This window comes from Longimicrobium sp. (assembly GCA_036389135.1).
In the GTDB taxonomy this organism is placed as follows: Bacteria; Gemmatimonadota; Gemmatimonadetes; order Longimicrobiales; family Longimicrobiaceae; genus Longimicrobium.
Map to the genome: position 1 here is coordinate 1 of DASVQP010000001.1, position 115343 is coordinate 115343.

Below are 115343 nucleotides of genomic sequence, written 5' to 3' on the forward strand. Positions count from 1 at the left end.
CGCTGTTCAAGCTGGTGGACGATCCGCGGATCACGCGGGTGGGAGCGATCCTGCGGCGCACCAGCCTGGACGAGCTTCCGCAGCTGATCAACGTGCTGCGCGGGGAGATGAGCCTGGTGGGGCCGAGGCCGCTGCCGCTCACCGACATGGAGCGCTTCGAGCCGCGGCACTTCGAGCGGCTGGCGGTGACGCCGGGGATCACGGGGCCGTGGCAGGTGAGCGGGCGCAACCTGGTGACGGACTTCGACGAGGTGCTGCGGATGGAGCGCAGCTACATCGCGGAGTGGTCGCTCTGGCTGGACGTGCGCATCATGCTGCGCACCCTGGTGGTGGTGCTGCGCGGGGAAGGGGCGTACTGAGATGAAGGTGGCGCTGGTCACCGACTGGATGGACACGTACGGTGGTGGCGAGCGCGTGCTGTACGAGCTGCACCGCATGTTCCCCGACGCGCCCATCTACACTGCGGTGTACGACGCGCGCAAAACGCTGCCGGCGCTGCGCGCGGCAAAGGTGGTGACCTCCTTCATCCAGCGCATCCCGCTGGTGCGCCGCAGCCACATGGCGTTCCTGCCGCTGATGCCGATGGCGTTCGAGGAGTTCGACTTCTCCGCCTTCGACGTCGTGATCTCGGTGAGCACCGCCTGCGCCAAGGGGATCGTCACCCGGCCGGGCACCCTGCACGTCTGCTACTGCAACACCCCCTGCCGCTACATCTGGGACCTGTATCCCGAGTACACGCGCGGCAAGCTGTATCGCCCCTTCTTCGCGCCGATCGCGCACTGGCTGCGCATCTGGGACCGCGTGTCGAGCGACCGGGTGGACCACTTCATCTCCAACTCGCGCGAGGTGGCGAGCCGCGTCCGCCGCCACTACCGCCGCGACTCGGAGGTCGTCTACCCCCCCGTGGACACCGGCGCCATCCGCCCCAACGGCCTGCCCCCCGAGGACTTCTACCTGGTGGTGTCGCGCCTCGTGGGGTACAAGCGCGTGGACCTGGCGGTGCAGGCGGCCACGCGGCTGGGGCGGCGGCTGGTGGTGGTGGGGCGCGGGCCTGAGATGAAGCGGTTGCGTGCACTCGCCGGGCCAACGGTAGAGCTGCGCGGCTGGGCGGAGGACGAGGAGGTGGCGTCGCTCTACGCGCGGTGCAGGGGCTTCCTCTTCCCCGGGCTGGAGGACTTCGGGATCGCGCCGGTGGAGGCGCAGGCGGCGGGGCGCCCCGTGGTTGCGTACGCGCGCGGCGGTGCCCTGGAGACGGTGGTGGACGGGGTGACCGGCGTGTTCTTTGAGGAGCAGACCGTGGACTCGCTGGTGGACGGCATCCTGCGCCTGGAGGCGATGGAGACCGACCCCGCGCTCTGCCGCCGCAACGCGGAGCGCTTCCGCCCGGAGGAGTTCCACCGCCGCATCCACGCCGCCGTGGAGCGCGAGCGGAGCCGCGCCCTGGCCGCGCCAACCGACCGCCCGCTGCTGCTGGAGTCCGTGGGTGCCGGCTGACGCGGAGCGCGGGGCCGCCCCGCCCCCCGCCGCCGACGCTCGCCCCATGGAACCCCGCTCGCTCCTTGTGGATGCGCGCGGGCTTCACCTTTCGGGGATCGGACGCTACACCCGAGAGGTGCTGGCGCGCGTGCTGCGCGACCCCCGTTTCGGCCGCGTGACGCTGCTGGGGCGGCCGGACGAGCTGCACGGCTTTCTCGAGGGGCTCGGCGAGGCGGGGCGGGCGGAGGTGGTGCCGTTCGCGCACCACTACTACAGCCCGGCCGCGCAGCTCCAGTGGCTGGCACTGGGCGCGCGCGGTGCGCTGGCCGCCGATGCGGGCTTCTTCCCCCACTACGACGTGCCGCTGGGCGGGCCGCTGCCGCCCTCGCTGGTGACGGTGCACGACCTGGCGCAGTTCCGCCTCACGGCGATGTTCCCGGCGTGGAAGCGGGCGCTGGGGGGCGTGGTGCTGCGCGCCGCCGTCAGCCGTGCGCGCCGCGTGGTGGCCGACTCCCGCTTCACGCGCGACGACCTGGCCGCGCGCTTCCCGGCCGCCGCCGCAAAGCTGGAGGTGGTGCCGCTCGGCGTGGGCGGCGACGTCACCGCGCGCGCGCCGTCGGAGGAGGCGCTGCGGCGGGTGGAAGCGTTCGCGCCCTTTCTGCTGGTCGCCGGCAACCAGAAGCCGCACAAGAACCTGCGCGCGGCGATCCAGGTGCTGGCGCGGCTGCGCGCGGAGTGGGCGGGGTTGCGCCTGGTGGTGGCGGGGCGGCACTATCCCGGCGACGAGCCGCTCGCCGCCCGCGCCCGCGAGCTGGGCGTGGGCGACGCGGTGGTGGACCTGGGCGCGGTGGACGACGACCTGCTGCGGGCGCTGTACGGCCGCGCCGAATGCCTCCTCTTCCCCTCGTACTTCGAGGGGTTCGGGCTGCCGGTACTGGAGGCGATGGCGTGCGGGCTCCCGGTGGTGGCCTCCAACCGCGCCTCCATCCCCGAGGCGGTGGGCGACGCGGGGCTGATGGCGGAACCCGACGATTGGGACGCGATGGCGGAAGCCGTTCGCAGCCTGCGACCCGGGCCCCTGCGCGACGAGATGGTGGCGCGCGGGCGGCGCCGCGCCACCCTCCTCACCTGGGACGCGACGGCGGCTCGCACCGCGGAGCTCATCCTGGAGGTGGCGGATGGCGGTGCGGCGCGGCGGGCGCCGCGCCCTTTACGAACGGCGAAACCGGTGTGAGGCCGCCCGTGCGCGTCTGCGTCGTGCTCCTCAACTACAACGGCTGGGCCGACACTCTCGAGTGCCTGGAGAGCGTCCTGCGCGGCGGCTATCGCGAGCTGACGGTGGTGGTGTGCGACAACGCCTCGCACGACGGCTCGCTCGCGCACCTGCGCGCCTGGGCCGAGGGGCGGCTGGACGCGCGGGTGCCCCCGTCCAACCCCCTGCGCGCCCTCTCCTTTCCTCCGCTCCCCAAGCCCATCCCCTTCGTGGAGTACGGCCGCGACGAGGCGGAGCGCGGCGGCGAGCCGGGCGACGACGCTCCGCTGGTGCTGGTGAGGACCGGGGGGAACCTGGGGTTCGCGGGCGGCAACAACGTGGGGCTCCGCTACGCCCTGGCGCGCGGCTTCGACGCCGTGTGGCTGCTGAACAACGACACGGTCGTGCGCCCGGACACCCTCGCCGCCATGGTGGAGGAAATGCGGCGCGACCCGCGGGTGGGGATCGTGGGCTCCACGCTTCTCTACTACCACGACCCCGCCACCGTGCAGGCGTGGGGCGGCGCGCGCTACAACCCCTGGCTGGCGCTGCCGCGGCACGTGGGCGCCAACCAGCCCGCCGCGCTCGCCGTGAACGCGGCGGAGGTGGAGCGGCGGCTGTCGTACGTGACGGGGGCGTCGATGCTGGTGTCGTCGGCCTTCCTTCGCGAGGTGGGGCTGATGAGCGAGGACTACTTCCTCTACTTCGAGGAGATCGACTGGGCCACCCGCAACGCCGGGCGCTTCCGCATGGCGTACGCGCCCGCGAGCGTCGTCTTCCACCGGGAGGGGGGGAGCATCGGGGCGCACGCGGGGAAGAAGACGGCGCTGGCGGACTACCACTTCATGCGCAACCGCATCCTCTACACCCGCAAGTACAAGCCCGCGGCCCTGCCCACGGTGTACATCGCCCTGGCGGTGGCGGCGCTGCGGCGCGCCGGCCGCGGCGAGTGGGACCGCGTGCGGATGATCGCCCGGCTCTGCTGGGGCACGTGAGCCGGGGGCCGGCGGCGTGAACGGGCGCGTAACGGCGGGGCGCGCCCTGTGGCGCCGCGCGCGCGGCAGCGCGCTGGTGCACAACACGGTCGCCCTCTACTTCGTGCAGTTCGCCGGCTACCTCCTTCCGCTGGCGACGGTGCCCTACCTCACGCGGGTGCTGCGCCCCGGCGCCTGGGGGGTGCTGGTGTTCAGCCAGGCGTTCGCCGCGTGGCTGGCGATCGTGCTGCACTACGGCTTCGCGTTCTCGGCCACGCGCATGGTGGCCCGCAGCCGCGGCGACGCGGGGCAGGTGGCGCGCATCGTGAGCGCCGTGCAGGGCGCCAAGCTCCTCCTGCTGCTGGGAGTGGCGGCGGCCTCGGCGCTCGCCTTCCTGCTGGTCCCGCTCTTCGGGCGCGAGCCGCGCTACCTGGTGTGGGCGCTGGCGGCGGCGGTGCTGCAGGGCTTCCTCCCCATGTGGTACTTCCAGGGGGTGGAGCGGATGCGCGGGATCGCGGCGCTGGACGTGCTGACCCGCCTTGCGGCCGCCGCCGGCGTGTTCGTGGTGGTGCGGGCGCCGCAGGACGGCTGGCGGGTGCTGGCGCTGCAGGCGGCGGCGGGGCTCCTCTCCGCCGCCGCCGCCACGGCGTGGATGTACCGCGAGGTCCCCTTCCGCGCCGGGAGCCCGCGCGAGTGGACCGCGGCGCTGCGCGACGGCTGGCCGCTCTTCGTGTTCTGCGGGGCGGCCAGCGCGTACACCACGGCCAACTCATTTACGCTGGGGCTCTTTGCGGGGCCGCACGCGGCGGGCTTCTACGGCTCGGCCGAGAAGCTGGTGCGCGCCGCCAGCAACCTGCTGCTGCCAGTGTCGCAGGCGCTGTACCCGCGCATCAACCACCTGGTGGTGCACGACCGCCCGGCCGCCGCCGCGCTGGTCCGCCGCAGTCTCGTCCCCATCGTGGGGCTGGGGGTGGCGGCCGGGGCGGCCATCGCGCTGGCGGCACCACTCCTGACGCGCGTGCTGTTCGGCCCCGGGTACGAGCCGGTGACCGCGGTGCTGCGCATCCTGGCGTTCCTGCCGCCGATCTTGGCGGTGGGGACGGTGCTGGGGCTGAACTGGGTGCTGCCGCTGGGACGTGACCGCGCGTACGTGCGGTTCGTCCTTGCGGCGGGAGCGGCCAACCTGCTGCTGGCCGCGCTGCTGGCGCCCCGCTACGGCGCCTCTGGAATGGCGGTGGCCGCGGTGCTGGCGGAAGCGGTGGTGGAGGCGGGGCTCTGCTGGCTCGTGCTGCGCCCCTCCAGCGGCGAGCTGGGGCTGCGCGCCGCCGGGTGAAGGCCCCGCTTTCGTTGACTGGCACCGGGGGCCGGCATACATTCCGCGCTCCGCGAGCCCTGGCCGCCACACCCTTACGGGGAGGCGGGATGCGGGCGGGAGCCGCAGGCCGGCGCAGACTCACTCCCGCGGCCGGCGTGGACCGGCACGCCGCTGGGTGGAGGGCGCGGGCGCGCGGCCGCCCGAGCACGCGCCATGCTCTCCGGACTCGCGGCGGGAGCCGGGCGGCACCTCTTACGCAGTACCATTGCCCGCGGGCGGGATGCCCGGGCCAGGAGCTTCGATGCGAGCGCTTTGCTTCTATCTTCCGCAGTACCACCCCATCCCGGAGAACGACGCGTGGTGGGGGCCGGGGTTCACCGAGTGGACCAACGTGGCGCAGTCGCGCCCGCGGTTCAAGGGGCACTACCAGCCCCACATTCCGGCGGACCTGGGCTTCTACGATCTGCGGCTGGAGGAGACGCGCCTGGCGCAGGCGGAGCTGGCGAAGGAGTACGGGATCGGCGGCTTCTGCTACTACCACTACTGGTTCGACGACGGCCGCCGGCTGCTGGAGCGCCCGTTTGACGAGGTGCTCGCCTCCGGGAAGCCCGACTTCCCCTTCTGCCTCTGCTGGGCGAACGGCAACTGGACGCGGCGCTGGGACGGGGCCGAGCACGAGATGCTCATGCGCCAGGACTACGCCGCCTACGACGCCGCGCACCACATGGAGTGGCTGGTGCGCGCCTTTCGCGACCGGCGCTACGTGCGGGTGGGCGGGCGCCCGCTCTTCCTGGTGTACCAGCCCGGGGCGCTCGTCGACCGCGCCGCCGTCATCCGCACCTGGCGCGAGACGGCGGCCCGCCTGGGAGTTCCCGAGCTGTACCTGTGCGCCGTGAAGAGCCCGGGCGATCGCACGGAGTACGCGGAGGCGCTCGCCGACGGCTTCGACGCCATGACGGAGTTCGCCCCCACCGGCCGCATGGCCGCGGTCGATGGCCCCCTGGCCGGCGTGCGCACCTTTGCCCGGCGCGCCGCGCGAAGGGTGATGGTGGAGCTGCTGGCGCCGGTGCGCACGCGGCTCCACGTGCTCAGCTACCGCGACGTGGCCGAGGAGGCGATGCGGCGCGTGCCCCCGGGCGAGCGGGTGTTCCCCTGCGTGATGCCGAGCTGGGACAACTCCGCCCGGCGCCGCTCCGGGGGCACGGTGATCCAGAACGACGACCCCGCCCTCTACCAGCGCTGGCTGGAGCACGCGTGCAGGCGCGTGGCGGGGAACGAGCCAGACGAGCAGATCGTCTTCATCAACGCCTGGAACGAGTGGGCCGAGGGGTGCCACCTGGAGCCCGACCGGCGCTTCGGCCGGCGCTTCCTGGAGGCGACGCGCGACGCGCTGGCCCCGTACGCGCAGCCTTCCGCGCGGCGCGCTCCCGCCGCGCAGCGCGTGGCCGGAGTGGCGTGAAGCACGGGGCGGGCTCCGCGTGAGGGATGCGCTGCTGGTCTTCTGGATCGCGACGATGGGCGCGGACCGGATCGACCTGCTGGGCGGCGGGGGGCCCGTCACGATGCCCCCGTACCTGGTGCTGATGCCGCTGCTGCTGATGCTGGAGCTTCCCGCGCTCGGCGCCATGCGGCGGGTGGAGCTGCGGCGCGAGGGGCAGGTGTACCTGGCGCTGGCGATGCTGCTGGGCGGCCTGGCGATGGCGTCCGCCGTGGGGAGCAGCGACCCCGAGCTCTCGGGAAAGCGCGCCGTCCTCCTCGTCTTCCAGCTCTTCACCATCCTCTTCGTGGCGGTGGTGCTGGCGAACCGGCCCGATCCCGCCTCGATCCTGGTGCGCGGCGCGTACCTGGGGCTGCTGGTGAGCTTCGTCTTCAACGTCGCCCAGATCGGCGTCTGGCTGAACGATCCGGGGGCCGTGGGCGGCGGGTTCGTGGACCTGGTGCCGGTGCGCTTCGGCTCCATCATGCCCCGCCCCGGCGGGCAGACGCTGGACCCCAACCGCGGCGGCATCGTCTCCGCGGTCTTCCTCTTCCTGATCTATCGCTTCGGAAGGCCGTCGAAGGCGAGGGGCGTGGCGGCGGTCGTCACCGTCTTCTCGCTGATCCTCACCCTTTCGCGCTCCGCCGTGATGGGGGCGATGGGGATGATGGCCGCCGCGCTCGCGGAGCGCCGCCGGGTGCGGTTCACCCGCGGACGGCTGGCGGCGGGGCTCCTGGCCAGCGCCGCGGCGATCCTGGGGGTCTTCGTCGTTCCCGGAGCGCTGGACGTGCTGGCGGCGGCGGGGGAGCTGCTCGGCGCCCGCTTCACGGCACGGGAGGGCACCAGCAACAGCATCCACTTCCAGCTGATCGAGCGGGCGCTGGACGTGGCGGGGCGGAGCTGGAAGAATGCGCTGATCGGGATCGGCTTCGGCAACGCGGGGTCGGTTCTCACGGACCTGCTCCCCGGCACCCGGTACGCGAACTTCCACTCGTTCTATGCCACGCTGCTGGCGGAGATGGGTCTCTTCGCGCTCCTGGTGGGGCTGGTGATCACGCTCTACCCGGTGGTGCGCAGGACGCCGTTCCGGCCGGTGATGGTCGGGTTCCTGCTGTTCAACCTGTTCTACCAGCTCCTTACGGAGCCGGCGTTCTGGCTGATGCTCTCGTGCGCCTGGCTGGGCGTGGGCGTCGCCGCGCGCGACCCGGAGCCCGCGCCCGGCGCTCCGCTCGTGCTCCCGCTTCCCGCCCGCGCGGGGGCGGGGTGATCTTCGCTCCTCTGAGGCTGGTGCCGATGCCGCGTTCGCTTTACCTCCGCGCCCGCCCCTTCGCCGCGCTGCTCGGCCTGGTGCTGCTGCTGGCGGCCGGGTGCGAGAACCTGATCCACTCGCAGTACGACTTCGCGCAGGTGCGCGTGCGCACCGAGGACTCGTCCGGTGCGCCGATCCCCAACGTGGAGGTGGTGCTCTACACGGGCACCGCCGTCATGGGGCGGGCGCGTACCGGCGGAGATGGCGAGCACCTCTTCCCGGAGGTGGCGGCGGGAGCGTACGGCGTGTTCATTGGCGTGCCGCCGGAATACGCCCTCCGCCCGGGCGAGCAAGCGTTCGTCGACACGCTCAGCATCGTGCGTGGAGCCCGGCGCGAGGTCACCTTCGTCCTGAATCCCGCCCGCTGAAGCCGGGAACGGCTTGTCTCACGCAGAGGCGCAGAGACGCAGGGGAGAACAACGGGGAAAAGCCTCACACAGAGGACACAGAAAAGAACTGAAAACCACGGAGAAAACCTTTTGCGGTTCTCTCTGTGGCTCTGTGTCTCTGTGTGAGCCATGCAGTTGCAGTTCTCTCCTGCTACACCAGGCGGCCGTTCAGCACGTCGTTGAGGAGCACGCCGGCCACCGGCGCGCGCGAGAGGCGGAGCTGCGCGAGCGCCTGCTCCAGCGCGTCGCGATCCGTCATGCCGGGGCGCACCACCAGGACCGTGGCGTCCACGGCCTTGCCCAGCACCGCGGCGTCCGTGAGCCCCGAAAGGGCGGGGGCGTCAAAGATCACCACCTCGTACAGCGAACGCATCTCCTCCACCAGCGCCTGCATGCGCACCGAGCCAAGGAGCTCGGCCGGGTTGCGCGGCGGAGCGCCGGAGGGGAGGAGGTACAGCGGCACGTCGGACTCGTCGAGCGCCACCTCGAGCACCGCATCGGCAAGCGGGGTGCGGCCCAGCAGCGCCTCGGCGAAGCCCGGCTCCGGGCGCGCCCCGAAGAGCGCGTTCAGGCGCCCGGTGCGCAGGTCCGCGTCCACCAGCAGCGTGCGCGTGCCCTGCTGCGCCAGCGTCACCGCCAGGTTGGCGGCGCTGGTGCTCTTCCCCTCGCCCGCGCGGGCGCTGGTGACCACCACCGTGCGCGGCGTCTCCTCCGTCACCCCGTGGGCCAGCGAGGTGCGCAGCGCCCGGTACGCCTCGGAGGCGGGGTGGCGCGGATCGGAGCGGGCGATCAGCCGGTCCGGCCCCGCGGGGACCAGCGCGCGCGGCATTCCCACGCTCACCGGCCGCCGCGGGATGGTGCGGATGCGCGGGATGGAGCCCAGCACCGCCAGCCCGCCCGTGGCCTCCGACGCGTCGCGCGAGGAGCGCACCGTGGGGTCGGCGATGTCGCGCATGATGGCGCCCGCCACCCCAACCAGCAGCCCCAGCGCAATGGCGAGCGCCAGGTTCAGGAGCGGCTTGGGGTACTCCGGCTCGTACGCCACCAGGCCGTAGTCCACCACGTGCGCGGCGTCCTTGGTGGTGGCCTCGGTGATCTCCGCCTCCTTGAGACGCGCCTGCAGCAGGAGGTACACCTCGTTCAGCATCTTCACGTCGCGCGCCAGGCGGACGAACTGCATGTCCTGCGCGGGCATGGCGGCCATCCCCGCGCCCACCTTGGCGAGCGCCTGGTCGGCCGAGCCGAGGCGGAGTTCGATGGAGCGCAGGTAGTCGTCGGCGATGCGCAGGAGCTGCCGCTCGGTCGCCACGATCCGCGAGGTGAGGACGCGGACGTCGTCGTCCGCCTCCGTGCGCCGCGCCAGGAGCGCCGCGCGCTCGTTGTCGAGCGCGTTGAGCGTGTTCATGAGCGCGAGCATGTTGTGGTTGCCCAGGAACGACGGGTACGTGCTGAGCTTGCGGTACGCCGCGGTGCCGGCCCCGGGCGGGGCGCTGCGGACCTCGGCGAGCAGCTGCTGGAGCGAGGCCCGCTCCACGCGCATGTCGTCGAAGCGCATCTGCATCTCGGTGGAGCGCTTGATCTCCGCCTCCGCCTCGGCCTCGGGCGCCAGCACGCGCGAGCTCTCGCGGAAGTTGCGCAGGCGCTCCTCCGCGTCGGCGAGCTGGGTGCGGTAGGTCGCCACCTGCGCGCGCAGCACCGTCGCGCTGGTGTTCGACTCCGTGGTGCTGGTGGTGCGCTTGTAGGCGATGAAGCCGTCCGCCAGGCCGTTGACCACGGCCGCGGCCACGCGCGGGTCGCGGTTGCGGTACACCAGCTCCACCAGGCGCGAGCCGCTCTCCTGCCGGTCCACCTCGAGCTCGTCCTGCAGCTCGTCCACCGCCTCGCGGAAGTGCAGGATCTCGAAGCGCACTCGTGCCGGGGGCTTGGCGCGGAGCGAAGGGTTCAGCGCCAGCGTCACGCCGCCAATGGTGAAGGGGGCGCCGATCCGCACCCGCTCGGGAATGGCGACGGGCTGCTCGCTCTCCTCCACCTTCATCGCGTAGCTGCCGTCGTCCTGGCGGTCCAGCCGGTAGACGCCCACGGCGCGGTCGCGCGGCGCGGAGATCACGCGCAGCACGTCGCTGCGCTCGCGGCGGGGCGCAAGGAGCTCCACCTGCAGCCCGACCGATTCGGCCACCGGGTCGGCGATGCGCCGGCTACGCATGATGCCCAGGTCGGTGTCCAGGTCGTCGCTCCCCAGGCCGGTGAGGGCGCCCAGGTCCTCCATCTCGCCCAGCTTCTCCAGCATCCCGCCGGAGCCGCTCTCCTCGGGAACGACGCGTACCGCGGCCTCGGACTCGTACACGGGCATCATGTAGAAGCTGGCCGCCATCGTGAGCGCCACCACCCCCAGCGTGATCGCCGCCACCAGGCCGCGCCGCCTGCGGAGCGTGCTCCACAGGTCTCGCAAGCTGGTGTCCGCGGCGGCACGGGGGGGCGCGTGCGTCGGTTCGATCATGGGTCCCTGCGGGTGGTCGGGTGGCGCATGTGATTGCAACCAACAAAGATAGGAGATTTCCGGCGGGGCGGCAACCCGCGCGCGCGCGCCGTACGGCCGTTTCACACGCGGAACACGAGGGAACGGGGAAAGCACGGAGGGCCAGGCCCCTCCGCCGTCCTCGCCGTTCGTCCGCATGTGAGGCTTCCCTCCCGTGGAGCTGGACCGGATCAGCGGAGCGCGGGGCTCACCGAGAGGGTGAAGGACGACACGTTCAGGTCCACCGCGTCGAAGTCGAAGAAGGAGCGCGCGGTGTTCTGGAAGAGCCAGTTGAGCCGGCGCCCGAACGAGTACTCGCTCGCCAGCTCCCACCCGCCGAAGCGGCGCCCCGCCCGCACCCCCGCCAGCCCCTGCGTGTCGTGCCCGCGCGGGTTGCGCGTGGAGATGCGCTCCAGCGCGTCCTCGTCCCAGCGCGTGCGCTCCAGGAAGACGCCCAGCCGCCAGTCCGGCCGCAGGTAGTCCGCCGCCGCCCACTGCGCGGACGAGCCGGGCCCGATGGCGGCGCCCAGCACCTGGCCGCGGTGTGTGTACCCCTGCGGCACGTTGACGCTGGTGTAGAACGACTGTTGCCGCCTTCCTCGCACAGCGTCGTTCTGCTCCAGGCTGGTGATCTCGGCCTGGAGGCGCATCCGGCCCCGGCGCTCGCCCGTGGCCACCCACTGCATCCCCAGCGTGTAGCCGGAGGTGGCCCCGGGGCGGCTCACCAGCTCGCTGAACGAGCCGAAGCCCTGCTGGCGCGCCCACTCGCCGTACGTCTCGAAGCCGCTCGCCGGGAACACCCAGCGGCCGAAGAGCGAGAAGAGCTGGTCCGACCTCCCGGCCGGCTGCTCGAGGCGCGGGGGGCGCACGGCCTCGGGGTGGCTCACGATGGCGAAGACGTCCAGGAAGCGCAGCGGCGCGCCCCACGCGCTCCCCGTGCGGTACACGGCACGGGTGAGGCCCAGCGTGAGCCCCGGCTCGCCGCGCGGCGTGAAGGCCAGCGCGATTCCCGCCAGCGTGCGCCCGTCGTCGTCCACGCCCGAGTACCCGGACTGGCCCAGGGCCCCGGACACCCACTGCCCCTGCAGCGTCCCGAAGCGCGTGCCGATCCCTTCCGGCCGGGTGCGGACGAAGAGGTGCGGGAAGCCGGACGCGTTGTTGCTCATCACCAGCGCGTTCCTGATCCCCGGCCCCCACCACAGGTTCTCGGTGGCCCCGCCGGCGGCGAACGAGCCGAAGCGCGCCGTGACGGAGCTCTGCCCCAGCGAAAGCTGCGTGAACGAGCGCGGGCCGAAGCGGAGCGGCGCGTCCAGCGGCGAGGCGGGGCCGTGGAACGGGTTGGCGAACGAGCTGCGCCCCGCGGCCGGGTAGACTCGCTGGAACTCGCGGTTCTGCGCGTACGCCACCTCCGGCGCGGCGATCACCGTCACCCCGCCGAAGCGGGCGCGGACGCCGGCGGACACGTAGACCGTACCCCCGCGCCCGTTCCACGCCAGGCCGTCGTTGGCGCCCATGGGAAGGTACGAGTTCCACACCCCGCGCACGTGCGGGCGAAGGAGCCGTGCGCCCTCCTCACCCTCCGCCACCTGCGTGGCGGACGACACGGAGCGGATCAGGAACCCCGCCGTGGGCGCCTCCCCCAGCAGCTGCGCCGTGCGCAGGCGGTCCTCCGCCGGCGTGCCGATGGGGACCCACTCCGTGGCGTGGCGCGGGGGCACGGCCGTGTCCCCCGCGGCGGCGGGGCGCAGGGTGTCCGCGGGCGGGCCGGCGGGGAGCTGGGCGCCCAGGGTGCGCGGCGCCGCGGCGAGTGCAAAGGCGAGAACGAAGCCCGCGGGCCAGACGGTCGGTTTCTTCATCAGGATGCGGTTGGGGCGCGGGCCGGGGCCGAGCCCTCTGGAAATGTTGGACGATAGAGGATAACATTCCGGCTTGCCGCGGTCCACCGCAGCGGGCCGCGTAAGCGCAAGCAGGATCAGGGCGACGGCGCGGCGCGGCCCCCTGGCCGGCGCCGGGCGGAGTGACGCCGCGGGCACCCCATCGTCAAAAAACTGGACGAGCAGTCATGCTCCCGCGCCTGGGCGGCGGTGTGGCTGCTCCGGTTCTCCTCGGAAGGACGGAAGCGTTTGATGGCACGTCACACCCCTCGCACGTTCCGCGGCCTGGCCGCGCCGCTGGCCGCCGCTCTCCTGGCGGCGGCGCCCGCGGCCGCGCAGGCCCCGCTCGACGTGCGCGGCGAGGTCTTCGTGGGCTCGGAGGCGGAAAGCTACCTGCGCGTGCTGCAGGTGGCCGGCCGCGGCGGGCGCTACCCGTGGGCCATCCGCGGCTTCTCGCCCCGCGAGGTGACGCGCCTGGCGCCCGCCGATTCGGCGCACCCCTGGATGGGGCGCTACCGCTTCGCCCCGGACAGCGCCGGCCGCGCCCGCGTGCGCTGGGTGCGGCCCGGTGCCCAGGCGATCGTCAACACCACCATGCCGTACGGCGCCGAGGACGGCGCGGTCTGGGCCGGGCGGGGCCTCACGGTGGCGGCGGAGGCCGGCGCGTCGCTGGAGTGGGGGCCGCTCTCGCTGACGGTGGCCCCCATGGCGTTCATCGCGCAGAACGCGGAGTTCGACCTGGCGGACACCGGGGCCGGCGGCGTGCTCGAGTACAACGACCCCGACTTCCCGGGGAGCATCGACCTCCCGCAGCGCTTCGGCGACGGCGCCTACGGCCGGGTGGACCCGGGGCAGAGCTCGCTGCGGCTGGACGCGTCGATCTTCGCCGCGGGGGTCTCCACCGCAAACCAGCACTGGGGCCCCGCGGCCGACCTTCCGCTGATCCTGGGCCACAACGCGGGCGGCTTCGCGCACGCCTTCGCCGGCACCGCCCGGCCGGTGAACCTGGGGATCGGGCGGCTCCACGGCCGCCTGTTGTGGGGAAGGCTGGACCAGTCCGCCTACACCGAGATCGTGGAGCCGCGGCGCTTCATGTCCGGAGCGGTGGCGGTATTCGTGCCGCGCGGCCTTCCGACGCTGGAGGTGGGGGGCACGCGCTTCTTCCACACCCCCTGGCCGGAGGGCGGGCTGACCGCGTCCAACTTCCTGAAGCCGCTGGAGGGGTTCATCAAGGTGGGGCTCGAGAACGGCGGCACCGGGGTGGAGGGCGGCGACGTGGACAACCAGCTCGCCTCCGTCTTCTTTCGCTGGTACCACCCCCGCAACGGGGTGGAGGCGTACGCCGAGTACGCGCGCGACGACCACAACGCCGACCGCCGCGACGTGCTGCTGGAGCCGGACCACAACGCCGGGTACACCCTGGGGCTGCGGCGGGTGTGGCCGCGGGCCGACGGCTCGCTGGTGTCGCTGCGCGGCGAGGTGCTGAACACGCGCATCTCCCACCTGAACCTGGTGCGCCCGCAGAGCGCGTTCTACCGGCACACGGGCGCGCGGCAGGGGCACACGCAGCGGGGGCAGATCCTGGGGGCGAGCAGCGGCTACGGCGGCGGGGGGGCGGTGGTGGCGCTGGACCGCTACACGCCCCGCGGCCGCACGACGCTTACGTACACCCGCTCCGTGCGCGACCGCCTCACCCCCGATCCCGAGGTGACGAACGGCGTGGGGGTGGAGGCGCTGCGCTTCATGGGGCGCTTCGACGTGACCGCCGGCATCACCGGCGCGTACCAGATGAACCGCCGGGCGGGCGGCAGCGCGTTCAACCTGAACACCGTTCTCCGCGTGCGGCTCGGCATGTGACGCGGCGCGGCTCGCATAGATGAAAAGGACTCCCGTGACGACCCCCATCCGATTCCGGCTCCTGGCGCTCCTGCTGGCCCTGGTGGCCGTGCAGGCGCCGGCGCGCGCGCAGTCCACCGCGCCGGCGGACACGCTCCCGCCGCCGGTGGCGAGCCTGCCGGCCGGTCTCCCCTCGCTGATGCCCGGCGACCTGCTGCAGGTGCGCATCTGGAGGGAGCCCGACCTGAGCGGCGAGTTCCTGGTGGGCACCGACGGCACCGTCACCCTCCCCAAGATCGGGCAGCGGTTCGTGACGGGGGTGCCGCTGGACACGCTGCGCGAGCAGCTGCTCGCCCTCTACCGGGTGAGCCTGCGCAACCCCTCCATCAGCATCACGCCGCTGCGGCGCGTGCAGGTGCTGGGCTTCGTCAACCGGCCGGGGATCTTCAACGTGGACCCAACGCTCACCCTCAACGGGGTGCTGGCGCTGGCCGGGGGCGCCAACTTCAACGGCAACCTGCGCCGCATCCGCCTGGTGCGTGAAGGGCGGGTGCTGCACGAGCGGGTGACGGCGGGGTCCACGCTGGTGACGCTGGACGTGCGCTCCGGCGACCAGCTCTACGTGGGCGAGCGCTCCTGGGCCGACCGCAACAGCGGCGTCCTGGTGGCCGCCATCATCTCCACCGCCACCACGATCGCGGTCACGATCGTCTCCAAGCTCTGAGCGCGGCCGGCGCGCACGAGCGGCACCCCACACCCCATTCGATGACCCGCAGCATTCTCGTGACCGGCGGCGCCGGCTTCATCGGCTCGGCGCTGGTCCGCCACCTCCTGGCCCGGACGGAGCACCGGGTGGTGAACGTGGACAGCCTCACCTACGCCGGGAACCTGGATTCGCTCGCCTCCGTCCTCCCCCACCCGCGCCACGTGCTGGAGCGGGTGGACATTCGCGACGCGGACGAGGTGGCGCGGGTCTTCGCGGAGCACCGGCCGGATGCCGTGATGCACCTGGCGGCCGAGTCGCACGTGGACCGCTCCATCGAGGGGGCGGCCCCCTTCATCTCCACCAACGTGGTGGGGACGTACGTGCTGCTGGAGGCGGCGCGGCATCACCGGGACTCGCTGGCGGGGGAGGAGCGCGAGCGCTTCCGCTTCCTGCACGTCTCCACCGACGAGGTGTTCGGCTCGCTCGGCGAGGAGGGGAAGTTCACCGAGACGACCCCGTACAGCCCCAACTCGCCCTACTCGGCCAGCAAGGCGGCGTCGGACCACCTGGCGCGCGCCTGGCACCACACGTACGGGCTTCCCGTGCTGGTGACCAACTGCTCCAACAACTACGGGCCGTACCAGTTTCCCGAGAAGCTGATCCCGGTGGTGGTGCTCAGCGCGCTGGCGGGGCGCCCCATTCCCGTGTACGGCACGGGCGGCAACGTGCGCGACTGGCTGTACGTGGAAGACCACGTGCGGGCGCTGCTGGCGGTGCTGGAGCGCGGGCGCCCGGGGGAGACGTACAACGTGGGCGGCGGCAGCGAGCGCAGCAACCTGCAGGTGGCGCGTACCATCTGCTCCCTCCTGGACGAGATGGCGCCCGGCGCCGCGCCGTACGAGTCGCTCATCACCTTCGTGCAGGACCGGCCGGGGCACGACTGGCGCTACGCGGTGGACACGGCGAAGATCTCCGCGGAGCTGGGATGGGCCCCGCGGGAGACGTTCGAGAGCGGGCTGCGGCGGACGGTGGCGTGGTACCTGGAGAACGGTGAGTGGTGCAGGCGGGTGATGGACGGCTCGTACCAGCTGGAGCGGCTGGGCGTGGTGGGGGCGGGGGCATGAAGGGGATCATCCTGGCAGGCGGCTCCGGCACGCGGCTGTACCCGATCACGCGGGTGGTGAGCAAGCAGCTCCTTCCGGTGTTCGACAAGCCGATGATCTACTACCCGCTCTCCACCCTGATGCTGGCGGGGATCCGCGAGATCCTGGTGATCTCCACCCCCGCCGACCTCCCGCGCTTCCGCGAGCTGCTGGGCGACGGCGAGCAGTGGGGGGTGCGCTTCGAGTACGCCGAGCAGCCGCGCCCCGAGGGGCTGGCGCAGGCGTTCACCATCGGGCGCACCTTCGTGGGCGACGACCGGGTGGCGCTGATCCTGGGCGACAACATCTTCTACGGCCATGGCCTCACCGAGCTGCTGCACGCCGCGGCGGAGCGGCCGGCGGGGGCCACCGTCTTCGGCTACCACGTGCGCGACCCCGAGCGCTACGGCGTGGCCGAAGTGGACACGGCGGGGCGGGTGGTCTCCATCGAGGAGAAGCCGCTCGACCCCAAGTCGCCGTACGCCGTCACCGGGCTGTACTTTTTCGACAACCAGGTGCTGGAGATCGCCGCGGCGCTGCGGCCGTCGAAGCGCGGCGAGTACGAGATCACCGACGTCAACCTGGAGTACCTGCGCCGCGGGCAGCTGCACATGGAGCTGCTGGGGCGCGGCATGGCGTGGCTGGACACGGGGACGCACGAGTCGCTGCAGCAGGCCAGCAACTTCATCGAGACCATCGAGAAGCGGCAGGGGCTCAAAGTGGCGGCCCCTGAGGAGATCGCCTACCGATCCGGCTTCATCGACGAGCCGCAGCTCCGCCGCCTCGCCGCGCCGCTGCTCAAGAGCGGCTACGGCGAGTACCTGCTGAGCCTGCTGGACGGGCGCCCGCACGGATGATCGCGGAGGAAACGGCGCTTCCCGGCGTGCTGCTGCTGAAGCCCCCCGTCTTTCGCGACGACCGCGGCTTCTTTCGCGAGACGTGGCGGGCGGAGCGCTACGCGGCGGCGGGGATCCCCGACCGCTTCGTGCAGGACAACGTCTCCCTTTCCACGCGCGGAGTGCTGCGGGGGCTCCACTTCCAGGAGCCCAACCCGCAGGGAAAGCTGGTGTCGGTGCTCCGCGGCGAGGTGTGGGACGTGGCGGTGGACGTGCGGGTGGGCTCCCCAACGTTCGGGCGCTGGGCGGGCTACACGCTCAACGACGAGAACGGGTGGCAGCTCTGGGTGCCGCCGGGGTTCGCGCACGGCTTCGTGGTGACCTCGGGCGAGGCGCTCTTCTCGTACAAGTGCACCGACGTGTACCGCCCCGAGGCCGAGTCCACCCTGCTGTGGAACGACCCCGACCTGGCGATCGACTGGCCCGGCGCGGCCCCGCTGGTGTCGGCCAAGGACCGGGGCGGGGCGCGGCTCCGCGACCTGCCGCCGGAGCGGCTGCCGCGCTACCGGGAGGCGGGGTGACCCGGCCCCGGATCCTCCTCACCGGCGGCACGGGGCAGGTGGGGTGGGAGCTGGCCCGCGCGCTGGCGCCGGTGGCGGAGGTGGTGGCGCCGCCGCGCGGCGCGCTGGACCTGGCGGACCCCGGGTCCATCCGCCGCGGCTTCCGGTACGCCGCGCCGGCGCTGGTGGTGAACGCGGGCGCCCACACGGCGGTGGACCGCGCCGAGGCGGAGCCGGAGCTGGCGCGCGCCCTCAACGCCGTGGCCCCCGGCATCCTGGCCGAGGAGGCCACGCGGGCCGGCGTGCCGCTGGTGCACTTCTCCACGGACTACGTCTTCGACGGCTCCAAGGGGGCCCCGTACACGGAAGACGACCCCGCGGCGCCGCTGGGGGTGTACGGCCGCACCAAGCGTGAGGGCGAAGAGGCGGTGGCCGCGGCCGGCGGGGCGCACCTGGTGCTGCGCACGAGCTGGGTGTACGGCACGCGCGGCCACAACTTCCTGCGCACCATGCTGCGCCTGGCGCACGAGCGCACCGAGCTGCGCGTGGTGGCGGACCAGGTGGGCGCCCCCACCTGGAGCCGCATGCTGGCCGAGGCGACGGCCGCCATCCTGGCCCCCTTTCGCGCCGGGCGCGGGTGGGAGATCCAGGATGCCTCGGGCGGCATATACCACCTGGCGGCCGCCGGGGAGACGAGCTGGCACGGCTTCGCGGAGGCGATCCTGGCCGCCGACCCGGCGCGCGAGCGGCAGAGCGCGCGCCACGTGGTGCCCATCGCCACCGAGGAGTATCCCACGCCGGCCCCGCGCCCCCGCTACTCCGTGCTGGACAGCGGCCGCGCCGCCCGCGAGCTCCGCGTGGCGCTCCCCCACTGGCGCGAGCAGCTTCGGCTCTGCATGGATTGAAAGGCATCACACGGAGACACGGAGCCAAAAGGCGAGGGCTCAGAGAACACGCTTTTCCGTTCTTGCAGTTCCCTTTGTGGCTCCGTGTGAAACCGCCTCCGCGGAGGCCTGTACGAACGGGCTGTTCGCTGGGGTGCAAACCGCTTATCTTGTGCACCTTCGCGGCGCGCCGAGCGCTCCCCGCTCGCGGGCTGCCCCGGCAGCCGCGGGGGAGAGACCCGGCACGGCGCGGTACGTGCAGCACCCCCGCGCCGCGCCCGGCGGGCATCTGGACAGTGTGACCCCCGGCACCGCGCACGCGTCATGTTGTCTGAACATCACGCCCCACCTGCCCCACCCGGCAGGGTTCCGTGCCCTCCGTGCACATCCGCGGACGTGATTCGTTCTATGAGTTCTGGTTTGACGAGGATGCCCCCCTGCGGCTGCCCGGCCCCGGTGGAACGTCCCTTAGGCGATGGCTGAATGCTCCCGACAATCCTCATCCGGTTCCGGCGTCCGCTGATCTTCGCGCTGCACCTGCTGCTCATTCCCATCGCGTACCGGTTTGCTTTCGGCCTCCGCTTCGACCTGGGGGTGCCGAAGGAAATGGAAGGGATATACTGGAACACCCTGCCGTTCGTGCTGGCCGGGCGCTTCGCCGCCTTCGGGGTCTTTGGTCTGTTCCGCGGGTGGTGGCGCCACGTGGGGATGCGCGACCTGATCGACCTGGTGCAGGCCGTCACACTCAGCTCCGCCCTCCTGCTGGGCTCCCTCTTCTTCACCGGCATGCTGGAAGGGTACCCGCGCTCGGTGCTCGCGCTGGACTGGATCAGCGCGATCCTGATGTTCGGCGGGGTGCGGTTCGGGGTGCGCGCCTTCCGCGAGGAGCGGCTGATCCCCTGGCGTCCGCGCCACGGCAAGCGCGCCCTCATCATCGGCGCCGGCGTGGGCGGCGAGCGCTTCGTGCGCGAGTGCCAGCGCGAGGGCGGCATCGACATCTTTCCCGTGGCGCTGGCCGACGACGACCTGGCCAAGCGCGGGATGCGGCTGCACGGCGTGCCGGTGCTGGGCTCCACCCGCGACATCAAGGACCTGGCGCTCAAGGTGGACGCGCAGCTCCTGGTGATCGCCATCCCCTCCGCCACGGGCGACGAGATCCGCCGCATCGTCAACGTGTGCCTGGACGCGGGCGTGGAGTTCAAGATCATCCCGTCGATGCGCGAGATGATCGAGGGGCACGCCCGCGTCACGCAGGTGCGCGACGTACAGATCGAGGACCTGCTGGGGCGCGAGACGGTGGACCTGCCGCTGGACGGCCGCAACCCGGACCTGGAAGGGCGCACCGTGATGGTGACCGGCGGCGCCGGCTCCATCGGGTCGGAGCTGGCGCGGCAGATCGCGCGGCTGCAGCCCGCGCGCCTCATCGTGCTTGACCAGGCGGAGAGCCCGCTCTACTTCATCCACAACGAGCTTACGGCCACCCACCCCACGCTGACGGTGATCCCCGTGGTGGCCGACGTAACGGACCAGGTGCGGATGGAGCGGATCTTCAACCGCTACCGCCCGGAGTTCGTCTTCCACGCCGCCGCCTACAAGCACGTGCCGCTCATGGAGAGCAACGTGGTGGAGGCGGTGCGCAACAACATCTTCGGCACGCTGTACGTGGCCCAGTGCGCCGCCCGCTTCGGCGCGGAGCGCTTCGTACTGATCTCCACCGACAAGGCGGTCAACCCGTCCAGCGTGATGGGCGCCACCAAGCGCGTGGCCGAGCACCTGGTGCTGGGGTGGCCCGCGCTGCGCAGCTCGAGCTGCGACTTCCGGGCGGTGCGCTTCGGAAACGTGCTGGGGTCGGACGGCAGCGTGATCCCGCTCTTCAAGCGCCAGCTCGCGGCGCAGGTGCCGCTCACGGTGACGCATCCGGACGTCACGCGCTACTTCATGACGATCCCCGAGGCGGTGCAGCTGGTGCTGCAGGCCGCGGCGCTCCCCGACGCCGCCGAGCGGATCTGCATGCTGGAGATGGGCGAGCCGGTGCGCATCGTGGAGCTGGCGGAGAACCTGATCCGCCTCTCCGGGCTGGTGCCGTACCACGACGTGCAGATCGTCTTCACCGGGCTGCGCCCCGGCGAGAAGCTCCACGAGGAGCTGATGTCGGACTACGAGGCGACGATCCCCACCGAGGTGGAGAAGATCCGCATCGTGCAGAGCACCGAGCCGGACGTGGACGCCCTTACCCAGGGGCTGGACCGCCTGGGCGCGGCGGCGGCGCTGGGGAGCACCGCCGATTCGCTGGAAGGGCTGCTGGCGCTGGTGCCCGAGTGCGTTCCGCCGCTGGCGGCGCGCAGGCAGGGCGCCGTCCGCGCCCGTTGATCTCGGGTTGCCGTAAATTGGCCGCGCCGCTAAATTTGTGGTTTCCTCGCGGCTCCAGGAACGTGCACCGGCGGGGGGCTCCCGGCGCCTCTATCGGTTCGAATACAGCAATATGAGCGCGGCGAAAGACCAGATCCTTTCCAGGATCGGCGACAATACGGCGGTTGTGGGGGTGGTGGGGCTGGGGTACGTGGGGCTGCCGCTGGCGGTGGAGCTCGCGCGCAACGGCTACCGCACCCTGGGTGTGGACATCTCCGAGCGGGTGGTGGACGCGGTGAACGCGGGGCGCAGCCACGTGCAGGACGTGCCCAGCGATGTGCTGTCGGCGTTCGTGGGCGAGGGGCTCCTCTCGGCCACCGCGGACCTTTCTCGGCTGGCGGAGTGCGACGCGATCTCCATCTGCGTGCCCACGCCGCTCAACAAGACCAAGGAGCCGGACCTCAGCTACGTCGTCTCCGCCGCGCAGGCGGTGCTCAAGGCGCTGCGGCCCGGGCAGCTGGTGATCCTGGAGAGCACCACGTACCCGGGCACCACCCGCGACGTGCTGCTCCCCATCCTGGAGCAGAGCGGCCTGGCGGTGGGCGAGGACTTCTTCCTCTGCTTCTCGCCCGAGCGGGTGGACCCGGGGAACCCCGTGTGGCACACCCGCAACACGCCCAAGGTGATCGGCGGCGTGACCGCGGCGTGCATGGAGGCCGGCACGTCGCTGTACGGCAGCGTCTTCGACACGCTGGTGAAGGTGGAGAGCGCCGAGGCGGCCGAGCTGGTGAAGGTGTACGAGAACACCTTTCGCATGATCAACATCGCGCTGGCCAACGAGCTGGCGCAGGCGTGCGACAAGCTGGGCGTGGACGTGTGGGGGGTGATCGAAGCGGCGGCCACCAAGCCGTTCGGCTTCATGAAGTTCACCCCCGGTCCGGGGCTGGGCGGCCACTGCATTCCGCTGGACCCGCACTACCTGTCGTGGAAGATGCGCACGCTGGAGTACAAGACGCGCATGATCGAGCTGGCCAGCGAGATCAACGCGGAGATGCCCGAGTACGTGGTGCGCAAGGTGGCGGATGCCCTGAACGGGGCCCGCAAGGCGGTGAACGGGAGCCGCGTGCTGGTCCTTGGCGTCGCCTACAAGCGCGACATCGACGACCTGCGCGAGAGCCCGGCGCTGGACGTGATCGGGCTGCTGCAGGCGCGCGGCGCGGAAGTGGTGTACCATGACCCCTTCTGCCCCGAGATCAGCGACGACGGGCACACCGGCCTCGCCGGGCTGCCGATGCGCAGCGCGGCGCTCACCGCCGAGCTGCTGCGCTCGGCCGACGTGGTGGTGGTGGTGACGGACCACAGCTCCGTAAACTACGCGCTCGTGGCCCGCGAAGCGCCCCTGGTGGTGGACACCCGCGGCGTCATGCGCAGCGTGCGCGGGCCGGCGCGGGTGCTGGGGCTCTCGTCGTCCGCCCGCCAGGAGGAGTGCGGGGAGGCGCTGGACTTCGCCCACGCCGTGCCGCTGGCCAGACGGGCGTAGCGCTCTCCACGGTGTGACTGGCGGGTACCGGGATACGTCAAACGTTTCCCGGCTCGCCGTATTTCAGGACGACCAGCGGAGACACGGTGCGGGCCCCCGGCGGCAGCCATCCGCCAAGGACGGGCCGCCGATGTCCGTTTTCATGCATACACGTGGCACGGTTCACTCCATGATTCTGTTTCGTATGTTGGCCGCCGCCCTGTCGGGAGCCCTGCTCGCCGGCGGGGTGGCTCCGGTGTTGGCGCAGGAGCCCGCGCGCGACAGCGTGCGGGTGGGCACGGGCGTTCCGGGCGGGAACCCGAACGGCTGGTTCCCGCCCGCGCAGCCCCTGGACGCTCCCATCCGCCGCACCGAGTACGCGCTGGGGCCGGGCGACGTGGTGGACGTGTCGCTGTTCGGCGACGTGAACGTCACCCACTCGCTGGTGGTTACGCCGGAAGGGACGGTGGTGATCCCGGCCATCGGGGTGGTGCGGGTGCTGGGGCTGAACCTTGACCAGGCGCAGGCGCGTGCCCGTACCGCGGTGCTGCGGCTCTACCGCAGCGTGGAGGTCACCCTTTCGCTTGCGCACGTGCGCTCGTTCAAGGTGTACCTGCTGGGCGACGTGGCGAACCCGGGGATGCGGCTGGCCACCTCCGTGACGCGGCTGAGCGAAGTGCTGCCGGCTCCCCGCGGCTCGCGCACGCTGCAGCGGAACCTCCTGCTGCGCCGCGCGGAGGGCGATTCCGTGCGGGTGGACCTGGCCCCCTTCTACATCTCCGGCGACCTGCGCGCCAACCCCACGCTGCGCGCGGGCGACGTGCTGGTGATTCCCGTGGTGGACGAGACGGTGGAGGCGTACGGGCGCGTCTTCTATCCCGGGTCGTTCCAGTTCAGGGAGGGGGAGTCGCTCGCCGAGTTCCTGAACCTCGTAAACGGCGGCGCCGGCTTTCCGTCCAACGCCGCGGATTCGATCCGCATCGCGCGCTTCGTTACGCCCCAGCAGCGGGAGTTCATGACCCTCTCGCGGGCGGAGGCGCTCGGCGCCCGCGGGCGTGCGCTGATCCTGCGGCCGACCGACGCCATCTACGTGGCCGAGGTGGGGAACTTCCAGCGGCAGCGCAGGGCGACCGTGACCGGGCAGGTGAGGTACCCGGGAGCCTACCCCATCCGGCCCGACACCACGACGGTGCGCGAGCTGATCGCCATGGCGGGCGGCTTCACCGAGCAGGCGTCGCTCACCAGCGCGACGCTCCGCCGCGGGGTGACCGGCGTGGAGACTCAGGGGCTGGGGGGCGTGCCTACCGACCTGCGTGGAGCTCCCGCGGACAGCACCGCTCGCTTCGAGGAGCGGGAGATCCAGCGCATCCGCGCGCAGGGCGACGAGACCAACGTGGTGGTGGACTTCCAGCAGCTCTTCGCCAGCGGCCAGGACGCCTACGACCAGACGGTGCGTGGCGGCGACGTGCTGAACGTGCCGGAGCGCCGCAACGACGTGGCCGTGCTGGGCGCGGTACGCACGCCGGGGCTGGTGCAGTTCACGCCGGGGCAGAGACCGGAGCACTTCATTCGCCTGGCCGGGTGGTACACGCGCCGCGCGGACTTCCGCGACGCGGTGGTGCTGCGCGCCAAGCTGGGCACGCCGCTCCAGGCGGAGGAGGTGCGGGCGCTGGAAGCGGGCGACGTCATCGTAGTCCCCTTCCGCCAGCGCCGCACGGTGATCGAGCGGCTCGCCAGCGTGCAGACGGTCGCGAGCATCGTGTCCGGGCTGATCCTCACGGTCGTCGCCGTCACCCAGATCGGGAAGTGATCTCCCCAGCCGGCGCCTCCGCCGTCCCCGAAGAGCCATGGATGGAAGCTGATGAGCACTGAAAACGGCGGTTCCCCTCCGGGGGATGAGGTCCGCATCCTCGATCTGGGAGCGGTGCTGCTGCGGCGCTGGCGGATGATCGTGCTCTCCACGCTGGCGGTGATGCTCGTGGCCGGCGGGCTGGCCATGCTGCGCACGAAGAAGTACCAGGCCAGCGTGGTGCTGCTCGCCCCGCAGGAGCAGGGGGGCGGCCGCTCGTCGGACATGCTGGCGCGCCAGCTGGCCGGGGCGGGGATTCCGGGAGTGGGCAACGTCAGCAACCCCAACCAGCGGCTCATCGGGGTGCTGGCGCGCAGCCGCTCCTTCGCGGACTCCATGGTCGCGCGGGTGGCGGGGCCGCGCCCCGACGGCGGCATGGCGGGCAAGCTCCGCCGGATGCTCGCCGCGGACACCGAGGTGAACCCCAGGCCCGACGGCTCCATCGCCATCCTGGTGGAGGGCGAGGACCCGCGGCTGGCCGCAAAGGTGGCCAACACCTTTCCGGTGCTCCTCAACGAGATGTCGGCGCGGGTGGGGGTGGAGGCGGCGGTCCAGAAGCAGCACTTCCTGGAGACGCAGCTCCGCCGGGCACGCGCCGCGCTGGACCGGTCCGAGCAGCGGCTCGTCTCCTTCCAGAAGCAGAGGAACGCTCCCGAGCTGTCGGACCAGGCCACCCGCACGGTGGACGCCGCCGCGCAGCTCCAGAGCCAGATCACGGAGCAGGAGGTGCGGGTCAGCGAGCTGCGCCGCACGGTGACTCCCAGCAACGCGCAGCTGCAGTCGGCGGAGGCCAGGCTGTCCACCCTGCGCGGGCAGCTCCGGCGGCTGACGGCCGGGGGCGGGGGCGGGCTCTTCGTACCCTTCAGCGAGTCGCCCGACCTGGCGGCCACGCTCACGCGGCTGAAGCGCGACTACCAGCGCGACGAGCAGGTCTACATCTCGCTGACGACCGCGATCGCGCAGTCGCAGATCGACGTCAACAACAACCTGCCCGTGGTGAGCGTGCTGGACCAGGCCACGGTGCCGGGCGCGCCCAGCGGCATCGGCCTCAAGCTGATCCTGGTGGTGGCCGCGGTGCTGGGGCTGGTGCTGGGGCTGGTGGCGGCGTTCGTGGCGGAGCACTTCGCCCGCGCGCGGCAGGACCCCGCCGCCGGCTCGTTCTTCGTGGCGTGGGAAGACTTCAAGCACGACGTGGTGCCGCTGCGGCGGCGCTCCACACAGACCGCGGGCAGGCGGTAGGGGGCTCGCGGCCCGCGATCTCGGGCGGATGGAGACGAGCTCTCCCCGGCCCATGAACCTTTAGACGTCCCGACTGGCCTCAAGATGTTCGAACCGAATGTGCAGGCGGTGCTCGACCGCATCAAACCCGACGACCGCGTCCTCGACATCGGCGGGTGGGCGCGGCCCTTCAACCGCGCCAACTACGTGGTGGACGCCGAGCCGTACGAGACGCGCGGCTACTACGGCGCGTCGCGGCCGCCCCAGGGCGGCGAGCGGGAGCACTTCACCCGCGACACGTGGCACGCGCGCGACATCTGCGAGCACACGCCCTTTCCGTTCGGCGACAAGGAGCTGGACTACGTCATCTGCTCGCACACGCTGGAGGACATCCGCGACCCGCTGTGGGTGTGCGCGGAGATGGTGCGCGTGGCCAAGGCGGGGTACCTGGAGGTGCCGTCGCGCGTGGCCGAGAGCTGCCGCGGCACCGAGCCGGGGATCGTGGGGTGGACGCACCACCGCTGGCTGATCGACATCGGCGACGCGCACGTGGACTTCCTGATGAAGTACCACATGATCCACTCCTCCCCCCGCTTCTCGCTGCCCAGGTCGTACCTGCACCAGCTCCCCGAGGAGCGGCAGGTGCAATGGCTCTTCTGGACGGACTCGTTCACCTTCGCGGAGCGGACGATCCACGGCGTGGAGAACATCGCGGCGGAGCTGGAGGGGTACGTGAACAGGGTGGCCCCCGCGTCGGCGATCCCGGGAAAGGTGGACGACGCGCTGTTCGAGGTGGCGCAGCTCGGGCGCCGCGCGGTGAACCGCCTGCGGCGCTAGGCATGCAAACGGAGAGCAGCACGATGGCGGTGGGCGGAGCCCCGGGGACGCAGGGCTCCATTCCCACGCTGGTCATACAGCCGGCGGGGCGCTTCGCCGCGATCGACTTTCGCGAGCTGTGGGCGTACCGCGGGCTTTTCTGGTTCCTGGTGTGGCGCGACATCAAGGTGCGCTACGCGCAGACGGTGCTGGGCGCGGGGTGGGCGGTGCTGCAGCCCCTGCTCACCACGCTGCTCTTCACCATCATCTTCGGGACCTTTGCCAAGATCCCGTCCGACGGGGTGCCGTACGCCGCCTTCGCCATCACCGCGCTGGTGCCGTGGACCTACTTCTCCACGGCGCTCACTGGGGCGAGCACCAGCCTGGTGGCGAGCACCAACCTGATCACCAAGGTGTACTTTCCGCGCCTGGTGATCCCCGCGGCGCCGGTGCTGGCCGGGCTGCTGGACTTCTTCATCGGCATGGTCATCATCATCGCGATGGTGTTGTTCTACGGCCTCACCCCGTCGCCGCTGGCGCTGGTGATCGTCCCCATCGTGGTGGTGGTGATGGCGCTCACCGCCGCGGGGGTGGGGTCGTGGCTTGCCGCGCTCAACATCCAGTACCGCGACATCCGCTACGTGGTGCCGTTCCTGGTGCAGGTGTGGATGTACGCGTCGCCGGTGGTGTACCCCGCCTCGGTGGTCCCGGAGCGGTTCCGGCTGGTATACGCGCTCAACCCCATGGTGGGCGTCATCGAGGGGCTGCGCGCCGCCTTCCTGGGCACCGGCGAGGTGGGCTGGTCCACCATCGGGGTTTCCCTGGGGATGGGGCTGCTGCTCTTCGTGGGCGGGGTCCTCTACTTCCGGCGCGTCGAGCGCACCTTCGCTGACGTGGCGTGAGCCATCGGAACCGCTGATCGACGATGTCGAACACCGCGATACGCGCCGAGCACCTCGGCAAGCAGTACCGGATCGGGGCCCGCGCCGAGCCGTACAAGACCGTCCGCGAATCTCTCACGCGCGCCATCACCACGCCGGTGCGGCGCACGGCGGGGCTGCTGCGGACGGGGAAGTGGGCGCGTGAGTCCGAGGGCGAGCTGGTGTGGGCGCTCCGCGACGTCTCCTTCGACGTGAAGCACGGCGAGGTGCTGGGCGTCATCGGCCGCAACGGGGCCGGCAAGAGCACCCTGCTCAAGATCCTCTCGCGCATCACGCCGCCCAGCGTGGGGCGCGCCGAGGTGCACGGCCGAATCGGATCGCTGCTGGAGGTGGGCACCGGCTTCCACCCCGAGCTCACGGGGCGCGAGAACATCTACCTGAACGGCGCATTCCTGGGGATGGACCGCGCGTACATCGCGCGCCGCATGGAAGAGATCGTGGAGTTCAGCGGGGTGGGGAAGTTCCTGGACACCCCGGTGAAGCGCTACTCCAGCGGGATGTACCTGCGCCTGGCCTTCGCCGTGGCGGCGCACCTGGAGCCGGAGATCCTGATCGTGGACGAGGTGCTCGCCGTGGGCGACACCGCCTTCCAGGAGAAGTGCGTGGCCCGCATGGGCACCGTGGCCCGCGAGGGGCGCACGGTGCTCTTCGTGAGCCACAACATGACGGCGGTGCACTCGCTGTGCACCCGCTGCGTGGTGATCCAGGAGGGGCGCGTCAAGTTCGACGGCGACACCGAGGAAGCGATCCTGGAGTACCAGACCGCCGCGCACGGGAGCGACGAGGACGGCCCGCGCGGCGAGTGGGACTACTCCGGCCGCAGCCCGGCGGGCATCCCGGCCGGCAAGCCGATCATCCGCAAGGTGGTGCTGCAGGACGAGATGGGTCGCGTCACCGACACGCTCCCGGTGAGCCGCCCGGCACGCATGGTCATCGAGGTGGACGGGCTCTCGGAGTACCCGAACCCGGTGGTGGGCGTGCTGTTCAAGTCGTACAACGACCAGAACATGCTGGGGTTCAACACCGCCATGCGCCCGCCGGTCATCCGCGGCCGGCGCCAGGGGCGCGAGGAGCTGGTGCTGGACATCCCGCACGTCCCCTTTACCCCGGGCACGTACTGGATCGACATCGGCGTGGACGATGCCGGGGTGCGGCGGCTGGACTACGTGGACCACGCGGTGCGCATGGTGGTGGCCGAGTTCGACGTGTACGGCAGCGGCGTGGCCATCAAGGCGGAGCACGGCGTGGTGTACCTGGACGGCGAGTGGGAGCTGCGCCCCGCGCCGCCCATGGACGGCGCCGCGGTTGGGCTGATCGAAAAGGTTGATTCCCCGGATGGAGTTTTCACCGCATGAAGCTGATCGTAGGGTGTGGTCCCAAGCCCGTGCCTGAAGGGTGGGTTGGGATCGACGTGAACGAGGACTACCTGCGCCGGGCCCGGGAAATCTCTCCATCCACGGAAGTGTTCTACGGCGACGCCACGAACCTTCCCTTCGAGGACGACTCGGTGGACGAGCTGGTTTGCTGGGAGGTGCTGGAGCACATCGAGGACAAGGAGAAGGCGCTCAGCGAGTTCCACCGCGTCTCCAGGCCGGGCGCCAAGCTGACGCTCACCACGCCGATGCTGCACATAGAGCAGGAGCTGGGGCGCCGGTCGCGCAACTACCAGCAGAGCGTGGTGGACACGCAGCACCAGTTCTGCGTGCCGCCCGAGGAGACGCTGAGCCTCATCAAGCGCTACTACGACCTCAGCCGGGTGTGGTACGCTCCCGAGGCGTACGCCTACTGCCGCGCCATCGCGCCGCTGCTGGACGAGTACGACGTGCGCTTCAACGACGCGGGCGACCTGGTGGGCGAGAACGCGAAGCTGGTGCACGAGCTGGCCACCCGCAAGCAGCGCCGGACGTCGTGGTTCTACCGGCTGGTGAACCGCATCCGCCCCTACTCCGCCACCAAGTCGATCTGCATCGCGGGCGAGTGCCGGAAGCCGCTGGCCGCCTGAGCCTGGGGCCGGAAAGATGACGGAGAGCGAGGGCGTGCGGCGGGCGCTGGCGAGCTGGACCTCGCTGCGCGCCGCAGCCGTGGCGCTGTACGGGGCCGCCGCGGCCAACCGCCGGCTGCGCGGAGCGGGGCGGGGGAGCGTGCGCCGGGTGGTGCACGTCTCTCCCGCCTTCTTCGGCGGCGGGTCCATCATCGGCGGGGGGGAGCGGTACGCCGTGAGCCTGGCGCAGGCGATGGCGGGGCTGGTGGAGACCGTCTTCCTCAGCTTCGGGCCGGAGCGCCGTACGGAGCGGCACGGGGCGCTGCGGGTGGAGATCTTTCCCATCCTGGAGCTCAAGGACGGGGTGGCGTTCGACCCGGTGTCGTTCTCCTTTCTGCCGATGCTGCGCGGCTTCGACGTGGTGCACTGCCACCAGTACCGCACCATCGTCACCAACTTCGCGGCGCTCGCCGGCGCGGCGCTGGGGAAGCGGGTGTTCGTGACCGACCTGGGCGGCACGGGGCGCCACTTCACGCACGTGCTGCCGGTGGCGCGCGTGGTGACCGGCTTCCTGCCGATCTCCGAGTTCGGCGCCCGCGTGCTCCCGGACGGGCAGCGGGGGACGGTGATCCACGGCGGCGTGGACGACAGCTTTCTGGCGATCCCCCCCGCCGCCGGCCCCAAGCCGCCCCGGGTGCTGTTCGTGGGCCGCCTGCTGCCGCACAAGGGGATCGACGACCTGATCCGCGCCGTGGAGCCGGGGTGGGAGCTGGTGGTGATGGGAAGGCCGTACAAGCCGGAGTACTTCGCCCTGCTGCAGGAGCTGGCAGCGGGGAAGAACGTGCGCTTCGTGACCGACGCGAGCGACGAGGAGCTGGTGCGCGCCTACCGCGAAGCCGCCGTCACGGTGCTCCCCTCCGTGTACCGCGACACGTACGGCGTGCACCACGAGATCCCGGAGCTGCTGGGGCTGGTGCTGCTGGAGAGCATGGCGTGCGGCACGCCGGCTATCTGCACCGACGTGGGCGGGATGCCGGAGTTCGTGGACGAGGGCGTCACCGGCTTCGTGGTGCCGCCCAACTCGCCCGACGCGCTTCGCGAACGCATCGCCTTCCTGATGGACAACCCCCAGGAGGCGGCGGCGATGGGGCAGCGCGGGCGCGAGACGGTGGCGCGGCGCTTCACCTGGCGCGCGGTGGCGGAGCGCTGCCTGCGGGCGTACGGCGGTTGACGCCGATGCGCATCCTGGTCGTTTCCAACTTCTATCCACCCCACTTCATCGGCGGCTACGAGCTGGGCTGCGCCGCGGCGGTGGAGGCGCTGCGGCGGCGCGGCCACCAGGTGGCGGTGCTCACCAGCACGTACGGCGGGGATGGGCCGCGCAGCGAGGGCGAGGTGCACCGCTGGATGACCGGCGTGGGCCCCGAGCCCGCCCGCCCGTGGCGGCCCGCCCCCGTGCGGCGCCTGGCCACGCTGGTGCGGCTGGTGCGCAAGGAGCGGGGGAACTGGGCGGCGCTGCGCCGGCTGGCGGCGGAGTTCCGCCCCGACGTGGTGTACGTGTGGAACCCGGTGGGCACCTCCGTCTCGCTCGCCGCGGCGCTTCCGGCGCTGGGGAAGCCCTCCGCCTTCTACGTGTTCGACGAGTGGATGGCGCGCGGCGACGACCTGGTCCTCCGCTTCTGGAAGGGCGGCGGCGTGCCGGCGCGAGTGGCGGCGGCGGCGGGGCTGCCGGCGGTGAGCGGGGGGGTGGCCTTTCGCAACGTGCACTTCGGCAGCGCGTACCTGGCCGAGGCCGTGCGCGCCGCCGGGGTGCGCACCGAGGGCGCCCGCACGATCCACTGGGGGATCGATCCGGGCGCCTTTCCGTACCGCGCGGAGCGCCGTCCCGAGGTGCGCAGGCTCCTCTTCGTGGGGCAGGTGCTGCCGCACAAGGGCGTGCACACGCTGGTCGAGGCGCTCGCCCTGGTCGCGGCGGAGCCCGGCTCGCGGGTCACCCTCACCATCGCGGGCGACGCGGACAACCCCTACGGGCACGAGCTCCGGCGGCGCGTGCGCGAGCTGGGGCTCGAAGACGCGGTGAGCTTTCGCGGCCGCGTGCCGCGCGCGGAGATCGTGCCGCTGTACCACGAACACGACGTGCTGGTCTTCCCCTCCGTGTGGAACGAGCCGTTCGGCATCACCATTCTGGAGGCGATGGCGTGCGGCCTCCCCGTCGTCGCCACCGGCACCGGCGGAAGCGGCGAGATCGTGCGCGACGGTGAGAACGCGCTCGTGTTCGGACCGGGTGACGCGGCGGCGTGCGCTCGCCAGATCGGGCGCCTGATGCGGGACGAGGAGCTCTTCGAGCGCATCCGCCGCAACGCGCGCGACTCCGTGGAGCGCCACTTCACGCTCGACCGCACGATCGCGGAGATCGAGGAAGGGCTGCGCGCGGCGGTCGCGGGAGGCGCGGCGTGACGACGGACGCGGGCGCGCCGATGCGGGTGGTGTACGACGTGTCGATCCTGGGCGCGGGGCACCGGTCGCTGCTGAGCCGCACGGGCACCTACCGGGTGACGGAGCGGCTCGCGCACGGGCTGGCCGCCGCGCCGGAGTGCGAGCTGCGCTTCTCGGCGGTGGAATCGGCGCGGGTGCGCGGGCTGGCGCGGGCGCACCTCGCCGAAGACCCGTCGCTGCGGCACGTTCCGCTGGTGGCGCCGCCGCGCGCGGGGCTGGTGGAGGCGCTCGCGCACCCGCTGCTGCGCATGGACCTGCGCCCGTCGGATGCGAAGCACGTGCGCGTGGCGCGCGGCGTAATGGCGCAGACGGTAAAGGCCGCCGAGGCCGCCCTGGGGCACCGCCGGCTGGGCGACTGGGTGGACGCCGACGTCTTCCACTCCCCCTCCGCGCCGCTGCCGCGCTGGGCGGGGCGGGGGAAGCCGCCGGCGCGCCTGCTCACCGTGCTCGACCTGATCCCGGTGCTCTTCCCGGAGCTGTTCGACGTCCACGTGCTGCGCCGCTTCCGGGCCGTGCTCGCCAGCCTGGATCCGGACGCGTGGGCGATCTGCATCTCCGCCTCCGGGCGGGACGACCTGTGCGAGCACACGGGGATCGACCCGGCGCGGGTCTTCGTCACCCCGCTGGCCGCCGCGCCGGACCGCTTCCACCCCGTGACCGACGCGGAGCGGATCGCGGAGGTGAAGGCACGGTACGGGATCCCCGACGCGCCGTACCTGCTCAGCCTCAATACGCTGGAGCCGCGAAAGAACATGGATCACGCGATCCGCTCGTTCATCCGGCTGGTGCGCGACGAGGGGGTGCGCGACCTGTACTTCGTGCTCGCGGGCACGAAGGGGTGGCACCACGACAAGATCTTCGAGGCGATCTCCGGCGCGGGCGAGCTGCGCGGGCGCATCATCCTCCCCGGCTTCGTGGCGGACGAGGACCTGGCGGCGCTCTACAGCGGCGCCACCGCGTTCGTCTACCCGTCGCTGTACGAGGGATTCGGGCTGCCGCCGCTGGAGGCCATGCAGTGCGGCGTCCCCGTCATCACCTCCAACACCTCCTCGCTGCCGGAGGTGGTGGGCGACGCCGGGATCATGCTGGACCCGCGCGACGAGGACGCGCTCTGCCAGGCGATGCTCGACCTGTACCGCACCCCCTCGCTGCGCCACACGCTGCGCGAGCGGTCGCTGGCCCGCGCGCGGCACTTCAGCTGGGAGCGGTGCACCCGCGACACCATCGCTGCCTACCGCGCCGCCAGTGCATCGTAACACGTTGCGTAGACGGCACTTGGGTGCTCCGTGCGGCCTCGCGGGGCCATTGCAAAGGTGCGCGGGTTGCTCTAAATTCGGGATTCTCGCGGAACGGGGCGCCCGCGGCCGGCGCGCGGAGCCTGACGGGGCGGAGGGATGACGATGGCGTCGGATGGCACGGGGAGGGCGGAGCGCCGCGTGACGCTGGGGATGGACGCGCGCGCGGTCCACAGCACCGGCGTGGGGCGCTACGTGCGGGAGATGCTCGCCGCCCTCTTCGCGGACCCGCGCTTCGGCCACCTGGTGCTGCTGGGCGATCCGGACGAGCTCCACGCGCTGCTGGCGGAGCTGGGGGTGGAAGGCCAGGCCACCGTCCGCCCCTTTCTGCGGAGCTGGAGCAGCCACCAGACGCAGCTCGCCTGGGCCCGGATGGCGGCCCGCGGCCAGACCCGCGCGGACGTGTGGCACTTCCCGTTCTCGGACGTGCCCCTGCTCCTGCACCCCCGCCGCAGCGTGGTGACGGTGCACGACCTGATCCCCATCAAGCTGCCGGGGCTGGTGCGAAAGCGGGAGCGGATCGCCTCCACCATCGCGCTGCACGCGGGAGCCCGGCTCGCCTGGCGCATGATCGCCGACTCGGAGTCCACGCGGCGCGACATCGTGTCGTACGTTCCGCGCGCGGCGAACAAGGTGGAGGTGGTGCCGCTGGGCGTGGCCCCCTCGTTCCGCCCGCTGGAGCCCGCCGAGGCCGCGCTCTGCTCGCGCGCGGAGGCGCTGCGGCCGTACCTGTTCTGCGTGGGGAACCGCTTTCCGCACAAGAACCACGTGGCGGCCGTGGACGCGCTGGCGCGGGTGCGGGCGGGCGGAAGCGCCATGCGGCTGGTGGTGGCCGGGGGCACCGCCAACGCCCACTGGCCCCAGGTGGTGCGCCACGCCGAGGCGCGCGGGGTAGCGGATGCAGTGGTCGACCTGGGAAAGGTGAGCGAGACGGAGCTCCGCTGCCTGTACGCGCACTGCACCGCCTTCCTCTTCCCCTCGCTGTACGAGGGGTTCGGGCTTCCCGTGCTGGAGGCGATGGCGTGCGGCGCGCCGGTGATCGCCTCCAACCGCTCGTCGGTGCCGGAGGTGATGGGCGAGGGGGGGCTCTCCGTGGACCCCGGCGACAGCCAGGCGATGGCGGACGCGGTGGCGCGGCTGGAGCGGGACCCCGGCGTGCGCGGCGAGTGGATACGAAAGGGGCGGGAGCAGGCGGCCCGCTTCACATGGGAGAGCACCACGCAGCGGACGATGGAGATTCTGCACCGCGCCGCGTGTTCGTAAAACCAGGGTGGGAATGAAGCGCGTACTGATGTACGATCCGTATTACGACTGTGCCTTCGGGGCGCAGCGTGCCATGATCACGCTGGCGGAGGGGATCCGCGAGCGTGGCTTCGAGCCGATCATCGCCACCGGAAAGGAGGGGATGCTCACACGGATCGCGCGTGAAGCGGGGCTGCGCGTGGAAGTCATCCCCGTGCCCAAGACCCTCGATATCTTTGGCGGGGCCGCGCTCGCCGCGTCCGCTCCCCGCAAGGTGCTGATCTCCTTTTCCCTGCTGATGTACGCCATGCGCGTGCTGCGGCACGCGAAGCGGCTGGGGGCCGACATCCTGTACGCCAACGAGCTGCGCAGCGTCTTCTTCCTCACGCCCAGCAAGCTGCTCCTGCGCAAGCGGCTCTTCTGGACGATCCACGGCGGGCCGTCGTTCCCGGGCCTCTCCGCGCTGGGCGCGTGGGCCGCGGACGAGATGATGATGGTGTCGAAGGCGGCGGCCAAGGCGCTCCCGCCGCGGGCCAGGGAGCGCGCTCGCGCCAAGCTCTCCGTCAACTACGCGGGGATCGACGCGTCGGGGTACGCGCCGGCCGCCAGCGACGAGGCGCGCCGCGAGATCCGCCGCCGCTTCGGGCTTCCGGAGGATGGGCTGCTGATCGCCACCGCCGGGTCGATCTGCCACCGCAAGGGGTACGACACCGTGCTGGAGGCGCTGGAGCGCGTGGTGCCCGGCGGCCCGGCGGTGCACCTGGCGATCGCGGGCGACCTGGCGCGCGAGACGGACGCGGAGTACATGGCGGGGCTGCGGCGCGAGGTGGAGGAGAAGCGCCTTCCCGTCACCTTTCTGGGGTGGCGCGACGACCTGCCGGCTCTCCTCTCCGCCAGCGACATCTTCGTCCTCGCCTCGCGCGAGGAGGGGCTGGGGATCGTGACGCTGGAGGCGATGGCCACCCACCTGCCGGTGATCGTGACGTACGCCGGCGGCAGCGAGGAGACGGTTGTGGACGGCGAGAGCGGGCTGATCGTGCAGCCGGACGACCCGGAGGCGCTGGCCGGGCGCCTGCGCGCGCTGATGGACGACGCCGGGCTCCGCGCGCGGCTGGGCGCCAGGGCGCGCGAGCGCTGCCTGGAGGTGTTCGCCCAGACGCGCTACAAGGACCGCTTCGCCGCCCTCCTGCGCGGGGAGAGGGAGTAGCGCGTGGCCGCCCGTTCCGCCACCGCGCACCGCTTCTCGGCGGCGTGGTTCGGGGTCGCGCTCGCGGCCACGACCGCCACGCAGCTGCGCATGGGCCCCGCGGGCCCCGGCGAGCTGATGCTGGTGACGTGGCTGGCATACCGCTTCCTGGTGCTGATGGTGCAGCGCGCCGTCGTCGTTCCGCGCGAGGCACGCCCGCTCCTCTGGTTCTGGTGCGCGGTTCCCGCGTTCATGGCGGCCGGGTGGCTCACCAAGATCTTCATCGGCATTCCGCAGCGGAACGCGGCGCTGTACGACACCTTTGCGTTCACCTTCACCGCCGTCACCATCGTCGTCTTCCTGCTGGAGCGCGACCTGCCCGAGCGCGTGCGCAACGCGGCGGCGGGGATGCTGCTGACCGCGGTGATCCCCAACGCGCTGCTGGTGGCGCTCAGCCTGGCGGGGCCGGGAACGGGGCCGGTGCGCGTGTGGTACGGGGCGCGCCTCTCCGGCTGGTCGGCCAACCCCAACCAGCTCGCCCTGCTGATGCTGGCCATGCCGCTGATCGCGCTCCAGCTCAGCTCCCAGAGCGGGAGCGCGAGGCGCAGGATGGCGTGGCTGGCGGTGGCGGGGGTGGCCACGGTACTGGGGCTGGCCACGCTCAGCGACAGCCTGATTCTGGCGTGGATGCTCGGGGGCGCGGTGCTGGCGTGCGTGGCGTTCGTGCGCGCGGCGTCGGTGCACACCGGCAGCATGCTGCGCGAGGGGCTCGTGCGCGTGGTGATCCCCGTGATGGTGCTGGTGGCCACCGGCGTGGTGGCGCCGCGCGTCGTGGCAAAGGTGGCGGAGGAGGCCGCCGAGCTTTCCGGGTCGCACCAGGGGTCCGACCGCTTCAACATCTGGGGGCACGGGCTGGAGGCGCTGTCGAGATCGCCCGTGGTGGGGCTGGGGCCGGGGTCGCACGCGGGCCACGACGGGCCCCACGAGGGGTTCGAGTCGCACAACACCTACCTGGACTGGAGCACCAGCACCGGGATGGTGGGGCTCGCCGCCTACCTCGCCCTGCTGGCGTGGGCCGGCCTGCACGCGCTGCGCGACCGTTCGCACTACCGGCTGATCCTCCTGCTCGCGCTGATGCTGTTCAGCGCCTTCCACTACGTCATGCGCCAGCCCACCTTCTGGTTCACGCTGCTGGTGGTGGCGGTGGCGCCCGCGGGAAGCAGGCTCGCCCGCGCGCCGGTGGCGGCGCCGCGGCCGGCGCGGCTGGCGGGGGCGGCCCATGCGTAGCGTGCGGGTGGCGCTGATCTCGCCGCTGGCCGAGGAGCAGTGGCACAGCATGGACCTGTGCGCCGAGATGCTGCTGGACACGCTGCGCCGGCACCACGAGCCGCACATCCGGGCGGAGCGGGTGGTGCCGCGGCTGGTGCGCCGCTTCGAGCGCCTGCCGCGCGCGGGGCGCCACCGCATTGCCGTGCGCGCGGACCGGCTGCTGAACCGCTTCGGCGACTTTCCGGGCCACCTGCTGCGGAGCAGGAAGCGGTTCGACCTGTTCCACCTGACCGAGCACAGCTACGGCCAGCTGGCCCACGTCCTTCCGGCGAAGCGCACCATCGTCACCTGCCACGACCTGGAGGCGTTCCGCTGTCTGCTGGAGCCGGAGAAGGAATCCCGCTCGTGGCTGTACCGCGCGATGGCGCGGCAGCAGATGCACGCGGTGCGCTCCGCCGCACGCGTGGTGTGCGACACCCACGCCGTTCGCGACGAGCTGCTGGCGTTTGGCCTCGCGCCCCCCGAGCGCGTGACCGTGGTGCACATCGGCACGCACCCGGCGTGCTCGCCCGACCCCGATCCCGTCGCGGACGCGAAGGCGGAGGCGCTCCTGGGTCCCGCCGGGTCCACGGTGGACCTGCTGCACGTGGGGAGCCTGATGCCCCGCAAACGCATCGACGTGCTCCTGCGCGTCTTCGCCGCCGTGCGCGAGCGGGTGCCCGGGGCGCGGCTCATCCGCGCGGGGGGTGCCTTTCTGCCTGCGCACCTGGAGCTGGTGCGCACGCTGGGGCTGGAGGGCTCCATCCTGGTGCTCCCCTTCGTGGAGCGCGAGGTCCTTTCCGCCGTGTACCGCCGCGCCGCGCTGGCGCTGCAGCCGTCCGAAGTGGAGGGGTTCGGGATGCCGGTGCCGGAGGCGATGGCGTGCGGCACCCCCGTGGTGGCCAGCGACATCCCGGTGCTGCGCGAGGTCGGCGGCTCGCTGGCGCGCTACTGCCCCGTGGCCGACGTGCCGGCCTGGACCCAGGCGGTCGTGGAGCTGCTGGAGGAGCGCCGCACCCAGCCGGACCGGTGGCAGGCGCGCCGTGCCGCGAACGTGGAGCACGGCGCCCTCTTCAGCTGGAGCGTGCACGCGCGGAAGATGGTGGAGGTATACGAAGAGGTGCTGAGCGCCGCGGCGGCGCCCGACTGACGAGAGAGCCAAGGCTACGTGCGGATGAGATATGAGACGGTGAAGGAAGAGCTGCGCGCCGCGCCCCGCACCTGGCTGGTGACGGGTGCGGCCGGGTTCATAGGGAGCGCCCTGGTGGAGGGGCTGCTGGGGCTGGGGCAGGCGGTGGTGGGGCTGGACAACTTCGCCACCGGCCACCGCCGCAACCTGGACGACGTGCGCGCGCAGGCCGGCGATGAGGCGTGGCGGCGCTTCCGCTTCATCGACGGCGACATCCGCGACCTGGACACCTGCCACGACGCCTGCCGCGGGGTGGACTTCGTGCTGCACCAGGCGGCGCTGGGGAGCGTTCCGCGCTCGCTGGAAGATCCCATCGCCACGCACGCGGCCAACGTCACCGGGTTCCTCAACATCCTGGTGGCCGCGCGTGACGCAAAGGTGCGCCGGTTCGTCTTCGCGGCGTCGAGCAGCACCTACGGCGACCATCCGGCCCTTCCCAAGGTGGAGGACCGCATCGGTCGGCCGCTGTCGCCGTACGCCGTCACCAAGTACGTGGACGAGCTCTACGCCAGCGTCTTCGAGCGCAACTACGGCATCGAGACGGTGGGGCTGCGCTACTTCAACGTCTTCGGCCGCAGGCAGGACCCGGAGGGCGCCTACGCCGCGGTGATCCCCCGCTGGGTGGGAACGCTGCTGCAGGGCCGCGAGTGCGTCATCAACGGCGATGGCGAGACGTCGCGCGACTTCTGCTTCGTGGAGAACGTGGTGCAGGCCAACCTCCTGGCCGCCACCGCCACGGGCAAGGTGACGGACGAGGTGTACAACGTGGCGCTGGGCGGGCGCACCACGCTGAACCAGCTCTTCGAGTGGATCCGCGACGGCCTCTCCGCTTTCCGGCCCGACGTCGCCGGCGCCGAGCCGAAGTACGCGCCCTTTCGCGCCGGCGACGTGCGCCACTCGCAGGCGGACATCACCAAGGCCCGCGAGCGGCTGGGGTACGAGCCCACGCACACGGCGGAGGAGGGGCTGCGCGAGACGCTGGAGTGGTACGCGGCGCACGCCGGGTGACGCCGTTTTCGCTTGCGGCGGATGGCTCCGGCGGGTAACTTGGCGGCCCATCTGGGGATCGGAGTCGCCCCTCTGCTGCCGCCTTCGCACGCGCGCTCCGGGCCGGGGCGCGCTCTGCGCTTTGTGAGGCGGGTGGGTGCGGGCGAGTAGTGGGGTGCGCGGGCGGCGTTCACCCGCGCGCAGTCAACAGGAGATCGCCGGACCATGTGCGGGATAGCGGGACTATTCGACCAGAGGGGAGCTTCGTCCGCGGATGAGCTGGCCGCGGCGGCGACGCGCATGGCCGACTCGCTGCGCCACCGCGGGCCGGACGACGGCGGCGTGTGGGCCGATGCCGGCTCCGGCGTCGCCTTCGGCCACCGGCGGCTCTCCATCGTGGACCTCTCTCCCGACGGCCACCAGCCGATGGCCTCGGAGAGCGGACGCTTCGTGCTCGCCTACAACGGGGAGGTGTACAACTTCCCCCACCTGAGGCGCGAGCTGGAAGCGGCCGGGCACCGCTTCCGCGGCCATTCGGACACCGAGATCCTGCTGGCGGCGTTCGAGGAGTGGGGGATCGACGAGGCGCTGGAGCGGTCGGCGGGGATGTTCGCCATGGGGATCTGGGACCGGCGCGAGCGCCAGCTGCACCTGGTGCGCGACCGGCTCGGCAAGAAGCCGCTCTACTACGGCTGGGTGGGCGATACCCTCCTCTTTGCGTCCGAGCTCAAGGCCTTCCACACCTTTCCCGGCTTCCGCCCCGAGATCGACCGCGGGGCGCTGGCGCTGCTGCTGCGGCACAACTGCGTGCCCGCGCCGCACACCATCTTCCGGGGGGTGTTCAAGCTCCGCCCCGGCAGCCTCCTCACGCTGCGGGAGGGCGGCGCGCCGGCTTCCAGCGCCGAGGGCGCGCAGGACCACGTGCGGACGTACTGGTCCGCGACGGCGGTGGCCGAGCAGGGGGCGCGCTCTCCCCTCGCGCTGACGGAAGAGGAGGCGGTCGACCAGCTCGAAGAGGTGCTGGGCCGCGCCGTGGGCGAGCGCATGCTGGCCGACGTGCCGCTGGGCGCGCTCCTTTCCGGCGGGATCGATTCGTCCGCCGTGGTGGCGCTGATGCAGCGGCAGGCGGAGCGTCCGGTGAAGACCTTCACCATCGGCCTGTTCGACCCGGTGCTGGACGAGGCGGGGGACGCGCGGCGCGTGGCGGAGCACCTGGGCACCGAGCACACCGAGCTGTACGTGACGCCCGAGGAGGCGCAGGCCGTCATCCCGCGCCTCCCGGACTTCTTCGACGAGCCGTTCGCCGACTCGTCGCAGATCCCCACATTTCTGGTGTGCCAGCTCGCTCGGCGCGACGTGACGGTGGTGCTCTCCGGCGACGGCGGCGACGAGGTATTCGGCGGCTACCAGCGCCACTTCCAGGCGGAGCGCCTGGCGCGCTACAACCGCGTGCCGCCGGTGATGCGCTCGGCCGCCGCGCGCCTCCTCACGGCGCCGTCGCCCGAGGGGTGGGACCGCTTCTTCGACGCCGTGGCGCCGGTGCTGCCGGGCCGTGCGCGGCGCGCCCTGAGCGGCGACAAGGTGCACAAGTTCGCCGGGGTGCTGCCGGCGCGGGGGATGGAGGCGGCGTACCGCACCCTGACCTCGCACTGGCAGGAGCCGCTCTCCGTGGTGCGCGGCGGCGGCGGGCGGGAGCCGGTCACCGTGCTCACCGACCGCGCGCGCCGCCCCGACCTGCGCAGCTTCGCGCACGTGATGATGGTGCTGGACACGGTCAGCTACCTGCCGGACGACATCCTCACCAAGGTGGACCGCGCCAGCATGGCCGTGAGCCTGGAGGCCCGCGCGCCGCTGCTGGACCACCGCGTGGTCGAGTTCGCGTGGAAGCTCCCGCTGGGGATGAAGATCAGGGGGACCCAGGGAAAGTGGATACTGCGGCAGCTCCTGGCCCGCCACGTGCCCCGGGAGCTGTTCGAGCGCCCCAAGCAGGGGTTCGGCGTGCCGATCGGGCCGTGGCTGCGCGGGCCGCTGCGCGGCTGGGCCGACGCGCTCCTGGCCGAGGACCGGCTGCGCGACGAGGGCTACTTCGCGGCCGAGCCGATCCGCCGCAAGTGGAGCGAGCATCTGGCCGGGCGGCGCAACTGGGCGTACGACCTGTGGAACGTCCTGATGTTCCAGGCGTGGCGCGAGCGGTGGGCGCCCTGAGCTCCGCTCCCACCACGGTGCTGGTGCTCGGTGGATACGCCCAATCGCTGGTGACCTTTCGCGGGTCGCTGCTGCGGGCCATGGTCGCGCGGGGCCATCGCGTGGTCGCCTGCGCGCCCGCGGCCTCGCCGGAGATCGTGGCGACGCTCGACGGGATGGGGGTGACGTACCGCGACGTCCCCTTCAACCGCACCGGGCTGCGGCCGGACGAGGACCTGCGCACCCTGGCCGCGCTGGTGGCGCTCTTTCGCGAGGTGCGGCCGGACGTGATCCTCGGCTACACCATCAAGCCGGTGATCTGGGGGCTGCTGGCGGCACGGATCGCGCGGGTGCCGCGGCGCTTCGCCATGATCACGGGGCTCGGCTACGCGTTCATGAGCGAGGGGCGCGAGGGGAGGGTGGTGCGGGCGGTGGCGCGGCGGCTCTACCGGCTCAGCCTGCGCGGCGCGGACCGCGTCTTCTTCCAGAACCCGGACGACCGCGCCACCTTTGAGCGGCTGCGGCTCGTGCGCGGGCCGCAGCAGGGAGTGATCGTCAACGGCAGCGGCGTGGAGGTCGACCACTACACGCCGGTGCCGTTGCCGGAGGGCCCCACCTCGTTCCTGCTGATGGCGCGCTTCCTGGCGGACAAGGGAGTGCGCGAGTTCGTGGAGGCCGCGCGCATGGTCCGCGCCCGGCACCCGGATGCGGTCTTCCGCATGGCGGGATTCCGCGACGACAACCCCACCAGCATCTCCCAGGAGGAGCTGGACGCCTGGCTTCGCGAGGGGATCGTCGAGTTCCTGGGCTGGCTGCCGGACGTGCGTCCCTCCATCGCCGGGACGACCGTATACGTCCTCCCCTCCTACGGCGAGGGTACGCCGCGCTCGGTGCTGGAGGCGATGGCGATGGGGCGCCCCATCGTGACCACCGACGCCCCCGGCTGCCGCGAGACGGTGCAGGACGGCGTGAACGGTTTCCTGGTGCCCGTCCGCGACGCCGCGGCGCTGGCCCGCGCCATGGAAGCGCTGGTGGTCGACCGCGCGCTGGTGGAGCGGATGGGGCGCGAGTCCCGCCGCATCGCCGAAGAGAAGTACGACGTGCACAAGGTGAATCGCGTCATCCTGGAAACCATGGGGCTGGCGAGCCCGGAGACGGCTTGAGCGCGGCCGTCAAGCGGCTGGTGGACGTGCTGGCGTCGGCGGGGGGGCTGCTGCTGCTTTCGCCCGTGCTGCTGGCCGTTGCCATCGCGGTGCGCTGGTCGATGGGCTCCCCGGTCCTCTTCCGGCAGGTGCGACCCGGGCGGCACGCCGTTCCCTTCGCGATGTACAAGTTCCGCACGATGCGCGACGCGCACGACGAGAACGGCGACCCGCTCCCCGATGGCGAGCGGCTGACGGCGGTGGGGCGCTTCCTGCGCAAGACCAGCCTCGACGAGCTTCCGGAGCTGATCAACGTGCTGCGGGGCGACATGAGCCTGGTGGGCCCGCGCCCGCTGCTGATGCGCTACCTCCCCTACTACACGCCGCGGGAGCAGCGCCGGCACGACGTACGGCCGGGGATCACCGGCTGGGCCCAGGTGAACGGCAGGAACACCGCCCGCTGGGCCGACCGGCTGGAGATGGACGTGTGGTACGTGGAGCACCAGAGCCTCTGGCTGGACATCAAGGTGCTCGCGCGCACGGCGGCCTCGCTGCTGGGGCAGAAGGGTGTGGTGGTGGACCCCCGCAGCGCCATGCTGAACCTGGACGAGGAGCGCTGGCCCGGCGGCGAACCGCGGTGAAGAGCGCCCATGAATACGCGGCGAAGGGCCCCTCCGGGGGCTCCCGCCCGAACCTGGCTTCTGGATTGACCACTCTGCGCGGCCCCGGCTTCGGGGCTCTGGTGATCTCGCTCGACTTCGAGCTGCACTGGGGTGTACGCGACCACAAGACGGCGGACGGACCGTACCGCGCGAACCTGCTGGGCGCGCGCGAGGCGGTGCTCCGCATGCTGGAGCTGTTCGGCGAGCTCGGCGTGGCGGCCACCTGGGCCACCGTGGGCTTCCTCTTCGCGCGCACCCGGGAGGAGCTGGAGCGTTTCTCGCCCGCCTTGCGTCCCGGCTACCGCGACCCCTCGCTCTTTCCGTACGGCGAGCCGCTGGGCGAGGGCGAGGCGGACGACCCGCTGCACTTCGCGCCCAGCCTGGTGGACGCCATCCGGCGGGCGGACCGGCAGGAGCTGGCCAGCCACACCTTTTCGCACTACTACTGCCTGGAGCCGGGGCAGACGCGCGAGCAGTTCGCGGCGGACATGAAGAGCGCCGTGGAGATCGCGGCGCACCACGACGTGCGCATGCGCTCCATCATCTTTCCGCGCAACCAGCACAACCCCGCCTACGCGGGGGTGCTGCGCGAGGCCGGCATCACCTGCTACCGCGGCAACCCGCGCGCGCGGATGTACCGGGCTAGCGACTCCGCCGGGCTGCACCCCATACGGCGCGTGGCGGGGCTGGCCGACTCGTACCTCAACCTGGCGGGCACCGCCACGGTGCGGTGGGACGAGGTGGTGGAGCCGGACGGGCTCTGCAACGTACCCGCAAGCCGCTTCCTGCGACCCTACAACCCGCGGCGCCGCGCGCTGGAGCCGTTGCGGCTGCGGCGCATCGAGGGCGCCCTGCTGCACGCCGCCCGCGAAGGGGAGATCTTCCACCTCTGGTGGCACCCGCACAACTTCGGCACGTACCTGGAAGAGAACATGGCCATCCTGCGCCGGATACTGGAGTGCTACCAGCGGTGCAGCCGCTCGCACGGGATGCGCTCGCTCACCATGGAAGAGGTGGCGGAGCAGGCGCTGGCGTGCGGAGCCCCCGCGTGAGCCAGTCGCGCCGGGTGGTGCTGCTGTGCGGCCCCGGCCCCTCCACCCACATCGTGCACCACGCGCTCACCCGCGAGCTGGGCCCCATCGACACCGTCATGGAGACGGTTCCCACGCGCTGGTTCCTGCTGCGGCGCCGCGTCAAGAAGCTGGGGCTCGCCACGGTGGCGGGGCAGCTCCCCTTCCAGGCGGCGGTGGTCCCCCTCCTGCGCCGCGCCAGCGCGGCGCGCATCGAGGCGATCAAGCGCGAGCACGGGCTGGACGACTCCCCCATCCAGGACCCCATCACCCACGTCCCCTCCGTAAACACGGACGAGGCGCGCGAGGTGCTGCGGCGGCTGGACCCCGCAGTGGTGGTGGTGAACGGCACGCGGATCATCGCCCGCAAGACGCTGGACTGCGTGGCGGCGCCCTTCGTGAACATGCACGCCGGCATCACCCCCGCGTACCGCGGCGTGCACGGCGGCTACTGGGCGCTGGCGGAGGGGCGCCCCGAGCTGGCGGGCACGACGATCCACTTCGTGGACGAGGGGATCGACACCGGCGGGATCATCGCGCAGGGCCGCTTCAGCGTGACGCCGGAGGACTCCTTCGCCACGTACCCCTACCTGCACCTGGCCGCGGGAGTCCCGCTCCTGGTGCGCACCGTCCGCGGCATCCTGGACGGCAACCTCCAGCGCGACCCGGTCCCCGAGGGGCTGGCCTCCCGGCTCCGCACGCACCCCACGCTCTGGGGGTACGCCGCGGCGCGCCTGCGCGGGGTGCGGTGAGCGTGCGGGTGCGCCCCGCCACGGCGGACGACGCCGAGGCGATGGTGGCGGTGATCCGCGAGGGCTTCGCGCCGGAGCTCCTCGACGCCATGATCTACGGGTGCGCGGGGATGGGCCGCTTCATCCGCGACGAGCTGGAGCTCCCCCCCGGCCTCTGCGACCGCACCTACACCGTCGCGGAGCGGGACGGGGGCGTGCTGGGGTGCGTGGAGCTGCGCCGCCTGCCGGGCACGCTCATCCTCAACTACATCGCGGTGGGCGCGGAGCTGCGCTCGTCGGGCGTCGCCAGGCAGCTCCTGCTGGAGGCGATTCTGCAGGCGGGCGGCGAGCGCTACGGCAGCATGGTGCTGGACGTCTTCACCGACAACGGCGTCGCGCGCGGCTGGTACCAGCGGCTGGGCTTCGCGGCAGGGGACCACGCCGGGTGGTGGAGCGTGCCGATGCCCGGCGTCGCCCCCGGTGCGCCGCACGCGGTCGTGAACGGCTTCCCCCAGGCGGAGGCGTCGCAGCTCCGGTTCGGCTTCTCGCAGCTCGACGTCACCACCGCGGACGGGAGCTACGCCGTGGGCCGCATGGGGGCGAAGTGGTTCCGCCTGTCGCAGGCGGCCGCGCTGCGCGACGGTGCGCTGCTCGCCACGCTGCGGATGCTGGACCCCGCGCGCGGGCTGCTCCTGCTCCTTCCGGAAGGGCAGCTCCCGGCCGAGGCCGCCCCCGGTGCCATCCGGCTGACGGAGAGCGAGCGGATGTCCATCGGCATCCCGGAGCTCCTCGGCCGGCTGCGGCAGGCTCGCTGATTCCCCGTACCCGTGATCCCGGTGATCGAAAAGCTCGCGCGTGAGCAGCGGTTCCTGCGCCCCGTGCTCCCGTACGGAACGGCGCGCGAGGCGCAGCAGGTGTTTCTGGAGGCGGCGCGGCTGGCCGAGGACGAGGTGGTCCTCCTTCCGGCGTTCATCGGCTGGTCGGCGCGCGAGGGGTCCGGTCTGTTCGATCCGATCCAGAACCTGGGGCTGGCCTACCGCTTCTACCCGGTCACGGCCGACCTGCGCGTGGACGTGGACGGATTCGCGGAGCTGCTGCGCAGGGAGCGGGTTGGCGTCGTGATCCTGGTGCACTACTTCGGCTACGTAGATCCCGGCTATCCCGTGCTGGTGGAGCTGGCGCGAGAGCACGGCGCGCGGCTGGTGCTGGAAGACGAGGCGCACGCCATGCTCAGCGATTGGGTAGGCGGCGTCTGCGGGCGCGCGGGCGACGCGTGCATCGTGTCGCTCCACAAGCTGTTCCCCGTGGCCACGGGCGGGGCGCTCGTCTTCAACACCCCGCGACACGAGATGCTGGGCCGCATCGATGCGCCTGACGGCGGTTCCGGCGCGCTCGGCTTCGACTTCGCCGAGATCGCGCGGCGGCGGGTGCGCAACGCGGCGCTCGTCGAGGAGCTGCTCCCGGAGCTGGCGGACGAGGTGGTCCCGCTCTGGCCCGGGCTCCCGGAAGGCGTCGTGCCGCAGACGTATCCCGTGGTGATCCGGCGGGCGTCGCGGAACGACCTGTACTTCCGCATGAACGAGGCGGGCTTCGGCGTCGTGAGCCTGTACCACACGCTGGTGAAGGAGCTGTCGGCGGACGACTTCCCCGCATCGCACCAGCTCGCGCGGCAGATCATGAACCTCCCCGTGCATCAGGACGCCGAGCCGCACCAGATCCGGGCGATGATGGAGGAGCTGGGGCGGCAGGTGCGGGCGCTTCCCGCCGCTCACTGAAAACAGCCTCACACCGAGCCACGGAGAGAACTGAAAGAACAGCGGAGAGGGTTCTCCGTGTCCTCGCCTTTTCCTCTGTGGCTCTGTGTGAGGCTGTTGTCTTTGTAGCTGGCGCCGCTATCTTCCGCGGCTATTCCCCGTCCGGTGCGCTGGACGGCGGACTGGATCAATTCTTCGCGGGGAGCGGATGAGCGACAGCGGTTTCAGGGTTCTGGACGCGGCGGTCGAGGAGGATCGGCGGGAGTGGCTCGGGATGTGGGAAGCGTGGCCCCTGCGCGAGGTGTTCGCGCACCCGGACTACGTGGCGCTGTACGCGGAGGAGGGCGCGGGACGCGCGCGCTGCGCCGTCCTGCGCTCCGGCGGCGCGTCCGTGCTCTACCCGTTCGTGCAGCGCGACCTGCGCGGCGAGAAGTTCTGGGATGCGTCCGTGGGACCCGCGAGCGACCTGATCAGCCCCTACGGCTACGGCGGCGCCTACGCGTGGGGTGACGCGCCCGCCGGTCTCGCCACCGACTTCTGGTCCCGCTTCGACGGGTGGGCGCGGGAGGAAAAGGTCGTCTCCGAGTTCGTCCGCTTCTCGCTCTTTCCGGAGATCCTGCTCGACTATCCCGGCACGCGCGAGGAGCGGCAGGACAACGTCGTCCGCTCGCTGGACCTGGACGAGGAGCGGATGTGGATGGACTTCGAGCACAAGGTGCGCAAGAACGTCAAGCGAGCGCAGCGCAGCGGCGTGACGGTGGAGCTGGACCCGGACGGCGCGCGGCTCGACGACTTCCTCCGCATCTACCAGTCGACGATGGACCGGCGGGAGGCCGATTCGCGCTACTACTTCCCGCGGAGCTACTTTGAGCGCCTCCAGGGCGGGCTGGCGGGGCAGTTCATGTACTTCCACGCGCTGCTGGGCGGCGAGGTGATCTCCACCGAGCTGGTGCTGGTCTCCGCGGAAAACGTGTACTCCTTTCTGGGCGGCACCGATCCGGAGGCGTTCGCCACGCGGCCCAACGACCTGCTCAAGCACGAGATCATCCGCTGGGCGGCGGGGGAGGGGAAGCGGCGCTTCGTGCTGGGGGGCGGCTACCAAAAGGATGACGGCATCTACCGCTACAAGCTGGCATTCGCGCCCGGCGGGGCCACGCCGTACCATGTGGGCTACCGCGTCCTGGACCCCGAGCTATACGCCGCGCTGTCTCGCAACCGGCCCGGCGAGCCGGTGCCCGAAGCGTCCGCCGGCGGCTACTTTCCCGCGTATCGGGCATAAGCGTTCCCGCCGAGGCGGCACTTACAGGTCATGAGCGAATGAACGAACCGCGAGAGCGTATCTATCTGTCGAGCCCCCACATGGGCGGCGCGGAGCAGGAGCTGGTCGCCGACGCGTTCGCGACCAATTGGATCGCGCCGCTCGGCCCGCACGTGGACGGATTCGAGCGCGAGTTCGCCGACATCGTGGGGAGCCCCCACGCCGCGGCGCTGAGCTCCGGCACGGCGGCCATCCACCTCGCGCTGATCCTGGCGGGGGTGGGGAGGGGCGACGAGGTCGTGGTGTCGTCGCTCACCTTCTCCGCGAGCGTGAATCCGATCCTGTACGTGGGCGCGACGCCGGTCTTCATCGACTGCGACCGCGGCTCGTGGAACATGGACCCCGCGCTGCTGGCGCAGGCGCTGCGCGACCGCGCGCGAGCCGGGCGGCTGCCCAAGGCGGTCGTCGTGGTGCACCTGTACGGGCAGAGCGCGGACCTGGACCCCATCGTGGAGACGTGCCGCGAGCACGGCGTCACCCTCATCGAGGACGCGGCGGAAGCGCTCGGCGCCAGCTACAAGGGCCGCAGCCCCGGCACGCTGGGGCAGACGGGGATCTTTTCCTTCAACGGGAACAAGGTCATCACCACCTCCGGGGGCGGGATGCTCGTGTCGGACGACGCGGCGCTCATCGCGAAGGCGCGCAAGCTCGCCACGCAGGCGCGCGACCCGGCCCCGCACTACGAGCACTCGGAGATCGGCTACAACTACCGGCTCAGCAACGTGCTCGCGGCCATCGGGCGGGGGCAGCTGCGCGTGCTGGCCGACCGCGTCGCCGCGCGCCGCCGCAACTTCCACTTCTACGCGCGCGAGCTGGGCGGCCTTCCCGGCGTGGAGTTCATGCCCGAGGCGCCGTGGGGCACGCACAGCCGCTGGCTCACCTGCCTCACCATCGACCCCGCTGCCTTCGGCGCGGACCGCGAGACGCTGCGGCTTGCCTTCGAGGCCGAGGACATCGAGGCGCGCCCCGTGTGGAAGCCGATGCACCTGCAGCCGATCTTCGCCTCGCACGACTGCGTGGGGGGCGAAGTGGCCGCGGACCTCTTTGAGCGCGGGCTCTGCCTCCCCTCCGGCTCCAACCTGGAGACGAGCCACCTGGAGCGCGTGTGCGAGGTGGTGCACCGGCTGTCGAAGAACCCGCCCGCTTCCTGAGCGAAGCGCCCACGCCGCACCGCCACCGGCTGGCAATTTTCAATACACTGGCGGGCTGAATGGTACCCCGCGGTGATCGGCCCCGAAGTTGCCAGGGGGCGCGGGTATAGCTAGAGTTAACGGCTATCCGCGCGCGCGGCGGAGCCGCTCAAGCGGATCCGTCCAGTTGGCCTGTTCCCTCCGGCGAAGGCGAAGCGCCGCGCCGCGGACAGGTGAATTCTCAAGACCTCGGGATTTCATGCATATCGCAGTGGTTGGAACGGGTTATGTGGGCCTGGTGGCCGGCGCGTGCCTCGCCGAGACGGGCAACGACGTGGTCTGCTGCGACATCGACGCGGGGAAGATCGACCGGCTGAACAACGGCGAGATCCCCATCTACGAGCCCGGCCTGGAGCCGCTCGTGGAGCGGAACCTCAAGGAGGGCCGCCTCACCTTCACCACCGACGTGCCCGGCGCGGCGGCGGCGGCCGAGGTGATCTTCATCGCCGTGGGCACCCCTCCGGGCGAGGATGGCTCGGCTGACCTGCAGCACGTGCTGGCCGTGGCCGAGACCATCGGCCGCAACATGCCGGCGGACGGGCCGGAGAAGATCGTCATCACCAAGAGCACCGTGCCCGTGGGAACGGCCAACAAGGTGAGGGAGGCGATCGCCCGCCACACCGCGCGCCCCTTCCACGTCTGCTCCAACCCGGAGTTCCTCAAGGAAGGCGCCGCGGTGCAGGACTTCATGCGCCCGGACCGCGTGGTGGTCGGCGTGGACTCGGAGCACGCGCGCGCCCGCCTGGCGGAGCTGTACGCGCCGTACGTGCGCTCGGGCAACCCGGTGCTCTTCATGGACATCGCGTCCGCCGAGATCACCAAGTACGCGGCCAACGCCATGCTGGCCACCCGCATCTCCTTCATGAACACCATCGCCGGGCTGTGCGAGGCGGTGGGCGCGGACGTGAGCCACGTGCGAAAGGGGATCGGCACGGACGAGCGCATCGGGCCCGGGTTCCTCTTCGCGGGGATCGGCTACGGCGGCTCCTGCTTCCCCAAGGACGTCAAGGCGCTGGTGCACACCCTGCGCGAGACCGGGGTGGACGCGGCGATCCTGGAAGGGGTGGAGCAGGTCAACGCGTCGCAGAAGCGGGTGCTGCTGGAGCGCGTGGTGGCCCAGTATGGCGAGGATCTCACCGGCCGCCGCTTCGCCGTGTGGGGGCTCTCGTTCAAGCCCGAGACGGACGACATGCGCGAGGCGCCCAGCCTCACGGTGGTGCGCGGGCTGTGCGAGCGCGGCGCCACGGTGAGCGCGCACGACCCAGAGGCGCGGCACGAGGCGGGGCGCTACTTCGCGGACCTGATCGCCACGGGGGCGCTCTCCCTGTGCGAGCACAACTACGACTGCCTCAACGGGGCCGACGCGCTGCTGGTGCTGACCGAGTGGGGCCCGTACCGCACGCCGGACTTCGACCGCATCCGCTCCACCCTGGGCGAGCCGGTGGTCTTCGACGGGCGCAACCTGTGGGACCCGGCGCGCATGGCCGCCATGGGCTTCCGCTACCAGTCGATCGGCCGCCCCGCGTCCACCCCCGCGGCGGCGCCGGCTGCCGCCAGCGCCTGAGGAGCCGGCGATGCGCATCCTGATCACCGGCGCGGCGGGCTTCCTGGGCTCGCACCTGTGCGACCGCTTCCTGGCCGAGGGGCACCAGGTGGTGGGGGTGGACAACTACCTCACCGGGCGCCCTGAGAACCTGGCGCATCTGGACGGGCGCGACGACTTCTCCTTCATCGAGCAGGACGTCACCGAGCACATCGAGGTGGACGGGCCGCTGGACGGAGTGCTGCACTTCGCCTCGCCCGCCTCGCCGGTGGACTACCTGGAGATGCCGATCCAGACGCTCAAGGTGGGGTCGCTGGGGACGCACAAGGCGCTGGGGCTGGCCAAGGCCAAGGGGGCGCGCTTCCTTCTGGCCTCCACCAGCGAGGTGTACGGCGACCCGCTGGAGCACCCGCAGCCGGAGACGTACTGGGGGAACGTGAACCCGGTGGGGCCGCGCGGGGTGTACGACGAGGCCAAGCGCTTCGCCGAGGCGATGACGATGGCGTACCACCGCTTCCACGGGGTGGAGACGCGCATCGTGCGCATCTTCAACACGTACGGCCCGCGCATGCGCCCCGAGGACGGGCGCGTCGTCTCCAATTTCATCGTGCAGGCGCTGCGCGGCGACTCGCTCTCCGTGTACGGCGACGGCAGCCAGACGCGCTCCTTCACCTACGTGGACGACCTGGTGGAGGGGATCTACCGGCTCTTCCACAGCGACCGTGCGGAGCCCACCAACATCGGCAACCCCGGCGAGTTCACCGTGCGCGAGCTGGCGGACCGGGTGCTGGCGCAAACGGAGAGCGCGTCCGCCATCGCGTGGCACCCGCTGCCGCAGGACGACCCCAAGGTGCGCAAGCCGGACATCACGGTGGCGCGCGCGGTGCTGGGGTGGGAGCCCACGGTGGACCTGGAGGAAGGGCTCCGCCGCACCATCCCCTACTTCCGCGGCGTGGTGGAAGCGGGAGCGATGGCGGTCCGCACCCTGTAGGACGCGTGAAGGTGCTCGTGACCGGTGGCGCCGGCTTCATCGGCGGCCACCTCTGCCAGCGCCTGCTGGACCGCGGCGACGAAGTGGTGTGCGTCGACAGCTTCGACAGCTTCTACGACCCGGCGATCAAGCGCGGGACCGCGGCCGCGCTGGCCCGGTCGCCGCGCTTCCGGCTGGTGGAGGGCGACATCCGCGACCTGGCCGGGCTGGAGCGCGAGCTCGCGGGCGCGGGAGTCGGCGCGATCGTGCACCTGGCGGCCCGCGCGGGGGTGCGGCCCTCCATCGAAGACCCCGTGCTCTACACGCAGGTCAACGTGGAGGGGACCGTCGCCATGCTGGAGCTGGCGCGCCGGTTGGGGGTGAAGCCGTTCGTCTTCGGCTCGTCGTCCAGCGTGTACGGCGACACGCCGGCCGTGCCCTTTCGCGAGGACGAGCCCGCGGCCACCCCCATCTCGCCGTACGCGGCCAGCAAGCGCGCGGGCGAGCTGCTCTGCCATGCCTACGCGCACCTGCACGGGCTGGCGGTGGTGTGCCTGCGCTTCTTTACCGTGTACGGCCCGCGGCAGCGGCCCGACCTGGCGATCCACAAGTTCGCGCGGCTGATGGCGGCGGGGGAGCCGATCCCCTTCTTCGGCGACGGCTCCACGCGGCGCGACTACACCTACGTCGACGACGTCGTGCAGGGGATCGAGGGCGCCATCGCCTACGCCGCGGCGCGCGATGCGTCGTTCGAGGTGTTCAACCTGGGCGAGAGCGACACGGTGCCGCTGGTGCGGCTGGTGGAGCTGCTGGGCGAGGCGATGGGGGTGACACCCGCGCTGCACCGCCTCCCCGCCCAGCCGGGAGACGTGGAGCGGACCTACGCCGACATCTCGCGCGCGCGGGCCCTGCTGGGTTATACTCCGCGCGTTCGAATCGAGGAGGGGATCCCCCGCTTCGTGGAGTGGTTCCGGAGCGGGCAGGCCCCCGCCGGGATCTGACCGAAACGCCGGCCGAAGGGCGCCGCGCCGCCATGCCGGCGGGGGCGGCACCCCGGCCGGCGCGACTGCAACTGATTCAAGACCGATACTTCCATGACAGAGGCAACCGTGCACACCAACGCAGTTCCCCTCACCACACCCAAGATCGTCGACAAGCCCTGGGGGCGCGAAGTGTGGTACGCGCACGAAGAACGCTACGCCGGCAAGATCCTCGAGGTCACCCGCGGCCACGCGCTCTCGCTGCAGAAGCACGAGCGCAAGCAGGAGACGATGTACCTGCAGTCCGGGCGCCTGCTGTACCACTTCAACGGCGTCGACTTCGAGATGGAGCCGGGCCAGTGCATCACCGTGCGCCCCGGCGACGTGCACCGCATCGAGGCGCTGGAGGATGCGGTGATCCTGGAGGTCAGCACCCCCGAGCTGGACGACGTCATCCGCCTGGAAGACCGCTACGGCCGGGGCTGAGCGCGCCGCCGGGCGCGCCGCCCCCGCCGCGGGGATGCCACCCGGTCCATCCATGACACCCTCCGCCGAGTCCGCCGTGGACGGGGCCCTGCGGCTCCGCGCCTGGGCGCTGCACGTGCTCGGGGCCCCCGGCGCACCTCCGCCGCTCCCCCCGGCCTCCCCCGCCGCGTGGGGCCTCTTCCTGCGCGTGGAGCGGATGGCGATCCCCCTGGCGGACGCGCTGGGCGCGCTGGCCCCCACCGACGAACACGCGGCGGTGCTGCGCGGCGCGCGCATGGCCGAGCTCCAGCGCGTGCTCTCCGCGCGGGCCGCGCTGCACCAGATCCGGGCGATCGCGCGGCGGCGGGGGCTCACGGTGGCGGTGATGAAGGGCGCGGTGGCGGTGCTGCGCCGCGGCGCCCCCGACCTGTCGGACGTGGACGTCTACGCGAGCGCCCCGGAGGCCGCGGTGCTGGCGGAGGAGATCGACCGCCTGGGCTACCGCGCCGTGGGCGCGCCGGGGGCCCACGCCCTGCGGCTGCGCGCCACGGAGGACTCGCTCCCCGTCGAGGTCCACACCTCCATCCCGGGGACGCACGGAGCGCCGGAGCGGCGCCTGGTGCCGGCGCCCTCGCTGCCGGGGCTGTGCGTCCTCCACCCGGCGGACCACCTCTGGTACGTCCTCCACCACGCCACCGAGCAGCACGCGGAGCGGCGGGGCGCCCTGCGCGACCTCCTCGTCCTTGCCGACGCCATGGACGCCTGCGGGCCGGACGACCGCCGCGAGGTGGACCGCTGGACGGCGGAGCACTGGCGTCCGGAGCTGTTCCGCCGCGTGCTGGAGATGGCCGAGGGGCTCCGCCGCCGCGAGGGAGCGCCCGCGGACCCCTTTCGCCTGGACGCCGCGGGGAGGTACGTGGCGGTGGGGTGGATGGAGCGCACCCCGGCGCACGAGACGCTGCGCATCGTGCTGGGGCGCTCCATCATCGCCGGCGTCGCGCGCCGCGGCGGCTTCCCCTGCGACCAGGGGAGCGCCACGCTGGACCTCCCCTCCGGCTACTCCCTACTCGCCTGGATGCGGCGCCGCGTGCCGCGCGTGGAGCGTCTGGCGCGGCTCGCCATCCGGCTGGGCCCGGAGTGGGCGCTGTACCCGGTGGGCGCCGCCGCCGCCCGCGCCGCCGCCCGCGCCGTGCGGCGCGCGGGATAGCAACTGCATGGCTCACACGGAGACACAGAGCCACAGAGAGAACCGCAAAAAGGTTTTTTCTGTGGCCTTTCAGTTCCCTCCGTGCCCTCTGTGTGATGCTTTTCTCCAACCGTACGCGCGCGGCGCCTTGCTCGCGGGCCGGGGGAGGGCCTATCTTCCCCCGGTTTCGCGCCCATCCCCCAGCGGAGGATCGATGGCCCCCGAAGCCACGACGGAGCAGCTCCTGGCGCGCGCCAAAGAAGCATACGCGCGCAACGCCTACCTCGCCGCCCTGGCCGACCTGCAGCTGGTGGCGGAGCGGCACCCCGAGTTCCCGGACGTGCAGAACCTGATGGGGCTCTGCCTTTCGCTGGTGGGGCGCACGGACGAGGCGCTGGAAGCGTTCGGGCGGGCCACGGAGCTGAACCCCGGGTACGTGGAGGCGCACCTCAACCGCGCCATCACGCTCAACGACCTGGGCCGCACCGAGGAGGCGCGCGAGTCGTTCGCCCACGCGGCGGGGGCGGACGAGGAGAAGTCCGGCGGGCGCTTTTCCAGCGCGGCGGCGGCGCGGCTGGCCAACCTGCACCAGGACCTCGGCGACCTGTACGCCGACGCCGGCGGGGTGGAAGAGGCGATGGCCGAGTACCGCAAGGCGCTGGTGCTGCGCCCCCAGTTCCTGGATATCCGAAACAAGCTGGGCCGCCTTCTCGTTGAGGTGGGTCGGCACGACGAAGCGGTGGCCGAGCTGCGCGGCGTGGTGGAAGCCCGCCCCTCCTTCGCCGCCGCGCGCGCCAACCTGGGGCTTGCGCTGTACCGCGCCGGCCGGGTGGAGGAAGCCGGGGCGGAGTGGCGCCGGACGCTGGAGCAGAACCCCGGCAACGCCCAGGTGTCGTCGTACCTGGGGATGCTGGAACGGCAGCGCGAGGGCGCCGCTGGGCGCACGCAGACTTCCGTCAACGACCGTTGAACAATGCCCCGCCCATCGGGGTACCGGCACCCATGAGACCCAAGCTACTTACACGCTGCGCGCCGCTGGCCCTGGTCCTGGCGCTTTCCACCGCGGGATGCTCGCTGTTCCGCTCCCCGCCCCCGCTCACTCCCGAGACCGCGTACCAGCGCGGGATGGCCGCGTACGAGGCACGCCGCTTCGGCCGCGCCGCGGAGCTGCTGCAGACGTGGGTGGACGCCTCGGCCGGCGACCCGCGCCTCCCCGAAGGGCTGTACGCCCTGGGACGCGCGCGCATGGAGACGGACGAGCACCTGATGGCGGCCACCACCTTTCTGCGCATCGTGACGGAGTACCCCGCCACCCCGCGCCAGGAAGACGCGCGCTTCGGCGTGTGCGAGGCGTACCGCACCCTGTCGCCGAAGACGGCGCTGGACCAGGAGAACACCGAGACGGCGCTGCTGTACTGCGGCTCGTACGTGGAGTACTACGGGCAGACCGCCCGCTCGGACCGGGTGCGCCTCTGGGTGGCGGAGCTGCGCGACAAGCTGGCCCGCAAGTCGTTCGACGCCGGGATGTGGTACTTCCGCCGCGGCGCCTTCGACGCATCGGTGATCTACTTTCAGCGCGCGGCCACCGAGTACCCGGACACGCCTACCGCACCGCAGGCGCTGCTGCAGATGGCGCTGGCGTACGACCGCGTGGGGTACAAGGAAGAGGCGCAGGAGACCCGCGCCCGGCTGCGGCAGAGCTATCCGCAGAGCCCCGAAGCGCGCACCCTTCCGCCGGCGTAGCGGCGCCCCCGGCGGAATGCGCATTGGGGTCTTCGGCGGGACCTTTGACCCGCCGCACCTGGGGCACCTCGTGGTCGCCTCCGATGCGTGCGAGGCGCTGGGGCTTGGCCGCGTCCTCTGGATCCCCTCGGCCGTGCCGCCGCACAAGCTGGCCAGCGTGCAGGCCTCCGCCGAGGCGCGGCTGGAGATGGTGAGGGCCGCCGTCGAGGGCGACCCCCGCTTCGAGGCCGACGACGTGGAGCTGCGCCGCGCCGGGCCGTCGTACACGGTGGACACGCTGCGCGAGCTCGCGGCTCGCCACCCCGGCGACGAGCTGGTGCTGCTGATCGGCGCGGACAACCTGCGCGAGATCCCCGGGTGGAGGGAGCCGGGCGAGATCCTGCGGCTGGCCCGCGTGGCCGTCCTCTCCAGGGACGGCGCGGGAGTGCCGCCGGACGCGCCCATCCCCGCCACTTACGTGGCGGTTACGCGTGTGGACGTGTCGGCAACCGAAGTGCGCCGGCGCGCCGCGGCCGGAGAAACGATTCGATATCTGGTTCCCGATGCGGTCCGCGCGCTGGTCGAGCGCCGCGGGTTGTACCGGGAGCTTCCCCGTTAGTAACGCGAAGGGAACGTCATGTTGAAGACCATCGTCCAGGCCCTGTTCGGCACCCGCCACCAGCGCGAGCTGAAGCGGCTGGCCCCCATCATCGAGCAGATCAACGAGGAGTTCGAGCGGCTGCAGGGCCTTTCGGACGAGGAGCTGCGCGGGCAGACCGAGCGCTTCCGCGCCCAGATCCGCGAAGCCGTCGCCGAGGTGGAGGCCGAGCTGGCGGAGCTGCGCGAGGAGAAGCGCGCGACCCTCGCCGCCGCCGAACGCGAGGGGATCGCCCAGCGCATCGGCGAGGCGGAGGAGCGGCGCAAGGAGGCGCTGGAAGGCGTCCTCGACGAGATCCTCCCCGAGGCGTTCGCCACCGTCAAGGCCGCGGCCGCGCGGCTGGTGGGCACCGAGGTGCTGGTGACCGGGCAGCCGATCACCTGGGACATGGTGCACTACGACGTGCAGCTCATCGGCGGCATCACGCTGCACCAGGGCAAGGTGGCGGAGATGGCCACCGGCGAAGGGAAGACCCTCGTAGCCACCCTCCCCCTGTACCTCAACGCGCTCACCGGCCGCGGCGCGCACCTGGTTACGGTCAACTCGTACCTGGCGCAGCGCGACGCGGAGTGGATGGGGCACCTGTACGGCTTCCTGGGCCTCACGGTGGGGTGCATCGACCTCCATGAGCCCAACACCCCCGAGCGCCGCGCCGCGTACCACGCCGACATCACGTACGGCACCAACAACGAGTTCGGCTTCGACTACCTGCGCGACAACATGGTGCACTCGCTGGACCAGCGGGTGCAGCGCCACCACGCGTACGCCATCGTCGACGAGGTGGACTCGGTGCTCATCGACGAGGCGCGCACCCCGCTGATCATCTCGGGCCCCGTGGGGAACGAGACGAACGCGGCGTATGCGCGCTACAACCCGTCGGTGGCCGACCTGTACCGCCGCCAGAACCGCCTGGTCAACGACTTCATCGCCCAGGCCGAGCAGAACATCGCGGCCGGCGACACGTACGGGGCGGGGGAGAAGCTCTTCCTGGCCCGGCGCGGCGCGCCCAAGAACAAGCGCCTCCAGAAGATGCTGGCCGACGACCCCGGGCTGGTGAAGATCATCGGCAAGGTGGAGCGCGACTACATGATGGAGAAGCGCGTCCACGAGCTGGAGGAGAACCTCCTCTTCTCCATGGACGAGAAGGGGCACAACGTGCACCTGACCGACCAGGGGCTCGACGTGCTGGCGCCCAACGAGCACGACGCCTTCATCGTTCCCGACATCTCCGAGGAGGTGCACCGGGTGGAGCTGGAGGAAGGGCTGAGCGTGGACGAGCGCCGTGCCCGCGTGGACGAGCTGGAGCGCGAGTACGCGGAGAAGAGCGAGAAGATCCACGTCATCCATCAGCTCCTCAAGGCGTACGCCCTCTTCAACAAGGACGAGCAGTACGTCATCCAGGACGGGCAGGTGATGATCGTGGACGAGTTCACCGGCCGCATGATGGCGGGCCGGCGCTGGTCAGACGGGCTGCACCAGGCGGTGGAGGCCAAGGAGGGCGTGTCGGTGAAGGCCGAGACGCAGACGCTGGCCACCATCACCATCCAGAACTACTTCCGCATGTACGACAAGCTCTGCGGAATGACGGGCACCGCGGAGACCGAGGAAGGGGAGTTCCACCAGATCTACGGGCTGGACGTGATGGTGATCCCCACCAACCGTCCCATCGTGCGCGACGACCGCCACGACCTGGTCTACAAGACCAAGCGCGAGAAGCTGAACGCCATCGTGGAGGAGGTTCGCCGCCTGCACGCCCTGGAGATCCCGGTGCTGGTGGGCACGGTGAGCGTGGACACCAGCGAGACGCTGTCGCGCATGCTGAAGCGGGGCGGGGTACCGCACGAGGTGCTGAACGCCAAGTACCACCAGCGCGAGGCCGAGATCGTGTCGCTGGCGGGGCAGCCGGGCGCCGTCACCATCGCCACGAACATGGCCGGGCGCGGCACCGACATCAAGCTCGGCAAGGGCGTCACCGAGCCGCGCCAGGCGACGGACGCGGAGGGGAAGCCGGTCACCGAGATGGGCGGCCTGCACATCATAGGCTCGGAGCGGCACGAGAGCCGGCGCATCGACCGCCAGCTCCGCGGCCGCGCCGGCCGCCAGGGCGACCCGGGCGCGTCGCAGTTCTTCCTCTCCCTGGAAGACGACCTGATGCGTCTCTTCGGCTCCGACCGCATCGCGTCCATCATGGACCGCATGGGGGCCGAGGAAGGGGAGGTGATCACGCACCCGTGGATCACCAACTCCATCGGCGGCGCGCAGAAGCGCGTGGAGATGCAGAACTTCGAGGCGCGCAAGCGGCTGCTGGACTATGACGACGTCATGAACCAGCAGCGCGAGGTCATCTACGACCTGCGCACCTTTGCCCTGGAGGGCGGCGACGAGCTGCGCGCCGAGGTGTGGGACATGGTGGAGCACGCGCTCCCCGTGGTGCTGGACGAGTACGCCAGCGGCGACCCGGAGCAGTGGGAGCTGCACGCGCTCCGCCAGCGCTTCCTCCTCGACTTCGGGATGAGCCCCGACCGCCTTCCTGCCGAGGAGGGCGCTGGCCACGACTTCCGCGGCCGCGAGGAGCTGAACGAGTACGTGATGGACGCCGCCCGCGCCGCCTTCGAGGAGAAGCTGGAGCGCTTCGGCGAGGCCACGGACGCGGTGCTGCGCTTCGTGGTGCTCTCCACCATCGACGAGAAGTGGAAGGACCACCTGTACGATCTGGACCACCTCAAGGCGTCGATCGGCTTCCGCGGGTGGGGCCAGAAAGATCCGCTGGTGGAGTACAAGAAGGAAGCGTTCGACATGTTCGAGGACCTGATGAAGGACCTCTACGGCTCGGTGTCGCGCTTCACCTTCCGCGCCCAGCTCGCCCCGGCGATGGAGGAGCCCCCCATGGGCTTCTTCGGCTTCCCGCAGGGGACGGAGGAGGAGCTGATGGAGGATGCGGGGATGGCCCCGCCGCCCCCCGCGCCGGAGCCGGCCCCGGCGCCGCCTCCGCGCCGCGCGCCGCTGCTGGGGGTGAACCCGTACGCGCAGCTCGCCCCGGAGTCCTCGGAACTGCGCACCAACCGCGAGGAAGCGGGTGCCGTGCGCCCCACTCCGGCCACCAGCACCGTGGGGCGGAACGAGCCGTGTCCGTGCGGGAGCGGGAAGAAGTACAAGAACTGCCACGGGCGGAACGGGTGAACTGCGGGGAATAGGGAATAGGGACAGCAAGCGGGGGCGGGGCCGGCATCGGCTCCGCCCCCGCGACCGTTTTTGGGTGCGGGGGCGCGCGTTTGGGGGCGCCGCGCGGACCGGTTTTGCGGAGGGGCTTCTGCGGCGGGGGGTGGGGTGTGATGTTGGGGTGGCGGGGGCGGCCCCCCCTCCAGCCCCTCCCCCCGCCTGCGGGGGCGCAGGGCGGGTGAGGGGGAGAATGCCGCGCGGGATACGCAGATCCGGTAGGGGCGCGATTCATCGCGCCCGTGCCCGACCCTCGCTCCACCGCCGTCGCACCACACCGAAACCCGTAGGGGCCGCCCCAAGTGGCTGCCCGTGCCATCCGCCGCGCCGAGCCGCGCCGCCCCAAACCGATGCACGCCTCGGCGCCCCTCCCCCAGGTTGTTTTGGGGCAGGGGCAGCGAGGAACGAGCGGGGTGGGGGCCCGCGGTGCCTGCCCCGCTCCCGGCCCACCCATTCCCCATTCCCCATTCCCCATTCCCCGTCCCCCGCCGTGACGACCTACACCATCAAGGAATGGCCCACCGCCGACCAGCCGCGCGAGCGCCTGCGCATGCTGGGGCCGCGGGCGCTCGCGTCCAGGGAGCTGCTGGCGCTGCTGATCGAGACCGGAAGGCCCGCGCAGGAGGGAAGGGCCGCCAAGACCGCGCTGGACCTGGCCGGCGACCTGCTCCGCTGGACCGCGCAGGGCGGGAGCGGCCACGAGTCGCTGCGGCGCATCCTCACGGCGCCGCCCAGCGCCATATGCGAGGTCTACGGGATCGGGCCGGCGAAGGCGGCCAAGATCCTGGCCGCCATGGAGCTGGGCCGTCGCGCCACCGAGGAGGTACGGGGCGAGCGCGACCGGATCGCGTCCCCGCGCGACGTGTACGAGAGGATGCGGCTGGTGATGCGCGACCTGCCGCAGGAGGAGTTCCACGTCCTCCTCCTCAACACGCAGAACCAGGTGCTCCGCGACGTGGTGGTGACGCGCGGCACACTCGACGCGTCGCTGGTGCACCCGCGCGAGGTCTTCCGACCCGCGCTGGCGGAATCGGCTGCGTCGATCATCCTGGTGCACAACCATCCCAGCGGCGAGCCCACCCCCTCCGCCGAGGACCGGGCGGTGACCGTGCAGCTCGCCGAAGCGGGGGAGCTGCTGGGGATTCCCGTGCTCGACCACGTGGTCGTGGGGGAGGGGCGCTACGTCTCGTTCGTGGAGAGCGGGATACTGGATGGCGCGAGGGCTTCCCCCATGGTGTAGATTGATTGCATGACTACTCTCGTCCCCCGCAGGCCGGCCCGTACCTTCGCCGCGCGAGTTCGCGCGGCGGCGGCCGGCGCGCGCCCGCCCGCCGCCCGAGGGTAGCGCCGTGGCCGCCTCCCTCCTCCCCGCCCGCGAGGACGCGGTCGAGCACGCGCGCGCCATCCTGCCGCCGGAGCTGTTCGCGTCGCTGGAGCCGTCGCTGGACCGGCTGGACCTGGACCGGATCACGCGCGCCTACGAGTTCTCGGGCGTCGCGCACGCCGGGCAGAAGCGCCATTCCGGCGAGGACTACATCGTCCACTGCGTGGAGGTGGCCCGCATCCTGGCCGACCTTCACCTGGACTCGGTGACCATCGCCAGCGGGCTGATCCACGACGTGGTGGAAGACACCTCCGCCACACTGCAGGACGTGAACGACGCCTTCGGGGCCGAGGTGGCCACGGTGGTGGACGGGCTCACCAAGATCAGCAAGGTGCAGTTCCGCACCAGCACCGAGCAGCAGGTGGAGAACTTCCGCAAGCTGCTGCTGAGCATGGCGCAGGACGCCCGCGTCATCCTGGTGAAGCTGGCCGACCGCCTCCACAACATGCGCACGCTGGAGCACCTGCGAGAGGAGAAGCGCCGCCGCATCGCGCAGGAGACGCGCGAGATCTACGCGCCGCTCGCGCACCGGCTGGGGGTGGCGCACATCAAGTGGGAGCTGGAAGACCTCTGCTTCAAGTTCCTGGAGCCCGAGCCGTACAAGGAGCTCGCCACCAAGGTGGCCGAGAAGCGGCGCGAGCGCGAAGAGCTGATCGAGCAGATGAGGGAGCCGCTGGAGGGCGACCTGCGCGCCGCGGGGATCGAGTGCGAGGTCACCGGTCGGCCCAAGCACCTCTGGTCGATCCGGCGCAAGATGGCGCTGCGCGAGAAGAGCTACGAGGAGATCTACGACCTGATGGCGGTGCGCGTCATCGTGGACACGGTGACGGACTGCTACCACGCGCTGGGGGTGATCCACAACCGCTGGACGCCGCTCACCGAGCGGTTCCACGACTACATCGCCACGCCCAAGTCCAACATGTACCGCTCGCTCCACACCACCATCTTCGGTCCGGGTGGGCGGCTGTACGAGATCCAGATCCGCACGCGCGAGATGCACCGCACGGCGGAGTACGGGATCGCGGCGCACTGGAAGTACAAGGAGGGTCCGCGCGGCGGCGACGACGTGGACTCGACGCTCTCCTGGTTCCGGCAGGTGCTGGAGTGGCAGCAGGAGACGCGCGAGCCGGAGGAGTTCATGGAGTTCCTCCGCATCGACCTGTTCCAGGACGAGATCTTCGTCTTCACCCCCATGGGCGACGTGAAGCAGCTCCCCAAGGGGGCCACGCCCATCGACTTCGCCTTCGCGGTGCACACGCAGGTGGGCCTGCGCTGCAACGGGGCCAAGATCAACGGCAAGATCGTTCCGCTCTCGCGCGAGTTGAAGAACGGCGACACGGTGGAGGTGCTTACCGACCAGAAGCAGCGCCCCTCGCGCGACTGGCTGGCGTTCGTGAAGACGGCGCGCGCGCGCAACAAGATCCGGCAGTGGATCAAGGAAGAGGAGTTCGGCTCCTCGGTGCGGCTGGGCCGCGAGTTCATTGAGCGCGAGATCCGCAAGTCGCGCCGCGAGAAGGTGGGCGACGACCGCTTCGCCGAGGTGGCGAAGAAGCTGGAGTTCGCCGACTCGGACCACCTCTTCGCCGCCCTGGGCCGCGGCGACCTGGGCCCGAGCACCGTCATCCGCGAGCTGTGGCCGGAGACGGTGGAGGCCGCGCCCGTGCGCCCGCCCACCGCCTTCGAGCGCCTCGTGTCGCGCGTGCGCGGCGCGGAGCCGGAGCGCGGGCAGGGGGTCAAGATCCAGGGGATCGACAACCTGATGGTGCGCTACTCCCAGTGCTGCCAGCCGGTGCCGGGCGACAAGGTGACGGGCTACGTCACGCGCGGCCGCGGCATCTCGGTGCACCGCATCGACTGCCCCAACATCCTGCAGCTCCGCGACCACCCGGAGCGCCGCACCGAGATCGAGTGGGAGACGGTGGCCGGCGACCGTTTCTTCGTGCGGCTGGTGATGGAGGGCACGGACCGGCGCGGCCTCTTCGCGGACATCGCGAGCACCATCTCGTCCACCAACACCAACATCAAGAGCGCCGACATCACCGCCGACGAGCACGGGATGCATGGCCAGTTCGTGGTGGAAGTCGAGAACCTCACGCACCTCACCCGCGTCATCAACGCCGTGCGCAAGGTGAAGGGCGTCATCAAGGTGGAGCGCCGCGAGCAGATGGAGCTGGCGGGCGACAACGACTCAGCGGAGGCGTAGCGAATGCGCGAATCGGCGGTGGAGCGGGTGATCAGCCCCGAATCTCAGGTAGAACCCGAACTGGTCTTGTACGTGGAAGGCGCGTTCGACGCCGCCGTCGTACCCGCTCTGCTGGGGCGTGCCGGGTACCCGGTGGACCGGCTCCTCATAGCACAGGCGGGCGGCGTCCAGGCCTTGAAAAAACTTCTGGTGGTGCCCTCCCGTGAATTCGGCGGCGCTAGAGTGGCGGCGTTGGTGGATTCGGATCAGATCAACGTTCCGGATGCGGTAGAGCATGCGACCCAAAGGCTTGGGAGGCCGTGCGTCCCTGTTTTTTCCGCGGTTCCGTCCGTTGAGGCATGGCTGCTCGCCGATCCGGAGGCCGTTGGAAAGGCATTGAAGCTGAAGCACGAGGACGGCCTGCCCGACTTCGTTTTCGGCGAGAAGGACGAGCCTCACGCGCTGCGCATGCGCAGGAACGTTCGGATGGCGCTCCTCGTGATCGAACACATGGATGTCGCTACGGCCAGCGCCCGTTCGCCTTCGCTGCGTGCGTTCCTCAAAGGCATAGGTGAGATCATGGGCGCAGACACGTCGTACCTTGACCGTGCGCAGTCTCGCGGGTTCGCCCGGGAGACGCTGTCGAGCCTGCTCGCGGAGGTCACGTCCGAGGACACTGTGATCTACCGCACTATCGATGGAAGCCGAATCACCGCGCGCGAGATGATGCGGCATCTGGACTCCGGGACCGATCTAGGAAGGGAGTTCGCCTCGGATCTGCTGCGGATCTCACGTGACCTCCTCGCCCGTCAAGCGCAGCGTTAGCGCGGATGATCCTCTTTGCGCCCGCCTACGACGATGCCACGGACGCGACCTGCCGCCTCGCGGAGCGGTTTGCTGACGAGGCAACCGTCGTACTCCTGAGGCACAACGCCACTCGAACGAACCTGCTCGACGCGGTGAGCGCAGGCGAGGGGGACGACGGAGTGCTCGCGTTTTCGCATGGGACCGAGGGCACGCTCGCGGCGCAGGATTCCGCTGTCGCGTTGGATGCGCACGACGCCTCGCTACTGGAGGGTCGCAGGGTGCTCGCCTACGCATGCCACACGAGCACGGGTCTCGGAGAAGTGATGGCCCGCGGCGGCGTCGTATGGTGGGGTTACACGGGTACCATTCTGGCACCTCCAGAGGGGTCAGGGCGCGAGCAGATCTTCGGTCCGGTGTTCGACTACCTGGTCGGCAGCTTCTTGAGCGGCGTGGACCGCTCCGGGTTGCGGGAGGTATTCACGAAGCTGCGCGCGTTGTGCCACCATGCCGAGAAGGCGCTCTATGTTCTTTTCGATTCCGGAGTAGCGGGACTGGAGGACTTCGGATGCCTGTTGCACATCTGGAACCGCCTACGGGTATGGCTGCCGGGCTCCGACGCACCGGAGCACCACCCCGAAAGCACGCCGATCTTCGTAAGGTGATGCCTGGCCCGGCGGAGCGATTCCGCCGGGCTTTTTCGCTTGTAGAATCCGGCGAGGGTCTTGCGGATTGGGGGCGCGGGAGCCAGCGTGATGGGCTAGCGTCCGATGTGAACTTCGGGGTTTGTTCGGGGTAGCAGGAGGGGCGATCCCCGCGCGCCTTCTTCGTGGTCCGCTGACGAGGTAAAATGCCGTTCGAACTGGTGTCTCCCTTCTCCCCCGCGGGCGACCAGCCGCGGGCCATCGAGGAGCTTACCGAGGGGCTTAAGCGCGGCGACAAGTACCAGACGCTGCTGGGCGCCACCGGTACCGGGAAGACGCTCACCATGGCGCACGTCATCGCCAACCTGGGGAAGCCCGCGCTGGTGATGAGCCACAACAAGACGCTCGCCGCGCAGCTGTACGGCGAGCTCAAGCAGTTCTTCCCCAGCAACGCGGTCGAGTACTTCATCTCGTACTACGACTACTACCAGCCCGAGGCGTACGTCCCCTCCACGGATACGTACATCGAAAAGGATTCCTCGATCAACGAGGACATCGAGCGGCTGCGGCTGCGCGCCACATCGAGCCTGATGGAGCGCGACGACGTCATCATCGTCTCTTCGGTCTCGTGCATCTACGGGTTGGGCGACCCGCAGGAGTACCGCAAGCTGATGCTGACGCTGGAGACGAAGCAGGAGATCGGGCGCAAGAAGATCCTGGAGGGGCTCGTCGCCATCCAGTACTCGCGCAACGACGCCTCGTTCGAGCGCGGCACCTTTCGGGTGCGCGGCGACACGATCGAGATCTACCCCGCCTACGAGGAGCAGGGGGTGCGGGTGGAGCTATGGGGCGACGAGGTGGAGCGCATCACCCGCTTCGACCCGCTGACCGGCGACACCATCGCCATCCTGCCGCGCTGCGCCATCTATCCGGCGAAGCACTTCGTGACCCAGCGGCCCACGCTGGAGCGCGCGGTGCAGCGGATAAGGGCGGAGCTGGACGAGCGGCTCAAGGAGCTCTACCGCGACCAGAAGCTGCTGGAGGCGCAGCGGTTGGAGAGCCGCACCAACTTCGACATCGAGATGATGCTGGAGATTGGGACGTGCTCCGGGATCGAGAACTACTCGCGCCACATCTCGGGGCGGGCGGAGGGCGACCGGCCGGCGTGCCTGTACGACTACTTTCCCGAGGACTTCCTGGTGGTGGTGGACGAGAGCCACGTCACCGTGCCGCAGATCGGCGGGATGTTCAACGGCGACCGCGCGCGCAAGCTGACGCTGGTGGACCACGGCTTCCGCCTTCCGTCCGCGCTGGACAACCGGCCGCTCAAGTTCGACGAATGGGAGACGCTGGTGCCGCGCGCCGTCTTCGTCTCGGCCACGCCGGGGGAGTACGAGCTGGCCAGGGCGGGGGGCGTGGTGGTGGAGCAGATCATCCGCCCCACCGGCCTCATCGACCCGCAGGTGATCGTGCGGCCGGTGAAGGGGCAGGTGGACGACCTTCTGGCCGAGATCCGCATCCGCGCCGCGCGCAGCGAGCGGGTGCTGGTGACCACGCTTACCAAGCGGATGTCCGAGGACCTCACCGACTTCCTGTCGCAGGCCGGCGTGCGCGTGCGCTACCTGCACTCGGACATCGAGTCGCTGGAGCGGGTGGAGATCCTGCGCGACCTGCGGCTGGGGAAGTTCGACGTGCTGATCGGCATCAATCTCCTGCGCGAAGGGCTGGACCTCCCTGAGGTGTCGCTCGTCGCGATCCTGGACGCGGACAAGGAAGGGTTCCTGCGCTCCTCGTCGTCGCTGATCCAGACGGTAGGCCGCGCCGCGCGCAACGTGCAGGGGACGGCGATCCTGTACGCGGACCGCATCACCGGCTCCATGCAGCGCATGATGGAGGAGACGGACCGCCGGCGCACGCTGCAGGAGGAGTACAACCGCGAGCACGGCATCATCCCGCAGTCGGTGATCAAGTCGATCGAGGAGATCGAGAGGTCGACGCGCGTGGCCGACTCCCGCAGCACCAAGTACGAGGCGCAGCAGCAGGAGATCCAAAAGGTGGCGGAGCGGCGCGCGGGGCAGGGCGCCAGGAAGCCGGAGGAGATCCTGGCCGAGATCGAGCGCGAGATGCGCGACGCCGCCGCCCAGCTGGACTTCGAGCGCGCCGCCCTCCTGCGCGACCAGTACCTGGAGCTGAAGGCGGAGATGGACGGCGCGCGTCCGGCGCCGCAGCGGCGGACCGTGTCGCAGCTTCGGGGCTATGGCTGAGCGGGTCGCGGAGCTCTCCGAGGCCGCGCTGGTAGCCTGGGGCGAGCGGATCGGGCGGGAGGCGGAGACGCCGCTGGTGATCGCGCTGCGCGGCGACCTGGGGGCGGGGAAGAGCACGCTGGCCCGCGCCATCGTGCACGGCACGGGGGTGGCGGGGGACGTGCCCTCGCCCACCTTCAACCTCCTCTTCCGCTACGACACGCCACGCGGGGTGACGGTCCACCACCTGGACCTGTACCGCCTGGAGGACCCGGACGAGGTGTGGGACCTCGGATGGCAGGAGCTGGGCGCCGCGGGGGACGTGGTTCTGATCGAGTGGCCGGAGCGCGCGGAGACGATGCTGCCTGCGACCAGGTGGGAGGTGGAGCTGGAGGAAGCGGCCGGCGGCGACCTGCGCCGGGTCGCGGCCACGCCGGTCGGCGCCCCGCCCGCGCTGCCGCCGATGGAGGGCGCGCGTTGAACGGCCCGGTCCTCGCGCTCGACAGCTCCACGCTCGGCGGATCGGTGGCCGTGGGGGTGGATGGGTGCGTGGTGGCTGAGCGCGTCCTTCCCAACCGGGCCGGCGCCTCGGGGACGCTGCTCCCCAACGCGGACGAGGCGCTGCGTGCGGCGGGTCTGGCTCCGGGGGACGTGGCGGCGCTGGTGGTGGGGGGCGGGCCGGGGTCGTTCACCGGGCTCCGCATCGCCGCGGCGACGGCCAAGGCGGTGGTGCGGGTGCGCGGCGTCCCCCTCTTCGCCTTCAGCGGACTGATGGGTGCCGCGGCCGCTCGACGGGAGGACGGGCGAGCCGTGTGCGCCCTCTTCGATGCCCGCAACCGCGAGGTGTACGCCGGCTGCTGGCGCTTCGGGGCCGGCGTGGAGGAGGCGATGGCGATCGAGGCGCTCGCGCTTGACGAGCTCATCGAGCGCTTCCGCGACGATCCGCCCCTCTTCACCGGCGAGGGCGCGTGGATGCACCGCGACGTGCTGGCCGCCGCCTTCGGCCCCGAAGCCGTGGCGCCGGAGGAGGGGCCCTCGATCGCGGCGGGGCTCCTCTGGCTGGCGGGCGCGGTGCCGGAGCGAGGGCGCGTGGCCGACGTCGCCGGGTGGGAGCCGGACTACGTGCGCTCCTCGGGCGCGGAGCGCATCGCGGCGCAGGGGAGGGTGCGCTGATGGAGGCCTCCGTGCGCGCCATGCCCGCCTTCCGCATCCGCCTCCTGCGCGAGAGCGACCTGCCGGACGTGATGGAGATCGAGACCGCCGCGTTCTCCACCCCCTGGCGCGAGAACACCTTTCGCGGCCTCATGCGCCGCGCCGACACCGACCTCTTCGTGGCCGATGCGGTGGGGCGGGTGGTGGGATACGCGGCGTGCTGGACGGTGGTGGACCAGAGCGAACTGGGGAACGTGGCCGTGGCCGAAGAGGCGCGCGGACGCGGGATCGGCGGAGCGCTGGTGGACGCCGTGGTGCGAAGGGTCAGGGAGCGCGGGGCCCAGGAGATCTTCCTGGAGGTGCGCGAGTCCAACGTGGGCGCGCAGTCGGTGTACCTGGAGCGCGGGTTCTCGGTGATCGGGCGCCGCCGCTCGTACTACTCGTCGCCCACGGAAGACGCGCTCATTATGCGTCTCCGCGTTTGACGATTCTCTTGACACCGGGCGCGCGGGGGGAGTATCCTATGCGCCTTGGGGTGTCAACTCTGTTCACTTTGGGATGAAGGAGGAGCTGTGGCTCGCAGCCTGAACAAGGCCATGCTGATCGGCAACGTGGGCTCGGACCCCGAGATCCGTACGACCGCAGGCGGTGCGCGCGTCGCGCAATTCTCGCTTGCCACCAGCCGGCGCTGGAACGACCGCAACGGCCAGCAGCAGGAAAAGACGGAGTGGCACCGCGTGGTTGCCTGGGACAAGCCCTTCCCGCTGGTGGACGTGATCGAGAAGTACCTGAAAAAGGGGGAGCGGGTGTACGTGGAGGGTGAGATCGAGTACCGCACCTACGACGACAAGGACGGCAACACCCGGTACGTCACCGAGATCCGCGCCCGCGAGGTCCTCCTCCTCGGCAGCCGTGAAGGAGGCGGCGGCGGGGACTACGGCGGCGGAGGCGGCGGTTACCGTCAGGCGGCCTCCTCGGGCGGCGGCTCCGGCGGTGGTGGTGGCGGCGGAGGCGCCAATCGCGGCGGATCGCGTGGCGGCGGCGGCGGCGCCCCGGCGGGTGGGGGCGGCTCGTACGACGACTTCCAGGCGCCGGGAATGGACGACGACGACGATCTGCCGTTCTAGGGTCGGTGTTGGTCGAACCCGGTAGCATGGCCGCCGAACGATCAGTGCTGACAAGGCTTTCTGAGGGAGCGCGGCCGCTAGACCGCCTCCTCAGGAAGCTGCCGGGCGCACGCGGGGGGCAGACGGAGCCGGGGTGCTTACTTAGGGGAATCGACCGCAGTACCACCCACATCGGATGTCACGATGAAGACCCACACCATGGGCGAGGCGCCCACCAGGAGCAAGCCGAAGTTCACCATCGCCGGTGTAGCCCGTGTCTTCCGAATGGCACGTGGCAACGCCGCGAAGGTGGAGCTGATCGAGGGGGAGGAGCAGTACCTCTGGCGGGACGAGTCGGGGCGTTTCGTGATCGTGCGAAAGGGGAAGACGGCTGCGTCCAGGCGGAAACCCCCGAAGAATCGCACGCGAGCGGCACGGGCTCCGGCCGAACGATGACCCTCGCAACGTACGAGAACAGCGTCTTCGTCAACTGCCCGTTCGATTCACAGTATTGGCCTCTCTTCGAGGCCATTACTTTTTCGGTCTACGATCTTGGATACTTTCCGCGTCGCGCGCTGGAGGTGGACGACAGCAGCCAGGTATGTATCCAGAAGGTCAACGACATCATCAGGGCGTGCCGGCTGTCGGTCCACGACATCTCACGGACGGAAATCCGCCGCTCCCGCGCTTCAACATGCCGTTCGAACTGGGCATTTTTTATGGGGGCGGAGGCGTTCGGTGGCGTTGCTCAGAAGCGAAAGGCCGCGTTGATCCTCGATACCGAGCAGTACCGGTTCCAAAGGTACATCTCGGACATTGCCGGCCAAGTATCCAGGCCATTAGCGGCGATCCAGAGAACGACGTCCGGCACGTGCGCGGCTTTCTGCTCTCCCAGCCGCCGAAAACCACCTTCCTGGCCGGCTCCGACAAGGTCATCGCACGGTTCCGGCAGTTCAAGGCCGAGATGCCGGCGTCGCTCGCCGCCCCGCACAGCGACTCCGCTGACTTCGGGTTCCATGACCTGATCCGACCAGTGGCCGGGTACGTCGCGTCGTAGCCACACACCTATCGCGGACAGGCGAGCAGAGCGCCGGAGTCGGACGTGAGCCGCGGGTCGCGAGTATTTGTTCCGGCGGGCTAACCACCATTCGTCCGCGCAAATCCGCGCTTCGTCGCAATAACGTTGTTCCCACGGCACCTGCAGGGCGGCGGGAAGAGCGACCCGTTGCGCTGGATCCGGGCGCAGGCGGGGAAGACCGTGCGCCTCATCGCAATTGGCGACGTCGATTACCTCCGCTCGGACGCGAAGTACACGGTCGTCGGTTGGCAAGACGGGGGCAAACCCGCCGAGGCGGTGATCCGGGTTGCGCTCAAGGAGCTGCTGGAGCAGATCGATCCGCAGCAGTTCGCGCAGGTTCATCGCTCGGTGGTGGTGAACCTGCGCGCGATCCGCCATGTGAAGCGGCACGAGAACGAAACCGCGGAGATCCTCCTCAGGGGACGCGACGAGGTGCTGCCGGTGAGCCGCGGCTACGTGCATCTGTTCCGGCAGATGTAGCCGCCGTTCGTCCGCGCCTCTCCGCATCATGGCCCTTGCGCTCATACTCTTTGTAACTTAAAGTACTTTTTACAGGGTAGACCCGCGTCGGGAAATCGAGCTTCGGGACAAGATGATCGGCCGCCAAATGCAGGAACACGTGACCGAGGTAGAAGGAACCGGATTGAGCCGCGCTGGAGGCGGGTCGTGAGCGCGCGCGTGGACGTGCTCGTCGTGGGCGCCGGGCTGGCGGGGCTGGAGTGCGCCCGCCGACTGGGAGAGGCGGGCGCGAGCGTGCTGCTGGCCGACCGCAAGCCCGCCGTGGACCACGCGGTGCACACCACCGGGATCTTTGTCCGGCGGACGCTGGAGAGCTTCGAGCTGCCGGACGACTGCCTGGGGCCTCCGGTGCGGCGCGTGGCGCTCTACTCGCCGCGCGGGCGGGCGCAGCTGCTGGAGAGCCCGCACGACGAGTACCGCGTAGGCCGCATGGGCGCGCTCTACCGCCGGGAGCTGGACGCCTGCCTCCGCGCCGGGGTGCAGTGGGCGCCCTCGACCACCCTGGCCGCGCTGGAGCCGGACGGGGCGGGCTCGGCCGCGGCACTGGAGCGGGGCGGACGGCGCGAGCGGCTCCTGGCGCGCTTCGTGGTCGGCGCGGACGGCGCGACGTCGCGGGTGGCGCCCGCGCTGGGGCTGGACGAGAACCGCGAGTGGATCGTGGGGGTGGAGGAGGTGTTCCGCCGCGTCGCCACCGGGCACGCTCCCACCTTCCACTGCTGGATCGACCCCAGCGTGGCGCCCGGCTACATCGCCTGGGTGGTGGACGACGGCGAGGAGGTGCACGTGGGCGTGGGCGGTTACGCATCGCGCTTCCAGCCGGCGGAGGCGCTGCGGCGATTCCAGGCCCGCGTGGCGGCGCGCTTCGGGCTGGAGGGCGCGGTGCCGTGCGAGCGCCGTGGCGGGCGCATCCCGGTGGGCGGTGTGCTGCCGCGCATCGCTTGCGCGCGCGGGCTGCTGACGGGCGACGCGGCCGGCGCCGTGTCGCCGCTGACGGCGGGCGGGCTGGACCCGTGCCTCCGCCTCTCCGCCCTGGCCGCGGAGGTGGCCGTCGAGCTCCTGGCCACGGGCGAGCCGGCCGCGCTGGCGCCGTACGACGGCACCTCGCTGCGCGCCCGCTTCCGTACCCGCCTCCTCATCCGCCGAGCGCTGGCGGCGGTGCGCTCGCCCCTGGCGGCCGAGCTCGCCTGCGCGGCGCTCCGCCTCCCCCCGTTCCGCACCGTCGCGCACAGGGTGTTCTTTGGCCACGGATCGTTCCCCGACGTCGCGCGCGGGCGTGGAACGGGTGCGATGCCGGGCCTCGTTCCCGCTTCAACACAGCAGGGAGTGCCATCATGAGTGACAGCTTCTTCCGGCGCCTGCGGGGCGCGATCGGGAACGTCTTCGTGTGGGGCGCGGGGTGGACCGCCCTCGCGCTCGCGGTGTTCGCCGTCCTCAAGGTCGCCGGCTTCCTCCCCGAGGGGGTGATCTGGCTGGACGGGCTCGGGATCGCCGCGAAGCTCGGGGTCATGGGTGGAATCGTGGGAGGAGCATTTTCCCTCGCCATCGGTACTCTGTATCGCGGGCGCCGTCTTGCCGAGATGAGCGCGCTCCGCTTCGGGGTCGGCGGCGGGGTCATGGCGGGGCTGTTCGTGCCGCTCTTCCTCCAGACGATGAGCCTGCTTTCGGGCGGTGGGCTGATACCGCCGGGGCTCATCCTCGGTGACGCGGTGCTGGCGGTGCTGTTCGGCGCCGTCGCGGCTGGCGGTTCGCTCAAGCTCGCACAGCGCGCGGAGCACGTGCTGCCGGAGGCGGTGGAGCCCGGTCTCGTGGGCGGTGGGGACCCGCTGGATGGGGCGGGGGATGCGCACGCCCGGCGGCGCGGCGCTCCGGCCGTGCGCGGCGCGGTCTGACGCCGGTGCAAGACGTTTGACACACCGGGTGTGCCCGCATACTTTGCATTGCAAAGTGATCTGGTGAGACGCTCGTGGCACTCGACCCGCAACCGGACCGCATCCATGCTCAGGACAGCCACACTCCGTTCGTCCCTCGGCGCCATCGTCCTGGTCGCCGTCACCGCCTCGGCGGCGGGCGGGCAGCCGGGGCGTCCGCTCCACGTACGGCTGGACTCGATCGCCGCGTCCGGCGTGGTGGAGAACCGCGCCGTAGGCCTCGTGGCGGCGGTGGTGAGGGGGAACGACACGCTGCTCTACAAGGGGTACGGAAAGGCGAACGTCGAGTGGGACGTGCCGATGCCGCACGACGCGCTGTTCGAGATCGGCTCGGTCACCAAGCAGTTCACCGCCGTGGCGCTGCTCCAGCTCCGCGACGAGGGGAAGCTCAGCCTGGACGACGAGATCACGAAGTGGCTCCCCGACTTCGACACGCGCGGCAACCGGGTGACGCTGCGCCGGCTGCTCGACCACACCTCGGGGATGGTGGGGCTCACCGAGATGCCGGAGTTCGGCATCCTGGTGACCAACGAGCGCTTCCCCCGCGACTCGGCGTACGCGCTGATCCGGCGCACACCGTTCCAGTTCAGGACGGGCGAGGCGCAGATCTACAACAACTCCGCCTTCTTCCTGCTCGGCCTGGTGGTGGAGAAGGCGAGCGGGATGAGCTACGAGGACTACGTCGAGAAGAAGATCTTTGAACCGCTCGGGATGACGCGCTCGATGTACTGCCACAGCGCGGAGAACGTCCCCCGCCGCGCGCATGGATACATGGTGGCGGCGAACCGCGTGGTGCGCCGCGCGCGGACCAACGTGCATACCTGGCCCTTCTCCGCCGGCTCGCTCTGCTCCACGGCGGGCGACATGGTGACCTGGGTGAGGGCGCTGCACGGCGGCAAGGTGCTCTCGCCGGCATCGTACGCCGAGCTCATTACGCCGTCGAAGCTGAACGACGGTACGCCGCTGCGCTACAGCATGGGGCTGCAGGTGGGGCCGGACCCGAGCGGCCACAGCTACATCGGCCACGGCGGCGCGATCGCCGGCTTCACGGCGGAGGTGGGATGGTATCCCGCCGCGAAGATGGCCGTGGTCGTCCTCCAGAACACGGCCGGCACCCTGGATCCGAGCGCCGTCGCGAGCGAGCTCGCCAGCCAGATCCTGGGCTGGACCCGCCCGAGGCCCCAGTGGTTCGCCGGCGATGCCGCGCCGCTGGTAGGCAGGTACGTGGGGCAGGGACGCGGCCGGGACATGGTGATCGAGGTGACGCAGACGCCGCAGGGGCTGGCGTTTGCGCCGGACGGTGCGCCGGCGCGCCCCGTCCCCTGGGTGGAGGGGCTCACCTTTCGGCAGGGGAACAGGATCATGGCCTTCCGCCGCGCGAACGGCGACAGCGGTCCGGTGACGGAGCTGCGCGTCAGCACGCCCGCCGCGCACATGATCCTCAAGAAGCAGTAACGCTCGCGCGGGAGGGGCCGTGCGGCCTCTCCCGTGTTCCACCAACCCGTTCAAGGATTAGAGGGAGGCCGAAATGAAGGACGTGCTGACACGCATCCGGGGTGCGGTGGTGATGGGACTGGCGTGGGCCGTGGCGTGGGCGCCCATCGCCGTGCTGGTGGGGTTGATCGTGGATCCGGACGGGTCCATGGACGAGATGTGGCCGGCGATCGGAGCGTACCCCGGCTTCCTGTCCGGAGTGGTGTTTTCGGCGCTGATCGGGATTGCGTATGGCCGCCGCGGACCCGGCGAGCTGACGCGTGTGCGTGCGGGCGCGTGGGGAGCGGCGGCGGGTGTGCTGGTGGGCGTGCTTCCGTTCACCATCGGGGAGTCGACTTCGAAGCTCCCGCTGTGGCAGCTCGCCGCCATCGTCATCGGCTCCATTACCCTGATGAGCGCCCTCACGGCTGTCGTATCGGCGATGGTGTCGCGGTACGCCGCGCGGCGGCACTCTCATGCGGGCGCAACGCAGCAGGGTTGAGCAGGGAAGCTGGTCGGCAGGGCGAGTGACGGCGTAACCGGGTAGGACCATTCCGCCGAAGCCTTGCGCGCCTGTGCTTTGAAACATAAAGTACTTCATATAGCGGCCAGTACATCCAACCGGGTGTCGCTGCATCCCGTTCTCCACAGCGGCACTCGCCAGGACAGCAGCCATGGAATTGCAGATTCGCGGCGTCTCCAAGAGCTATCCCAACGGCGTGCAGGCGCTCAAGAACGTGACGCTCACGATACCGGCGGGGATGTACGGGCTGCTGGGACCCAACGGCGCCGGCAAATCCACGCTGATGCGCATCCTCGCCACGCTCCAGGAGCCGGACAGCGGCACGATCCAGCTCGGCGACCTGAACGTCGTGCGCCAGAAAGACGAGGTGCGGAAGACGCTCGGATACCTGCCGCAGGAGTTCGGCGTGTATCCCAAGGCGAGCGCGGAGGAGCTGCTCGACTACTTCGCCATCCTCAAGGGCATCCCGGAGAAGAGGGCGCGCAAGGAGGTGGTGGAGGCGCTCTTCAGGCAGACGAACCTGTGGGAGGTGCGCAAGCAGAAGCTGGGCGGCTACTCGGGCGGGATGCGGCAGCGGTTCGGCGTGGCGGTGGCGCTGCTGGGGAACCCGAAGCTGCTCATTGTCGACGAGCCGACGGCGGGGCTGGACCCGGCCGAGCGCGTCCGGTTCCTGAACCTGCTCAGCGAACTGGGCGAGAACAGCGCGGTGATCCTCTCCACGCACATCGTGGAAGACGTTTCCGAACTGTGCACGCGGATGGCGATCATCGACCGCGGCGAGATCCTGCTGGAGGCCGAGCCGCTCGGCGCCATCGAGGAGATGCGGGGGCGGATCTGGCGCAGCGTGATCGAAAAGAGCGCGCTGGCCGAGGTGGAGCGCGAGCACGCGGTGATCTCCACCAAGATGCTCGCCGGGCGCACCCTGGTGCACGTCTACGCCGACGCGGCGCCCGGCCCCGGCTTCGAGCCCGCCGAGCCGGACCTGGAGGACGTCTACTTCGGCACCATGGCGGGGCACATCGGCCGCCGGAGCCAGCAGGCGGCGGTGGCGTCATGAAGCTGCGGACGATCTTCCGGTTCGAATTTGCCTACCAGGCGCGCCGGGTCTCCACCTGGCTCGTCTTCGCCATCCTCGCCACGATCGCGTTCCTGTTCGTGCGAGGAAGCTACATCCAGGACGCGCTGTACGCGGATTTCTTTCTGAACTCCCCCTTCATCATCGCGTCCACCACCGTGTTCGGCACCATGCTGTGGCTCGTGCTGGGCGCGGCCACGGCCGGCGAGATCGCCGCGCGCGACGTGGAGACGGGGATGCACCCCCTCACCTACACGGCGCCCGTCAGCAAGGCCGAGCACCTGGGGGGGCGCTTCCTGGCCGCGCTCGTCCTCAACCTGCTGATCCTGCTCGCCGTCCCACTCGGCATCATGCTCGCCGTCTACGCGTCCGGCGTGGACCCCGAGTTGATCGGGCCGTTCCGGCCGGCGGCGTACCTCACGGCCTACGGCTTCTTTGCGCTGCCGAACGCCTTCGTCGGCACCTCGATCCAGCTCGCGTGGGCGGCGCTGGGGCGGCGGGCGCTCGCCAGCTACGTGGGCAGCGTGCTCCTGATCTTCGTGGCGTACGGCGGATTCGCCGCCGTGATGTACTACCTGGAGCGACAGGACCTGGCGGCGCCGCTCGACGTCCTGGGCCATCTGTTCATCACGTCCGAGCTGGTCCTGGGATGGTCGCCGATCGAGAAGAGCACGCGCCTGATCGAGTTGGAGGGGCCTCTGCTCCACAGCCGACTGCTCTGGACGGGCGCCGCGCTGGCGACCCTCGCGTTCACCTACGCCCGCTTCCGCTTCGAGCACCTGGCGGCGAGCGCGTGGTGGAGCCGCATCGCGCGCTTTGGCGGGAACAGGGGCGATGCGCACGCGCCGACGCCCTCCGGCAGCGACGTCGCGAGCATCGTCCCGATCTCCGTACCCGACGTCGGGCAGGCGTTCGGCCTCGCGAGCCGCGCGCGCCAGACGCTCGCCATCACCCAGGACTCGTTCCTTACGATCGCAAAGAGCCGCGGCGGGCTGGTGGTGCTGGCCGGCATCGCGGCGATCGCCGTCATGGTCCTGCCGCAGAACTTCGAGAGCTCGGGCACCCCGCTGCTGCCCCGGACCGAGTACGTCCTCACCTTTCTGACCGCCTCCCTTACCCAGCCCTTCACCCAGTGGGTGATCACCCCGCTGTTCATCGTCCTCTACGCCGGCGAGCTGGTCTGGCGCGAGCGGGGGGCGGGTCTGGGCGAGATCACCGACGCGGCGCCGGTGCCGGATGGGGTGCGCTTCGCCGGCAAGTTTCTGGGGCTCAGCCTGATCCTCGCCGTGTGGATGGCGCTGCTGATGGCGGTCGGGATGGCGGTGCAGGTGAGGATGGGGTACTACAAGTTCGAGATCGGCCTCTACCTCAAGGTCCTCTTCGGGCTCCAGCTGCCCGAGTACCTCCTCTTCGCCGTGCTCGCCCTGGTGGTGCAGGGGCTGGTCAACCAGAAGTACCTCGGCCACCTGCTGGCGCTCTTCGCCTACGTTTTCATCGCCTTCGCCGCCTGGCTGGGGATCGACCACGACCTGCTCGTCTACGGCTCGGCGCCGAAGTGGACGTACTCGGACATGCGCGGCTTCGGCGCGTCGCTGGGGCCGTGGACGTGGTTCATGCTCTACTGGGGCGCGTGGGCGCTGCTGCTGGTGGTGGTGGCGAGGGTGCTCTGGATGCGCGGGCTGGAGGGGAGCCTCCGCGTGCGGCTCCAGCTTGCGCGCCTTCGCTTCACGCGCCCTACGGCGGTGGCCGCCGCGACGGCGGCGGGGCTCGTGATCGCGCTGGGCGGCTTCGTTTTCTACAACACCAACGTGCTGAACGAGTACGCTTCGCCTTTTGAGAGGTCGGAGCGGCAGGCCGAGTACGAGCGGCGCTTCGGGCGATACGCCAACGCCCCGCAGCCCCGGATCGCCGGGACGAAGCTGCACATGGAGATCCATCCCCGGCGGCGCGAGGTGGAGGTGCGCGGCACGCACTTCCTCGTGAACCGCACCCAGAGGCCGATCGACACGATCCACCTGGCCACCACCCCGGGAGTGCAGACCGGCGCCATCACCTTCGACCGCCCCGCCACGCGCGTAGTCGCGGACCAGGACCTCGGCCACGCGATCTACGCACTGAAGCAGCCGCTCCAGCCCGGCGAATCGCTGCGGCTCAGCTTCGCGATCCATCTCAAGCCGCGGGGCTTCCGCAACAGCGGCGCCGGCCGCTCGGTGACGGCGGCGAGCAGCTTCTTCACCAACGAGTTCCTTCCCGAGATCGGATACGATCTGCGCCGCGAGCTGTTCAAGCCCAGCGAGCGGCGTGCGCACGGGCTCTCCCCGCGCCGCCTCTTTCCCTCGCTCGCCGAGGTCGAAGCGGGTGGGGACGTCACCGGCGAGGCGGGCGAGGACTTCACCGGCGCCGCGCGCGTCGCCGTAGAAACGGTCATCGGCACGGATGGCGACCAGACCGCCGTGGCGCCTGGGCTGCTGCGCCGCACGTGGACCAGGAACGGGCGCCGCTACTTCCACTACGCCACCGACGCCCCGATCGGCAACGAATACCGCTTCTTCTCCGCGCGCTACGCCCTGCACGAGGAGCGCTGGGCTCCCAAGTCGGGCGCGGGGCGGCCCGTCACGATTCAGGTCTTCCATCACCCGCGGCACGCGGCGAACCTGCCCCGCATGCTCCGCAGCGTGCGCGCCTCGCTGGAGCACAACAGCCGCGAGTTCGGCCCCTACCCGCACAGCTTCATCCGCCTGGTCGAGAATCCGGGAAGCGGTTTGGGCGCGCACGCCGACGCCACCACGATCGACTACACGGAAGGCTTCTCCCGCTACAACCCGGCGGACGATGCGAAGGGCCTGGACATGCCGTTCGCGATCATCGCGCACGAGATGGCGCACCAGTGGGGCACCGCGTATGCCCTCGCCGAGGGAGCCCCGCTGCTCTCCGAGAGCTTCGCCTGGTACGCCGCCATGGGCGTCGTGGAAGAAACCTACGGGCGCGCGCACCTGGAGCGGCTGCGGAGGTTCTTCCGCCAGCCGTCACCCATCCCGCCCATCCGCCAGTCCGTCCCGCTGCTCCGCGCGATGGACCCGTACGCGGCCTATCGCAAGGGCCCCGCGGCCTTCTTTGCCCTGCGCGAGTACATGGGCCCGGATCGCGTGAACCTCGCCTTCCGCCGCCTGCGCCAGAAGCAGCGCGCGGGCGCGCCTCCGTCCACCACCCTCGACCTCTACCGCGAACTCCAGGCGGTCACGCCGGACTCGCTGCGGCCTCTCCTCCACGACCTGCTTGCCGCGAACACCTTCTGGCAGCTCAAGACGGAGCGCGCCTCCGCGAAGCAGATCGCGGGGGGCGCTTGGCAGGTGACGCTCCGCCTGCGCGCGCGCAAAGTCACCGTCGATCCCGCCGGCGTCGAGACGGAGGTGCCGATGAGCGAGTGGGTGCCGATCGGCGTCTTCGCCCCCTCCGGCCAGGGCACGGAGTACGGCGAGCGGCTCTACCTGCGCCCCCACCGCATCCGCACCGGCCCGCAGACGATCACGCTAACCGTCCCCAGCAAACCCGCCGAGGCCGGCATCGACCCCTACCTCCTGCTGATCGACCTGGAGCGGTTCGACAACGTGGAGGCGGTGGAGATCGAGAGGTGAGAGCGAACGTCAGCCCGTACACGCATCTCTTGATTTTGCCTGGATGCAGAACGCCCGTCCTGGAGAAAAGTCCGGGCGGGCGTTCGCGTTTCCGTTCGCCATTCCGCCATCGTCCGCATGCTCCGGGGAGCGGCCGATCGGCGAGCCCCACGCACATCGTCTCGGGCTCTGAAACATTTCACGACACGGATTGCCTTAGCGCCGCCTGACGGTTTATAGTTCCGCCCTCATTTCGGCGACGGGCGCCCAAGCGATTGCTTGCGACAGGCGAGTGGTCCGGCCATCCGTGCCGTGTTTGCTGCCACACACGCGGGAGCATTCGCCCGCAGGAGAAATTTGGATGGAAACCTCTGAGATGCTCCCGCAGATCGAGCAGATCCACCGTGAGGCGCGCCGCCGGGGCACCAGCTTCCGCATAGCTCAGAACGAGAAAATCGATGGGCCCACGCTCCGGCTGAACGGAAAGGATCTGGTTTCCTTTGCGTCGTGCTCGTATCTGGGGTTGGAATTCCACCCCCGCGTGATCGAAGGCTGTGTGGACGCGGTTCGCCGGTACGGGGTGCAGTTCGCGACATCGCGCGCGTACGTATCGCCGCCGATCTACCGGGAGGCGGAGGACGCGATGCGCCGGATCTTCGATGCCCCCACCCTCCTTGTGCCGAGCACCACGCTCGCCCACCAGATCGCGCTTCCCGTGCTGGCCACGGAAAAGGACGCGATCCTGCTGGACAACCAGGCGCACCGCAGCGTCCACATCGGGGCCGCGCTGGCGCAGGGGGGAGGTGCCACGGTCGAGACCATCCCGCACCGCGACCTGGACGACCGCCTGCTCGATACGCTGGAGCGCCTGTCGCGCGCGCATCGCACCGTCTTTTTCGCCATCGACGGCATCTACTCCATGTACGGGGACGTTGCGCCGCTGGGGTTGCTGCAGCGGGCGCTGGAGGTGGCCCCGAACATCCGGTTGTACGTGGATGACGCGCACGGGCTCAGCTGGGCAGGCACGCACGGCCGGGGGCACTTTCTTTCGCGGATGCCGCTCAGCCCCCAAATCGTGCTCGCCACCTCGCTCGCCAAGGGGTTCGGGGCGAGCGGCGGATGCCTGGTCTTTACGGACGAGGCGGAGCGCGAGCGGGTGCAGATGACGGGGGGGCCGTACTTCTTCTCCACACCGACGCCGCCGCCCCTGCTGGGTGCCACGCTGGCATCGGCCCAGATTCACCTGAGCGATGAGATCATTGGGCTGCAGCAGGCGCTGGCGGAGCGGGTGCAGCTCTTCAACGCGCTGCTCCACGAGTTCGATCTGCCGCTGCTGAGCACGAACGAGAGCCCCATCTTCTTTCTCAAAGTGGGCAACCAGGAGGCGATGTTCGACGTCGCGCGCAAGGTGGAAGAGGACGGGTACTACATCAACGTGTCGCACTTTCCCGTCGTGCCGGTAAAGCGCGCCGGAATGCGCATCGCGATCACGGCGCTGCAGGGCAAGGACGAGCTCCGCGGCCTGGCGCAGTCGCTGGCGCGGCACGTTCCGGAGACGTTCCGCACGTACGGCATCGAGCGCGAGGCGCTGGACGCGCTGTACGCCCGGGCCATCCCCCGCGAGAGCTGGGGACACTGACCCGACTGATTTCACCTGATCGGCACACCGGGGGGCTCGGCGGGTGCGGGCGCTGAAAGGTACCATGACGGTGATGGGCACCGCGCTGGCGGCCGCGGCCTCCTTCATGGTGCCCTCTACCGGCGCCCCCACCGCATCCGCACCGGCCAGCAGACGATCACGCTGACCGTCCCCCGCAAACCCGCCGAGGCCGGCATCGACCCCTATCTCCTGCTGATTGATCTGGAGCGCTTCGACAACGTGGAGGAGGTGAATATCCACGATTCCGGCAGGAACCGGGAAGTCGCCCGGTGAAGGACGATAGACGCCCTGACTGCCATAAAGCAGCGGGAACACGCGCGCGCCCGTGCCACCCCACGCATGCACATGGGGCGAGCCGCGTGCGAGCGGTGGGGGTGTGCGAAAGTAGCGTAAGTCGTTGTGGGTGAAGGGGTATAGGCGACGCTCGATAGAGCTGGTACGGCGGCTACGAGCGGAAGGAGAGAAACCATCTCCTTCTGTGTGCCGAACCAAAGGGGCGACTCCAATCGTCAACAGTCGCAGTTAAGATCGATACTCTCGCACATTATTCAACGCGTCTCGTACTTACGCCCGCGCAGCGACGAGATAGCGCTGAGTCAGACCGGCCGGTGTTCGCAAGCTGTACGGAGAGGAACTCAACGCGAATTTTGCCTTGCGTCGTCAGAGGCGTCGGGAGCAGCCGTCTCCTCAGTAACTGGAATTTGATCGCTCCCAGACACCTTCCCCGCAGCAAGGTTGTACTGATAAGACATGTTCTGGGGTAATGCAATATCATACGTAGTACTAAGCCACGATAGTCGTTCACCAAAGTAATCTCTTAAAGCATAAAGAGTAGTTAAAACCTCTTCGTGAGGTGAAGCCTCCCGGTCGTCTCTGTCATAAGTGAAGCGCTCCCGCGGGTACCGCTCCTCTACTAGCGTTTGGAAAATATGAATCGCTCCGCGCATTTCTTCGAGTGGAATGCGCGCACCGCTTTTCGGTCGAGTTTTCTTCAGCGCATCGGTGATGACTTCCCTGATCATCTCGCAGGATCTCAGCACGGCGACATATTCGAATCCGCCGTGGTATACACGGATCAGTCTGCGGTTCCCTAATGCCTGCAGCATCTCGTAAATGATCTCACGCTCGCGTGGTTCATTATCCCACTGAAAACCACCAAACGGTGTCGAAATCCCTGAGATTCTTCGTAAAAAGTCAAGCATCGTTGATAGCCTCTCCTTTCTTCTGCCGAATCGATGTCTAGGCAAAACTATTTCCCTACAATGGCGCAAACACTGGTGGCGCGATCCGCCTGTACGTTGGATTTTCCCTCGAATCCGGAGAATGCCTTTGCCGAGTTCGTCCGGGACATTCCTTCGAACGGAATCGAATCGGCTCTCACGACCCGGGCTAACGTCCGCCCCTCCCGCCACACGCTGCCCTGCTGGATGGCTCGAGTCAAGAGGGCTCGAAATTGGCGACGGCTGGGCCGCAGCAAGACACTCTCGTACCCCCCTCAGTTGCTTTAGGGTTTTGACCGCCGCTCGTGGCTGAACGCGCCCTCGAGGATGGGCGTGTGCGTAACTTTCTACAATCCGAGTGCGGGCGAGATAACGGGCCAGGGACTGAGGCGGGCTCGGAAGCCCCCCGCGGCGAGGTGCGCGCCAGCTGTGTGTGCGTGGTGCCTCAGCGTTCCTGCAGCAGGATGGTGACGTTCTTGGAGTAGCCGACGGCGGTGAGTTGCAGCGGGGCGCTGATGCCGCCGACGGTGGTGTAGCTCCCCTGGAAGGTGCCCTGGACGGCGCGGCCTTCGAAGGTCATGCCGCTGATGGTGAGCGAGAGCTGCGGGCGCTGAAAGGTCCCGGTCACGGTGATGGGCACGGCGCTGGCGGCCGCGGCCTCCTTCATGGTGCCGCTTCCCGAGACGGCGTTCCCGGCTCCCTCCTGGAGCTGGAAATCCAGCGTGAGCTCCGTGGAGACGCCGGCCCATGGGCCGGCGACGGAGCTAAGCTGCCGCTCGAGCTCGTTGTCGATGCCGCCGCCGGTGGAGTCGCCGCAGGCTCCGGTGGCCATCGTGAGGGCGAGCAGCAGGAAAAGGTGGGGATTACGCATCGGGTCCCTCCACTGTGAGAACGGCAACATCGTGCGGTCGCAGCGAACGGTACCCGTGCGGGCGCGCCCGGACAAGCAACACGTTTCCCGGTGTCCGCACGCGAGCCCGTCCACGCACCGCGCGGACGGGCTCAGGCGGGGAGCGGGATGCGGTACCTGAGCTGCTCAGGGTGGCGGCCGCTGGGGTCGGGCTGGAAGCGTGCCACCAGGAAGCCGCCGTTGGCCTCGATGACGCGGCGCGAGGGCTCGTTGGTGAGGTCGGTGGTCAGCTCGACGTAGGAGAGGCCCTCGCGGCGCGCCTCGGGGAGGAGCGCGGCCAGGGCCCGTTTGGCGTAGCCGCGCCCCTGCTTCCAGGGAACCACCGAGTAGCCGACGTGGCCGGGGCAGTACGACGGGAGCGCGCACGTTCCCGGCTGCCAGCGAAGGCTGATGACGCCGCAGAACTCGCCGTCCCACATCCAGCGGCGGACGCCGGGAAGGCGGGGCACCATCGTGCCGTCCTGCCGCATGATGGGCCCGCCCTTCGCCTCCCGGTCCACCTGGAGGGCGAGGAACTGCGCGGGGTCGCGGGCGATCTTCTCCAGCTCGTTGCGCGCGGCGGCTTCGCCTAGGTGGACGAGGGGCGACCAGCCACGCTCGAGGGCGTCGACGTAGCCGGGGAGGTGCTCGGCCGTTGGGCAGATGAGCTCCAACCCCGTCCGGGCAGGCGAGTATGTCTCCATGATGGCCATGCTCACAACCTCTCGAGCGCGGGAGCTTCCGGCTGCGGCGCGCGCACCTTGCGCGGCTTGCGGGGCGGGGGCTTGGGCCGCCTTCCCTGCGCCACCTCGCGCAGGAGCCACAAGAGGATCGCCGATCCGAAGACCGTGGGCAGCCCCCACGCCCAGGGCGACAGCACCCCGCGCGTGCCGGTCAGGTTCTCCCAGTTGACGATCAGGAGCGCCGTAACGGCGGCGATGTACGAGCCGCCCTGACCTATGAGGTGCACGCGCAGCCAGCCCTTCGGCCGCCGCTTCGCCGCCACGTATCCCACCAGCGCAAAGGCGTAGGAGCCCGCCGCGACCGGCAGGAACCACCAGATCTTGGCCCAGTCCATGATCGCCAGCGTGCTCGCGGTGAGGAACAGCCCGAGCATCACCCAGTGGTACGCCTCTCCCGCTTTCGTGTGGAGAGAGTTGTACTTGCGGGCGAACATGGAAACGAGGCCCAGGATGAGCGACGCCGTACCGCACGCAATGTGGACGATCAGGATCGCGGTCTTTCCGGTCATGGACCCTTGTCTTTCGGCTCGGTCGCACCGCGGGGCCGAAGAGGGTGAAGTGGACGCCGCCCCGTCGTGGGGCGGCGGTGCCCGCGGGTGTGCCCCGCCAGGGCGGCCGCGGGCGCCCTGATCGAATCGCGCATCCTAGAACTGCGCCTCCACGCCCAGCACCAGGGTGCGGTCGCCGAAGAAGGTGCGCACGGGCTGCCGGTCGCGGTAGGCGGCGTCGTAGGTGTACGACATCACGTTGCCGCGGTCGAGCAGGTTGAGCCCCTCCACGTAGGCCACCACGATGCCGCCCCTCATCCGCATCAGCCGCGAGAGCCGGCCGTCGAGGCGCACGTAGTCGGGGAGCCGCTGCGAGTTGAGGTCGCCGTAGAGCGGGGTGGCGGGCGCGCTGCCCACGGGCGGCGACGCGCCGAGGATGGGCGTGTTCGGCCGCCCCGTGCCGTAGCGGCCCGTGAGGCCCAGCTCGTATTCGCCCATCGACAGCTTGCCGACGGTGGAGAGCGTGTGCGTCACGTCGAAGCGGGAGGGCACCCACCCGCCGTCCTCCAGCTCGATCTCGCCCTTGAGGTACGAGTAGGTGAGCCAGCCCACGACCGGCCCCACCCCCTGCGGGCGAAAGAGCACGTCCAGCCCATGGGAGCGGCCCCCGACCACCTGGGGCGCATCGGCGTCGGTGCCGGTTTCCGCGACGTAGTCGTCGTAGCGCTTGACGTACGCCTCCACGCGCACCGCGGGGGTGCCGTCGCGCTGCACGCCGGCGACCAGGTGGTGCGCCCGCAGCGGCACGCCCGACGCGTTCCCCTGGTTGGGGAGCGCGTAGCGAGTGCGCCAGCGCCCCTGGCTGAAGCGGCCGCCGCCCACCCGGTACGTCCAGCCGTTCAGGCTGTAGGCGGCGGCGAGGCGCGGGTCCACCTGGATCCCGCTCTCTCCGGGTAGATTGTCCGCGCGCACTCCGCCCAGCAGCGCGATCCGGCGCGTCGCCCGCCACTCGACTTCCGTGTAGCCGCCGAGGTGGTCCGCCCTGTCCAGCTCGCTTTCCAGCGTGCGCGAGGGGGAGCCGGGCGCCACCTGGCCGCTCGTGGGGACCGTGCCGTCCGACAGCGCCTCCAGCAGGGCGCCCTCGAAGCCGGCGCGCAGCGTGACGCGGGATCCCTTGACCTCGCCGTCGATGCGCGTGCCGAACTGGCGGTCCTCGTGGTCGCGCTCCAGCACGCCGAACCCGAAGCGGGTGTCGCGCGTGGACGCGGCGAGCGTCATGCGCGCCGTGGCCTTGCCGTCCCACCCCATCGCGCGGATCTCGGCGGTGCCGAGCCGCGAGCCGGACTCGCTGCGAAACGGTCCCTCGTAGCCGGTCGACGAGATCAGCGCCGTGGTCTCGTCGGAGACGAGGAGCCCTCCGAGCCGCACCTCGATCCCCTCCATCGGCTCCACCGAGAAGCCGGCCATGAGCTGCTTCGAGGCCGGTGCCTCGGGGTAGTCACCGGTGCGGCCGTGCAGGGTGAGCAGCGCGCGCGCGTCGGTCAGCATCGCGGTGGACCACATGCCCGCGCGCTCGCCCAGCGGCTGCCAGAAGGTGCCGCCGAGGGAGACCAGGTTGGCGCCGGCGCGCCAGTGCCGCGTGGTGGGCCGGCGGTCCGTCTCCAGCGCCACGATGCCGGAGAGCGCGTTGCCGTACCGCGCCGAGAAGCCGCCGCTGGAGAAGTACGCCGTCCGCATCACCGACGGGTCGAAGACGCCGAAGATGGAGCCGCTCAGCGTCTCGAAGCGGCCGGGGTGGAAGAGGCGGGCGCCGTCCACGTAGATCGGCGTCTCGGCCGGATCGCCACCGCGCACGTACAGGTCGCCGCTGTCGCCCACTCGCGTGACGCCGGGCAGCGTTTGGAAGGTCTGGAAGACGTCCGCCGTGCCGCCCGGCATGGTGTACACTTCCTGCTTGGAAAGCCGCGTCGCCGCGCGCGGGTCGTCCACCGAGTAGGTGCTCCCCATCACCAGGATCGGCGCGAGCAGCACCGGGGCGCGTGGCGCCGCGACCACGGGCCGCGGAATGCCGGCCGCGGAATCGGCGGCGCTGGCTTGCTGGGGAGCGGGCCTGGCCGTGGAGTCGGCGGAGCTCGCGCGCGGCGCGATCGAATCGGCCGCCACCGGGGCGCCCGCCTTCTCGCGCAGGCCGGGGTGCGATGGGAACTGCGCCGCGCCGCGCCTCCATGTCTGCGCCGCGAGGGTCCTGCGTCCCTGGCGGGCATACAGCTCGCCCAGCGTCAGGTACGTCGATGCCACCGCCGGCTCCGTCCGCGTGCCGTGATCGCGCAGAACGCGCTCGAGCTGTTCCACGGCCGCATCCGTCCGCCCCAGGAAGGCGGGCGCGCGGGAGTGGTTCATCCCCAGCATGAAGCGCGCGATCAGGTGCTGTGGATCGAGCCCCAGCGCGCGCTCCAGCAGCTCGTTGGCCTCCGCCACCAGCGCGCCCTGCCGCAGCACGGGGGCAAAGGGGATCTGGCACTGCGTGCGGATACGCGCGCGGAGGACCAGCGCCTCGACGGGACGGGCCGGCTCCATGGCGGATGCAGCAGCCTCGAGCCGGGCCGCCGCGGCCTCCATGCGCTCCTTGGTCTTCTCCGCCGCGGCCAGCCTGCACTCCTCCAGGTCGGTCGCCACCGGTCCGGCGGGCTGCACTGTGGCGGCCGGTGGCTGCGCCGCGAGCGGGGCCGCCGGCTGAGGCACGACCGCGAGCTGCTGCGGCGCCGGCGTCGGCGCGGGAGCGCTCGCCGGCCGGACGGAATCCGCCGCCACCGGCGCGCCCGCCTTCTCGCGCAGGCCGGCGTGGGCCGGGAACTGCGCCGCGCCGCGCCTCCATGTCTGCGCCGCCAGCGACCTGCGCCCCTGGCGCGCGTACAGCTCGCCGAGAGAGAGGTACGTCGTCGCGACGGCCGGCTCCGCCCGCGTGCCGTGGTCGCGCAGCACGAGCTCCAGCTGCTCCACCGCGGCGTCCGTGCGCCCCAGGAACGCCGGGGCGCGGTAGTGGTTCATCCCCAGCATGACCCGGGCGGCCAGGTGCCCGGGGTCCTGCGCGAGCGCCCGCTCCAGCAGCTCGTTCGCCTCCGCCACCAGCGCGCCCTGCCGCAGAAGGGGGGCGAAGGGGATCTGGCACGCGGTGCGGACCCGCGCCCGCACGACCAGCGCCTCCACGGGACGCGCCGCGTCCATGGCCGCGGCCGCGGCTTCCAGGCGGGCCGCCGCCGCCTCCATCCGCTCCTTTTCCTTGCCGTTCCCCGCCAGCCTGCACTCCTCCAGGTCCGCCGCCACCGCGGCGGTCTGGCCCTCGATCGTCGTCGCCGTCAGCAGCATCGCCGCCAGGCATGTGACCACTTCGCGCACACGCATTGTCGCCTCCGTTCTGGAGTGGGTCCCTGTGTCCTCTTGCGGCTCTCCAGAAGCAAGGGGGGCGCGCTCCGGGCGCATCCCTCTCAACGCGTTACAGGGCCAAGGATTACACCATTTCCTGCCGCCGTCCGCGCCGCGGCGCCGTCCCGCACTTCACGGGCACCCCACCGCGGCGGGGGCGCCCGTGCAGACCGTTCGCCTCAGCCGTCGCCCTCCCGCCGCCAGCGAAAGGTGGTCATGCAGAGGACGACGCCGATGATCAGCCAGGCGAGCAGCACCAGGAAGACGCGGTCGCGCTGCCAGGCGCCGGACGACTCGAGCCTCGCCAGCGAGTCGGGAAGGAAGCCCGAGCGCAGCCCCTGCGCGATCCACTTGACCGGAAAGAGCGAGGCGAAGCCGTACATCCAGGGCGGGATGTCCGTGTAGCGGATGAACACCCCGGAGATGAACGCCAGCACCAGCGAGGGGAGGTTCATGATCGCGGAGGCCGACCGGCCGTGCGTCACCAGGCTGGACATGGCCACGCCCAGCACCCCCAGCGTGGTGTAGCCGAGCAGCGTCACCCAGACGATGGTCAGCAGCTTGTCTGGCGCGGTGGGGAGCTTGACGCCGTACAGCAGCACCCCGATCGCCACCAGCGTCGACAGGCTGATGATGCCGATGAACAGCACCATCACCACCTTGCCAAAGAAGTACGCGGCACCCGGCATGGGCGTGGTGGTGAGGCGGCGCAGCGTGCCGTTCTCACGGTCGATCACGATCCACACGCCGATGTTCACCAGCCCCGTGGAGAGGATGGAAAAGGTCATCAGCGCGGGCACCAGCGCCTGGCTGTACGTGTGATCCGGGCCCAGCGGCTGCCTTCCGAAGATCGCCCCGAAGATGATCATGAAGAGGATCGGGAGGGCGAACATGAAGATGACCGAGTCGCGCGCCCGGAAGAACTGCCTGATCTCCATCAGGCCCCTGGATACGCCGATCCGCAGCAGCGGCATGCGGATGGTGGCGGGCGCGATCGCTTGCTGGCTCATGCGGGTTGTCCTTGTGCGTGCTCCGGGAGGGGGATGGCGACGGGGATCGCCGCCATGCCGCCGGGTTCCTCGGCTACGTGGCCCACCAGGTCGAGGTAGACGTCTTCCAGCGTGGGCTGGTGCACCGACAGCCCCGGCACCTCGCCGCCCAGGCGGCGGCCCAGCTCGGCGATGAGCGCGGTGGGGGTGGGGGTGCGCTGCGCGCGGACGGAGCCGGCGTCCAGCCAGCGCACCATCGGCTGGGCCAGGTTGCGGTTGTTGAGCTCGCTGGGCTTGCCCACGGCCACCAGCTGCCCCTTGGCGATGACGGCCGCGCGGTCGGCGAGCGCCTCGGCCTCGTCCAGGTAGTGGGTGGTCAGCAGCACGGTGGTGCCCTCCGCCGCCAGCGAGCGGATCACCTGCCAGAACTTGCGGCGCGCCTCCGGGTCGAACCCGGTCGTGGGCTCGTCCATGAAGACGAGGGCCGGCCTGCCGAGGATCCCCAGCGCCACGTCCAGCCGCCGCCGCTGCCCGCCGGAGAGCCTGCGGACGCGCGAGCCGCGCCTGTCGGTGAGCCCCACCAGCTCGATGACCTCGTCCGGGTCGCGGGGGCGGGCGTAGTAGCCGGCGAAGTGGCGCACCGTCTCCTCCACGGTCAGCAGGCCGGCGTCGGTGGCCTCCTGCAGCACCACGCCCACGCGGGCCCGCCACGCGGCCCCGGCGCGGGCGGGGTCCTGGCCCAGCACCGTGACCTCGCCGCCGCTGCGCCGGCGGTAGCCTTCCAGGATCTCGATGGTGGTGGTCTTGCCGGCGCCGTTGGGGCCCAGCAGCGCGAACACCTCGCCCGCGTGCACTTCCAGGTCGAGCCCGTCCACGGCGTGCACGCCGCCGTACGTCTTGCGCAGGCCGCGCACGGAGATGATTGGAGCGGTCATGCGATCCTCTCTGGTTGAAGGGCGGCCAGGGCGCGATCGCCGCTGATCTCGATCTCCCCGTAGCCGACGGGGGCGTCCGGCTCGAACTCGAGCCGAACCATGCTCTTCAGCTCCTCGAAGGTCGCCGCGAGGTCCTCCGCGTCGAAGAAGCCGGCGGCCACGATGAGGAGCACCTGCGTCTCGCGCTCCTCGCTCACCACGTCGCCGGGACCGCGCACCTTCACCACCTGCATGACGTCCGGATGCGCCGCCAGCCGCTCGACTCCGTGGACGGCCCGCAGGCGCCCCGCCTGCTCCGCGAAGATGGAGAGGGAGGCGAGCGGCGTGGGGAGCACCGCCGCCGCGCGCGGCGCCCGCAGCCCGCGCGACACCGCCAGGAGCTCCGCGGCGGTGTCGACGCCGGTGGTGAGGCGGTACAGAGTGTAGGAGTTGGGCCCGCCGGGGCGGCCGGCGTTGACCTCCACGATGGTGGGCCCAAACGTCTCGTCGTCGATCACTTCCACGTGCGCCATCGTGTTGTCGAGCCCGATGGCCCGCACGGCGGCGCTCACCGCCGCGCGGATCCGCGCCTCCCGGTCGGGGGGCATGTCGAAGGGCGGGGTGGCGAAGGCCAGCTCGAAGAAGCGGCCGTCGATGAGCGGCTTGTCGATCAGCGGAAGCTGCTCGATCTCGCCGTCGCGGATGACGAGGTCCAGGCAGAACTCCCGGCCGCTCAGCATGCTCTCCACCAGGAAGGTCCGCTGCGGGTCCACGCTGCTCCCGCCGCCGTCCGTGCCGGCCAGGGGGGTGGAGTAGAGGCGCCCGTTGCCGGACGCCGGGAGCCGCTCGGCCAGGGTGCGGTACGCCTCGGCCAGCTCCGCTTCGCTCCCCACCCTGAACACCAGGTGGCTCCCCGTGCCGTTGACCGGCTTCACGATCGCCGGAAAGCCGACCGTGCGGGCGACCTCGGCGGCGTCCGCCTCCGAGGAGAGGAGGGCGAAGCGCGGCACGGGGCACCCGGCGTCGCGCAGCACCTGCCGGGCAGCGTACTTGTTGCGGGCCAGGGCAATGGCGCGCGCGGACACGCGCCCCACCCCCAGTTGCTCGGCCGCCGCCGCCGCGCTCAGCACGCAGCCGTCGTTGCCCGAGAGCAGCGCGGTGAGGCGGCGGCCCTCCGACAGCCGCCGTCCCGCGTCCGCCACCTGGCCGGCGTCGGTGGGATCGTCCACCGCCACCACGTCGTCCGCCTGGCCGCGCAGCCGCTCCAGCTCCGCCGGCGAGCTGGAGCCCGTCACCAGCCCGATGCGGCAGCCGCTCGCCCGCAGCGCCAGCGCCGTCTGCTCCACCCAGGCGAACCCGGTGTCGTGGACGATGATGACGATCTCGTCCGTTGCGGTTGCGCTCATGTCAGTCACCGAGTGCCTCGGCCAGGGGCCGCTCCGCCACGACCGTGGGGGCGGCCGCCGCTTCGGAGCGCAGCTTCTCCACCCGCTGCACGAGCCCCGCGACGGTGGGGGTCTCGAACAGGGTGCGCATGGGCAGCTTCACCCGCAGCGCCTTGCGCAGGTGCGACACGAGCTGCACGGCGACCAGCGAGTTGCCGCCGATGGCGAAGAAGTCGTCCTCCACGCCCACGCGGCTCACGCCGAGCACGTTCTGCCACACCTCCACCAGCCGCTCCTCCATCACCGTGCGCGGCGCCACGTAGCTGGCGTCCGAGGCGGCGGACTCCGCCGAACCGCCCTTGCGGTTGGAGCCGGCGCCGGAGTGGTACTCGGCGGCGACGCGCTTGACGCGCTCCTGCACCGTCGCCACCCGGATGGGAAGCACGGCCACCTGGCGGCCGATGTTGCCGGCCAGCACGCGGCGCAGCGCCCGCACCCCCTCCACGGGGCTGATGCTCTCCTCGCCGGAGCCTTCGGGGTTGGTGTCCTGCACCGCCGGCTTGCCCGCGCTGAGGTTGTTGGAGACCTCCTCGCGGTCCACCCGGCGCAGGGTGAAGTCGTCGATCTCCACCAGCACCCTGCCGTCGGTGTCCATCAGCGTGACGGCCGCGGAAAGGAGGCCCGGCGTGGGCGACTCCTGGTAGCGCAGGTGGCTGTAGAAGGCGGCCGGGAGCCGGTCCAGCACTACCACCTTGCCGTAGGCCAGCGGCAGGAAGCTTCCCTCGCCGTTGAAGAAGCCGAACGAGGTGGCGATGTCCAGCAGCGCCGGGTTCAGGACCCAGCGGTCCAGGTCCGCGGCGGCCGCGGGGGGCGCCTCGATGAGCGCCAGGTCCTCGCCCTTGCCGGTGTAGGTCTCGCGCAGGCAGTCCCAGCGGGTGCCGTAGCTCACCACCCCGGTGCGGTGCCCCTCGGAGACCGCGCGGCCCGGGGGTATCAGGCGGCTGCGCTGCTTGATGGCCGCCACGTCCACAGTGGCGCTCTCGCGGCGCTGCACCCACTGGCCCCGGAACTCGGCCAGCATGCGGCCGGGCCCGTCCTGGATCTGGAAGTCGCCGTCCGCGTCCATCGTGATGCGGTAGCGGGCGGTCTCGCCGTCGGGCACCCCCAGCGGCTCCAGGAAGCTGAGCTCGCTGAGCTCCACCACCGCGTCCCCGCCGGGGTTCTGCACCAGGAAGCTGACCGCGGCGCGGGCGCACTCCAGGTGCGCGGTGCCCGGCATCACGGCCACCCCGCCGATGCGGTGCTCGTCCAGCACCCAGTGGCTGTCCGGCCCGATCTCGCCCTGGATCATCTCCTCGCGTCGCGCGGTGAGCACCGGGTGGTTGATGGCCGCGTTGGCGGACTGGTCCGGACGCAGGTGGGCGGTGGCGCGGGTGGCGATCTCGGCCGCCATCCCCACCTCTTCCCACCGTCCCCAGTTCATGGAGATCACCTGCGCGTTCCAGCCGTGGCGCGAGCGGGCGTAGGCGTCCTGGAAGGCGTTGGCCGCGCAGTAGTCCGTCTGCCCCATGCCGCCCGCGACGGCGGTGATGGAGGAGAAGAGGAGGACGAAGTCGAGCGGGAGGTCGCCGAACACCGCCTGCAGCGCCAGCGTGCCGGTCACCTTGGGGCGCATCACGTCGGCGGCCGCGGCCACCTCCTTGACCTCGATCATCCCCATCCCCGCGCGCCCGGCGGAGTGGACGATGCCCGCCATCTTCCAGCCGTTGACGTCGATCTGGTGGCGCACCGCACGAAGGTCCGCCAGCTCCGCCACGTCCGCCGTCATCACGGCGACGGTGGCCCCGGCGCGCTCCATCCGGCGGATCGCCGCGATGGCGCGTCCCGCGCGGTCGATGACGCCGTGCCGGGCGAGGTGGTCCTCCCACTGCTCGCGCGGCGGCAGCACGTCGGTGCGCGAGATCAGCACGATGACGCCGCGCGTGCGCTGCGCCAGGTCCTCGGCCACCTTGATGCCGATGCCGCCCAGGCCGCCGGTGATCAGGTAGCAGCCGCCCTCGCGCAGCTCCGGCTCGTCGTCGTCCAGCGTCACCTGCGCGAAGTCCAGCCCCCAGCGCCTGCCCGCGCGCACGGTGATCTCGCTGGAGCCCTGCACCGGCCTGCGCAGCTCGGCGATCATCTCCTGCGGCTCGGTGCGCGCGTCCACGTCGATGCGCCGTATGGTGAGCCCGTTCACCTCCAGCGGCGCCACCCGCGAGATCCCGCCCAGCGTGGCGTGCTCGGGACGGCGCAGCCCGCCCGAGACCGCGTCCTCCGTCTCCGAGGTGATCAGGTCTACGTGGATCTCGCGGCTCGACGCGGCGATCGCCTTCACCAGCGCCAGGGCGCTGAAGTAGCCGACCTCCTGCGCTCGCCAGGCGGCGTCCAGGTCCGTGCCCGCCGGCTCGCCGTCCAGCGCGCAGGCGTGCACCACCCGCGCGGGGGCCGGCTCGGCCAGGCTGTACTCCTCGCCGTGGCGCACCACCGTCACCTCGGTGCCCGCGGCGCGCAGGGCCTCGGCCAGCGCGTCGCCGCGAGGCCCGTCCACGAAGACCATGCACGACTCCAGCGCCTCCGTGCGCTCGCTGGGGCGCAGCGCACGCCAGGTGGGCACGGCGAACCACTCGCGCGGCACCAGGGGCGCGGTGCCGGTGTCGCCGGCGCTGTCGCGGTCCTGGAACTCGGCGCTGTCCGGCTCCACCCAGTGGCGCACGCGCTCGTACGGGTAGGTGGGAAGCTGCACCCGGGCACCGGCCGGCCCGAACCGCTCGGCCTCCAGCTGCACACCGGCCACCCACAGGCGCCCGGCCGCGGCGTAGAGCGTCGCCACCTCCGGCTCGCTGCGCGCCATGTCCGGCAGGCTCTGCACCGGGGGCGCGGAGTCACGCGGAAGCTGCGACCGCACCAGCCCGCTGAGCTGCCGCCCCGGGCCACACTCCAGGAAGGTCCACGGCCCCTCCACCTCGCGCAGCGACGCCACGCAGGCGGCAAAGCGCACCGGCTGGCGCAGGTGGCTCGCCCAGTACGCCGGGTCCACCGCCTGCTGCGGCGTGATCCAGGTGCCGGTGACGTTGGAGAGGAAGGGGAGCGACGGCACCGACCGCACCGTCTTGGCGACCTCGGCCTGGAACGTCTCCAGAATCGGGTCCATCATGGCGGAGTGGAAGGCGTGCGAGGTCTGCAGCTTGCGCGAGCCCACCCCGTCTGCCTCCAGGGTGGCCGCGAAGGCCTTGATCGCCGCCGTCTCGCCGGCCACCACGCACGCGGGGCCGTTGACGGCGGCCACGGTGACCCCCTCCGGCAGCCGCTTGATGAGGTCGGCCTCGTCCAGCATCACGGCGAGCATGGAGCCGGCGGGGAGCGACTGCATCAGCCGTCCGCGCACCGCCACCAGCCGCAGCGCGTCGTGCAGGGAGAAGACGCCGGCCAGCGTGGCGGCCACGTACTCGCCGATGGAGTGGCCGATCATCGCCGAGGGGCGCACACCCCAGCTCTCCCACAGCTTGGCGAGCGCGTACTCCACCACGAAGAGCGCCGGCTGCGTCCACTGCGTCTGGCGCAGCAGCTCACCCGCGTTGGGGTCGAAGTAGATCTTGCGGAACTCCGCGCCCAGCACCTCCATGCACTGGTCGATGGCCGCCGAGTACGCCGGCTCGGCCAGGTACAGCCCGGAGCCCATCCCCACGTACTGCGCGCCCTGCCCCGGAAAGAGGAAGGCCACCTTGCCGGGGACGGTCACCTCCCCCGTCATCAGCCGCTTGGGATCGCGCAGCGCCGCCGCCGCGTCGGCCGTGTCGCGGGCCACCACCAGCCCGCGGTGCTTTCGCTCCGTACGCCCCACCCGCAGCGTGAAGGCGACGTCGCCCAGGTCCGCGCCCGGGTTCTCGTCCAGGTGGCGCGCGAGGTTCGCCGCCATGGTGGCGAGGGCGGAAGCGGAGCCGGCGGAAAGCTGCAGCGCGTGGGCCTCGGCCGGCGCGCGCGTGCTGGCCACCCGCGGGGGCGCCTGCTCCATCACGATGTGCGTGTTGGTGCCGCCCACGCCGAACGAGCTGACGCCCACCCGCGGCGGCACGCCGTTCCCCTTGAGCGCGGAGAGCGAGCCGACCACGTAGAACGGGCTGTTCTCGAAGTCGATGTTGGGGTTCGGGGTCTCGTAGTGCACCACCGGCGGGATCATCTCGTTCTCCAGCGCCAGCACGGCCTTGGCGATCCCCACGATCCCCGCGGCCTGGCTGAGGTGGCCGATGTTCCCCTTCACCGACCCGATTCCGCACCACTGCCGGTCGCCGGTGGAGGCGCCGTAGACCTGCGACAGCGCCGCGACCTCGATGGGGTCGCCCATGGCGGTGCCGGTGCCGTGCGCCTCGACGTACGAGATGGTGCGCGGGTCGATGCCGGCGCTCGCCACCGCCTGCGCGACGACCGCGGCCTGCCCCGCCACGCTGGGGGCCGAGAAGCCCACCTTGGACGCGCCGTCGTTGTTGATGGCGTTGCCCAGGATGACGGCCCGCACGTTGTCGCCGTCAGCGATGGCGTCGGCCAGCCGCTTCACCAGCACCACGCCGGCGCCCGAGCCCCACAGCGTGCCCTCCGCGGCGGCGTCGAACGGGCGGCAGTGGCCGTCGGGAGAGGTGAAGCCCTCCACCGATGCGTAGCCCACGCCGTGCGGGAGCTCGATGTTGGCGCCCCCGGCCAGCGCCATCTCGCACTCGCCGTTGCGCAGCGCCTCGCACGCCAGGTGCAGCGCCACGGCCGCGGTGGAGCAGGCGGTCTGCACCGTGAGGCTGGGGCCGCGCAGGTTCAGCTTGTACGAGGCCGTCGTAGCCACGTAGTCCGGCGAGTTGGAGACGGTGACCGAGAGCTGGCCCCCGGCGCCCGACCAGAACTGGCGATTCTTGCGGAGGTTGAGCCACTGGTAGCGCAGGTGCCCGGCGCCGGCGTAGACGCCCACGGCGCCCTCGAAGCGCGCGGGGTCGTAGCCGGCGTCCTCGAAGGCGGTGTTCGACAGCTCCAGGAACGTCCGGTGGTGCGGGTCGGTGAGCTCCACCTCCCGCTTCGTCATCCCGAACAGCTCCGCGTCGAACGACTCCATGTGCGGCATCACCGGGGCAGCCGACACCCAGGTGGGCTGGTCGAGCGTCGAGGCGCTCACGCCCATCGCCATCTGCTCTTCGCGGGTGTAGAAGCGGATCGACTCCTTGCCGTCCACCAGGTTCTGCCAGAACTCTTTCTCGTTCTCGGCGCCCGGCACCCGCACGGCGAGCCCGATGATCGCGATGGGCTCGACGCTCGCGGCGTCCGTATGGGTGCCGTCGTCGTGTGTATGCTGTTCGTTATGCACGGTGTCTCCTTCCCCGGTTGCGGGCCCGCTGGGCGGCGATCAGTCGCGCCGACCCGATGAGCTCGGACTCCTTGGCTCCGCCGTCCAGATGGACGGCGAGCTGTCGTACGGATGGAAATCGGAACAGGTCGATGAGGGCTACGGGCCTGCTCGCTGCCTCGCTGAGGCGGGCCTGCACCTGCACCAGGGAGAAAGAGTCACCTCCGATGTCGAAGAAGTTGTCGGTGGCGCGCACGTGCGGAACGTCCAGCACCGCGCACCAGACGTCTGCCACCATGCGCTCCGTGGGCGTGGGCCCCCCGATGGACGGGGGGAGCTGCACCGGCGCCGGGGGGGCGACGGCGGCTTCGCTCACGCAGTCGGTGCGGAAGCGGGTCGGCGCCTCCGCGATCGGCCGCTCCGGGGCGGCGGCCAGGTGGGTGAGGAGGTCCAGCAGGTCGGCCCCCAGCCTGCGGATGCGTTCCGCGGCGTAGAGGTCGGAGTCGTAGCGGAGGTCCAGCGCCAGCCGGCCGCCCCGTTCCACCAGGTAGACGGTCAGCTCCACGGGGGCGCCGCGCATCGGCACCGTCAGCGCCTGCGCCTGCACCCCGTCCAGCGCGAGCCGGGGCGGCCCGAAGCTGTAGGCGTTGAACACCACCTGCACCAGCGGCGAGACCCCCGGCTGGCGCGTCACGCCCAGCGCGTCCACGATCTGCTCCAGCGTGGCGCCGGGGTGCGCGCTGGCGGCGCGCAGCTCCTCGCTGGCCGCGCGCACCGCCGTGGCGAAGCTCCCCTCGCCCGAGGCGCGCAGGCGCAGCGGCACGATGTCGATGAAGAAGCCGACGACGTCGTGGGTCGCGGCCAGCCCGCGGTCGGCCACCACGGCGCCCACCAGGCGGTCGGTGGAGCCGTCGAGCCGGTGCAGCGCCTGGGTCAGCGCCGCCAGCACCACCATCGGCGGGGTCACGCCCAGCGCGCCGGCAAGCTCCCGCACCGAGCGGTCGAGCGCCTCGTCCATGTCGATGCCGAGCGACGTCCCGTTGTTGCTGCGCAGGGGGAGCGGCGCGCGATCGTGGGGGAGGTGGAGGGCACTCGGGGCGCCGCGCAGGTGCTCGGCCCACCAGTGCAGGTCGGTCTCCGCGCGCGCCACGTCCCGCGCCGCGCGCCAGGCGACGTAGTCCGCGAAGCCGAAGTCCAGATCCGGCAGCCGATGCGAGCCGCCCGTGGTGATCTGGCGGTACGCGGCGGAGAGGTCCGCGTTGAAGATCTCCTGCGACCAGCCGTCCATGATCGCGTGGTGGAACGACAGCACCAGGACGTGGTCGTTTGGCCCGACGCGGTACAGCACGGCGGACCAGAGCGGGCCCTTCGCCAGGTCGAACCCCTGGCCGACGGTGCGCGCGAGCACCCCCGGGATCTCCGCTTCGGCGATCTCCACCACCGGCATCTGCACGGCGACGGGGCGGTCGCACACGGCCACCGGCTGGCCCTCCTCGTCGGTGATCCTCCAGCGGAGCACCGTCTGCCGCTCGGCCACCGCGGTCAGCGCCGTGCGCAGCGCGTCGGCGTCCAGCTCGCCGCGCAGCCGCTCGGCGAAGACGACGTTGTACGCCGCGAAGCCCGGCATCAGCTTGTCGAGGAACCACAGCCGCCGCTGCGCGGCCGAGAGCATCGGAAGCTGCCCGATCACCAGCTCGGCTGCCTCCAGTGGCGCCGCCACCGACACCCGCTCGGTGAGGGCGTCCAGCGTGCGGGCCGCGAAGATGTCCGCCACCTCCAGGTCGCGCCCGAGCTCTCCCCGGATGGCGGCGGCCAGGCGCATCGCGTCCAGCGAGTGACCGCCGAGCGCAAAGAAGTCGGCGTCGCGCGCGGGCGCCTCGCCCCCCATCACCCGCTGCCAGAGCACCGCCACCTCCGGCGGCGCCGCGTCCGCACGGCCCGGGGCGGCCTTGCCGTTCCCCTTGCCGTTGCCGTTGCCCAGGATGTGCGAGGCGAGCTCGGCCAGCCGCTTGCGGTCGATCTTGCCGCTCACGGAAAGCGGAAGCTGCTCCACCCACTCCAGGTGGCGCGGCACCATCGCGGAGGGCACCCGCGCGGAGACGAAGTCGCGGAGCTGGTCGGCTCCGGGGCGCCGCCCGTTCGCCGGCACCAGGAAGCCGACCAGCTCGGTGTTCTCCCGCACGGTCGTGGCGACCACCGCCACGCTGCCGACGTCCGGGTGCTCGCGCACCGCGGCCTCCACCTCGCCCACCTCCACCCGCTGGCCGCGCACCTGCGCCTGGCCGTCGCGGCGCCCCACGAACGCCAGCCCGCCGTCGGGAAGGAGCCGCACGATGTCGCCCGTGCGGTACATCCGGGAACCCGGCACGTGGCTGCCCGGCTCCTGCACGAAGCGCTCTGCGGTGAGCGCCGGCTGGTTCAGGTAGCCGCGTGCGACGCCGGTGCCGGCGATGCACAGCTCGCCCTCCTCGCCCGTCCCCACCGCCGCGCCGTCCTCGCCCAGCACGTACAGCCGCTGCCCCGGAAGCGCCGAGCCCAGCGGGAGCGGGGTCGTCCACTCCCCGCTCAGCTCCGTGGCGACCTGCACCACAGTGGCCTCGGTGGGGCCGTACGCGTGGTAGAAGCGGCACCCCGAGCCCGAGGTCCACTTCGCCACGAGCTGCGACGGCACCACCTCGCCCCCCACGATCAGCGCCTCCAGGCTGGAAAGCGCGGATGGCTCCAGCAGCGCCGCCAGCCCCGGCGGCGCCGCCGCCCAGGTGACCTGGTGTTCGCTCATGAAGCGCTGCAGGCGCGATGGGTCGGCGCGGTCGTCCTCGTCCACCAGCTGCACCGCTCCGCCGTGCGCCAGCGGCACCAGCAGGTCGTAGCACGATGCGTCGAAGGCGAGCGAGTGGAGCGCCAGCGCGCGCATCTCCGGCCCGATCCCGTTGAGCCACACCGGGCACCCCGCCACCCAGTCCGCGAGGTTCTGGTGCGTGGTGAGCACCCCCTTGGGCTGGCCGCTGGAGCCCGACGTGTACATCACGTACGCCAGGTTCTCCGGCCCGGCGAAGCTCGGGCGGATCTCCTCCGGCTCCACTGCGGCGTGCGCGGGGCGGCGCGGGTCCACGAACAGGAAGTCCCCACCTTCCAGCCGCTCCCGCCCCGCCGCGTCGGCGATGACGATACGGGCACCCGCGTCGGCCAGGATGCCGCGCGCCCGCGGCCCTGGGTTGGCGAGGTCCACCGGCACGTACGCGGCGCCGGCGAACCAGACGCCGAGCAGCGCGGCGAGCGTGTCCGGCTCGCGGCCCGCGCACAGCCCCACCATCGTCTCCGGCCCCGCGCCCAGGTCGCGCAGCTCCTGGGCGATGGCGGCGGCGCGCGACACCAGGTCGCGGTACGTGAGCACCGTGGCCCACTGCCGCACGGCCACCGCTTCCGGGGTGAGCCGGGCGTGCGCGAGGATCACCTCCGGGAGCGTCCGCCGGGCGTGGAGGTGCTCGCCCGGCCGAAGTGTATCAACCATGGTCACTCACCTGGAGCCGCAGCTCGCTGAAGTATCGGTTTCCATCCCCGTCCACCACCCACGCCTGCTCCGGGGTGGGCAGCATCTCGGTCACCCGCAGCGTCACGCTTCCGCCCGTCACGTCTCCGCTCGCCTCGGCCATGCCGCGCAGCAGCGAGGCGAGCGCCCGCACGTAGTGCGGCGAGCGGAAGTCCACGTAGATCGGCTTGGTCTCGGTGCTCACGCGCACGAACACCCGCTCCGGCAGGCCTGCACGCGCCCGCCACCGCCGCGCGGCCAGGAACCGCTCCGCGTCGCCCGTCACCCTGGCGAGCCCGGTTGCGGCCACCGTGGTCCGCCACGCCTCGCGCGCCACCACCAGCCGGTCGAGGGTCACGCGCGGGGTGTGCGGCCGGCCGCCCAGGATCTCGAACCCGTCCACCACCTTGGTGGCCAGCAGCGGCCCGAACACCTCCAGCAGCGGCCAGCTGCGGCCGTCCGGAGCCCGAGCGGTCAGCTCGCCGGTCGCCGCGTCGGGCGACACCAGCAGCGTGGCGGCGGGCACGAGCCGGTGCGGGAGCCCGCCCGGCGCGGCGGTGAAGCCGAGCTGGCCGTCCGTCGGCCCGGCCAGCACGGGCGCGAGCCGCCCCGTGCCGCGCGGCCAGTCGGTGGGGTAGAGCAGCCGCATGCGGTTGGGCCCCAGGTCGGCCGCCAGCGCGTCCACCAGCTCCTGCGGCGCCGGGTGGAAGTCGGCGAAGAGGGCGTTGTCAAAGGTCGGCCAGGCGGTGTGCATCTCCCCGAGCACCACCGAGAAATCGCCCCGGTTGAGCGCATCCGTGCTGGCCGCGCACAGCAGCACGTCCGGGCTGTGCAGCCGCCCCGCGGACCACCCCGGCCCGCGCTCCGGAAAGATGCGCTCGAAGTGCGGCGCCATCTCCTCCGAGCGCAGCTCCACCTGGGCGACGTCGTCGCGGTCCGCGCCCGCCAGCCGGAAGAGCGTCGCCCAGCGCTGGTGGAACGTCTCCACCGCCGCGTCGGCCGGCCGGTCCTCCTCGCCAAAGAACATCCCCTGGGCGAGGAACCAGATCTCCGCCAGGTTCACCGGCTTGCCGCCCTGCGATCCGGCCAGCTCGTCGTACAGCTCCCGGAGCGCGACCGTGTGCACCTCGGCCAGCTCCGCGCACAGCCAGCGGGCGGCGCGCAGCACCAGGTCCAGCGGCGCCACCACCGCGTCCAGCAGCCCCGCGCCGAAGCGCACGTCCAGGTCGCGGACGGTGTCCTCGTAGCAGAGGTGCCGCCCGGCGTAGTGCTCGCCCGGACGCCGGTGGGCCATCTCGCCGGTGGTGTCGGTGAAAACCTTTTCCAGCTCGTACAGCGCCGTGCGCAGCGCGTCCGGGTCGCCGGCGGCAGCCGCCACCCCGTCGCGGGCGTCCTGCAGCCCGCGCAGCGACGCCGCGGCCCTGTCGCGCACCGCCGGATCGCCGATGGCGTCGATCTGGGCCACCAGCGCCGCCTCCGCCCCCGGTTCGGTGGGGATGTCGAAGTCCCAGCGCAGCAGGCCGGTCTCCGCCAGCCGCTCCATCAGCAGGTAGCCGTCGTCTAGGCGGGGACCCAGCGAGCGTGCGACCTCGGCGGCCGTCCGCTGGCCGTCGCAAGCCGTCATCACGGCAAGCTCCGCCGGCGAGAGCACGCGGTCGGCCCTGGGGGGCCAGTGCACGGACCTGCCGACGATCGCCAGGTGGGGCTGCCGGCGCGGGCGCAGCCAGGGGCGCAGCGCCGGGTCGGCCCCCAGGAAGTCCGCGAACGCCTGCACCGCCCACGACTCCAGCGCCACCCGCCGGTGCCGGATCAGCCCCGGCCCGGGACGGGCTTCCACCAGCTCCGGCATGCTCGCGTCCACGCGCGCCCAGCAGACGGGGCCAAAGAAGCCGATCGTCTCGTTCTTGGCGCAGTACCGCTGCCAGTAGCGCAGTACGGTCGACTCCCGGTGCCGGGCCACGGTCGGCCGGTAGCGGGTGCCGGAGGCGAGGCCGTCGAGCGTGTGCCGAACCACCGGGTTCTGCCAGGTGACCGCCTCGCGGAAGCGCGGGTCGACCGCGATTTCCCGGATCTGCTGGCTGCCGGCGGCGGTCGCCTCGTTGAAGCACGCGTCGTACGCGGTGCGGTCGCCGCCGCTGGCGAGCCAGGCATCGGCCGCCACGGCGCACTCGGGAGCGGTGAAGCGGTCGAGCCCCTCGGCGGGGAAGCCGGTGGTGCGCAGGATGGCGTCGCGCCACACGGACCAGCGGCCGAGCGGAACGCGGTGCTCCGCCCGCGCCTGGGCCGGGGCCGGTGCGGGCACCGGGACCGCGGCCGGAGCCGGAGCGGTCGGGGTGGGAGCGGGAGCCGGCGGGGGCGCGGCCGTCGCTGTGGCCGAAGCAGTGGCCGGCCTGCCGTTGGGCAGCGCGCCCTGCATCAGCTTCACCATCTCCGCGAGGTTGTCGCGCGGAAAGAAGTGGCCGCCGGGGAGCACGTGCAGCGTGAAGCCCGCGCTGGTCTGCGCTTCCCAGCCGGCCATCTCGTGCAACGGCGCCGTCATGTCCTGGTCGCCCGCGAAGCAGACGATGGGGATCGGCAGCGGCTCCGCGTCCAGGTAGGTGTAGCCGTCCAGCCAGGTGAAGTCGGCCCGCAGCGTGGGGAGCAGCAGCTCCAGCAGCTCCTCCTCCGCCAGGACCTCGGCGGGGAGCCCGCCGCCGTCGCACAGGCGGGCGATGAACTCCTCGTCTTCAGCCAGCGACAGGCCGTCCAGCACCCCGCCGCCGGTGATGTGGGGCGAGCGGCAGCCGCTCACGTACAGCACCTCCGGCAGGCGCGCGCCGGACGCGCGCAGGCCGCGCACGACCTCGAAGGCGAGCCGCGCGCCCATCGAGTGGCCGTAGAGCGCAAAGGGGCCGGTGGTCGAGCCCAGGATCGTCGCCGCGATGGCGTCCGGATCGACCAGCGCCTCCTCCATGATCCGGTTCTCCCGCCCCGGGAGCTGGATCGCGTGCACCTCCATCGATGGCCCGAACGCGGCCGGCCAGCGGGCGTACGCACTCGCCCCGGCACCCGCGTGGGGGAGGCAGAACAGCTTGACGGCCGCGCTCCGCCGCGGGGTCGCCGTCGCGACCGTGGCCGGGCGCACGGGGGTATCGAACATGGTCATGACGGATCCTCCACGCCCTGCGCCCAGAAGCGATGGCGCTCGAATGGGTAGGTGGGGAGCGGAATACGCCTTCCCGGGGGGCCGGCATCGGGATTGTCGTCGGGCCCCGCGTCGTCGCCCGGGCCGCCCGCCGCGATCGACGCGAGCCCCACCTTCGCCTCCTCCAGGTCGATGCACCTCACGGCCGCCCCAAAGAGGAACCGGGCCCGCCCCGTGGCCAGGGTGAACGCCACCTCCGCGATCGGCGGCGCGACCGCCTCCAGGTGCTCACCCAGCCGGCCGGCCATCTCCTTCAGCGCCTCGGGCGAGCGGGCGGAGAGCCACAGCACGTGCTCCCCGTCGTCGCCCGTCTTGCGCGGGGCGACGGCGTCCGTGCCGGAGACCAGCACGTGCGCGTTGGTGCCGCCCATCCCGAACGAGCTGACCCCGGCGATCCGGCCGCAGCCGGCCTCGTCCTCCGTCGGCCAGGGGAACGTCTCCGTGGGCACCACCAGCGGGCCGAAGTCGACCTGCCGATTGGGTTTGGTGAAGTGGAGGTTCCCGGGGATCGTCCCGTGCTCCACCGTCATGATCGTCTTGATGAGCCCGGCGATTCCCGAGGCCGCGTCCAGGTGCCCGATGTTGGTCTTCCCCGACCCCAGGAACACCGTCCGCACCGTCTCGTTGTTGAAGACGCGGCGGAGCGCCGTCACCTCGATGGCGTCGCCGAGCAGCGTTCCGCTTCCGTGCGCCTCCACGAAGCCGATGTCCTCGGTGGAGAGATCCGCCACCGCGAGCGCCTCCACCACCGCGGCGGCCTGTCCGTTCACCCCCGGCACGGAGTATCCGCCGCGGTCCGAGCCGTCGTTGGTAACCGCCCAGCCGCGCAGCACCGCATGGATGTGGTCGCCGTCTTCCAGCGCGTCGGTCAGGCGCCGCATCACCACCGCGCCCGCCCCGCTCCCGAACGCCGTGCCCGTCGCCTCGTGGTCGAACGCCCGCACCACGCCGTCCGGCGCGGCCATCCCGTCGCTCGTGTCGCCGGCCTCGGGAAGGTGCACCCGGCTGCCGCCGGCGATCGCCATGTCGCACCGGTAGTCGAGCAGGCTCTGCGCGGCCACGCACACCGCCACCAGCGACCCGGAGCACGCGCTCTGCACCGCCATCGTGGGCCCGCGCGCGCCGAGCTGGTATGCCACCAGCGCGGGCATGTGGTCGGCCGTCTGGTGCGGCGGCAGCGGGTGCACTCCCGCGCGCATCTGCATCATCAGGTACAGGTTGAGCGAGGTGGAGGCGAAGACGCCGATGGAGAGGTCCACCTCGGTCGGCAGGTATCCGCTGTCCTCGAACGCGGACCAGGCGACCTCCAGGAACATCCGGTGCTGCGGGTCCGTGTACGTCGCCTGCGCGGCGCCGAAGCCAAAGAACTCGGCGTCGAAGTCGGCGATCCCCGCCGTCGCCGTGCGCGAGGAGTCCACCCCCGCCACCAGGTTCTCCCAGTACTCCCCCACGTCCTCGGCACCGGGGAACCTCCCCGCCATGCCGATGATGGCGATCTCGTCCGCTTTCATTGGCCCGCTCCGGCTGAACGCCGCTGCTGGGCAATGCGCCGGGCAGCCATTCGTTGCGTGATCACCCCGCGGTCCGGCGCCTTTCCGGCGCCGTCGTCCTGCAGCCGGGCGATCCCGGCGATGGTCGGGTGCCCGATCAGCTCGATCAGCGGGATCTCGCGGCCCATCGCCTGCGCCAGCCGGTACTGGAGCCGCGCCAGCATCAGCGAGTTGCCGCCGGAGTCGAAGAAGCTCGTCTCCCGGTCCGCCTGGCCGATGCCCAGCACCTCGCACCAGATCCCTCCCACCAGCTCCTCCCGCTCGCCCACCGGCGGTGCGTGCGCGCCAGGCGGCGTGTACGGGGGCGGCACGTTGGCCAGCAGCTCCAGCACGTCCACCTTGCCGCTCACCGTAAGCGGAAAGGCCGCGACGGTCGAAAGCCGTTGCGGCAGCATGTGGGTGGGCAGCCTCTGCGCGAGCATCCTGCGCAGCTCGGCCGCGCCGGCGGTGGAGCCGGCGGAGGGCCGCACGAACGCGAGCAGCTCCTTGGCGCCGGTGGCGTCCGGGTGCGCCACCACCACGGCGCGCACCACCCCGTCCAGCGCCTCGAGCGCGGCTTCCACCTCGCCCAGCTCCACCCGGTTGCCGCGCACCTTCACCTGGCGGTCCATGCGGCCCACGTTCACGTACTGGCCGTCCTCCAGCCGGCGGACCACGTCTCCCGTGCGGTAGAGCCTGCCGTCGGCGCCGAAGCGCTCCACCGTCGCCGCCGCGTCGCCCCAGTAGCCCAGAGCCAGGTAGTCGCTGCGGATCGCCAGCTCCGCCGGCCCCAGCGGTCCGTCGCCGGTCAGCGGCGTGCCGTCGACGAGGCTCAGCAGCACCGGCACGTAGCCGTTCAGCGGCCGCCCGATCGGCAGCACCTCCCGCTCCGCCGGCTCGGTCGCTTCATCGTCGGTCAGGCTCACCCCCACGGGGATGTGCGCCTGCAGGGTGAAGCTGGCCTCGGTGGCGCCATAGCCGTTCACGAAGACGCACTCCGCGCCGAAGTGCGCCCGCGAAAGGCGCAGGTCGGTGCGGGTGGTCTGCTCCCCGCCCAGCAGCACCAGCCGCACCCTGGGCAGCCTCACCGAGGGGCCCTGCGTCTCCACCAGGAAGTCGACCAGCGAGCGGAAGACGGTGGGCGTGGAGTGGTAGACGGTCACCTCGTGCTTTGCGACGGCGGCGGCGAGGCGCGCGATTCCCTGCGTGCGCACGTCGCACAGCACCAGCGTCGCGCCGCTCAGCAGCGCCCCGTACAGGTCGCTCACCGCCATGTCGTAGCTGAACGAGGTGACCAGGCTGAGCCGATCACCGGGGGCGAGCTTCAGGTTGTTGATGTGGTTTGCGATCCCGCGCAGCACGCCGCGGTGGCTGTGGAATACGCCCTTGGGCCGTCCGGTGGAGCCGGAGGTGAAGAGGATGTAGGCGGGCTGCGCGGGATCGACGGAAGCGCGGGCGAAGCGTGCCGGGGCTGCCGCGTCGATCTCATGGACGTGCGAGGTGCCGGCGAGGGTCGCCGGTACGATCTCCTCCGCCAGCTTCCGGTGCCGTTGCCGGGTGACGATCTCCGTCGCTCCGGCCTGTTCCAGCATCGCCCGCAGGCGGTCCGGGGGGTAGGTCGTGTCCAGCGGCACGTAGCACCGCCCCGCGCCCAGCGCGCCGAGGATCGCCGCCACCATGTCCAGGCCATGATCGAGCAGAAGACCGATCGGCTCGCCGGCTTTCGGAGGTCCGCGCGAGCTGATGGTTGTAGTCTGGATCAGTGAGGCGATGCCGCCGGCCAGCTCCGCCAGCCTGGCGTAGGAGATCGAACGGTCGCCCTCGATCACCGCGGTGTGGTCGGCATGCTGGCGTGCGGCGATGCCGAATGCCGCCGCCAGAGTCAGGTTCCGCTCGAATTGCATCGACATCTTTCCTGACAGGCTCTGGGTGGACCAGTGCACCGCTGGGGGTAGGTTGGCATTACTGCTGCAGCGCTCCAGGCGCGTTCAACAGCTCCTCCAGCCCGCCTGCAGGATGTCAGTGGCAAGGTAAAGTCGAACGTGTGTATGCACGGACCAACAAAACGGCTCGCGTGTTTCCGCTCTGGAATGCTGCATGCTAGATGCATGCCGGGTAAGCCCTTTTCTGACCCAATATTGCGCCCGGCGTCGGCAACTCCCGTTTGCGTAAGATCGAAACCTGCGTTGCCGAATTCCCTGGCGGAGCAGATGAAAGGCGCCATCTAAGGATTTGCCGAATGGCTTGAAAACGATCTCCATGTTTTGGCCGCTTTCAACCTATGGCTGAGTGCCGCTCCGTTTACGCGGCGGCGAGCAGCACTCCGGTGCTCCGGAGGGAACGCTCCTGATCGGCCAGCGTGTTTTACTGCGGGACGGATGTATCTGACCGGCTGCACACGCCTCGAAGAGACAGAAAAGGGAGCCAGCTTGTAAGCCGGCTCCCTCTCTCTCTGGGATTCGCGCATCCCTCACCGCATGGTCGGCGCGTTCCCTGCCGAGTTTGACCGCAACATCTTTCGTGCGCTACTTTTGAGCGCACATCCGACTGAGAACAACCTTGAGGAACGACAGCCCCCTCTTCGATGTCATGGGTTCGCGCGCCCTTGCCCGCCTGGTGCTGCACTTCGCGGTGCGCCCGGACGCGCGGCTGCACTTTCGCGCCCTGCAACGGCATACCGGGCTTGGCAGCCGCTCTCTCCAGACGGAGCTGCGACGGCTCGAACGGTGGGGGATTCTGGAGCGGTCGCGGGAGAACGACACGGTTGTCTACCGGCTGGAGCACGCGAACCCGCGCTGGAAGGCGCTCTTCGCACTGGTGCGATCCTTTGCCGATCCGGCGGAGGTCCTAACGGAAGCCTTCGCGGATGTCGCCGGCGTAGAAGCCGCGTTCGTCTTCGGCTCTGTCGCCCGCGGGGAAGCGCGTCCCGAGAGCGACGTGGACCTCTTCATCCTGGGTGACGAAATCGTCTCGGCCGACCTGGGACGCGCCACGACTTCCGCGGAGCTTCTCCTCGACCGCGAAGTGGACGTAAAGCGCTTCACCCGCGGCAAACTGAAGCGCGTTCTGGAGGGGGGTGACGGCGGGTTCGTGACCGCGGCGCTTCGCGGTCCCAAGCGCTGGATCGCGGGCTCGGAGGACGCGCTAGCAGGGGTCGCGTGATCCCCTCCGCCGTCGAGATCCTGTTGGGGGCGTAGCCGGAACGGCAGATCCCGACCTCACCAAGGTCGGGATTGTTGTCTGCGGCAGCCGCCGTTCACCAGCCGCGGAAGCTCATGCGGCGCAGGATCTCGCGGCGGTACTCGGGGGTGTTGCGGGGGGTGCGCTCGCGCGGGTTGGGGAGGAGCGCTGCGAGGCCCGCGGACTGCGTGCGCGTCAGGCGGCGGGCGCTCACGTCGTAGTGCTCCCGCGCCGCCTCGCCCACGCCATAGACGCCGTCGCCCCACTCCACCTCGTTGGCGTACAGCTCCAGGATCCGGTTCTTGCCCAGGATCAGCTCCGCGGCGGGGGTGAGCGCCAGGTCGTACAGCTTGCGCACCGGGTTGCGGCAGGTGCAGCCGAACAGGTTCTTCATCAGCTGCTGCGTGAGCGTGGACGCGCCGCGGAAGCGCACGCCGCCGGCCGCCTCGCGCTGGGCGTTCATCATCTCCTTGAAGTCGAAGCCGCGGTGCTGCCAGAAGCGCCCGTCCTCCGCCGCGACGACGGCGCGGGGCAGGTGGCGAGGCAGCTCCGCGAGGGGCACCCACTCCCGCCGCGCCTCGTACTCGCGCCCGGCGACGAGCGCCTGGATGCGGCGCTCGATGCGCACGCCCGTGGTGGGCGGCGGCACGAAGCGGTAGACGACCAGGAGCAGGACGCAGAACAGGTAGTACGCCAGCAGCCCCCAGAGCACCCACTTCACCACGCGCCACACGCGCGCGCGCCGCGTGCGAGGCGGCGCCGCGGCTTCGGGCGCCGGCGCGCCCGGCCGGGCGGGTGGCTCCCAGAGCAGCGTCGCGTCGGGGTCCTGGTGCACGTGATGGGGCGGCTTCCTGTCGTTCATCGGGTGCTCGTGAAAGGCGTTGCGTCGCGCTGGCGTCGGGAGCCGATGCAGCCGCAGGAGCCGTTCCGCGCGACCGCTTGCCCGCTTTCCAAACCCCGGTGCCGCGGCTAGGTTGCGAAAAGGAGGCGCCGCCGAGCGCGGCGCCGGGCCCATCCAACCCGCAGTGCCCCATGCCAGGCCAGGAACGCAGGGTCGCAGCCACGGAGCGCTCCCCGTACGCGGTGCTCACCGCGACGGTGTTCACGGTGCTCCTCCTCCTGTTCGTGTACAGCGTGGCCGAGGTGCTGCTGCTGGTGTTCCTGGCGGCGCTCTTCGCCGTGTATCTCACCGCCATCTCGGAGTTCCTGGAGGACCGCTTCCGCATTCGCCCGGCGCTGGGGCTGCCGCTGGCGCTGCTCTTTACGGCGGTGTGGGCGACGGGGGTCTTCTGGCTGGTGATCCCCCCCGTGCTGCACCAGACGCAGGAGCTGATCGCGGCGCTTCCCAAGCTGATGTCGCAGGGGGTGGACCGGCTGACGGAGCTGGTGAGCGGCTACCCGATCCTCGCCGCCGCGCTCCCCCCCGCCGAGCTTCAGAACCAGGTTTCGACGATGATGTCGAGCGCTGGCGGGTACTTCGCGGGGCTGGTGCCGTACCTGTTCGGCACGCTGCACGTGCTGATCAACTTCATCAGCGTGCTGGTGATGGGGATGTACATGGCGCTCCGCCCCGGCCTCTACCGCGAGGGGATCATCTCGCTGACGCCGCCGGTGCACCGCGAGCTGGTCCGCGACATCCTGGCGGACCTGGGGCGCAGCCTGCGCGCGTGGATCGGCGGTCAGATCCTGGCGATGTTCTTTCTGGGCGCGCTCACGTACGTGGGCCTCCTCCTGCTGGACGTGCCGTTCGCGCTGGCGTTCGGGGTGTTCACGGGGGTGGTGGTGATGGTGCCGTTCTTTGGGACGCTCGTCTCCACGCTGCTCCCGGCGCTTTTCGTGCTGGGGTCGGGCGGGTTGGGGCGGGCGTTCCTGGTGGTGCTGCTGGGGGTGGTGATCCACATCGTGGAGGCCAACTTCATCCACCCGCTCATCATGGAGCGGCGGGTGCACCTGCCGCCGGTGCTCTCCATCCTGAGCGTCCTGATCATGGCCGAGCTGATGGGGCTGACGGGCCTCCTGGTGGCCGTCCCCGTGCTGGCGACGGTGATGGTGATCGTGCGCCGCATCTACGTCCACCGCCTCCTGGAGGGGAAGGGCTTCCGCCGCTTCGTGCGCGACGCCCCCGCGGAGGTGCGCCTGCCGGAGAGCGTGCTTCGCCTCCCCGCCGGCTCCGTGAGCATCCCCGCGATTCTGGAGGAGGCGGGCGCGGCGCCGCGGTGAGGGGACGGCGGGGGAATTGGGGAACGGGGAACGGGAACAGCAGGGGACAGGGGACAGCAGGGGACAGGGGACAGCAGGGGACAGGGGACAGGGGACAGGGGACAGGGGACAGGGGACAGGGGACAGCAGGGACGGCGCGATTGCCCATGGCACCCCCCCTATTGTCATCCTGACGACGCGCTGCACCGTCCCGGCCCTTCCTCCGACCCGTGGCGCGGAGTGAAGGATCTACTGCACGTGCCGAGAGGCTCGCAGGTCCCGCCGTTCTCTCGGCTCGCCGGCTGGTTCCTTCGTTCGCCGCAGGAGCCCCGGAGTGAGCCGCGCATGTCCGCGAGGCGGCTCTCTCAGGATGACAATCGGGGGGCCAAGTCGTGCGGTGGGCCTGGTGCGTCGCGGCAGCCACTGGGCACTTGGCACTTAGCACTTAGCACTTAGCACTTAGCACTTAGCACTTTCTTCCGCACTCACGCACTTCCAGACTCCCGTGCCCCATACACTCGCCACGCACCGTTACCTGATCCTCACCGAAGCCCTCTTCGGCCCGCTCACCAGCAAGACCGCAAACAGCGCGATCCGGTACCTGCCGGAGCGGATCGTGGCGGTGCTCGATTCCACGCAGGCCGGCCGCACCGTGCAGGACGTGCTGGGGTTCGGCGGCGCGATTCCGGTGGTGGGGACGGTGGAGGAGGGGCTGCGCGGCGCCCCCACGGCGCTCCTGGTGGGGATCGCGCCACAGGGAGGGCAGCTCCCGGATTCGTGGCGCGGCGTACTCGCTGCCTCCATCGCGGCGGGGCTCGACGTGGTGAGCGGGCTGCACTTCTACCTGGGCGACGACCCGGAGCTGGCGGCGCTCGCCGGGCGCGCGGGGGTGCGGATCCACGATCTGCGCAAGCCGCCGCCGGGGCTGCCGGTGGCGCACGGCCTCGCGCGCGACGTGGAGCCCCTCACCGTGCTGACGGTGGGGACGGACTGCAACATCGGGAAGATGACGGCGGCGCTCCAGGTGCGGAACGCGCTACGGGCCCGCGGCGCGCGCGTGGGATTCGCCGCCACCGGCCAGACCGGGCTCCTGATCGAGGGGTGGGGGATCGCGGTGGACTCGGTGGTGGCGGACTTCATCGCCGGGGCGGCGGAGCGGCTGGTGCTGCAGGCGTGCGACGGCAACGACATCGTGCTGGTGGAGGGGCAGGGGTCGCTGGTGCACCCCGGCTACTCCGGCGTCACCATGGGGCTCGTCCACGGCACGCTCCCCGACGCGATGATCCTCTGCCACCTCCCGTCGCGCACCTTTCCGTACGGCGGCAACGGCGCGTACAGGTGGATGCCGCTCCCCCCCGTGCCGGACGCCATCCGCCTGTGTGAGGCGGTCGTGGAGCCGCTCAAGCCCTCGCGCGTCATCGCCGTCTCGCTGAACACCTGGGACCTGACGGATGCCCAGGCCCGCGACGCCGTCGCCCGCACCCAGGACGAGACCGGCCTCCCCGCCACCGACCCCGTGCGCTTCGACCCCGCGCCGCTGGTGGATGCGGTGCTGGCGGAGCAGGCGCGGAAGGTGGAGGGTCGAAATGCGGGGCGGAGTGGTCCAACAACCGCGGGAACCGGGGGCTGAAGCCCCCGGCTGGAACCACGGGAAGGCGGCTAAAGCCGGCTCGTGCACGCCGGCATCAGACCCCGAGTCCGCGAAGGCGGACTTTGTGCTGTTGTTGCAGCGAGTTCACTCGCCCGCCCATCTCCGGCCTCCACCCACCCGCCAAACCAAAGCGCCGCCCCCGGACCCGGGAACGGCGCTCAGCTTTGCGCAGACGGCGATCAGCTCACCACTGGATGGTGCCCTGCTTCGTGGTGTCGACCTGCTCGGCGTCGCCGGTGGAGAAGAGGAACTTTTCGGTGTTCTCCAGAAGGTACTTGCGGGCTTCGGGGTCGCGCAGGTTGAGGCCGTTGTGGTTGATGAGCATCGTCTGGTGCTTCAGCCACTGCGCCCAGCACTCCTGGCAGATCTCCGCCTGGATGCGCTTGCCGAAGTCGTTGTTGAACGGCGGAAAGGGAAGCGCCGGCTTGTTCTGTCCGCAGCGGACGCAGGTAATCTCGGCCATGTGTCGTCCTCGGGTCGTGTCAGGGGCGCGCCGCGTGGTGCGGCGCGCCGCCCGAATCTAGCTTTGCGGCGCTCCCCCGTCCATCCGATCCCCCGTTTTCCGCATGACCGAGCCGATCCCCGCGCGCCTCTCCGACGACGGCCGCACCGCCACCTGGAACCCCGCCCTCACCCGCGCCGCGCACGTCATCCTTCAGGTCGCCCTCGGCGACGGGCTTCGAGAGGAGCGCCGGTCGATGAACAGCGGGCGCGCGCGCGTGCGCGAGGGGGAGCGGATCGAGGCCGTCCGCCCCGCCTCCGAGGAGTGAGCCTCAGCGCCGCGCGACGTGGCGGTAGACGGCGGCCGAGATGTCGCGCCCGGTCGCCGCGGCCACGCTGTCACGGGCGAAGCCGCGGGTGAGGACCACCAGCACGTAGGGCGCGCGGCCGTCGGGGAAGACGATGGCGGCGTCGTGCGCGATGCGGGTGATGTTACCCGTCTTGTTGGCGGAGCGCACCCCCGCGGGCAGCCCGGCCGGGATCATCTCGCGGAACTCCTGCCGTCCCAGGATCGCGAGCATCTCGTCCGTGGAGCTGCGCGATGCGGCCCGCCCGCCGGCGATCGCCTCCATCACGCGCATCAGGCCGTACGCGGTGGTGGCGTTGTTCATCCCGGCGCGGAAGGCGGGGCCGTCCTCCACGCCTCGCAGCACCTTCACTTCGCTCGCGCCCAGCCCGGCAAGCGTGGTGGCGATGCGGCGCGGGTCGGCGCGGTCGATCAGGAGGTTGGTGGCCAGGTTGCTGGAGCGCGTGATCATCCGCTCCAGCAGCTCGCGGAGCGGCACGCGCTGGCCCACGCGCCCGTAGAGCGTGGTGTCGCTGTCGTCCGCGCGGCTCAGGGTGTAGGTGCTGCCGTCTGCGATGCTGCGGAACTCGTTGCTCACCGGTACGAGCTCGTCCATGCGCAGCTCGCCCGCGTCGGCGCGGCGAAAGAGCTCCAGCATCACCGGCACCTTCATGGTGCTGGCCGCGTGCATCGTCTTGCGCGCGTCGATCAGGAGCGAGTCTCCCGTGGCGAGGTCGCGAAAGGCGACGGAGACCTCGGCCGTGTCGCCGGCGGCGCGGCGGATGATGTCGCGCACCTCCGCCTCCAGCGCGGCATGGGCGACGGGGCGCGGCGCCGCGGGTGCGCAGGCGGCCAGCAGGAGGAGGGGCGCGAGGGTGCGTGCGAGCATGGGCGCGGCCGGGTTGCGTGGGGAGATGCGGGTGCACGCAACGTACGCCGCGGATGCACGCGGGGAAATGGGATCACGTGCACGCCGCGGCGTTTCGCGCGCCGCACTGGTCTGCCATGCGTTTCCGGTGCACATTCAGGGGACGCTCCGCAGCACCGGCTCCGCCGAACCCGATCCGCAGTTGTCTCCTTTCGCGCTGTTCTCCTCCTTTATGATGATGGCTCTGCAGAACCGCCGCATCCCGCGGTGGCTCGCCCTGGCTGCGCTGCTCGCGATGGGCGCGGCGTCCGCCGGCCATGCGCAGGTCACCAGTCTGCCGGCGAGCCGCTGGGAGATCCGCGCGGGCGACGACACGGCATGGGCGGCGGGTGGCGATGGGCCCGGGTGGATGCCGCTGCGCGCGTTCGGACGCTGGCACCGCGCGCTGCCCGGGCACGAGGGGTGGGTCTGGTACCGCACCCGCATCCCCGCCGCCGCGGTGCGCGGGGACGAGGCGCTGGCGGTGCGAATGCCCAACGTGGGCGGCGCGTACGAACTGTTCTGGAACGGGCGCAGGATCGCCGCCGAGGGATCGCTGCCGCCGCGCTTCCGTGAGTCCGCGGGGCCGCGCCTGGTGCCGGTGCCGCCCGGCGCCGTCGCGCTGGGCAGGGGCCCCGATCACCTGCTGGCGATCCGGGTGTTCGACGACCGCGCCACGGGCGGGGTGATGGCGCCGGTGAGGTTCGGGCCGGCCGCCGTGATGATGGAGAGGGAGCCGCACGGGGAGCTCGCGATCGCGGTGCTGGTGGCCATCTTCGCCACGCTGGGGGTGTACCACCTCCTCTTCTTCTTCACCGTCCGCCACACCACCACCGAGAACCTCTGGTTCGCGCTCCTCTGCCTGAGCGTGGCGCTGCACGGGCTGGGGTTCGCGCCGGCCCTCTACCAGAGCGTGATCCCCGTCTCCGACCGGCTGCGCGGGCTGATCCTGGCCGAGGTGATGGCCGCGCTCTCGACCGCGATGCTGGTGCGGGCGCTTTTCGACCTGCGCTTCAGGGTGTGGGAGAAGGCGGCGCTGGCGGTCTACGCGCTTTCCATCCCCCTGGTCCTCTTCCTCCCGCTGCGGCGCGTGCACCTGCCGCACACCATCCTGGACGCGGCGGTGCTGCTGGGGATCGCCTTCCTGGTGGGGCGCATCGTGGCGGAGGCGCGGAGGAACGCGCCGCTGGCGAGGCCGCTCGTGGGCGGCGTGGCGGTGTTTGCCGGCACCGTGATCGCGGACCTGCTGGCGGAGTACGGCGTCGTGCGCCCCCTGACGCTGATCCCCGGAGTGCCGGGGCTCTTCTGGTTCGGCTTCATCGGACTCCTGCTCGTCTTCGGACGGACGACGGCGGGGCACTGGGCGGCATCGGAGGCGCGCGCCAACACCGATGCGCTCACCGGCCTCGCCAACCGGCGCGTCTTCAGCGACACCCTCTCCCAGCATCTCGCCAGCCTCGAGCGAAGCAGCCTGCGGCTCGTCCTCGTGCTGATCGACCTCGACCACTTCAAGCAGGTGAACGACCGCTACGGCCACGTGGCGGGCGACGAGGTGCTCGCGCGCGTGGGCCAGCTCCTGCTGCACCAGGCGCACCTGGTGGACCTCGCCGCGCGCATCGGCGGCGAGGAGCTGGCGGTGATCGTGGTCGACCGCTCCGCCGACGAGGCGCGCGGCTTCGCGGAGCAGTTCCGCGCCGCGCTCGCCGCCGAGCGCTTCAGCACGCCGGAAGGCGAGCCGTTCCAGGTGACGGCGAGCCTGGGGATCGCCGAGGCCGTCCCCGGAATCAATCCCACGACGCTCATGCAGACGGCCGACGAGGCGCTGTACGAGGCCAAGCAGCGTGGGCGGAACCAGTCCGTGCTCGGTACG

At 71.3% G+C, this 115343-nt stretch carries 90 protein-coding genes (1 of these 90 running past the window's edge); 72 read left to right on the forward strand and 18 right to left on the reverse strand.

The genetic code is table 11. The features are described 5' to 3' along the window. The 8 genes from VF584_00005 to VF584_00040 form a co-directional block, all read left to right on the forward strand. Positions 1-359, forward strand: a 359-nt coding sequence (locus VF584_00005; protein HEX8208533.1) for a sugar transferase, incomplete at its 5' end; no start/stop codon positions are given. 1 nt (position 360) lies between these two features. Then, entirely contained in the window at positions 361-1494 is a 1134-nt protein-coding gene (locus tag VF584_00010; GenBank protein ID HEX8208534.1) for a glycosyltransferase, read from the forward strand. Further along, the gene (locus VF584_00015; protein ID HEX8208535.1) at positions 1484-2710 is read left to right on the forward strand and encodes a glycosyltransferase family 1 protein; all 1227 of its coding nucleotides are present in this window, start codon (positions 1484-1486) and stop codon (positions 2708-2710) included. Before VF584_00010 ends, VF584_00015 begins: the two co-directional genes overlap by 11 nt. Then, positions 2707-3723: a glycosyltransferase family 2 protein gene (locus VF584_00020; GenBank protein HEX8208536.1), complete on the forward strand. Its 1017-nt coding sequence runs from the start codon at positions 2707-2709 to the stop codon at positions 3721-3723. Before VF584_00015 ends, VF584_00020 begins: the two co-directional genes overlap by 4 nt. A 16-nt stretch (positions 3724-3739) precedes the next feature. Then, positions 3740-5035 (forward strand): oligosaccharide flippase family protein, encoded by a 1296-nt coding sequence (locus tag VF584_00025; GenBank protein HEX8208537.1) that lies wholly within the window; start codon positions 3740-3742, stop codon positions 5033-5035. Positions 5036-5318: 283 nt separating this feature from the next. Further along, positions 5319-6476: a glycoside hydrolase family 99-like domain-containing protein gene (locus VF584_00030; GenBank protein HEX8208538.1), complete on the forward strand. Its 1158-nt coding sequence runs from the start codon at positions 5319-5321 to the stop codon at positions 6474-6476. Between the two features lie 19 nt (positions 6477-6495). Then, positions 6496-7761: an O-antigen ligase family protein gene (locus VF584_00035; protein HEX8208539.1), complete on the forward strand. Its 1266-nt coding sequence runs from the start codon at positions 6496-6498 to the stop codon at positions 7759-7761. A 26-nt stretch (positions 7762-7787) separates the two neighbouring features. After that, on the forward strand, positions 7788-8171 hold the full coding sequence (locus tag VF584_00040) for a carboxypeptidase-like regulatory domain-containing protein (GenBank protein ID HEX8208540.1): 384 nt from the start codon (positions 7788-7790) through the stop codon (positions 8169-8171). Positions 8172-8343: 172 nt separating this feature from the next. Here the strand turns inward: VF584_00040 and VF584_00045 are convergent, their stop codons facing one another. Further along, a complete protein-coding gene (locus VF584_00045; GenBank protein HEX8208541.1) occupies positions 8344-10689 on the reverse strand; it encodes a polysaccharide biosynthesis tyrosine autokinase in 2346 nt (781 codons plus the stop codon). A gap of 209 nt (positions 10690-10898) precedes the next feature. Further along, positions 10899-12563, reverse strand: coding sequence for a capsule assembly Wzi family protein (locus VF584_00050; GenBank protein ID HEX8208542.1), 1665 nt, complete (start codon positions 12561-12563; stop codon positions 10899-10901). A 270-nt stretch (positions 12564-12833) separates the two neighbouring features. Here VF584_00050 and VF584_00055 point away from each other — a divergent pair, with 270 nt between their 5' ends. The 59 genes from VF584_00055 (at position 12834) to VF584_00345 (ending at position 81076) form a co-directional block, all read left to right on the forward strand. Next, complete coding sequence (locus tag VF584_00055; protein ID HEX8208543.1) at positions 12834-14438, forward strand: capsule assembly Wzi family protein; 1605 nt, start codon at positions 12834-12836, stop codon at positions 14436-14438. 34 nt (positions 14439-14472) lie between these two features. Beyond that, a complete protein-coding gene (locus VF584_00060; protein HEX8208544.1) occupies positions 14473-15141 on the forward strand; it encodes a polysaccharide biosynthesis/export family protein in 669 nt (222 codons plus the stop codon). Positions 15142-15182: 41 nt separating this feature from the next. Beyond that, positions 15183-16247, forward strand: a complete 1065-nt coding sequence (gene rfbB, locus VF584_00065) for a dTDP-glucose 4,6-dehydratase (GenBank protein HEX8208545.1) — start codon at positions 15183-15185, stop codon at positions 16245-16247. After that, the gene (gene rfbA, locus VF584_00070; protein ID HEX8208546.1) at positions 16244-17122 is read left to right on the forward strand and encodes a glucose-1-phosphate thymidylyltransferase RfbA; all 879 of its coding nucleotides are present in this window, start codon (positions 16244-16246) and stop codon (positions 17120-17122) included. Before rfbB ends, rfbA begins: the two co-directional genes overlap by 4 nt. Continuing rightward, complete coding sequence (gene rfbC / locus VF584_00075; GenBank protein HEX8208547.1) at positions 17119-17682, forward strand: dTDP-4-dehydrorhamnose 3,5-epimerase; 564 nt, start codon at positions 17119-17121, stop codon at positions 17680-17682. Before rfbA ends, rfbC begins: the two co-directional genes overlap by 4 nt. Further along, positions 17679-18566, forward strand: a complete 888-nt coding sequence (gene rfbD / locus VF584_00080) for a dTDP-4-dehydrorhamnose reductase (protein ID HEX8208548.1) — start codon at positions 17679-17681, stop codon at positions 18564-18566. The genes rfbC and rfbD overlap by 4 nt, the downstream gene beginning before the upstream one ends. 462 nt (positions 18567-19028) lie before the next feature. Continuing rightward, positions 19029-20915, forward strand: coding sequence for a nucleoside-diphosphate sugar epimerase/dehydratase (locus VF584_00085; GenBank protein ID HEX8208549.1), 1887 nt, complete (start codon positions 19029-19031; stop codon positions 20913-20915). A 112-nt stretch (positions 20916-21027) separates the two neighbouring features. Continuing rightward, entirely contained in the window at positions 21028-22434 is a 1407-nt protein-coding gene (locus VF584_00090) for a nucleotide sugar dehydrogenase (protein ID HEX8208550.1), read from the forward strand. 169 nt (positions 22435-22603) lie between these two features. Further along, complete coding sequence (locus VF584_00095) at positions 22604-24223, forward strand: SLBB domain-containing protein (protein HEX8208551.1); 1620 nt, start codon at positions 22604-22606, stop codon at positions 24221-24223. 51 nt (positions 24224-24274) lie between these two features. Then, positions 24275-25501, forward strand: coding sequence for a GNVR domain-containing protein (locus VF584_00100; protein HEX8208552.1), 1227 nt, complete (start codon positions 24275-24277; stop codon positions 25499-25501). An 84-nt stretch (positions 25502-25585) separates the two neighbouring features. After that, positions 25586-26317, forward strand: coding sequence for a methyltransferase domain-containing protein (locus VF584_00105; protein ID HEX8208553.1), 732 nt, complete (start codon positions 25586-25588; stop codon positions 26315-26317). Positions 26318-26319: 2 nt separating this feature from the next. Further along, positions 26320-27198, forward strand: coding sequence for an ABC transporter permease (locus VF584_00110; GenBank protein HEX8208554.1), 879 nt, complete (start codon positions 26320-26322; stop codon positions 27196-27198). A gap of 23 nt (positions 27199-27221) precedes the next feature. Continuing rightward, a complete protein-coding gene (locus tag VF584_00115; GenBank protein ID HEX8208555.1) occupies positions 27222-28592 on the forward strand; it encodes an ABC transporter ATP-binding protein in 1371 nt (456 codons plus the stop codon). Then, positions 28589-29239 carry a methyltransferase domain-containing protein gene (locus tag VF584_00120; protein ID HEX8208556.1) on the forward strand — a complete coding sequence of 217 codons (651 nt, stop codon included), beginning with the start codon at positions 28589-28591 and terminating at the stop codon, positions 29237-29239. Before VF584_00115 ends, VF584_00120 begins: the two co-directional genes overlap by 4 nt. A 16-nt stretch (positions 29240-29255) precedes the next feature. Then, positions 29256-30449: a glycosyltransferase family 4 protein gene (locus tag VF584_00125; protein ID HEX8208557.1), complete on the forward strand. Its 1194-nt coding sequence runs from the start codon at positions 29256-29258 to the stop codon at positions 30447-30449. A 5-nt stretch (positions 30450-30454) separates the two neighbouring features. Beyond that, positions 30455-31675, forward strand: coding sequence for a glycosyltransferase family 4 protein (locus tag VF584_00130; GenBank protein ID HEX8208558.1), 1221 nt, complete (start codon positions 30455-30457; stop codon positions 31673-31675). Continuing rightward, the gene (locus VF584_00135; GenBank protein HEX8208559.1) at positions 31672-32970 is read left to right on the forward strand and encodes a glycosyltransferase family 1 protein; all 1299 of its coding nucleotides are present in this window, start codon (positions 31672-31674) and stop codon (positions 32968-32970) included. The genes VF584_00130 and VF584_00135 overlap by 4 nt, the downstream gene beginning before the upstream one ends. A gap of 138 nt (positions 32971-33108) precedes the next feature. Continuing rightward, on the forward strand, positions 33109-34272 hold the full coding sequence (locus VF584_00140) for a glycosyltransferase family 1 protein (protein ID HEX8208560.1): 1164 nt from the start codon (positions 33109-33111) through the stop codon (positions 34270-34272). Positions 34273-34285: 13 nt separating this feature from the next. Continuing rightward, a complete protein-coding gene (locus VF584_00145; protein ID HEX8208561.1) occupies positions 34286-35458 on the forward strand; it encodes a glycosyltransferase family 4 protein in 1173 nt (390 codons plus the stop codon). Between the two features lie 3 nt (positions 35459-35461). Then, positions 35462-36724: an O-antigen ligase family protein gene (locus tag VF584_00150; GenBank protein HEX8208562.1), complete on the forward strand. Its 1263-nt coding sequence runs from the start codon at positions 35462-35464 to the stop codon at positions 36722-36724. Then, the gene (locus VF584_00155; protein ID HEX8208563.1) at positions 36717-37895 is read left to right on the forward strand and encodes a glycosyltransferase family 1 protein; all 1179 of its coding nucleotides are present in this window, start codon (positions 36717-36719) and stop codon (positions 37893-37895) included. The genes VF584_00150 and VF584_00155 overlap by 8 nt, the downstream gene beginning before the upstream one ends. A 24-nt stretch (positions 37896-37919) precedes the next feature. After that, positions 37920-38942 carry an SDR family oxidoreductase gene (locus tag VF584_00160; GenBank protein ID HEX8208564.1) on the forward strand — a complete coding sequence of 341 codons (1023 nt, stop codon included), beginning with the start codon at positions 37920-37922 and terminating at the stop codon, positions 38940-38942. Between the two features lie 204 nt (positions 38943-39146). Then, positions 39147-41126 carry an asparagine synthase (glutamine-hydrolyzing) gene (gene asnB / locus VF584_00165; protein ID HEX8208565.1) on the forward strand — a complete coding sequence of 660 codons (1980 nt, stop codon included), beginning with the start codon at positions 39147-39149 and terminating at the stop codon, positions 41124-41126. Beyond that, on the forward strand, positions 41102-42268 hold the full coding sequence (locus VF584_00170) for a glycosyltransferase family 4 protein (protein ID HEX8208566.1): 1167 nt from the start codon (positions 41102-41104) through the stop codon (positions 42266-42268). Before asnB ends, VF584_00170 begins: the two co-directional genes overlap by 25 nt. After that, the gene (locus tag VF584_00175) at positions 42265-42888 is read left to right on the forward strand and encodes a sugar transferase (GenBank protein ID HEX8208567.1); all 624 of its coding nucleotides are present in this window, start codon (positions 42265-42267) and stop codon (positions 42886-42888) included. The genes VF584_00170 and VF584_00175 overlap by 4 nt, the downstream gene beginning before the upstream one ends. A gap of 65 nt (positions 42889-42953) precedes the next feature. Continuing rightward, on the forward strand, positions 42954-43961 hold the full coding sequence (locus tag VF584_00180; GenBank protein HEX8208568.1) for a polysaccharide deacetylase family protein: 1008 nt from the start codon (positions 42954-42956) through the stop codon (positions 43959-43961). Then, entirely contained in the window at positions 43958-44731 is a 774-nt protein-coding gene (locus tag VF584_00185; protein HEX8208569.1) for a formyl transferase, read from the forward strand. Before VF584_00180 ends, VF584_00185 begins: the two co-directional genes overlap by 4 nt. Continuing rightward, positions 44728-45525 (forward strand): GNAT family N-acetyltransferase, encoded by a 798-nt coding sequence (locus VF584_00190; protein HEX8208570.1) that lies wholly within the window; start codon positions 44728-44730, stop codon positions 45523-45525. Before VF584_00185 ends, VF584_00190 begins: the two co-directional genes overlap by 4 nt. A 21-nt stretch (positions 45526-45546) precedes the next feature. Next, complete coding sequence (locus VF584_00195) at positions 45547-46485, forward strand: DegT/DnrJ/EryC1/StrS family aminotransferase (GenBank protein HEX8208571.1); 939 nt, start codon at positions 45547-45549, stop codon at positions 46483-46485. A gap of 187 nt (positions 46486-46672) precedes the next feature. Beyond that, complete coding sequence (locus tag VF584_00200) at positions 46673-47743, forward strand: GNAT family N-acetyltransferase (protein ID HEX8208572.1); 1071 nt, start codon at positions 46673-46675, stop codon at positions 47741-47743. Between the two features lie 38 nt (positions 47744-47781). Then, positions 47782-48933, forward strand: a complete 1152-nt coding sequence (locus tag VF584_00205; GenBank protein HEX8208573.1) for an aminotransferase class I/II-fold pyridoxal phosphate-dependent enzyme — start codon at positions 47782-47784, stop codon at positions 48931-48933. 238 nt (positions 48934-49171) lie between these two features. Beyond that, a complete protein-coding gene (locus VF584_00210) occupies positions 49172-50536 on the forward strand; it encodes a UDP-glucose/GDP-mannose dehydrogenase family protein (protein ID HEX8208574.1) in 1365 nt (454 codons plus the stop codon). A gap of 10 nt (positions 50537-50546) precedes the next feature. Beyond that, positions 50547-51506: a UDP-glucuronic acid decarboxylase family protein gene (locus VF584_00215; GenBank protein HEX8208575.1), complete on the forward strand. Its 960-nt coding sequence runs from the start codon at positions 50547-50549 to the stop codon at positions 51504-51506. Positions 51507-51517: 11 nt separating this feature from the next. Next, positions 51518-52486, forward strand: coding sequence for a GDP-mannose 4,6-dehydratase (locus VF584_00220; GenBank protein ID HEX8208576.1), 969 nt, complete (start codon positions 51518-51520; stop codon positions 52484-52486). Between the two features lie 93 nt (positions 52487-52579). Continuing rightward, a complete protein-coding gene (locus VF584_00225; protein ID HEX8208577.1) occupies positions 52580-52951 on the forward strand; it encodes a cupin domain-containing protein in 372 nt (123 codons plus the stop codon). Positions 52952-53003: 52 nt separating this feature from the next. After that, positions 53004-54137, forward strand: a complete 1134-nt coding sequence (locus VF584_00230; protein HEX8208578.1) for a nucleotidyltransferase family protein — start codon at positions 53004-53006, stop codon at positions 54135-54137. Between the two features lie 193 nt (positions 54138-54330). After that, on the forward strand, positions 54331-55086 hold the full coding sequence (locus tag VF584_00235) for a tetratricopeptide repeat protein (protein HEX8208579.1): 756 nt from the start codon (positions 54331-54333) through the stop codon (positions 55084-55086). Between the two features lie 32 nt (positions 55087-55118). Beyond that, the gene (bamD, locus tag VF584_00240; GenBank protein ID HEX8208580.1) at positions 55119-55859 is read left to right on the forward strand and encodes an outer membrane protein assembly factor BamD; all 741 of its coding nucleotides are present in this window, start codon (positions 55119-55121) and stop codon (positions 55857-55859) included. Between the two features lie 16 nt (positions 55860-55875). Next, positions 55876-56457 (forward strand): nicotinate-nucleotide adenylyltransferase, encoded by a 582-nt coding sequence (gene nadD, locus VF584_00245; protein HEX8208581.1) that lies wholly within the window; start codon positions 55876-55878, stop codon positions 56455-56457. A gap of 18 nt (positions 56458-56475) precedes the next feature. Next, positions 56476-59676 carry a preprotein translocase subunit SecA gene (gene secA / locus VF584_00250; GenBank protein HEX8208582.1) on the forward strand — a complete coding sequence of 1067 codons (3201 nt, stop codon included), beginning with the start codon at positions 56476-56478 and terminating at the stop codon, positions 59674-59676. Positions 59677-60202: 526 nt separating this feature from the next. After that, complete coding sequence (gene radC, locus VF584_00255) at positions 60203-60952, forward strand: DNA repair protein RadC (GenBank protein HEX8208583.1); 750 nt, start codon at positions 60203-60205, stop codon at positions 60950-60952. A gap of 109 nt (positions 60953-61061) precedes the next feature. Continuing rightward, on the forward strand, positions 61062-63299 hold the full coding sequence (locus tag VF584_00260) for a bifunctional (p)ppGpp synthetase/guanosine-3',5'-bis(diphosphate) 3'-pyrophosphohydrolase (GenBank protein HEX8208584.1): 2238 nt from the start codon (positions 61062-61064) through the stop codon (positions 63297-63299). A 3-nt stretch (positions 63300-63302) separates the two neighbouring features. Then, positions 63303-64103: a hypothetical protein gene (locus VF584_00265; GenBank protein ID HEX8208585.1), complete on the forward strand. Its 801-nt coding sequence runs from the start codon at positions 63303-63305 to the stop codon at positions 64101-64103. A gap of 5 nt (positions 64104-64108) precedes the next feature. After that, positions 64109-64747, forward strand: a complete 639-nt coding sequence (locus VF584_00270; protein ID HEX8208586.1) for a hypothetical protein — start codon at positions 64109-64111, stop codon at positions 64745-64747. 185 nt (positions 64748-64932) lie between these two features. After that, complete coding sequence (uvrB, locus tag VF584_00275; protein ID HEX8208587.1) at positions 64933-66990, forward strand: excinuclease ABC subunit UvrB; 2058 nt, start codon at positions 64933-64935, stop codon at positions 66988-66990. After that, complete coding sequence (gene tsaE, locus VF584_00280; GenBank protein HEX8208588.1) at positions 66983-67450, forward strand: tRNA (adenosine(37)-N6)-threonylcarbamoyltransferase complex ATPase subunit type 1 TsaE; 468 nt, start codon at positions 66983-66985, stop codon at positions 67448-67450. The genes uvrB and tsaE overlap by 8 nt, the downstream gene beginning before the upstream one ends. Continuing rightward, entirely contained in the window at positions 67447-68142 is a 696-nt protein-coding gene (tsaB, locus tag VF584_00285; GenBank protein HEX8208589.1) for a tRNA (adenosine(37)-N6)-threonylcarbamoyltransferase complex dimerization subunit type 1 TsaB, read from the forward strand. Before tsaE ends, tsaB begins: the two co-directional genes overlap by 4 nt. After that, entirely contained in the window at positions 68142-68606 is a 465-nt protein-coding gene (gene rimI / locus VF584_00290; GenBank protein ID HEX8208590.1) for a ribosomal protein S18-alanine N-acetyltransferase, read from the forward strand. The genes tsaB and rimI overlap by 1 nt, the downstream gene beginning before the upstream one ends. A gap of 87 nt (positions 68607-68693) precedes the next feature. After that, a complete protein-coding gene (locus tag VF584_00295) occupies positions 68694-69248 on the forward strand; it encodes a single-stranded DNA-binding protein (protein ID HEX8208591.1) in 555 nt (184 codons plus the stop codon). Between the two features lie 183 nt (positions 69249-69431). Further along, positions 69432-69683, forward strand: a complete 252-nt coding sequence (locus VF584_00300) for a hypothetical protein (GenBank protein ID HEX8208592.1) — start codon at positions 69432-69434, stop codon at positions 69681-69683. A gap of 415 nt (positions 69684-70098) precedes the next feature. Next, positions 70099-70284: a hypothetical protein gene (locus VF584_00305; protein ID HEX8208593.1), complete on the forward strand. Its 186-nt coding sequence runs from the start codon at positions 70099-70101 to the stop codon at positions 70282-70284. 168 nt (positions 70285-70452) lie between these two features. Further along, positions 70453-70785 carry a LytTR family DNA-binding domain-containing protein gene (locus VF584_00310; GenBank protein HEX8208594.1) on the forward strand — a complete coding sequence of 111 codons (333 nt, stop codon included), beginning with the start codon at positions 70453-70455 and terminating at the stop codon, positions 70783-70785. A gap of 186 nt (positions 70786-70971) precedes the next feature. Beyond that, positions 70972-72159: an NAD(P)/FAD-dependent oxidoreductase gene (locus VF584_00315; protein HEX8208595.1), complete on the forward strand. Its 1188-nt coding sequence runs from the start codon at positions 70972-70974 to the stop codon at positions 72157-72159. Continuing rightward, positions 72156-72713 (forward strand): hypothetical protein, encoded by a 558-nt coding sequence (locus tag VF584_00320; protein ID HEX8208596.1) that lies wholly within the window; start codon positions 72156-72158, stop codon positions 72711-72713. Before VF584_00315 ends, VF584_00320 begins: the two co-directional genes overlap by 4 nt. Before the next feature lie 105 nt (positions 72714-72818). Further along, a complete protein-coding gene (locus VF584_00325) occupies positions 72819-74207 on the forward strand; it encodes a serine hydrolase domain-containing protein (GenBank protein HEX8208597.1) in 1389 nt (462 codons plus the stop codon). A 73-nt stretch (positions 74208-74280) separates the two neighbouring features. After that, on the forward strand, positions 74281-74727 hold the full coding sequence (locus tag VF584_00330) for a hypothetical protein (protein ID HEX8208598.1): 447 nt from the start codon (positions 74281-74283) through the stop codon (positions 74725-74727). A 172-nt stretch (positions 74728-74899) separates the two neighbouring features. Next, positions 74900-75805: an ABC transporter ATP-binding protein gene (locus VF584_00335; protein ID HEX8208599.1), complete on the forward strand. Its 906-nt coding sequence runs from the start codon at positions 74900-74902 to the stop codon at positions 75803-75805. Continuing rightward, entirely contained in the window at positions 75802-79458 is a 3657-nt protein-coding gene (locus VF584_00340; GenBank protein ID HEX8208600.1) for a hypothetical protein, read from the forward strand. The genes VF584_00335 and VF584_00340 overlap by 4 nt, the downstream gene beginning before the upstream one ends. A 340-nt stretch (positions 79459-79798) precedes the next feature. Beyond that, on the forward strand, positions 79799-81076 hold the full coding sequence (locus tag VF584_00345; protein ID HEX8208601.1) for an aminotransferase class I/II-fold pyridoxal phosphate-dependent enzyme: 1278 nt from the start codon (positions 79799-79801) through the stop codon (positions 81074-81076). Positions 81077-81732: 656 nt separating this feature from the next. On the opposite strand, the gene VF584_00350 is transcribed toward VF584_00345, so the two are convergent. The 13 genes from VF584_00350 to VF584_00410 form a co-directional block, all read right to left on the reverse strand. Next, the gene (locus tag VF584_00350) at positions 81733-82299 is read right to left on the reverse strand and encodes a hypothetical protein (protein ID HEX8208602.1); all 567 of its coding nucleotides are present in this window, start codon (positions 82297-82299) and stop codon (positions 81733-81735) included. Positions 82300-82762: 463 nt separating this feature from the next. After that, the gene (locus VF584_00355; protein ID HEX8208603.1) at positions 82763-83188 is read right to left on the reverse strand and encodes a hypothetical protein; all 426 of its coding nucleotides are present in this window, start codon (positions 83186-83188) and stop codon (positions 82763-82765) included. Positions 83189-83319: 131 nt separating this feature from the next. Continuing rightward, positions 83320-83919: a GNAT family N-acetyltransferase gene (locus VF584_00360; protein HEX8208604.1), complete on the reverse strand. Its 600-nt coding sequence runs from the start codon at positions 83917-83919 to the stop codon at positions 83320-83322. A gap of 2 nt (positions 83920-83921) precedes the next feature. Beyond that, positions 83922-84458, reverse strand: coding sequence for a hypothetical protein (locus VF584_00365; GenBank protein ID HEX8208605.1), 537 nt, complete (start codon positions 84456-84458; stop codon positions 83922-83924). Positions 84459-84593: 135 nt separating this feature from the next. After that, entirely contained in the window at positions 84594-87839 is a 3246-nt protein-coding gene (locus VF584_00370) for a TonB-dependent receptor plug domain-containing protein (GenBank protein ID HEX8208606.1), read from the reverse strand. A 200-nt stretch (positions 87840-88039) separates the two neighbouring features. Further along, entirely contained in the window at positions 88040-88870 is an 831-nt protein-coding gene (locus tag VF584_00375) for an ABC transporter permease (GenBank protein ID HEX8208607.1), read from the reverse strand. Beyond that, the gene (locus VF584_00380; GenBank protein ID HEX8208608.1) at positions 88867-89784 is read right to left on the reverse strand and encodes an ABC transporter ATP-binding protein; all 918 of its coding nucleotides are present in this window, start codon (positions 89782-89784) and stop codon (positions 88867-88869) included. Before VF584_00380 ends, VF584_00375 begins: the two co-directional genes overlap by 4 nt. Next, positions 89781-91169, reverse strand: a complete 1389-nt coding sequence (locus VF584_00385; protein ID HEX8208609.1) for an ATP-grasp domain-containing protein — start codon at positions 91167-91169, stop codon at positions 89781-89783. The genes VF584_00380 and VF584_00385 overlap by 4 nt, the downstream gene beginning before the upstream one ends. Before the next feature lies 1 nt (position 91170). Beyond that, the gene (locus tag VF584_00390) at positions 91171-96528 is read right to left on the reverse strand and encodes a beta-ketoacyl synthase N-terminal-like domain-containing protein (protein ID HEX8208610.1); all 5358 of its coding nucleotides are present in this window, start codon (positions 96526-96528) and stop codon (positions 91171-91173) included. After that, positions 96521-100018: an amino acid adenylation domain-containing protein gene (locus VF584_00395; protein ID HEX8208611.1), complete on the reverse strand. Its 3498-nt coding sequence runs from the start codon at positions 100016-100018 to the stop codon at positions 96521-96523. The genes VF584_00390 and VF584_00395 overlap by 8 nt, the downstream gene beginning before the upstream one ends. After that, positions 100011-103181 carry a thioesterase domain-containing protein gene (locus VF584_00400; protein ID HEX8208612.1) on the reverse strand — a complete coding sequence of 1057 codons (3171 nt, stop codon included), beginning with the start codon at positions 103179-103181 and terminating at the stop codon, positions 100011-100013. Before VF584_00400 ends, VF584_00395 begins: the two co-directional genes overlap by 8 nt. After that, the gene (locus VF584_00405; protein ID HEX8208613.1) at positions 103178-104731 is read right to left on the reverse strand and encodes a beta-ketoacyl synthase N-terminal-like domain-containing protein; all 1554 of its coding nucleotides are present in this window, start codon (positions 104729-104731) and stop codon (positions 103178-103180) included. Before VF584_00405 ends, VF584_00400 begins: the two co-directional genes overlap by 4 nt. Next, the gene (locus VF584_00410; protein HEX8208614.1) at positions 104728-106659 is read right to left on the reverse strand and encodes a non-ribosomal peptide synthetase; all 1932 of its coding nucleotides are present in this window, start codon (positions 106657-106659) and stop codon (positions 104728-104730) included. Before VF584_00410 ends, VF584_00405 begins: the two co-directional genes overlap by 4 nt. A gap of 649 nt (positions 106660-107308) precedes the next feature. Here VF584_00410 and VF584_00415 point away from each other — a divergent pair. Further along, positions 107309-107911 carry a nucleotidyltransferase domain-containing protein gene (locus VF584_00415; GenBank protein HEX8208615.1) on the forward strand — a complete coding sequence of 201 codons (603 nt, stop codon included), beginning with the start codon at positions 107309-107311 and terminating at the stop codon, positions 107909-107911. 94 nt (positions 107912-108005) lie between these two features. On the opposite strand, the gene mtgA is transcribed toward VF584_00415, so the two are convergent. Further along, the gene (gene mtgA / locus VF584_00420; GenBank protein HEX8208616.1) at positions 108006-108791 is read right to left on the reverse strand and encodes a monofunctional biosynthetic peptidoglycan transglycosylase; all 786 of its coding nucleotides are present in this window, start codon (positions 108789-108791) and stop codon (positions 108006-108008) included. A 170-nt stretch (positions 108792-108961) separates the two neighbouring features. On the opposite strand from mtgA, the gene VF584_00425 reads away from it, so the two are divergent. Together VF584_00425 and VF584_00430 are read left to right on the forward strand one after the other, a co-directional pair. Continuing rightward, positions 108962-110149: an AI-2E family transporter gene (locus VF584_00425; protein HEX8208617.1), complete on the forward strand. Its 1188-nt coding sequence runs from the start codon at positions 108962-108964 to the stop codon at positions 110147-110149. A 484-nt stretch (positions 110150-110633) separates the two neighbouring features. Next, positions 110634-111758: a DUF1611 domain-containing protein gene (locus tag VF584_00430; protein HEX8208618.1), complete on the forward strand. Its 1125-nt coding sequence runs from the start codon at positions 110634-110636 to the stop codon at positions 111756-111758. A 205-nt stretch (positions 111759-111963) separates the two neighbouring features. On the opposite strand, the gene VF584_00435 is transcribed toward VF584_00430, so the two are convergent. Continuing rightward, complete coding sequence (locus VF584_00435) at positions 111964-112242, reverse strand: oxidative damage protection protein (protein HEX8208619.1); 279 nt, start codon at positions 112240-112242, stop codon at positions 111964-111966. Between the two features lie 103 nt (positions 112243-112345). On the opposite strand from VF584_00435, the gene VF584_00440 reads away from it, so the two are divergent. Further along, the gene (locus tag VF584_00440; protein HEX8208620.1) at positions 112346-112549 is read left to right on the forward strand and encodes a hypothetical protein; all 204 of its coding nucleotides are present in this window, start codon (positions 112346-112348) and stop codon (positions 112547-112549) included. A 3-nt stretch (positions 112550-112552) separates the two neighbouring features. Here VF584_00440 and VF584_00445 read toward each other — a convergent pair whose 3' ends face one another. Beyond that, the gene (locus VF584_00445; protein HEX8208621.1) at positions 112553-113455 is read right to left on the reverse strand and encodes a serine hydrolase; all 903 of its coding nucleotides are present in this window, start codon (positions 113453-113455) and stop codon (positions 112553-112555) included. A 211-nt stretch (positions 113456-113666) separates the two neighbouring features. On the opposite strand from VF584_00445, the gene VF584_00450 reads away from it, so the two are divergent. Beyond that, a protein-coding gene (locus VF584_00450; GenBank protein HEX8208622.1) for a diguanylate cyclase crosses the window boundary here: on the forward strand, positions 113667-115343 show its 5' portion. The gene runs 27 nt beyond the window's last position; the window shows 1677 of its 1704 coding nt (coding positions 1-1677); the start codon lies at positions 113667-113669; its stop codon lies beyond the right edge, outside the window.

Coding starts and splice junctions, on each gene's coding strand:
- VF584_00345 (HEX8208601.1), top strand. CDS start 79,799: ATGGAAACCTCTGAGATGCTCCCGCAGATCGAGCAGATCCACCGTGAG.
- bamD (HEX8208580.1), top strand. CDS start 55,119: ATGAGACCCAAGCTACTTACACGCTGCGCGCCGCTGGCCCTGGTCCTG.
- VF584_00200 (HEX8208572.1), top strand. CDS start 46,673: ATGAGCGACAGCGGTTTCAGGGTTCTGGACGCGGCGGTCGAGGAGGAT.
- VF584_00090 (HEX8208550.1), top strand. CDS start 21,028: ATGAGCGCGGCGAAAGACCAGATCCTTTCCAGGATCGGCGACAATACG.
- nadD (HEX8208581.1), top strand. CDS start 55,876: ATGCGCATTGGGGTCTTCGGCGGGACCTTTGACCCGCCGCACCTGGGG.
- VF584_00105 (HEX8208553.1), top strand. CDS start 25,586: ATGTTCGAACCGAATGTGCAGGCGGTGCTCGACCGCATCAAACCCGAC.
- mtgA (HEX8208616.1), bottom strand. CDS start 108,791: ATGAACGACAGGAAGCCGCCCCATCACGTGCACCAGGACCCCGACGCG.
- VF584_00040 (HEX8208540.1), top strand. CDS start 7,788: ATGCCGCGTTCGCTTTACCTCCGCGCCCGCCCCTTCGCCGCGCTGCTC.
- rimI (HEX8208590.1), top strand. CDS start 68,142: ATGGAGGCCTCCGTGCGCGCCATGCCCGCCTTCCGCATCCGCCTCCTG.
- VF584_00115 (HEX8208555.1), top strand. CDS start 27,222: ATGTCGAACACCGCGATACGCGCCGAGCACCTCGGCAAGCAGTACCGG.
- VF584_00095 (HEX8208551.1), top strand. CDS start 22,604: ATGATTCTGTTTCGTATGTTGGCCGCCGCCCTGTCGGGAGCCCTGCTC.
- VF584_00320 (HEX8208596.1), top strand. CDS start 72,156: ATGAGTGACAGCTTCTTCCGGCGCCTGCGGGGCGCGATCGGGAACGTC.
- VF584_00030 (HEX8208538.1), top strand. CDS start 5,319: ATGCGAGCGCTTTGCTTCTATCTTCCGCAGTACCACCCCATCCCGGAG.
- VF584_00085 (HEX8208549.1), top strand. CDS start 19,029: ATGCTCCCGACAATCCTCATCCGGTTCCGGCGTCCGCTGATCTTCGCG.
- VF584_00045 (HEX8208541.1), bottom strand. CDS start 10,689: ATGATCGAACCGACGCACGCGCCCCCCCGTGCCGCCGCGGACACCAGC.
- VF584_00410 (HEX8208614.1), bottom strand. CDS start 106,659: ATGTCGATGCAATTCGAGCGGAACCTGACTCTGGCGGCGGCATTCGGC.
- VF584_00145 (HEX8208561.1), top strand. CDS start 34,286: ATGAAGCGCGTACTGATGTACGATCCGTATTACGACTGTGCCTTCGGG.
- secA (HEX8208582.1), top strand. CDS start 56,476: ATGTTGAAGACCATCGTCCAGGCCCTGTTCGGCACCCGCCACCAGCGC.
- VF584_00265 (HEX8208585.1), top strand. CDS start 63,303: ATGCGCGAATCGGCGGTGGAGCGGGTGATCAGCCCCGAATCTCAGGTA.
- VF584_00215 (HEX8208575.1), top strand. CDS start 50,547: ATGCGCATCCTGATCACCGGCGCGGCGGGCTTCCTGGGCTCGCACCTG.
- VF584_00340 (HEX8208600.1), top strand. CDS start 75,802: ATGAAGCTGCGGACGATCTTCCGGTTCGAATTTGCCTACCAGGCGCGC.
- VF584_00155 (HEX8208563.1), top strand. CDS start 36,717: ATGCGTAGCGTGCGGGTGGCGCTGATCTCGCCGCTGGCCGAGGAGCAG.
- VF584_00140 (HEX8208560.1), top strand. CDS start 33,109: ATGACGATGGCGTCGGATGGCACGGGGAGGGCGGAGCGCCGCGTGACG.
- VF584_00205 (HEX8208573.1), top strand. CDS start 47,782: ATGAACGAACCGCGAGAGCGTATCTATCTGTCGAGCCCCCACATGGGC.
- rfbB (HEX8208545.1), top strand. CDS start 15,183: ATGACCCGCAGCATTCTCGTGACCGGCGGCGCCGGCTTCATCGGCTCG.
- VF584_00335 (HEX8208599.1), top strand. CDS start 74,900: ATGGAATTGCAGATTCGCGGCGTCTCCAAGAGCTATCCCAACGGCGTG.
- VF584_00350 (HEX8208602.1), bottom strand. CDS start 82,299: ATGCTTGACTTTTTACGAAGAATCTCAGGGATTTCGACACCGTTTGGT.
- VF584_00100 (HEX8208552.1), top strand. CDS start 24,275: ATGAGCACTGAAAACGGCGGTTCCCCTCCGGGGGATGAGGTCCGCATC.
- VF584_00270 (HEX8208586.1), top strand. CDS start 64,109: ATGATCCTCTTTGCGCCCGCCTACGACGATGCCACGGACGCGACCTGC.
- VF584_00425 (HEX8208617.1), top strand. CDS start 108,962: ATGCCAGGCCAGGAACGCAGGGTCGCAGCCACGGAGCGCTCCCCGTAC.
- uvrB (HEX8208587.1), top strand. CDS start 64,933: ATGCCGTTCGAACTGGTGTCTCCCTTCTCCCCCGCGGGCGACCAGCCG.
- VF584_00230 (HEX8208578.1), top strand. CDS start 53,004: ATGACACCCTCCGCCGAGTCCGCCGTGGACGGGGCCCTGCGGCTCCGC.
- VF584_00120 (HEX8208556.1), top strand. CDS start 28,589: ATGAAGCTGATCGTAGGGTGTGGTCCCAAGCCCGTGCCTGAAGGGTGG.
- VF584_00445 (HEX8208621.1), bottom strand. CDS start 113,455: ATGCTCGCACGCACCCTCGCGCCCCTCCTCCTGCTGGCCGCCTGCGCA.
- VF584_00330 (HEX8208598.1), top strand. CDS start 74,281: ATGAAGGACGTGCTGACACGCATCCGGGGTGCGGTGGTGATGGGACTG.
- VF584_00395 (HEX8208611.1), bottom strand. CDS start 100,018: ATGGTTGATACACTTCGGCCGGGCGAGCACCTCCACGCCCGGCGGACG.
- VF584_00370 (HEX8208606.1), bottom strand. CDS start 87,839: ATGCGTGTGCGCGAAGTGGTCACATGCCTGGCGGCGATGCTGCTGACG.
- VF584_00235 (HEX8208579.1), top strand. CDS start 54,331: ATGGCCCCCGAAGCCACGACGGAGCAGCTCCTGGCGCGCGCCAAAGAA.
- rfbC (HEX8208547.1), top strand. CDS start 17,119: ATGATCGCGGAGGAAACGGCGCTTCCCGGCGTGCTGCTGCTGAAGCCC.
- VF584_00110 (HEX8208554.1), top strand. CDS start 26,320: ATGCAAACGGAGAGCAGCACGATGGCGGTGGGCGGAGCCCCGGGGACG.
- VF584_00375 (HEX8208607.1), bottom strand. CDS start 88,870: ATGAGCCAGCAAGCGATCGCGCCCGCCACCATCCGCATGCCGCTGCTG.
- VF584_00160 (HEX8208564.1), top strand. CDS start 37,920: ATGAGATATGAGACGGTGAAGGAAGAGCTGCGCGCCGCGCCCCGCACC.
- VF584_00325 (HEX8208597.1), top strand. CDS start 72,819: ATGCTCAGGACAGCCACACTCCGTTCGTCCCTCGGCGCCATCGTCCTG.
- VF584_00055 (HEX8208543.1), top strand. CDS start 12,834: ATGGCACGTCACACCCCTCGCACGTTCCGCGGCCTGGCCGCGCCGCTG.
- VF584_00360 (HEX8208604.1), bottom strand. CDS start 83,919: ATGGCCATCATGGAGACATACTCGCCTGCCCGGACGGGGTTGGAGCTC.
- VF584_00440 (HEX8208620.1), top strand. CDS start 112,346: ATGACCGAGCCGATCCCCGCGCGCCTCTCCGACGACGGCCGCACCGCC.
- VF584_00210 (HEX8208574.1), top strand. CDS start 49,172: ATGCATATCGCAGTGGTTGGAACGGGTTATGTGGGCCTGGTGGCCGGC.
- VF584_00130 (HEX8208558.1), top strand. CDS start 30,455: ATGCGCATCCTGGTCGTTTCCAACTTCTATCCACCCCACTTCATCGGC.
- VF584_00385 (HEX8208609.1), bottom strand. CDS start 91,169: ATGAGCGCAACCGCAACGGACGAGATCGTCATCATCGTCCACGACACC.
- VF584_00300 (HEX8208592.1), top strand. CDS start 69,432: ATGAAGACCCACACCATGGGCGAGGCGCCCACCAGGAGCAAGCCGAAG.
- VF584_00435 (HEX8208619.1), bottom strand. CDS start 112,242: ATGGCCGAGATTACCTGCGTCCGCTGCGGACAGAACAAGCCGGCGCTT.
- VF584_00050 (HEX8208542.1), bottom strand. CDS start 12,563: ATGAAGAAACCGACCGTCTGGCCCGCGGGCTTCGTTCTCGCCTTTGCA.
- VF584_00125 (HEX8208557.1), top strand. CDS start 29,256: ATGACGGAGAGCGAGGGCGTGCGGCGGGCGCTGGCGAGCTGGACCTCG.
- VF584_00400 (HEX8208612.1), bottom strand. CDS start 103,181: ATGACCATGTTCGATACCCCCGTGCGCCCGGCCACGGTCGCGACGGCG.
- VF584_00010 (HEX8208534.1), top strand. CDS start 361: ATGAAGGTGGCGCTGGTCACCGACTGGATGGACACGTACGGTGGTGGC.
- VF584_00365 (HEX8208605.1), bottom strand. CDS start 84,458: ATGACCGGAAAGACCGCGATCCTGATCGTCCACATTGCGTGCGGTACG.
- asnB (HEX8208565.1), top strand. CDS start 39,147: ATGTGCGGGATAGCGGGACTATTCGACCAGAGGGGAGCTTCGTCCGCG.
- VF584_00355 (HEX8208603.1), bottom strand. CDS start 83,188: ATGCGTAATCCCCACCTTTTCCTGCTGCTCGCCCTCACGATGGCCACC.
- VF584_00225 (HEX8208577.1), top strand. CDS start 52,580: ATGACAGAGGCAACCGTGCACACCAACGCAGTTCCCCTCACCACACCC.
- rfbA (HEX8208546.1), top strand. CDS start 16,244: ATGAAGGGGATCATCCTGGCAGGCGGCTCCGGCACGCGGCTGTACCCG.
- VF584_00405 (HEX8208613.1), bottom strand. CDS start 104,731: ATGAAAGCGGACGAGATCGCCATCATCGGCATGGCGGGGAGGTTCCCC.
- VF584_00380 (HEX8208608.1), bottom strand. CDS start 89,784: ATGACCGCTCCAATCATCTCCGTGCGCGGCCTGCGCAAGACGTACGGC.
- tsaE (HEX8208588.1), top strand. CDS start 66,983: ATGGCTGAGCGGGTCGCGGAGCTCTCCGAGGCCGCGCTGGTAGCCTGG.